General features: G+C 58.4%; 109 protein-coding genes and 2 pseudogenes (1 of these 111 running past the window's edge). 42 read left to right on the top strand and 69 right to left on the bottom strand.

Features of this window, described 5'->3' with window-relative positions; translation table 11 throughout:
* Nucleotides 1-538 carry the final stretch of a mannose-1-phosphate guanylyltransferase/mannose-6-phosphate isomerase gene (locus P3T17_RS19725; RefSeq protein WP_429408630.1) on the top strand. 914 nt of this gene lie to the left of the window's left edge, so the window shows 538 of its 1,452 coding nt (coding positions 915-1,452); the start codon falls outside the window, past its left edge; it ends in the stop codon at nt 536-538.
* Between the two features lie 126 nt (nt 539-664).
* Here the strand turns inward: P3T17_RS19725 and P3T17_RS19720 are convergent, their stop codons facing one another.
* Complete coding sequence (locus P3T17_RS19720; RefSeq protein ID WP_429408629.1) at nt 665-1,753, bottom strand: class I SAM-dependent methyltransferase; 1,089 nt, start codon at nt 1,751-1,753, stop codon at nt 665-667.
* A 481-nt stretch (nt 1,754-2,234) separates the two neighbouring features.
* Between P3T17_RS19720 and P3T17_RS19715 the strand changes: the two genes are divergently transcribed.
* From P3T17_RS19715 to P3T17_RS19705, 3 genes are all read left to right on the top strand, one after another.
* A complete protein-coding gene (locus P3T17_RS19715; RefSeq protein WP_429408628.1) occupies nt 2,235-3,362 on the top strand; it encodes an FkbM family methyltransferase in 1,128 nt (375 codons plus the stop codon).
* A gap of 12 nt (nt 3,363-3,374) precedes the next feature.
* Nucleotides 3,375-6,236, top strand: a complete 2,862-nt coding sequence (locus tag P3T17_RS19710) for a glycosyltransferase (RefSeq protein WP_429408627.1) — start codon at nt 3,375-3,377, stop codon at nt 6,234-6,236.
* 341 nt (nt 6,237-6,577) lie between these two features.
* Entirely contained in the window at nt 6,578-7,468 is an 891-nt protein-coding gene (locus P3T17_RS19705) for a sulfotransferase family 2 domain-containing protein (RefSeq protein WP_429408626.1), read from the top strand.
* Between the two features lie 49 nt (nt 7,469-7,517).
* Here the strand turns inward: P3T17_RS19705 and P3T17_RS19700 are convergent, their stop codons facing one another.
* The gene (locus P3T17_RS19700) at nt 7,518-8,564 is read right to left on the bottom strand and encodes an acyltransferase family protein (protein WP_429408625.1); all 1,047 of its coding nucleotides are present in this window, start codon (nt 8,562-8,564) and stop codon (nt 7,518-7,520) included.
* Nucleotides 8,565-9,021: 457 nt separating this feature from the next.
* Between P3T17_RS19700 and P3T17_RS19695 the strand changes: the two genes are divergently transcribed.
* Nucleotides 9,022-10,092 (top strand): hypothetical protein, encoded by a 1,071-nt coding sequence (locus tag P3T17_RS19695; protein WP_429408624.1) that lies wholly within the window; start codon nt 9,022-9,024, stop codon nt 10,090-10,092.
* Nucleotides 10,093-10,152: 60 nt separating this feature from the next.
* Here P3T17_RS19695 and P3T17_RS19690 read toward each other — a convergent pair whose 3' ends face one another.
* The 9 genes from P3T17_RS19690 to P3T17_RS19650 form a co-directional block, all read right to left on the bottom strand.
* Entirely contained in the window at nt 10,153-12,033 is a 1,881-nt protein-coding gene (locus tag P3T17_RS19690; RefSeq protein WP_429408850.1) for a glycosyltransferase family 2 protein, read from the bottom strand.
* A 773-nt stretch (nt 12,034-12,806) separates the two neighbouring features.
* Nucleotides 12,807-13,553 (bottom strand): ABC transporter ATP-binding protein, encoded by a 747-nt coding sequence (locus P3T17_RS19685; protein ID WP_429408623.1) that lies wholly within the window; start codon nt 13,551-13,553, stop codon nt 12,807-12,809.
* Between the two features lie 11 nt (nt 13,554-13,564).
* On the bottom strand, nt 13,565-14,347 hold the full coding sequence (locus tag P3T17_RS19680) for an ABC transporter permease (protein ID WP_429408622.1): 783 nt from the start codon (nt 14,345-14,347) through the stop codon (nt 13,565-13,567).
* A gap of 63 nt (nt 14,348-14,410) precedes the next feature.
* A complete protein-coding gene (locus P3T17_RS19675) occupies nt 14,411-15,328 on the bottom strand; it encodes a glycosyltransferase family 2 protein (RefSeq protein WP_429408621.1) in 918 nt (305 codons plus the stop codon).
* Nucleotides 15,310-16,203 (bottom strand): dTDP-4-dehydrorhamnose reductase, encoded by an 894-nt coding sequence (gene rfbD / locus P3T17_RS19670; protein ID WP_429408620.1) that lies wholly within the window; start codon nt 16,201-16,203, stop codon nt 15,310-15,312. Before rfbD ends, P3T17_RS19675 begins: the two co-directional genes overlap by 19 nt.
* 8 nt (nt 16,204-16,211) lie before the next feature.
* On the bottom strand, nt 16,212-16,763 hold the full coding sequence (gene rfbC, locus P3T17_RS19665; RefSeq protein WP_429408619.1) for a dTDP-4-dehydrorhamnose 3,5-epimerase: 552 nt from the start codon (nt 16,761-16,763) through the stop codon (nt 16,212-16,214).
* Entirely contained in the window at nt 16,748-17,641 is an 894-nt protein-coding gene (gene rfbA / locus P3T17_RS19660) for a glucose-1-phosphate thymidylyltransferase RfbA (RefSeq protein ID WP_429408618.1), read from the bottom strand. The genes rfbC and rfbA overlap by 16 nt, the downstream gene beginning before the upstream one ends.
* 10 nt (nt 17,642-17,651) lie before the next feature.
* A complete protein-coding gene (gene rfbB / locus P3T17_RS19655; RefSeq protein ID WP_074265680.1) occupies nt 17,652-18,713 on the bottom strand; it encodes a dTDP-glucose 4,6-dehydratase in 1,062 nt (353 codons plus the stop codon).
* A 387-nt stretch (nt 18,714-19,100) separates the two neighbouring features.
* On the bottom strand, nt 19,101-20,030 hold the full coding sequence (locus P3T17_RS19650; RefSeq protein WP_429408617.1) for a GDP-mannose 4,6-dehydratase: 930 nt from the start codon (nt 20,028-20,030) through the stop codon (nt 19,101-19,103).
* 110 nt (nt 20,031-20,140) lie between these two features.
* Between P3T17_RS19650 and P3T17_RS19645 the strand changes: the two genes are divergently transcribed.
* Entirely contained in the window at nt 20,141-21,004 is an 864-nt protein-coding gene (locus tag P3T17_RS19645; protein WP_429408616.1) for a symmetrical bis(5'-nucleosyl)-tetraphosphatase, read from the top strand.
* 17 nt (nt 21,005-21,021) lie between these two features.
* Here P3T17_RS19645 and P3T17_RS19640 read toward each other — a convergent pair whose 3' ends face one another.
* The 8 genes from P3T17_RS19640 to P3T17_RS19605 form a co-directional block, all read right to left on the bottom strand.
* Nucleotides 21,022-21,882 (bottom strand): lysophospholipid acyltransferase family protein, encoded by an 861-nt coding sequence (locus P3T17_RS19640; RefSeq protein WP_429408615.1) that lies wholly within the window; start codon nt 21,880-21,882, stop codon nt 21,022-21,024.
* A 15-nt stretch (nt 21,883-21,897) separates the two neighbouring features.
* Nucleotides 21,898-23,175 (bottom strand): dihydroorotase, encoded by a 1,278-nt coding sequence (locus P3T17_RS19635; RefSeq protein WP_429408614.1) that lies wholly within the window; start codon nt 23,173-23,175, stop codon nt 21,898-21,900.
* Between the two features lie 17 nt (nt 23,176-23,192).
* Nucleotides 23,193-24,233 carry an aspartate carbamoyltransferase catalytic subunit gene (locus P3T17_RS19630; protein WP_074265685.1) on the bottom strand — a complete coding sequence of 347 codons (1,041 nt, stop codon included), beginning with the start codon at nt 24,231-24,233 and terminating at the stop codon, nt 23,193-23,195.
* A 59-nt stretch (nt 24,234-24,292) separates the two neighbouring features.
* The gene (gene pyrR, locus P3T17_RS19625) at nt 24,293-24,823 is read right to left on the bottom strand and encodes a bifunctional pyr operon transcriptional regulator/uracil phosphoribosyltransferase PyrR (RefSeq protein ID WP_429286461.1); all 531 of its coding nucleotides are present in this window, start codon (nt 24,821-24,823) and stop codon (nt 24,293-24,295) included.
* Complete coding sequence (ruvX, locus tag P3T17_RS19620; RefSeq protein ID WP_429286462.1) at nt 24,810-25,250, bottom strand: Holliday junction resolvase RuvX; 441 nt, start codon at nt 25,248-25,250, stop codon at nt 24,810-24,812. The genes pyrR and ruvX overlap by 14 nt, the downstream gene beginning before the upstream one ends.
* Nucleotides 25,247-25,825, bottom strand: coding sequence for a YqgE/AlgH family protein (locus P3T17_RS19615; RefSeq protein ID WP_074266193.1), 579 nt, complete (start codon nt 25,823-25,825; stop codon nt 25,247-25,249). The genes ruvX and P3T17_RS19615 overlap by 4 nt, the downstream gene beginning before the upstream one ends.
* Before the next feature lie 200 nt (nt 25,826-26,025).
* Nucleotides 26,026-27,444, bottom strand: a complete 1,419-nt coding sequence (locus P3T17_RS19610; protein ID WP_429408613.1) for a hypothetical protein — start codon at nt 27,442-27,444, stop codon at nt 26,026-26,028.
* Between the two features lie 76 nt (nt 27,445-27,520).
* Nucleotides 27,521-27,691 carry a rubredoxin gene (locus P3T17_RS19605; RefSeq protein ID WP_008342674.1) on the bottom strand — a complete coding sequence of 57 codons (171 nt, stop codon included), beginning with the start codon at nt 27,689-27,691 and terminating at the stop codon, nt 27,521-27,523.
* Nucleotides 27,692-27,962: 271 nt separating this feature from the next.
* Between P3T17_RS19605 and P3T17_RS19600 the strand changes: the two genes are divergently transcribed.
* Together P3T17_RS19600 and cysC are read left to right on the top strand one after the other, a co-directional pair.
* A complete protein-coding gene (locus P3T17_RS19600; RefSeq protein ID WP_074265690.1) occupies nt 27,963-28,823 on the top strand; it encodes a hydroxymethylpyrimidine/phosphomethylpyrimidine kinase in 861 nt (286 codons plus the stop codon).
* Nucleotides 28,824-29,483: 660 nt separating this feature from the next.
* Nucleotides 29,484-30,071 (top strand): adenylyl-sulfate kinase, encoded by a 588-nt coding sequence (gene cysC / locus P3T17_RS19595; RefSeq protein ID WP_429408849.1) that lies wholly within the window; start codon nt 29,484-29,486, stop codon nt 30,069-30,071.
* A gap of 133 nt (nt 30,072-30,204) precedes the next feature.
* Here cysC and groL read toward each other — a convergent pair whose 3' ends face one another.
* From groL to ltrA (P3T17_RS19580), 3 genes are all read right to left on the bottom strand, one after another.
* A complete protein-coding gene (gene groL / locus P3T17_RS19590) occupies nt 30,205-31,848 on the bottom strand; it encodes a chaperonin GroEL (RefSeq protein WP_074265692.1) in 1,644 nt (547 codons plus the stop codon).
* Between the two features lie 52 nt (nt 31,849-31,900).
* Nucleotides 31,901-32,191, bottom strand: coding sequence for a co-chaperone GroES (groES, locus tag P3T17_RS19585; protein WP_025496518.1), 291 nt, complete (start codon nt 32,189-32,191; stop codon nt 31,901-31,903).
* An 863-nt stretch (nt 32,192-33,054) separates the two neighbouring features.
* A complete protein-coding gene (ltrA, locus tag P3T17_RS19580; protein WP_429408612.1) occupies nt 33,055-34,428 on the bottom strand; it encodes a group II intron reverse transcriptase/maturase in 1,374 nt (457 codons plus the stop codon).
* Between the two features lie 866 nt (nt 34,429-35,294).
* Between ltrA (P3T17_RS19580) and P3T17_RS19575 the strand changes: the two genes are divergently transcribed.
* The gene (locus P3T17_RS19575) at nt 35,295-36,557 is read left to right on the top strand and encodes a hypothetical protein (RefSeq protein ID WP_429408611.1); all 1,263 of its coding nucleotides are present in this window, start codon (nt 35,295-35,297) and stop codon (nt 36,555-36,557) included.
* 146 nt (nt 36,558-36,703) lie between these two features.
* On the top strand, nt 36,704-37,135 hold the full coding sequence (locus tag P3T17_RS19570) for a hypothetical protein (protein ID WP_429408610.1): 432 nt from the start codon (nt 36,704-36,706) through the stop codon (nt 37,133-37,135).
* A gap of 934 nt (nt 37,136-38,069) precedes the next feature.
* Here the strand turns inward: P3T17_RS19570 and P3T17_RS19565 are convergent.
* The 7 genes from P3T17_RS19565 to P3T17_RS19535 all read right to left on the bottom strand — a co-directional run bounded on the left by P3T17_RS19565 (nt 38,070) and on the right by P3T17_RS19535 (nt 43,914).
* On the bottom strand, nt 38,070-38,879 hold the full coding sequence (locus P3T17_RS19565) for an isocitrate lyase/PEP mutase family protein (protein ID WP_429408609.1): 810 nt from the start codon (nt 38,877-38,879) through the stop codon (nt 38,070-38,072).
* 353 nt (nt 38,880-39,232) lie between these two features.
* Nucleotides 39,233-39,871 (bottom strand): hypothetical protein, encoded by a 639-nt coding sequence (locus tag P3T17_RS19560; RefSeq protein WP_429408608.1) that lies wholly within the window; start codon nt 39,869-39,871, stop codon nt 39,233-39,235.
* A gap of 103 nt (nt 39,872-39,974) precedes the next feature.
* Nucleotides 39,975-40,496, bottom strand: coding sequence for a carboxymuconolactone decarboxylase family protein (locus P3T17_RS19555; protein WP_429408607.1), 522 nt, complete (start codon nt 40,494-40,496; stop codon nt 39,975-39,977).
* Nucleotides 40,497-40,537: 41 nt separating this feature from the next.
* Complete coding sequence (locus P3T17_RS19550) at nt 40,538-40,924, bottom strand: Rid family hydrolase (RefSeq protein WP_429408606.1); 387 nt, start codon at nt 40,922-40,924, stop codon at nt 40,538-40,540.
* A gap of 145 nt (nt 40,925-41,069) precedes the next feature.
* A complete protein-coding gene (locus tag P3T17_RS19545; protein ID WP_429408848.1) occupies nt 41,070-42,482 on the bottom strand; it encodes an Ada metal-binding domain-containing protein in 1,413 nt (470 codons plus the stop codon).
* Nucleotides 42,482-43,021 carry a methylated-DNA--[protein]-cysteine S-methyltransferase gene (locus P3T17_RS19540; protein ID WP_429408605.1) on the bottom strand — a complete coding sequence of 180 codons (540 nt, stop codon included), beginning with the start codon at nt 43,019-43,021 and terminating at the stop codon, nt 42,482-42,484. The genes P3T17_RS19545 and P3T17_RS19540 overlap by 1 nt, the downstream gene beginning before the upstream one ends.
* A gap of 251 nt (nt 43,022-43,272) precedes the next feature.
* A complete protein-coding gene (locus P3T17_RS19535) occupies nt 43,273-43,914 on the bottom strand; it encodes an alpha-ketoglutarate-dependent dioxygenase AlkB (RefSeq protein ID WP_429408604.1) in 642 nt (213 codons plus the stop codon).
* A 388-nt stretch (nt 43,915-44,302) separates the two neighbouring features.
* Here P3T17_RS19535 and P3T17_RS19530 point away from each other — a divergent pair, with 388 nt between their 5' ends.
* From P3T17_RS19530 to P3T17_RS19515, 4 genes are all read left to right on the top strand, one after another.
* Nucleotides 44,303-45,277: an AraC family transcriptional regulator gene (locus P3T17_RS19530; RefSeq protein ID WP_429408603.1), complete on the top strand. Its 975-nt coding sequence runs from the start codon at nt 44,303-44,305 to the stop codon at nt 45,275-45,277.
* Nucleotides 45,278-45,534: 257 nt separating this feature from the next.
* Nucleotides 45,535-46,032: an RbsD/FucU family protein gene (locus P3T17_RS19525; RefSeq protein ID WP_429408602.1), complete on the top strand. Its 498-nt coding sequence runs from the start codon at nt 45,535-45,537 to the stop codon at nt 46,030-46,032.
* Nucleotides 46,033-46,115: 83 nt separating this feature from the next.
* Entirely contained in the window at nt 46,116-46,538 is a 423-nt protein-coding gene (locus P3T17_RS19520; protein ID WP_429408601.1) for a methylated-DNA--[protein]-cysteine S-methyltransferase, read from the top strand.
* A gap of 434 nt (nt 46,539-46,972) precedes the next feature.
* The gene (locus P3T17_RS19515; protein WP_429408600.1) at nt 46,973-47,347 is read left to right on the top strand and encodes a hypothetical protein; all 375 of its coding nucleotides are present in this window, start codon (nt 46,973-46,975) and stop codon (nt 47,345-47,347) included.
* Here P3T17_RS19515 and P3T17_RS19510 read toward each other — a convergent pair.
* A complete protein-coding gene (locus tag P3T17_RS19510) occupies nt 47,337-48,317 on the bottom strand; it encodes an MBL fold metallo-hydrolase (RefSeq protein WP_429408599.1) in 981 nt (326 codons plus the stop codon). The two genes, P3T17_RS19515 and P3T17_RS19510, sit on opposite strands and share 11 nt — an antisense overlap.
* Nucleotides 48,318-48,893: 576 nt before the next feature.
* The gene (gene ltrA / locus P3T17_RS19505; RefSeq protein ID WP_429408598.1) at nt 48,894-50,204 is read right to left on the bottom strand and encodes a group II intron reverse transcriptase/maturase; all 1,311 of its coding nucleotides are present in this window, start codon (nt 50,202-50,204) and stop codon (nt 48,894-48,896) included.
* Between the two features lie 797 nt (nt 50,205-51,001).
* Between ltrA (P3T17_RS19505) and P3T17_RS19500 the strand changes: the two genes are divergently transcribed.
* The gene (locus P3T17_RS19500) at nt 51,002-52,540 is read left to right on the top strand and encodes a hypothetical protein (protein WP_429408597.1); all 1,539 of its coding nucleotides are present in this window, start codon (nt 51,002-51,004) and stop codon (nt 52,538-52,540) included.
* A gap of 316 nt (nt 52,541-52,856) precedes the next feature.
* Here the strand turns inward: P3T17_RS19500 and P3T17_RS19495 are convergent, their stop codons facing one another.
* Entirely contained in the window at nt 52,857-52,976 is a 120-nt protein-coding gene (locus tag P3T17_RS19495) for a VOC family protein (RefSeq protein ID WP_429408847.1), read from the bottom strand.
* Between the two features lie 428 nt (nt 52,977-53,404).
* Complete coding sequence (locus tag P3T17_RS19490; RefSeq protein ID WP_429408863.1) at nt 53,405-53,620, bottom strand: hypothetical protein; 216 nt, start codon at nt 53,618-53,620, stop codon at nt 53,405-53,407.
* On the opposite strand from P3T17_RS19490, the pseudogene P3T17_RS19485 reads away from it, so the two are divergent.
* A pseudogene (locus tag P3T17_RS19485) lies at nt 53,589-53,708 on the top strand (IS110 family transposase); the annotation flags it as partial. The gene P3T17_RS19490 and the pseudogene P3T17_RS19485 overlap by 32 nt on opposite strands.
* Nucleotides 53,709-54,015: 307 nt before the next feature.
* On the opposite strand, the gene P3T17_RS19480 reads toward P3T17_RS19485, so the two are convergent.
* Complete coding sequence (locus P3T17_RS19480) at nt 54,016-54,195, bottom strand: hypothetical protein (RefSeq protein WP_429408596.1); 180 nt, start codon at nt 54,193-54,195, stop codon at nt 54,016-54,018.
* An 89-nt stretch (nt 54,196-54,284) separates the two neighbouring features.
* On the opposite strand from P3T17_RS19480, the pseudogene P3T17_RS19475 reads away from it, so the two are divergent.
* Nucleotides 54,285-54,435: pseudogene (locus P3T17_RS19475) on the top strand (threonine ammonia-lyase, biosynthetic); the annotation flags it as partial.
* Between the two features lie 86 nt (nt 54,436-54,521).
* On the opposite strand, the gene P3T17_RS19470 reads toward P3T17_RS19475, so the two are convergent.
* Nucleotides 54,522-54,812 carry a hypothetical protein gene (locus P3T17_RS19470; RefSeq protein WP_429408595.1) on the bottom strand — a complete coding sequence of 97 codons (291 nt, stop codon included), beginning with the start codon at nt 54,810-54,812 and terminating at the stop codon, nt 54,522-54,524.
* 316 nt (nt 54,813-55,128) lie between these two features.
* Here P3T17_RS19470 and P3T17_RS19465 point away from each other — a divergent pair, with 316 nt between their 5' ends.
* From P3T17_RS19465 to P3T17_RS19430, 8 genes are all read left to right on the top strand, one after another.
* Complete coding sequence (locus P3T17_RS19465) at nt 55,129-55,362, top strand: DUF3563 family protein (protein WP_429408594.1); 234 nt, start codon at nt 55,129-55,131, stop codon at nt 55,360-55,362.
* 26 nt (nt 55,363-55,388) lie between these two features.
* Nucleotides 55,389-55,838, top strand: coding sequence for a TerB family tellurite resistance protein (locus tag P3T17_RS19460; RefSeq protein ID WP_429408593.1), 450 nt, complete (start codon nt 55,389-55,391; stop codon nt 55,836-55,838).
* Nucleotides 55,839-56,081: 243 nt separating this feature from the next.
* The gene (locus tag P3T17_RS19455; RefSeq protein ID WP_429408592.1) at nt 56,082-56,774 is read left to right on the top strand and encodes a hypothetical protein; all 693 of its coding nucleotides are present in this window, start codon (nt 56,082-56,084) and stop codon (nt 56,772-56,774) included.
* 1,633 nt (nt 56,775-58,407) lie between these two features.
* Nucleotides 58,408-58,926 carry a glycine zipper family protein gene (locus tag P3T17_RS19450; RefSeq protein WP_429408846.1) on the top strand — a complete coding sequence of 173 codons (519 nt, stop codon included), beginning with the start codon at nt 58,408-58,410 and terminating at the stop codon, nt 58,924-58,926.
* Between the two features lie 134 nt (nt 58,927-59,060).
* Nucleotides 59,061-59,564 carry a universal stress protein gene (locus P3T17_RS19445; RefSeq protein WP_429408591.1) on the top strand — a complete coding sequence of 168 codons (504 nt, stop codon included), beginning with the start codon at nt 59,061-59,063 and terminating at the stop codon, nt 59,562-59,564.
* 188 nt (nt 59,565-59,752) lie between these two features.
* Nucleotides 59,753-60,535 (top strand): TetR/AcrR family transcriptional regulator, encoded by a 783-nt coding sequence (locus tag P3T17_RS19440; RefSeq protein ID WP_429408590.1) that lies wholly within the window; start codon nt 59,753-59,755, stop codon nt 60,533-60,535.
* Nucleotides 60,536-60,769: 234 nt separating this feature from the next.
* Nucleotides 60,770-60,955 (top strand): hypothetical protein, encoded by a 186-nt coding sequence (locus P3T17_RS19435; protein WP_429408589.1) that lies wholly within the window; start codon nt 60,770-60,772, stop codon nt 60,953-60,955.
* A gap of 234 nt (nt 60,956-61,189) precedes the next feature.
* Nucleotides 61,190-61,876, top strand: coding sequence for a response regulator transcription factor (locus tag P3T17_RS19430; protein WP_429408588.1), 687 nt, complete (start codon nt 61,190-61,192; stop codon nt 61,874-61,876).
* Nucleotides 61,877-62,004: 128 nt separating this feature from the next.
* On the opposite strand, the gene P3T17_RS19425 is transcribed toward P3T17_RS19430, so the two are convergent.
* The 6 genes from P3T17_RS19425 to P3T17_RS19400 all read right to left on the bottom strand — a co-directional run bounded on the left by P3T17_RS19425 (nt 62,005) and on the right by P3T17_RS19400 (nt 69,186).
* Complete coding sequence (locus P3T17_RS19425) at nt 62,005-63,213, bottom strand: porin (protein WP_429408845.1); 1,209 nt, start codon at nt 63,211-63,213, stop codon at nt 62,005-62,007.
* A 165-nt stretch (nt 63,214-63,378) separates the two neighbouring features.
* Complete coding sequence (locus P3T17_RS19420; protein WP_429408587.1) at nt 63,379-64,740, bottom strand: sugar porter family MFS transporter; 1,362 nt, start codon at nt 64,738-64,740, stop codon at nt 63,379-63,381.
* Between the two features lie 166 nt (nt 64,741-64,906).
* On the bottom strand, nt 64,907-65,680 hold the full coding sequence (locus P3T17_RS19415; RefSeq protein WP_429408586.1) for an SDR family NAD(P)-dependent oxidoreductase: 774 nt from the start codon (nt 65,678-65,680) through the stop codon (nt 64,907-64,909).
* Nucleotides 65,680-66,489 (bottom strand): HpcH/HpaI aldolase family protein, encoded by an 810-nt coding sequence (locus P3T17_RS19410; protein WP_429408585.1) that lies wholly within the window; start codon nt 66,487-66,489, stop codon nt 65,680-65,682. The genes P3T17_RS19415 and P3T17_RS19410 overlap by 1 nt, the downstream gene beginning before the upstream one ends.
* 16 nt (nt 66,490-66,505) lie before the next feature.
* A complete protein-coding gene (araD, locus tag P3T17_RS19405; RefSeq protein WP_429408844.1) occupies nt 66,506-68,245 on the bottom strand; it encodes an L-arabinonate dehydratase in 1,740 nt (579 codons plus the stop codon).
* 209 nt (nt 68,246-68,454) lie between these two features.
* Nucleotides 68,455-69,186: a GntR family transcriptional regulator gene (locus tag P3T17_RS19400; protein ID WP_429408584.1), complete on the bottom strand. Its 732-nt coding sequence runs from the start codon at nt 69,184-69,186 to the stop codon at nt 68,455-68,457.
* A 161-nt stretch (nt 69,187-69,347) separates the two neighbouring features.
* On the opposite strand from P3T17_RS19400, the gene P3T17_RS19395 reads away from it, so the two are divergent.
* Together P3T17_RS19395 and P3T17_RS19390 are read left to right on the top strand one after the other, a co-directional pair.
* Nucleotides 69,348-70,517, top strand: coding sequence for a mandelate racemase/muconate lactonizing enzyme family protein (locus P3T17_RS19395; protein ID WP_429408583.1), 1,170 nt, complete (start codon nt 69,348-69,350; stop codon nt 70,515-70,517).
* Nucleotides 70,518-70,572: 55 nt separating this feature from the next.
* Nucleotides 70,573-72,015, top strand: a complete 1,443-nt coding sequence (locus P3T17_RS19390; RefSeq protein WP_429408582.1) for an NAD-dependent succinate-semialdehyde dehydrogenase — start codon at nt 70,573-70,575, stop codon at nt 72,013-72,015.
* A gap of 87 nt (nt 72,016-72,102) precedes the next feature.
* Here P3T17_RS19390 and P3T17_RS19385 read toward each other — a convergent pair whose 3' ends face one another.
* Nucleotides 72,103-73,146 carry a LacI family DNA-binding transcriptional regulator gene (locus P3T17_RS19385; protein WP_429408581.1) on the bottom strand — a complete coding sequence of 348 codons (1,044 nt, stop codon included), beginning with the start codon at nt 73,144-73,146 and terminating at the stop codon, nt 72,103-72,105.
* Nucleotides 73,147-73,381: 235 nt separating this feature from the next.
* Here P3T17_RS19385 and P3T17_RS19380 point away from each other — a divergent pair, with 235 nt between their 5' ends.
* A complete protein-coding gene (locus tag P3T17_RS19380) occupies nt 73,382-74,269 on the top strand; it encodes an SMP-30/gluconolactonase/LRE family protein (RefSeq protein WP_429408580.1) in 888 nt (295 codons plus the stop codon).
* Nucleotides 74,270-74,729: 460 nt separating this feature from the next.
* Here the strand turns inward: P3T17_RS19380 and P3T17_RS19375 are convergent, their stop codons facing one another.
* The 6 genes from P3T17_RS19375 to P3T17_RS19350 all read right to left on the bottom strand — a co-directional run bounded on the left by P3T17_RS19375 (nt 74,730) and on the right by P3T17_RS19350 (nt 79,628).
* A complete protein-coding gene (locus P3T17_RS19375; protein WP_429408579.1) occupies nt 74,730-74,933 on the bottom strand; it encodes a hypothetical protein in 204 nt (67 codons plus the stop codon).
* A 107-nt stretch (nt 74,934-75,040) separates the two neighbouring features.
* The gene (locus P3T17_RS19370; protein ID WP_429408578.1) at nt 75,041-76,210 is read right to left on the bottom strand and encodes a saccharopine dehydrogenase; all 1,170 of its coding nucleotides are present in this window, start codon (nt 76,208-76,210) and stop codon (nt 75,041-75,043) included.
* Nucleotides 76,211-76,258: 48 nt separating this feature from the next.
* Nucleotides 76,259-77,548: an ATP-grasp domain-containing protein gene (locus tag P3T17_RS19365; RefSeq protein WP_429408577.1), complete on the bottom strand. Its 1,290-nt coding sequence runs from the start codon at nt 77,546-77,548 to the stop codon at nt 76,259-76,261.
* Between the two features lie 48 nt (nt 77,549-77,596).
* Nucleotides 77,597-78,298, bottom strand: a complete 702-nt coding sequence (locus tag P3T17_RS19360; RefSeq protein ID WP_429408576.1) for a class I SAM-dependent methyltransferase — start codon at nt 78,296-78,298, stop codon at nt 77,597-77,599.
* Entirely contained in the window at nt 78,291-79,397 is a 1,107-nt protein-coding gene (locus P3T17_RS19355) for an aKG-HExxH-type peptide beta-hydroxylase (protein ID WP_429408575.1), read from the bottom strand. Before P3T17_RS19355 ends, P3T17_RS19360 begins: the two co-directional genes overlap by 8 nt.
* A gap of 87 nt (nt 79,398-79,484) precedes the next feature.
* Nucleotides 79,485-79,628 carry a hypothetical protein gene (locus tag P3T17_RS19350; RefSeq protein ID WP_429408574.1) on the bottom strand — a complete coding sequence of 48 codons (144 nt, stop codon included), beginning with the start codon at nt 79,626-79,628 and terminating at the stop codon, nt 79,485-79,487.
* A gap of 286 nt (nt 79,629-79,914) precedes the next feature.
* Here P3T17_RS19350 and P3T17_RS19345 point away from each other — a divergent pair, with 286 nt between their 5' ends.
* On the top strand, nt 79,915-80,124 hold the full coding sequence (locus tag P3T17_RS19345; protein WP_429408573.1) for a hypothetical protein: 210 nt from the start codon (nt 79,915-79,917) through the stop codon (nt 80,122-80,124).
* Between the two features lie 469 nt (nt 80,125-80,593).
* Here the strand turns inward: P3T17_RS19345 and P3T17_RS19340 are convergent, their stop codons facing one another.
* Nucleotides 80,594-81,010: a hypothetical protein gene (locus tag P3T17_RS19340; protein ID WP_429408572.1), complete on the bottom strand. Its 417-nt coding sequence runs from the start codon at nt 81,008-81,010 to the stop codon at nt 80,594-80,596.
* On the opposite strand from P3T17_RS19340, the gene aspT reads away from it, so the two are divergent.
* Both aspT and P3T17_RS19330 read left to right on the top strand, forming a co-directional pair.
* Nucleotides 81,005-82,687: an aspartate-alanine antiporter gene (gene aspT / locus P3T17_RS19335; RefSeq protein ID WP_429408571.1), complete on the top strand. Its 1,683-nt coding sequence runs from the start codon at nt 81,005-81,007 to the stop codon at nt 82,685-82,687. The genes P3T17_RS19340 and aspT overlap by 6 nt on opposite strands.
* 170 nt (nt 82,688-82,857) lie before the next feature.
* A complete protein-coding gene (locus tag P3T17_RS19330; RefSeq protein ID WP_429408843.1) occupies nt 82,858-83,511 on the top strand; it encodes a response regulator transcription factor in 654 nt (217 codons plus the stop codon).
* Between the two features lie 843 nt (nt 83,512-84,354).
* Here the strand turns inward: P3T17_RS19330 and P3T17_RS19325 are convergent.
* From P3T17_RS19325 to P3T17_RS19310, 4 genes are all read right to left on the bottom strand, one after another.
* Entirely contained in the window at nt 84,355-84,843 is a 489-nt protein-coding gene (locus P3T17_RS19325; RefSeq protein ID WP_429408570.1) for an SRPBCC family protein, read from the bottom strand.
* Between the two features lie 161 nt (nt 84,844-85,004).
* The gene (locus tag P3T17_RS19320) at nt 85,005-85,358 is read right to left on the bottom strand and encodes a hypothetical protein (protein ID WP_429408569.1); all 354 of its coding nucleotides are present in this window, start codon (nt 85,356-85,358) and stop codon (nt 85,005-85,007) included.
* Nucleotides 85,359-85,541: 183 nt separating this feature from the next.
* A complete protein-coding gene (locus tag P3T17_RS19315; protein WP_429408568.1) occupies nt 85,542-85,973 on the bottom strand; it encodes a hypothetical protein in 432 nt (143 codons plus the stop codon).
* A gap of 202 nt (nt 85,974-86,175) precedes the next feature.
* Nucleotides 86,176-86,637: a hypothetical protein gene (locus P3T17_RS19310; RefSeq protein ID WP_429408567.1), complete on the bottom strand. Its 462-nt coding sequence runs from the start codon at nt 86,635-86,637 to the stop codon at nt 86,176-86,178.
* Nucleotides 86,638-86,912: 275 nt separating this feature from the next.
* Between P3T17_RS19310 and P3T17_RS19305 the strand changes: the two genes are divergently transcribed.
* On the top strand, nt 86,913-93,644 hold the full coding sequence (locus tag P3T17_RS19305) for an autotransporter-associated beta strand repeat-containing protein (RefSeq protein WP_429408566.1): 6,732 nt from the start codon (nt 86,913-86,915) through the stop codon (nt 93,642-93,644).
* A 109-nt stretch (nt 93,645-93,753) separates the two neighbouring features.
* Here P3T17_RS19305 and P3T17_RS19300 read toward each other — a convergent pair whose 3' ends face one another.
* The 6 genes from P3T17_RS19300 to P3T17_RS19275 form a co-directional block, all read right to left on the bottom strand.
* Nucleotides 93,754-94,338: a DUF308 domain-containing protein gene (locus P3T17_RS19300; protein WP_429408565.1), complete on the bottom strand. Its 585-nt coding sequence runs from the start codon at nt 94,336-94,338 to the stop codon at nt 93,754-93,756.
* A 242-nt stretch (nt 94,339-94,580) separates the two neighbouring features.
* Nucleotides 94,581-95,195, bottom strand: a complete 615-nt coding sequence (locus tag P3T17_RS19295) for a hypothetical protein (protein ID WP_429408564.1) — start codon at nt 95,193-95,195, stop codon at nt 94,581-94,583.
* A gap of 48 nt (nt 95,196-95,243) precedes the next feature.
* Nucleotides 95,244-96,017: a molybdopterin-dependent oxidoreductase gene (locus P3T17_RS19290; RefSeq protein WP_429408563.1), complete on the bottom strand. Its 774-nt coding sequence runs from the start codon at nt 96,015-96,017 to the stop codon at nt 95,244-95,246.
* A 2-nt stretch (nt 96,018-96,019) separates the two neighbouring features.
* A complete protein-coding gene (locus P3T17_RS19285; protein WP_429408562.1) occupies nt 96,020-96,613 on the bottom strand; it encodes a cytochrome b/b6 domain-containing protein in 594 nt (197 codons plus the stop codon).
* Nucleotides 96,614-96,883: 270 nt separating this feature from the next.
* Nucleotides 96,884-97,294, bottom strand: a complete 411-nt coding sequence (locus P3T17_RS19280) for a GNAT family N-acetyltransferase (protein WP_429408561.1) — start codon at nt 97,292-97,294, stop codon at nt 96,884-96,886.
* Nucleotides 97,295-97,535: 241 nt separating this feature from the next.
* On the bottom strand, nt 97,536-98,066 hold the full coding sequence (locus P3T17_RS19275; protein WP_429408560.1) for an N-acetyltransferase family protein: 531 nt from the start codon (nt 98,064-98,066) through the stop codon (nt 97,536-97,538).
* A gap of 143 nt (nt 98,067-98,209) precedes the next feature.
* On the opposite strand from P3T17_RS19275, the gene P3T17_RS19270 reads away from it, so the two are divergent.
* Together P3T17_RS19270 and P3T17_RS19265 are read left to right on the top strand one after the other, a co-directional pair.
* On the top strand, nt 98,210-98,773 hold the full coding sequence (locus tag P3T17_RS19270; RefSeq protein ID WP_429408559.1) for an AAA family ATPase: 564 nt from the start codon (nt 98,210-98,212) through the stop codon (nt 98,771-98,773).
* A complete protein-coding gene (locus P3T17_RS19265) occupies nt 98,770-99,141 on the top strand; it encodes a YciI family protein (RefSeq protein ID WP_429408558.1) in 372 nt (123 codons plus the stop codon). The genes P3T17_RS19270 and P3T17_RS19265 overlap by 4 nt, the downstream gene beginning before the upstream one ends.
* A gap of 108 nt (nt 99,142-99,249) precedes the next feature.
* Here the strand turns inward: P3T17_RS19265 and P3T17_RS19260 are convergent, their stop codons facing one another.
* Complete coding sequence (locus tag P3T17_RS19260; protein ID WP_429408557.1) at nt 99,250-100,533, bottom strand: adenylosuccinate synthase; 1,284 nt, start codon at nt 100,531-100,533, stop codon at nt 99,250-99,252.
* A 144-nt stretch (nt 100,534-100,677) separates the two neighbouring features.
* Here P3T17_RS19260 and gcvA point away from each other — a divergent pair, with 144 nt between their 5' ends.
* Nucleotides 100,678-101,577, top strand: coding sequence for a transcriptional regulator GcvA (gene gcvA / locus P3T17_RS19255; protein WP_429408556.1), 900 nt, complete (start codon nt 100,678-100,680; stop codon nt 101,575-101,577).
* A 55-nt stretch (nt 101,578-101,632) separates the two neighbouring features.
* On the top strand, nt 101,633-101,812 hold the full coding sequence (locus P3T17_RS19250) for a hypothetical protein (protein ID WP_429408555.1): 180 nt from the start codon (nt 101,633-101,635) through the stop codon (nt 101,810-101,812).
* Here the strand turns inward: P3T17_RS19250 and P3T17_RS19245 are convergent.
* The 4 genes from P3T17_RS19245 to P3T17_RS19230 form a co-directional block, all read right to left on the bottom strand.
* Nucleotides 101,798-102,184, bottom strand: coding sequence for a hypothetical protein (locus P3T17_RS19245; RefSeq protein WP_429408554.1), 387 nt, complete (start codon nt 102,182-102,184; stop codon nt 101,798-101,800). The genes P3T17_RS19250 and P3T17_RS19245 overlap by 15 nt on opposite strands.
* Before the next feature lie 828 nt (nt 102,185-103,012).
* A complete protein-coding gene (locus tag P3T17_RS19240; RefSeq protein ID WP_429408553.1) occupies nt 103,013-103,957 on the bottom strand; it encodes a class I SAM-dependent methyltransferase in 945 nt (314 codons plus the stop codon).
* Nucleotides 103,958-104,321: 364 nt separating this feature from the next.
* Nucleotides 104,322-104,690: a YybH family protein gene (locus tag P3T17_RS19235; protein WP_429408552.1), complete on the bottom strand. Its 369-nt coding sequence runs from the start codon at nt 104,688-104,690 to the stop codon at nt 104,322-104,324.
* Between the two features lie 203 nt (nt 104,691-104,893).
* Nucleotides 104,894-105,415, bottom strand: coding sequence for a GNAT family N-acetyltransferase (locus tag P3T17_RS19230; RefSeq protein WP_429408551.1), 522 nt, complete (start codon nt 105,413-105,415; stop codon nt 104,894-104,896).
* Nucleotides 105,416-105,709: 294 nt separating this feature from the next.
* On the opposite strand from P3T17_RS19230, the gene P3T17_RS19225 reads away from it, so the two are divergent.
* A complete protein-coding gene (locus P3T17_RS19225) occupies nt 105,710-106,261 on the top strand; it encodes a hypothetical protein (protein WP_429408550.1) in 552 nt (183 codons plus the stop codon).
* 197 nt (nt 106,262-106,458) lie between these two features.
* On the opposite strand, the gene P3T17_RS19220 is transcribed toward P3T17_RS19225, so the two are convergent.
* The 3 genes from P3T17_RS19220 to P3T17_RS19210 form a co-directional block, all read right to left on the bottom strand.
* Nucleotides 106,459-106,947, bottom strand: coding sequence for a hypothetical protein (locus tag P3T17_RS19220; RefSeq protein ID WP_429408549.1), 489 nt, complete (start codon nt 106,945-106,947; stop codon nt 106,459-106,461).
* Between the two features lie 255 nt (nt 106,948-107,202).
* Nucleotides 107,203-107,829 carry a tyrosine-type recombinase/integrase gene (locus tag P3T17_RS19215; protein ID WP_429408548.1) on the bottom strand — a complete coding sequence of 209 codons (627 nt, stop codon included), beginning with the start codon at nt 107,827-107,829 and terminating at the stop codon, nt 107,203-107,205.
* Nucleotides 107,830-108,009: 180 nt separating this feature from the next.
* A complete protein-coding gene (locus P3T17_RS19210; RefSeq protein ID WP_429408547.1) occupies nt 108,010-109,428 on the bottom strand; it encodes a serine hydrolase domain-containing protein in 1,419 nt (472 codons plus the stop codon).
* Nucleotides 109,429-109,727: 299 nt separating this feature from the next.
* On the opposite strand from P3T17_RS19210, the gene pyrE reads away from it, so the two are divergent.
* From pyrE to P3T17_RS19185, 5 genes are all read left to right on the top strand, one after another.
* Complete coding sequence (pyrE, locus tag P3T17_RS19205) at nt 109,728-110,375, top strand: orotate phosphoribosyltransferase (RefSeq protein ID WP_429289085.1); 648 nt, start codon at nt 109,728-109,730, stop codon at nt 110,373-110,375.
* 451 nt (nt 110,376-110,826) lie between these two features.
* Nucleotides 110,827-111,336 carry a lipocalin-like domain-containing protein gene (locus tag P3T17_RS19200; protein ID WP_429408546.1) on the top strand — a complete coding sequence of 170 codons (510 nt, stop codon included), beginning with the start codon at nt 110,827-110,829 and terminating at the stop codon, nt 111,334-111,336.
* A 122-nt stretch (nt 111,337-111,458) separates the two neighbouring features.
* Entirely contained in the window at nt 111,459-111,929 is a 471-nt protein-coding gene (locus P3T17_RS19195) for an ASCH domain-containing protein (protein ID WP_144157949.1), read from the top strand.
* Between the two features lie 686 nt (nt 111,930-112,615).
* Nucleotides 112,616-113,089 (top strand): hypothetical protein, encoded by a 474-nt coding sequence (locus P3T17_RS19190; RefSeq protein ID WP_429408545.1) that lies wholly within the window; start codon nt 112,616-112,618, stop codon nt 113,087-113,089.
* Nucleotides 113,090-113,337: 248 nt separating this feature from the next.
* The gene (locus P3T17_RS19185; protein WP_429408544.1) at nt 113,338-114,078 is read left to right on the top strand and encodes a class I SAM-dependent methyltransferase; all 741 of its coding nucleotides are present in this window, start codon (nt 113,338-113,340) and stop codon (nt 114,076-114,078) included.
* A 111-nt stretch (nt 114,079-114,189) separates the two neighbouring features.
* Here P3T17_RS19185 and P3T17_RS19180 read toward each other — a convergent pair whose 3' ends face one another.
* Both P3T17_RS19180 and P3T17_RS19175 read right to left on the bottom strand, forming a co-directional pair.
* A complete protein-coding gene (locus P3T17_RS19180) occupies nt 114,190-114,654 on the bottom strand; it encodes a hypothetical protein (protein ID WP_429408543.1) in 465 nt (154 codons plus the stop codon).
* A gap of 136 nt (nt 114,655-114,790) precedes the next feature.
* Nucleotides 114,791-115,162 carry a hypothetical protein gene (locus tag P3T17_RS19175; protein ID WP_429408542.1) on the bottom strand — a complete coding sequence of 124 codons (372 nt, stop codon included), beginning with the start codon at nt 115,160-115,162 and terminating at the stop codon, nt 114,791-114,793.
* Between the last annotated feature and the right edge of the window lie 181 nt (nt 115,163-115,343).

Below are 115,343 nucleotides of genomic sequence, written 5' to 3'. Positions count from 1 at the left end.
CGAGTTGCACGACGTGGATAACTGCTTCGTGCGCAGTGATGGTCGACTGATCGGGATGGTCGGGGTTCACGACGTGATCGTGGTGGATACGGCTGACGCATTGCTGATCGCTGCCCGCGACCGCGCGCAAGATGTGAAGCAGATTGTCGCGAAGCTCAAGAGTGCGAATCATGATGCATACCGCCTGCACCGCACTGTGCATCGCCCGTGGGGCACATACACGGTGCTTGAGGAAGGCGACCGCTTCAAGATGAAGCGAATCGTCGTGAAGCCAGGTGCATCGTTGTCGCTGCAGATGCACCATCACCGTAGCGAGCACTGGATCGTGGTGAGCGGCTGCGCCGATATCGTCAACGGCGAACAGGTTATTTCACTGCAGCCCAACGAGTCCACGTATATCCCTGCGGGCCACAAGCACCGACTCATCAACCCGGGTGTGATGAACCTCGTCTTGATCGAGGTCCAGTGCGGCGAGTATCTGGGCGAAGACGATATCGTCCGGTTCGAGGATATCTACGGTCGCGCCCCGGCCGCCTGATCCGCAAAAGTCACGCTTTGTGGGAGCACGCGGTGCAGCCGCGGCCCCACGAAGTGCCTCACGAGCGACCCCGACCACTTGCCAGCATCGGGTACAAGTACAACTAGCCCAACCTCTCGCACCATCTCACGATTGGGATTGTCGACGGACGACTATCCCGACCGATGTCGCCATGTAACTCGCGAGCCGTAATTTCAGATGGGGATCGCCACCATACGGTGGCGCGTCGATGTGGAAATCCAACGGGTGGGCGTGAGGCGCGACGATGAATGGCTTGACCTCGTGGCCTCGCTCTCTCAGGCGGCGAATCAGGTCATCAATGTCGCGCTTTCGATAGATGACGGTGGCGCCACTTTCGAGGGTATCTTCATTGGATCCGAGGTTATATTCGGTAGTGTGAACGGCAATGCCGCCTGGCTTGAGCGTTTTCTCAACACTGTTGATTACAAACTGCAAACCTGCCTCAAGATCCCCGAGATGTTCAAAACAGCAAGAGGACCAGGTGAAATCGAAACCTGTCAACTGCTCATCAATCGCATTCATATCGCACGACTGATGAGTGACGCGGGCCTCAAAGACTTCGTCAGGGACAATCTCTGGGTATTTGAGCTCGGCTAACGCGGTACTATGTTGACCGCTGACAGACCACTCACTTGAGGCACTGAACTCGGCGGGCGCGTCGGTAGCGACAATTTCGCAGCCCATCTTTGCGAAGAGAGCCGGCAGACGCTCCCTACCGACACCGAATACGAGACCACGGCGGCCTTCTGTCAGCATCCCCGCTTCTAACAGGTGATGGATGATAAATACCCATTCCCAGAGCTTGCGTTGATATAGCGGCGGATGGCCAAGCATCGCGCATATTTCCCTGTAACGCGGATGTAGAAAGTCTATTGCGCTGCAAATCGAATGTTGCATGAATGGCGCATGCTCGTCGACGATCGAGCATGTGGGCAAGAAGATACGCTGCTGGATCATTTGCGCAACGCGATGCTCAAGATCGTTCGCCCCCCCGAACGGAGCAGGGTCGCGTTGTAACTCCTCGAATTGCCTTTGCAAGGTCGCTACTTCACTGCTCAAGCGCCCAATGACCATCTCGGCGTGGATAGCTTTTGCCCGCTCCGGCCCTGCTCTGCGATCGATCTCGGCCCCGATTCGAAATCGAAGTCGCTCCCACAATGGTCTTCCGGCGGCCTTCAAAACTCGCTTAAGCATTGCAGCGCCCTGTAAGGATTTCCTTAACGTCGGTAAGTGTACAGCACACCTCTCGTCGATACCGATTTAAGCAGCGGCAGATGGATGTACGGACCGCCCTCGAATAGGCAGTTGTCCATATGTCGATGGTTGAGGGTGCAGTTCAAGAACGAGCATGAAACCCTGATCGTGGCCGCCGTAACCGCGAATGGGCCAACGCCTCGCCGGCCGCAAGCAGCACCGGATCATCCTGGGGTGATGAATCAGTCTTGATTGAGGTCCAACGCGACGAGTACCTGGGCGAAGGCATCTGCAGCCGAAAAGGACGATCGCTCATCCCAAGAACTGGGCGCTTAATCTGCGTCGAACGGAGCGGCCGGATCTGATAGCCCTATAATTACGCGCAGTACATAATTCGTGCTGGGATGCAACGCTCGCCGGAACGGGGTAGTCCTCTCAGAATGCTTCCGCCCGACTCTTTCTTGCTCATCAAAAATCTTCTATGTCTTTCGTATCGTATGCACAGAACCGCGAAGATGTGATGCTTCGCAGAGCACTTGCTGGTGTCACCAATGGATTCTATGTTGACATCGGAGCGCAGGACCCCGACGAATACTCCGTTACCAAGACGTTTTACGAATCAGGCTGGAGAGGCATCAACGTCGAACCGGTGAATCATTGGTATGAGAAGCTGGTCCTCGCACGTCCCGACGACATTAATATTCGAGCGATGGTCGGTACGGGCGACCACCCGGTCGAGTTTTTCGAGATAGAAGACACTGGCCTTTCTACAGCCGATAAAGCACAAGCCGAGATTCATCGTAATGCAGGGTTTAAGGTCACCCAAACTACGATGACGCCTACACGCCTCGATACGCTTTTGGCCACTCATAACGTGGAGGTCATCCACTTTCTCAAGATCGACGTGGAAGGCAGCGAAGACGATGTGCTTCGAAGCATCGACCTACGGACCTGGCGTCCCTGGATCCTTGTCATAGAAGCCACAATACCGATGTCTGCTGAACTGGCGGACGGTGTCTGGCAGGAGTACGTGGAAGCTGCGTTGTACGAATTCGTTTATTTTGATGGTCTGAATAAATACTTCGTTTCGAATGAGAAGCGTGAGCTCAAGCAGGCCTTCTCGATTCCGCCGAATGTCTTCGATCGCTACATGACCGCCGGCGAGAAACAAAACGAGGAAACCATCGTACGGCTGGTGGCAGAAACGGAGCGTTCGCAAAGACTGGCGGAGCACTCGCAAAGACTAGAGGAGCACTCGCAAAGATTGGCGGAATATTCGCAAACACTGGAAGCTCAGCGGGACTTTGCACTGCTCGATAACAAGCGCCTGACCGCCCGCTTGGCCGCCAAACGCACGGAGCTTCAGTCCGCGCATGATGAACTCGAGGCGCGGCGAACAGCGTATCATTCCGCGCACGGCGAGCTCGAAGGCCTACGTGTACAGCTCAACGTCATCCAGAACAGTGTATCTTGGCGAATCACTCGACCGCTTCGTGCAGTCAGAGGTGCATGCCGGAATTTTTTGCTTGCACATAGCGGAGTTCGACGAGCTTGGCTGAGTCTGCGACCAATTGTTGTGCGTGTAATGCGCACAATTATCAGAAAGTAGCGAGGCCTTGCAATGAGATTAGTTATTGATCTTCAGGGCTGCCAAACAGAGGGAAGTCGCGATCGCGGTATTGGTCGGTATTCGTTTGCGTTAGCCAATGCGATGATCAAAGATTCCCGGGGCCACGAAGTTTTGGTTGCATTAAATCGTGCCTTCCCGAGCACGATTGCCCCTCTCAAAGCTCTTTTTGCCGACATTCTTCCTTCAGAAAACATCGTCCTATGGGGCGGAATGACCGGACTGGAGGAAGTGGTTCCACAAAATATGCAGCGCAGGCTGGCAGCCGAACATCTCAAAGAGGCGTTCTTTAGGTCACTGAATGCTGACGTCATTCATACCTCCAGTCTTTTCGAGGGCTTCGGCGATTCATCCGTTGCGACGATCGCGAGCGACGGGGGTGCCATCAATGCCGTTACGCTGTATGACCTGATCCCTTTCCTGCGCCCAGAGAGTTATTTATGGGACGACCGCGGAGAGGACTGGTATCGACGTCGCATCTTGCATTTAACGCAAGCCGATATTGCGTTGGCGATTTCGGAATCGTCAAGACGTGAGGGTATCGACTTCCTGAATTTGCCGGAGCACTCCACGGTCACGGTCTCGTGCGCCTCTGACGAGAAATTCAAGCAGCACGATATCAGTCCCGCTCTTGAGGCACGTCTAAGACGTCGCTTCACGCTTGAAAAACCGTTCGTCATGTACACGGGCGGCATTGACTTCCGAAAAAATATCGATGGGCTGATCGAAGCCTACGCGTGCCTGCCTGTCGATATCCGGTCGGCCCATCAGCTTGCCATCGTTTGTCGCGCGCACCCCACGGACATGGCAAGATTGGAAGCGCTGGCCGCTAAAGCGGGTTTGAACAAAGGCGACGTCGTCTTCACTGGGTTCGTGACCGACGAAGAGATGGTCGCGTTGTACAACCTATGCAAGGTTTTTATTTTTCCGTCGATTCACGAAGGGTTTGGCCTCCCGGCCTTGGAAGCCATGTCATGCGGTGCGGCCGTGATCGGTTCTGACTGCACCAGTATTCCGGAGGTCATCGGCCGCACGGATGCGCAGTTTGATCCCTTGTCGAAAGCAAGCATTACTTCCAAGCTAACGCACGTCTTGCAAGATGACGCATTTCGGCAGAGCTTAATAGCCAGTGGCGTAGAGCGCGCTAAAACGTTCTCGTGGAAGCGAAGCGCGAGCCGGACGTGGGATGCCTTTGAGTCGCAAGTGGAGAAAATCAAAGCGTCCGCGTTTGTCCACATCTCCGGCGAAGGCGGAACGAAACGCGCTCGTCCGCGCCTCGCATATGTTTCTCCCCTTCCTCCAGAGCGAATTGATATCGCCAGCTACAGCAGAACGCTTTTGCCGCATTTGTCGAAATATTACGACATCGATCTCGTTCACAATGGCGACACGGATGATGACTGGCTAAAGCAGCAATTTGTCATTCTTTCGTACGAGCAATTCGAAAAGAATGCTAGCGATTACGATCGTGTTCTGTATCACTTCGGAAATTCGCGCTTCCACGCCGAGATGCCACAACTGTTGGCAAAAGTGTCTGGAATTGTGGTCTTGCATGACTATTTCCTGGGTGAGCTTTTCTCGAACAATCAAGCAGCCGAGCCGAAAGCGAAAGCATTAACAGCTGCGATCGCATATTCGCACGGCCACCTAGCTCTTCTCAAGCACTTATGCGCGGAGAATATTGAAGAATCTTCGGCTCAATACCCTTGTAATCTGGCTGTACTCGAAAATGCTGTGGGCATAATTACTCATTCGCGTCACAGCATAGAGTTAACACGCAAATGGTACGGCGATGCAGTAGCCAGTCAATGGGATGTGGTTCCGCTATTGAGAGCGACGAATTCCACTCGCATCTCAAAGAGTGACGCGCGTAGACACCTCAGCGTTGCCGAAGACGCATTCGTTGTGTGCTCATTTGGTATCGTTAATTCCGATATCAAGTCGAAAAACTTGATTTTACAAGGGTGGCTAGAAAGCCAACTTGGCAAGGTAAACAATTGCAGATTGGTCTTTGTGGGAGAAGGCGAAGATCAAATCTTCAACGCACAGATTGAACGGTTGGCGGCCGAAGGACAAGTCGACAATTGCGATTTGGCCGATTGCGTGACAGACGTCGGTTACGACCTCTGGCTAAGTGCCTGTGATCTATGCATCCAACTGCAGATGGAGTCTCGAGGCAAACCGTCCACGACGGTACTGGACGAAATGGCATCGGGCAAGCACGTGATCGTGAATGCTCACGCGACCGTGCGAGAAATCCCCGACGATGTAGTCACCAAATTGTCGGAAAAGCCGACCAGTCGAGATCTGGCGGAGGCCTTGCGACATGCCTTTTCATCGCCCGGAATGCGAGAAGAGATAGGACAACGGGCACACGCTTACATGCACGAAAATCACAGCGCTGAGATTGCGGCCACTCGCTATAGAGACGTTATTGAAGATTTTGCAAATTGCGCGACCAATAAAACGGTAGCTGAAAACTTTTCATATCTTCGCAGCATGGAGCTCGATGAGTTACAACTTTACGAGTGGACGGAGCTCCGAAATCATCTCAAAGCTTTAAACCCTGAATACAAGCGAGTCAACAGGTGGCTTGTTGATATTACCGAACCTTTGGCTGGTTTAGGTTTTTCGTCACAAAATGCAGAATGGAGGAAGGCGGCATCGCTGTTGCTCGGACTATTCCCTGAAAATGAGCGTGTGTATTTGGTGAAGCGTTCGGATGCAGGACAGTACGAAATATTGAGAGATCTTTTAGGTCTGACTCCAAATGATTGTACGTCGGCGACGGTACGGGATGTCCTTCCCGACGAGATACCGATACCTTGGGGCGAGTTTTCGCGAATTATCAGGTAGCCCGCTGAACAATGCACTTACACGGTGCTCCGAGAAATGGCATGTGCTTGTCCTGTTATCCAGTGCCGCTCGGAGCCCTCTGATTAATGCGATAGAAGCCGGCTTTCAGACTTCTAGCGGAACGTCATTCATACAGTAAGATGAAAAGACCTTTCACATAGACAGGGATTTCGACAAAAATGATTCACATATATTACATTTTACTTTCGCACAGCAGATCCGTTGTATAATAAAAGTATCGGAATTAATTTTCAGAAATCTAAGCGGCAGCCCAATATCTATCCAAAAACATGAAATTCAGATGTAACCTCTTTGCGTCCATACTCAGGCCCAACCCGTTCTTGAAATATGAATTCAACGACGCGGCTCGCAACCCTCATCAACCGCTTGCGATGATGCACATTCCCAAAACAGCGGGAACGTCGCTCATGTACGATATGTCTGCCTCCCTCAAACCGGCTCTAGACGTTAGAGGGTTTGACCGCACGCTGTTTGGCGCATTCAAGGGTTACTCAACTTTCAGCGAAGGCGTTAAAAAAGTCGTCTATCTGGAAGCGACCGACATCCCAGCCAACGCGAACCTGATCATGGGTCACTTCTCGCACCACAGCCTGAAAGCGCGATATCCCGAGGCCCAACAGATCACCTTTTTGCGTGAGCCACTTATCCGCCTTCTCTCGCTCTGGATATTTTGGCGTTGCCAGCGCGACGAACATCTCGCCGCATGGGGGGAATGGGCAAACATCGTCAAGCTCTCCCGCCTCAGCCTGAAGGAATTTCTATCCGACACACGTCTTGCGGGCCAGACCGACAACGTAACCGTTCGAATGCTGCTTTGGCCAGGGAGCGGCATCCCTCTAGATCAGTTCATTGAAGCGCGGTCGGATAACGAGCTCTTAGCGCAAGCATTCGAGCGCTTGAATTCGTTTTCATATTCCGATGTCATCGAGAACCCGTCGTTTAGCGAGCGACTGAAAAAGTGGATTCAGATCGACATGCCGTCGAGCCGCCTCAATGAGACAACGACAGTCCCAGAGCACCTCCGACTCAAACTGGAACGTGAGTTGGACAACGAAACACTCGAACTGCTGCAGCAGCGATCACGACTCGACCTTCAACTGTGGACAGCACTCGCCAAGCGTCGCTTACCCGAATGCGACATCGAAGCACTTCGGCTCCAAACACTTATGGGAGGAGTTGCTCGGTATAGCACTCTCCTCAACCCGGCATGAGCTACTCAGTTGCCACCTTTGTTCAGGGAATTCCTTCATCCATCGGCAGTCAGGTGGTTGCAGAACGTGGCAAACATACTGCCTTGGCATTCAGCCTGATTTTGTTCCTCACGCGGTGAATCGGACGATCGACGAGTACTACGGTAGCGATTCCAATCAGGACGGACAGCGCATATCCGAGAGAGAACACGGACCAACTCCGCACCGGAGTATCTGTGCCGATGATGTGCCACGCGATGAAAGTGGCAACCCACTGCGCCAGGAACACGGGATACGAAAGATCCCCGCACCACGCAGCAACTCGTCCAGCAATGCCAGTTGGCCTCAGATCATGCAGCGCTATAACAGCTAGACAGGCTACGACAGTATTGAGGTAATAGAAAGTGCCGTAGTACGGTGATGCATCGAAACGTACAGCTAGCTGCCAGTTAACCAGGAAAGCAACAACGACGCCGAAAAGGATGAGGAACTGCGTCGTCGACGAGGTTTTTCTTTCAAACCGGCTGAGCAGCGGATGGTTGATCGCGAAGTACGAGGCCGCACCGAGGCTGAATGGTAGAAGTGCGGCAGATACCGGGTAGTAGTGTGCGCCCTCGTCTGCGCCCGTTCGGAAAAGATAAACCTGCCATAGCGCAGCCAACACGGCGGTAAAAACAGCAGTCCACGAACGACGCGACACAAGCAGCCACAGAAAAAAATAGCACCAGATTTCAACTCCGACAGACCATGTCGTTGGAGAGATCCGGAAGTGCTGCGACGGCAAAAACGTCCATGGAAAGATGAGCACATTTCCCACCCAGTCTTGCCATTGAGGAACACCCCACATCGGGTGGAATAGAGGTGCCTTAGAAAGGCTCCATATGAATGGCAGCGAAAAAGCACAGATGGCAATTTGCGCAGGGTACAGCCGTAGAAATCGGTTCGCGAAAAACCGCTGCGGATCGAACCGGTAGGTCTCATTCAAAACCAGCGTCATCAGGTACCCGCTGATGACGTAAAAACAATTGACAGCCAACACGCCGATGACCGGGGCGTGGCCGCTCATATGAAACACAACTACGCAACTGGCAAGAAAAAAACGCAATATGCCGAGCATGGTCTGGGCTGGTAATGGTTGTAGGCGGAAGTAGCTACACGGCGTAAGCAATTCCTTAACGTCGGTAAGTGTACAACACCATCCTCAAGGCCCCATCCGAACCGAGACTTCCGCGGCAGCACGCTGGCCCCTCCGAATAGCCGGCTAGCTCTGCTCGACTCCGAAGCACCGCCGCAACCATCAGAAACGGTCGTCCTTCACCCAAAGAGTGGGCGTCGACCCGCTTCGCAAAAGCGCCCGATCCCCTTAATCACGCGCCAGCAATCATCGGATCAGCGAGATCAGGCAATGCAACACGTGTTGCCTGCAACTCCGAATACGGCGTCGCATTCATGCTCGAACGTGCGGCGTAGAACACCATTTAGCCGACGGCCATTCTGCTAATATGAGTCGCCTTATAAATCCGCTTCCGGAGGGGGAGCGGTAATAAAACGAAACAACCAAACCGAAAATTAAAATGAAAGAAAATAATCGAGAGTTTGAAAGAAAATCATCGCGCTTCGGATTTCTCGTCGCGTGTACATTGGCAAGCTCGCTCTCCGCATGTGGAGGCGGTGGCGGGGGTTCTTCATCCTCGACGCCGGTCGCCAATCTGAGCGCTGCGCAACAGAGTTATGAGAGCTTCACTCTGGCAAGAAACGGCGGCCAACACTTTCTCAATGGGACGCTTGATTTTTCCACCTCGTCGACCGGAACGACGACACTGGATACGGCTACGTCCTTTTTTTACACGCATGACTCAAGCATTGCGCAAAGCCCGGCAGTGGCCGGCCCGCAGTTAATGACGGCAGGGACATCCACTATCGACGCCGCGCTTTCTGTGCCGGCGCAAACCGGACAACGCTATCTGGTTAACGGGAGCGTCGTTGTCGAGGCGATTCCGGCGCAGATACAGGTCAGCTACAACGGTTCGAACGTCCAGGAAACGGATTTGGCTTCCGATGGAAAGACCGTCACGATGACCCTGCTAGGGACCAGTTATACGACGGTGCCGCTGTCTGGCGCTATTTCGAGCACACCATCCGAGTTAATCAACGGAAGCGCGCTAGGAATAATTACCAACACCATTAATGGAATATCTCTCTATAACCATCAAGCGAGTTGGCAACCTGGCGCGGCGTACATGAAAGTCGTCAGGCAGGTGGTCGGCGATACAGTGTTGGTTGGAGATTGCACTACGCCTAATACGACGGGGGCAAATGTAACTCCTTGCGCCACAACCGCGTCGACGCTGGAGGCCTTTTTCCCTCATACCAGCATCGCCGACAACACGACGTATAACCTGAGTGACGGCCAGATCGTCACGCTGGCCGGAATGCGGGCTTGGGTCGCTAACGTGGCATCGAACTCGGCTACGACTCAATACCGGGTCTATTATCAGAATGGTGGGCAAATCTTCAGCGCAGACTTGATCAAGGACGGAACGACGATCGAGACCTACCCGCTCGGTAGTACCACACCCCAGAATTTTTATATCTTCCTGAACAGCGCTGCGGTGCAATCAGTGGGGGCAGCTATCACTTTCTGATCCGGAGCCCGTCTGGCCCGGATACTCGTTGCGGACAGTTGGATTGTCCGCAACGGCCTCTCACCCCAACGCCTCAACCCGAGGCGGCCACGCAAGACTAAAGTCTTCATAATCCAACGTCAGGTTCGGGCTATAAGCGGGATCCCTCGACAGCACATCGCCCCAACGCTGCTGCATGTAGGCAATTTCCGTCAAAAACTGCACCCGCCTTTGAGGATTGATCTCATCGCCACGCGTCGCCGACTCATGATGATAAAGCTCAGCATAGGGTGTCCAGACGTTGCGATAGCCTGCTTCCCGAATGCGCAAGCAAAAGTCGATATCGTTGAATGCGATCGTCAGGTCTTTTTCGTTTAGCCCACCGACTTCCTGATAGATTGATTTGCGTACGACGAGGCATGCAGCCGTTACCGCGGAATATGAACCGATCAGACAGGTTCTTCCGAAGTAACCATAAGCCGGACGTTGGGCATGTTTGTTTGCGTGTCCCGCTACGCCTGCAATGCCGAGCACAACGCCACCGTGCTGCAATGTATCGTTGGGGTAATACAGTTTCGCACCGACGGCCCCTACTCCCGGTTGCAGCGCGAGGCTCACCATTTCGGAGAGCCAGTCCGCTGAAATAACCTCGATATCGTTGTTGATCAGGGCGACCAGTTCCCCTCTCGCCTGCGCAACAGCTGAATTATTCAATGCTGAATAGTTGAATGGACTGTCGTCGCGTAGCACGCGGATCCGTGCATCCTCACCTAGCGACTCGAAGTAGCGCAGCGCTTCAGGATCGTCCGAACCGTTATCGACAACAATAATTTCGTAGTTCGAGTAAGTGGTCTTGCCGACAATGCTATCAATGCACTGCCGCATCAGCTTCAATGCGTTCCGTGTCGGGATGATGAGACTAACCAGCGGCAACGTTGCCGGTAATGAGTAATGCGCGTGGTAGCCTCGTGTAATCCATTCGACGCTGGCCGCCACCCCTCGCCTTGCAAAGTGCTCGTTGAGCGCACGCTCGCCAGCCAGTGCCGCGTATGGCTTAGCATCAGCCCCGCCAGCTGTGCTTTCGGCATGAACGCGCCAGTGGTAAAGCACACGTGGAATGTGATGGATCGCATCGTCGTCAATATGCTCGATACACCGCAGAACCAGGTCGTAGTCCTGCGAACCCTCAATGCCAATGCGGAAACCTCCGACGGTATCCAGCAGTGCCTTATGGTAGACGCCGAGATGACTGAAGAAATTCTGCGAGTAAAACAAGTCCCGATTCCAATCGCACTTAAAGTACGGATCGTGACGACGACCCGCAGCATCCATTTTGTCTTCGTCTGAATAAATCAGCCGCGCCGAAGGATTCGCAACGATCGCATTGGCCACGCAATACAACGCGTGCTCCGGCAACAGGTCATCGTGATCCAGGAGAGCAACCCAGTCCCCGGTAGCAAGCTGCAATGCGCTATTCGACGCTGCGGAGATATGTCCGTTCTGCTCCCGAAATATCACCTTGATCCGTGAATCTTCGCCAGACATCTGCTCCAGCAGTGGACGAATCGCCGGATCGGTTGATAAATCGTCGGCAATACAAAGCTCCCAGTTGGGATACAACTGGTTGCGTATCGATTCGATCGCCTCTTTCAACCATTCCGGTTTTGGGTTGTACGTCGGCATCACCACCGAGATAAGCGGCCTGTCAGGCATTACCGCAATCCGCTTTTGAATCGCCGCGCGCTGCTCGTCGTCTATGCAGTCGTAGCGCTGAATCCACTCATCGTAGTCATTTCGCTTGGCGCTCTCTTGCGATAAGTCTCTACGCTGGCGAAATCCATTCCGCAAACCCGAAAAGCCCTCTCTGCGATACAGGCTGACCACCTTGCGGATCATGGGCTTGAATCCACCGCTTGCGCGTACGGCGCGCCCCACCACCCCCGTCAGATGCCGTATTCGCAACAGGCTGGCTCCAGGCCAGCGCAACGGTGCCGTCACACGCCAACTAACCGAATGAAGCAAAACATCTATTTTCTGCTGGAGGCTGGCGAGGCCTGCGTCGCGTCGGGCAACGTCGTCCTGCAAGAAGAGAATCTGCCGTTCAAGTCTCTTGACGCTTTGCTGCAAGTCAGAGTTTTGGGCAGCAGGTAACTTACGAATGACGCACGCCGAGTTAACAAACTCGACCGAATGAATCGACTCCAACAACTTGAAAAACGCGATTGGGGAGTCAGCATGATGTCGACCACCATCAAGATCTTGCTCGTCAGCATGATGGAGATTTTCGACAAGAAAGATTCCCCCGTCTTCGAGTTTCGGGAAGTAACGCAGGAACGATTTGACGACATCGCCCGACGCATGTGAACCATCGGCAATGACAATATCGAAACGCTCCGCGTGATTGGCGATGGCCAGCACGGTCTCGTCCAGATTCGCATCGCCGACGACCATCGCGATTCGCGGATCGGAACCACGGTCAGCGCTCTCCGGATTAATATCGCAGCCAACTAGCTTGTTCGCATTTCTAAAGAATTCCGACCATATTTCAAGCGTCCCACTGTTCCGCGCGCCGACCAAGAGAAGATTGATTGGTCGGTCGCGATACGGAGCAAGAATTCGATCGTACTCTGCAAGGTCAAGCGCCCCTGTTTCCGACACCTTTCCACGGTGCTGCAGATATAGCTGTTCTAATGTTTTCATCGTGGGACGGGCCGCAGATAACGTCGCTTGCTCACTCAGTCCTGTGTTTCGTACTGGGACACAACTTCTTCCACCGGGCCGAATGCGCGCACGTGGCCGCGCTCCATCCACAAAGCCTTATTGCACACTTTGCGGATCTCCGAATTCGAATGCATCGCCAGCACGACGATTTCAGCGCGGCTATGCAGGTCCGCGAGTCGCTCCTCGGCCTTGTGCATGAACGATGCGTCACCCACGCCCATCACTTCGTCAAGCAGAAGAATCTCCGCATCCACTGCGGTTGAAACGGCGAAAGCCAAGCGCACGCGCATACCGCTCGAATACGTGCGCAGCGGCAGGTCGAGATAGTCGCCGAGTTCGGAGAACTCCGCGATCGACTGCTGCTTCTCACGGATCTCCGCATCCGACATGCCAAGAAGCAGGCCACGCAAGCGGATGTTTTGCATTCCGGTCGAGTTCTCGTCCATCCCGAGGCTAATGTCGAGCAACGGCACAACCTTTCCCGAGCTGACAACCGACCCGAGCGTCGGAGAATAGATACCCGCCATCATACGAAGTAACGTCGACTTGCCGGCACCATTACGGCCGATCAAGCCGATCCGGTCACCCTTCTCGAGACGAAGATCGACGTTGTTGATTGCGCGCACGACCACCACACCGTCAGTGCCCTCTGCAATGGTGTTCCGGCGGCCCAAGCGCAGCACGGTCTTTTTGAGTGAACGGCCCTGCACGTCGTAGATGGGCAAGTCGAGCGTCGCGCCCTTGAGTTCGATATACGCCATGATTTGCCTTCTTAGACCCAGTACGGAATACGTTTCAAGTAACGGCCAGTCAGTGCGAGCGCAAAGATCCAGCCAAAGACGGCCATACCAATTGCCACCCCCCACGTTATGGGAGTCGGCCATTCGCCAATCAGCGGCGCACGCACCAGCTCGATCAGATGCGCGAGTGGATTCAGCCTGACGATGAGAGAAAAGCGAGTCAGCGCAACCGGACGAAAGATGATCGGCGTCACATAGAAGGCGATCTGCATGATTGCCGCGATGATTTGCGGCAAATCGCGGAAACGCGCGGACAGCAGACCCGCCACCATCGCGATCCAGAGTGCGTTGATCATGTAGAGAATCAACGCGGGAATGAAGACAGGCAATGTCACCCAACTCTTCACGCCGAAAATCGCCAGCAACAGAAGGACAATGAGAAAATTGTGCGCAAGAATAACAAGATTGCGCCAGACCACCTGCAGCATAAAGATCAGTTTGGGCGTCGACGCTTGTCGGATGTATGCGCTACTGTTGATATATGCCGTACTACCCTCAATGATGGTCTGCGAGAAAATACCCCACATGACAAGGCTGATGGCCAGGTACGGGAGATAATCGCTCAACTTCTGGCCAAACAGCGTGCCGTAGACCATACCGATCGAACCGATCAGCACACCCGTACTGATCGTCAACCAGAACGGCCCGACCCGCGAGCGCGCATAACGCTGCCGCACTTCCAACCAGCCCAGCAGCGTCCATAGCCGCCACGACGCGATGCTTTCTTTGAGATCAACAAAACCGAGACTAAACATTGTGGACTTTTAAGTATTTTCGATTAAGGGGTACAGCGCCATAGCGTGTGACGTTCATTGATTTCAATGTTGCTCCAGAGCACCCATGCGACCGATCAATCCATGCCAGATTCCAGTCAGAGCCATTCTCAAATGACCCAGACGCGGCTGCAGGAATAACCCATAGATCGCGAGGCGAAACGGAAACTTGATGAGCTCCGTGGACTTCCACGTGCACGGAACATAGCTGCGCTTGATCAACGCAACCGCGTTCCGAAACAGATAATAATGACGCAGCGGACTATGGCTCGGATACAGCCGTCCGAGAACGCGCACCGGCTCGCCACCCAGTTCGTGAGCGAGCCGCAATTCAGGTGCGCCGAGCACCGCGAAACCCTTCGCGCGCGCCCTGATGCACCACTCCAGATCGACGAAATCGATAAACAATGCGTCGTCCATGGGGCCAACTTCCTGCCACGCAGCCAGATTGATGCACGACCCCGAGCTGATCAAAAAATCAACATCGATAGGCGTGACACCAACCGGCGGTATCCGGCGCAGCTTCAGATACCCAAAGCGTACGAACGGCGCCACGTCGCCAAGACGCAGGTCCTCGTACGCCGGACCAATCAACGCCACACGCTCGCGACGCAACGCCTCTTCAAGCAGGCGCGGCAATCCGTCAAGCAACTGCCTTGACGGCTCACTGTCCTGGTCAAAAAGAATCGCGGCATCGAAGCCAGCATCAATCAGCGATGCCACGCCCTGATTGATGGCCGTAGCAATGCCAAGATTTGCGCCGTTAGGCAAATAACTGACGGCAGCGGATAGGCCCACCTCGCTCGCCGTCCGCACTGAAGGACTGTTGTCGACAACCACGCAATGCATCACCTCGGCGAGCCGGTTGGCCCGCGCGATGCACGCGGAATCCGGGTTGTAGAAAACCACAACCGCGCCAGTGCGTAACGTGTAAAGATCGCCGCTCAACGCGCCGCCATGCATAGACGCAACGCTTCGCGCCAGTCTGGGGCACGTACGCCGAACGCGTTGGCGAGCTTGTCGTTCGAAATGCGCGAGTTAGCGGGTCGCGCCGCCGGCGTCGGATACGAAGCGGCCGGAATCGGCTTCACGATCGGCTTTTTCGATAAATCCGAAAATTCGAAAATCGCCTCGGCAAAACCATGCCACGAAGTCGCGCCCGAAGCCGTGAGGTGATAGATGCCGGAGTGTTCTTGCCACCAGTCGCCCTCACCCGCCGCCGCGGCTTGTGCCAGCACATTCGCGCTCAACGCCGCAATCGTATTCGACCAGGTGGGCGCGCCAATCTGATCGGCCACCACGCTCAGTTCTTCGCGCTCCGCGCCGAGGCGCAGCATCGTCAGCAGAAAATTCTTGCCGCGCGTGCCGTACACCCAACTCGTGCGGAATATCAGATGTGCGCACCCCGATGCCACAATCGCCTGCTCACCGGCCAGCTTGCTTTTGCCATAAACGTTCTGGGGATTGACCGCGTCGCTCTCGACGTATGCGCCGTTCTTGGTGCCGTCGAACACATAGTCCGTGGAGTAGTGAACGAGCGCCGCGCCAAGCCGCTTCGCCTCTTCAGCCAGCACACCAGGTGCTTCGGCGTTCAGACGCATCGCAGCTTCGACGTCGGTCTCGGCCTTATCGACTGCCGTGTGGGCGGCCGGATTCACGATCAGACCAGGTTTCACTTCGCGCACGACGCGCCGCACCTGATCCAGATCGCCAAGGTCCAGCTCCCTGCGATCCAGCGCGACGACTTTACCCAGACCTTGCAGGCTGCGCGCCAGTTCGAAGCCGACTTGCCCATTCACACCGGTTAGCAGGATGGTTTGCTCTTCACGCTTTGTCACCACAGACCTCACGCGAAATGCTCGGCTTCCGCCAACCGTTTGCCCGCTGCATCCTTCGCAGCCAGCAACGGTTCGCTATCGATCGGCCATTCAATGCCAATTTCCGGATCGTTCCAGATAATGCTGCGTTCGTGTTCGGGGTACCAGTAATCCGTCGTCTTATACAAGAACTGCGCGGATTCAGAGAGCACAACGAAACCATGAGCAAAACCCGGCGGAACCCACAGTTGCCGGTGATTCTCCTCCGACAGCGTCACGCCCACCCACTTGCCGAAGTTCGGCGAGCTCTTGCGGATGTCCACCACAACATCGAACACCTCGCCTTCCACGACGCGCACCAGCTTGCCCTGCGCATGCACGATCTGATAATGCAAGCCGCGCAGCACACCTTTCGCGGAACGCGAATGATTGTCCTGAACGAACTCGACACCCGGTGCAACGTGCTCGGAAAACTCCCGACCGTTGAAGCTCTCGTAGAAGAAGCCACGCGCATCGCCGAACACCTTCGGCTCGACAATCTTGACTTCCGGCAGCGCTGTAGCAGTTACTTGGATGGCCATGCGACTTGGTCCGTAAGAATGTTTTGCAGATACTTTCCGTAGGCGTTCTTCGCGAGCGGTTTGGCGAGCGCTGACAACTGCTCCCCATCAATCCACTGCTGCCGGTAAGCAATCTCTTCCGGACACGCCACCACCAGGCCCTGGCGCTTTTGCAACGTGGCAATAAACGTCGCGGCTTCGATGAGCGAATCATGCGTGCCGGTGTCGAGCCACGCAAAACCGCGTCCCATGATCTCGACGTTGAGTTCGCCCTTGGACAGGTAGCGCGAATTGACATCCGTAATTTCAAGCTCGCCACGCGGCGAAGGCTTGATATCGGCCGCGATATCGCACACCTGCTTGTCGTAGAAGTACAGCCCCGTCACTGCGTAGTTGGAGCGCGGCTTGGCCGGCTTCTCCTCGATCGACAGCGCGCGAAACTGCTTGTCGAATTCCACCACGCCATAGCGCTCGGGGTCGTGCACGTGATACGCGAACACAGTCGCACCTTGCTCCTGCGCGTTGGCGCGCTCGAGCTGCTTGGCGAGATCGTGGCCGTAGAAAATGTTGTCGCCAAGGATCAGCGCCGAAGGATCATTGCCCACGAAATCCCGGCCAATGATGAACGCCTGAGCCAGACCGTCAGGCGTCGGCTGAACCGCATACTGAATATTCATGCCCCACTGGCTGCCGTCGCCCAGCATGGCTTCGAAGCGCGGCGTGTCCTGCGGCGTGGAGATGATCAGCACGTCGCGGATGCCCGCTACCATCAGCGTCGACAGCGGGTAGTAAATCATCGGCTTGTCGTACACCGGAAGCAGTTGCTTCGAAACGACGTGGGTGATCGGATACAGGCGCGTACCCGATCCTCCCGCGAGAATAATGCCTTTGCGCGCCATGACGTTGCCTTTACGCGCGCTGCGCGTAGTTGGTTTCAACCCACTTGCGGTATTCGCCCGAAGCGACTTCGTCGACCCATTCCTGGTTGTCGAGATACCACCGCACCGTCTTTGCCAAACCCGTCTCGAAAGTCTCGGCCGGCTTCCAGCCCAGCTCGCGCTCGAGCTTGCGCGCGTCGATCGCATAGCGGCGGTCGTGGCCGGGGCGGTCCGTCACATACGTGATCTGATCGCGGTACGAGCCGGCCGCCTTCGGACGCTGCTCGTCGAGCAGATCGCACAACGTATGCACGACGTCAAGGTTCTTCTTCTCGTTCCAGCCGCCGACGTTGTACGTCTCGCCCGGCACGCCACGCTCAAGCACTTCCCGGATTGCGCTGCAGTGGTCGCCTACGTACAGCCAGTCGCGCACGTTCTGACCGTCGCCGTACACCGGCAGCGGCTTGCCAGCCAGCGCGTTGGCAATCATCAGCGGGATCAGCTTCTCGGGGAACTGGTACGGGCCGTAGTTGTTCGAGCAGTTCGTCGTCAGCACGGGCAGGCCGTACGTATGGTGGTAGGCGCGAACCAGATGGTCGGAGCCGGCCTTGGTGGCCGAGTAAGGGCTGTTCGGCGCGTAAGGCGTGGTTTCCGAGAATTGCGGATCCGTGGCCGACAGCGAGCCAAACACCTCGTCAGTCGAAACGTGCAGGAAACGGAAAGCGGCCTTGTCTGCGTCGCTCAACGCGCTCCAGTACGAGCGGGTCGCTTCCAGCAGCGTGAATGTGCCCACCACGTTGGTCTGGACGAAATCAGCAGGACCGTGGATCGAACGGTCGACGTGGCTCTCGGCCGCGAAGTGCAGCACCGCACGCGGCTTGTGCTCGGCGAACAGCGCGTCCAGCGCTGCCCGATCGCAGATGTCGGCACGCACGAACACGTGCTTCGGATTGTCCTGCTGCGACTTGAGCGTGCGCAGATTGCCTGCGTAGGTCAGCTTGTCGAGGTTGAGGACCGGTTCGTCCGAGGCGTTCAGCCAGTCAAGCACGAAGTTAGCGCCGATAAAACCGGCACCGCCCGTTACCAGGATCATAGAATTCCTTGCTAGATGTTCGTAGTCGATGCGACCCGACGCGTCGATCCGGTTACCCGTATGGTTGGTGTGCGACGCCTTGTGATTGCCTTACGGCTGCGTCCCATGCAAAAAACAGGCGCCAGAATGCCCAAATTTTATGATGCCCCGATTATAAAGCGGCAGCAGCTAAAAACTAGAGCCCTAACAACTTGAAACAGCTTGGCAACGACCGTATGCAGATATGATGGAATAAGGGGAAATTACCCGAAGTTACTGACAATTCCCGGGAATCGATTCCGATCTGAATGCTCTGGGAAAAGCCCGCGTTGCAAATGGACATACAAAAAGGCGCCGTGTAAGGCGCCGTCATCGAATCAGTAGCTGCTGCACCATTTCCGGCCGCTTTCAGGCCGCCAACATCCATTGCAGCGTGTCCCGGAATCCAATCGCCTCGACCTCCGGCACCAGCTTGCGTAGCTTGGCCGGCGATCCAGCCAGCATCTTCACATCGGTCTGGCGCACAAACGCCGGATTGACCCGGATCTCCAGTTCATGGCCTGTGATCTCACTGGCCATCGCCAGAATCTCCCGGAGGGTATAGGGCTGTCCGGTACACACATTCACCGTCTCACCCACGGCACCGGAGTCCAGCAGCGCCTCGTACGCCCGTACCACGTAGCGGACATCCGAAAAGTCACGCGCCACGTCGATATTCCCCAGCGAAATTCCAGGCTCCCGGCGGGCAAAATGTTCCACGATCTTGGGCACGAGGAAATTCGCAGTCTGCCCGCGTCCTGTGTAATTGAACGGCCGGACAATCAGCAGCGGCAGCCGGTCGAACCACGTGCGCACGAGCGACTCCATCGACGCCTTGCTGGCTGCATAGTGATTCACCGGCGCAACCGGAAAGCTCTCGTCGATCGCCTCGCTGGTCACGTTGCCATAGACGTTCGCACTGCTTGCCACCAGCACCTTGCGCGGCGTATGACCGACATCCGCGCATGCCTGCAGCAAGTTCAATGTGCCAAGCACGTTGACGCGATAAAAATCGAGCGGATCGTTATGGGCGACAAAACTGATGGCCGCAAGGTGCACGATGTAATCGGGCCGCACCTCGTCGATCACCCGGCGGCACTCCTCCGGCGAAGTGATATCGAGCCACCGCCGCGACGGCGTTTCCGGCGTGCCCTGCCCCGCCACTGTCTCAGTCACGGCATGGCCGCTCGCCAGCAGATTGCCGGTCAGCCAGTTGCCCGTGAAGCCGTTCGCGCCCGTAACGAGTGTCCGTGTCAGGCGTTCAGCGTGCGTCGCTGGTTTCGTCGTTTCTCCGTTCACTCTCTTTCTCCTGGTCCTTAAAGCGTCGCAATACCGTCGCATCAAACGGGCTATTATGTCAGGCTACCATGATGCATCCACCGTCAGTGTGTACCTGATTCCGTCCCCAGATGACCGTTCCCAGCCTTCCGCATTCCGTACCCCTTGCCTTCGGTGACCTGCAGGGTTGCCGTACCCCGTTCCAGCAACTGCTTGCGAAGGTTGCGCCGTCGCCCGAGACGCCGCTGTGGTTCGCCGGTGACCTGATCAATCGCGGCAGCGAGTCGCTCGCCACACTGCACGACATCATCGCACTTGGCGAACGTGCCAAGCCGGTGCTCGGCAATCATGACCTGCATCTGCTGTCGGTGTCGGCCGGCATTCGCAAATCGAAAAAGGGCGACACGATCGACGAAATTCTCGCCGCGCCCGATGCCGAAGATCTGCTGCACTGGGTCCGCCATCTGCCGGTAGCGCACTTCGAGAACAACATGCTGCTGGTTCACGCAGGCGTGTTGCCGCAATGGGATGTGACGCTCACGCTCGAACTCGCCGATGAGTTGCAGCGGGCGCTGCGCGCGCCGAACTGGAAGGAGACGCTGGCGGGTCTATACGGCAACGAGCCGAACCGCTGGAAGCCGGGCCTGAAGGGCATCGACCGTCTGCGTTTGACCTGCACCGCCCTCACGCGTCTGCGCTTTTGCAATCTGGACGGCGAGATGGACTTCAGCACGAGCGGCGGCCTCAATTCCGCGCCGCCGGGTTTTATGCCGTGGTTTGACGTACCTTCACGGAAGACCTCCGACATCACCGTGGTGTTCGGTCACTGGGCTGCGCTGGGTCTGGTGATGCGCGACAACCTGATCGGGCTCGATTCGGGTTGCGTATGGGGCGAGGAATTGTCCGCGGTGCGACTCGCGGCAAATCCGGCCGAACGCACGTTGACCCAGGTCGAATGCACGGACTGCCGCTCCTCAGCCAACTCGGGCAATTAGGCCAGCCACTGAGCTAACTAAGCCGAACGCCCGTGCTGATCGACGTTGTCGATCAGCGTCCCTTCGTGCGACGCAGTTGCATCGGTGGCGTTCGGAATGGCCGATGCTTCGCTTTCCAGAACGGCCGCGGCACGAGCAGGCGTGCTCGCTCCTTGCAAGCTGCGTAGCGCCGCCCCTACCGCCTGTTCCGCCTGCGCTGCCAGCGTGCGCCGGTCGGCGCCCGGAGCCAACGCCTCGCCCACATAGACATGCGCCGTCAGCGGACCGCCGCGTAGCAGCGCGTCGAGCGACTGGCCGAGCGACATGTCGCCGATATACGCCGGCGCGGTCGATTGCCGGCCCTGCGTATCTTCGTACATCAGACAGACCGGCTGCACCGGGCTCGCCGCCGACACTGCCGCCTGAAACATATTGGCATGGAACGGTAGCAGCGCGAGGCCATCGGAGGTGGTGCCTTCCGGGAACACGCACATCAGTTCGCCTGCGCTCAAACGGTCGGACAGTTCGTGCATGATCCGCTTGGCATCGCTGCGCTTTTCGCGCTGGATGAATACGGTCCCCAGTTGCTGCGCGAGCCAGCCCACCACCGGCCATTGACGGATCTCGGCCTTCGAGACGAACGGCGTCGGCCGCCATGCGTTGATCACGTAGATGTCGATCCACGAGATGTGATTAGCCACCACTAGCGCGCCGGCGTCGAGCCGCGCGCTGTCGTTATGGACGACAAGACGCATGCCGCACAGCCGCAGCATCTTCAGCGACCACGCGCGATTGAGCGCTTCCCGCTCGGCAGCGCTTGCGCGCGGAAACCGCGTTGCTACCGTGAACATGCCGTGCAGCAGATGTGCGATCAGCCGGGCCTTGCGAAATGCGAGCATGGATGCAGTCCTAAGTTAGCGCTGTTCGAATGCAACGTGTCCGGAGACGATCGTCGTTCGTACGCGTGCCGGCAGTTCGTAGCCGAGGAACGGCGTGTTGTGCCCCTGGCTTTTCAGCACGCGCGGTTCGACGCGCCAGTGCGCGTTGCGATCGAAGATGCACAGATCGGCGCAGGCGCCCACAGCAATGCGGCCGGCTTCCAGCTTCAGCACGGCAGCCGGAGCTGCGGTGATACGGTTGAGCGCTTTAGCCAACGGTACGCCGGCCTCGTCCGCCCACTTCACTGTCAGCGAGAGGAACAGCTCCAGACCGGTCGCGCCCGGCGTCGCTTCGGCGAAGGGCAACAGCTTTTCATCATCGTCGACGGGGGTGTGATCGGAACAGATTGCATCGATTGTGCCGTCGGCCAGGCCCGCGCGAATCGCTTCGCGATCGCGCTGAGAACGCAGCGGCGGATCGAGGCGGAACTGCGCGTCGAAGTAGCCGATATCGAGGTCGATCAGGTGGATATGGTTCACCGTCACATCGCACGTGACCGGCAGGCCTTCGGCCTTGGCCGCGCGCATCAGTTCAATGCCGGCCGCCGAGGACAGGTGCGAGAGGTGCACACGTGCACCGGTCACGCGGACCAGTTCGAAGATCGTATGGAGTGCGATGGTCTCGGCCGACACCGGCACGCCCGACAGCCCCAGCCGCGAGGCCAGCGCGCCACTCGCTGCGACGCCGCCTTTGCCCAGATACGCATCCACGGGACGCAGCCACACCGTGTAGCCGTAGGTGTTCGCGTACTGCAGCGCGCGCAGCAGCACCTGCGTGTCCACCACGGGCACGTCCGCTTGCGAGAAACCGATGCAGCCCGCTTCGGTCAACTCGACCATCTCGGTGATCACCTGGCCTTTGAGGCCCACCGTCAGCGCACCAAGCGGATACACGTGCGCCTGGTTCAGATTGCGCGCGCGAAACTTGAGCATTTCAACAAGGCCCGGTTCGTCTAGCACCGGATCGGTGTCGGGCAGACAGACGAGGCTCGTCACGCCGCCCGCGAGCGCCGCGGCCATTTCCGATTCGAGCGTGGCCTTATGTTCGTAACCCGGTTCGCGCAGACGCGCGGCGAGATCGACGAGTCCCGGCGCGATTGACAGGCCCTTGGCGTCGATCGTCTTCGCCGCGTGGAAATCCGCGGGTGCTGCGCCGAGTGCAACGATCTTGCCTGCCGCAATACAAATGTCCTGCTGCTGTTCGGTGCCGGCCGCCGGGTCGATCAGCGTGCCGCCTTGAATATGAATCTTCATCGCTGCCTTTGTTTTGCTCAGTCGTTGTTGCCAGCCACGATGCCCATCACGGCCATCCGCACCGCTATGCCAAACGTCACCTGATTCAGGATCACCGATTGCGGACCGTCCGCCACCTGCGAGTCGATCTCCACTCCACGGTTCATCGGACCCGGATGCATGACAATCGCGTCGGGTTTCGCCAGCGCGAGACGCTCGGGCGTCAGTCCCCAGCTCTTGAAGTATTCTTGCGCAGACGGCAGCAGCGCACCGCTCATCCGCTCGTTCTGCAGACGCAGCATGATGATGACGTCGACGTCCTTCAGGCCTTCGTCAAGGTTGTGGAACACCCGCACGCCCATCTGTTCCAGACCGCCCGGCAGCAAGGTGCGCGGACCGATCGCACGCACCTCCGGCACGCCGAGCGTGGTCAGCGCATGGATGTCCGAGCGCGCCACCCGCGAATGCAGGATGTCGCCAACAATCGCCACCCGCAGATTCGTGAAATCCTTCTTGTAGTGGCGAATCGTGTACATGTCGAGCAGACCCTGAGTCGGGTGCGCATGACGGCCATCGCCGGCGTTGATCACGTGCACGTGCGGCGCGCAATGCTCGGCGATCAGGTACGGCGCACCGCTCGAAGCATGGCGCACCACGAACATGTCCGCATGCATCGCCGACAGGTTGTTGATGGTGTCCAGCAGCGACTCGCCCTTGCTCGTCGACGACGCGTTGATGTTCAGGTTGATCACATCAGCCGACAAGCGTTTCGCGGCAATCTCGAAGGTGGTACGGGTGCGTGTCGAGTTCTCGAAGAACAGATTGAACACCGATTTGCCGCGTAACAGCGGCACCTTCTTGACCTCGCGGTCCGTCACGCTGACGAACTGCTCGGCGGTGTCGAGAATGTGCGTGACGATCTTGCGCGGCAGGCCTTCGATGGTCAGCAGATGCTTGAGCTCACCGTTTTTGGTGAGCTGCGGGTTGCCCTTCAGGAAGCCGTAGCGAAAGCGATCCGGCGACGGCGTAGCGCCAGTGGTGTCCTGAGGATCCTTGGGAACCTGAGTAGCGGTATTCATGGGGTACCTGAGTTGTTTTGAGTGCGTGCGCCGCGGCGGCCACGGCACACACCTCACGCTCAATCGACGCGTGCTTCGGTGTGAAACGTGAAACGCTGATCCGCGGTGTCGTCGCGCGCGAGCACGAGGGTTGCCTCGGCCGGCACATCCACCACCCCGCCGACAAAACGCGCCGCCACCGGCAACTCGCGTCCGCCCCGATCGGCGAGCACGGCGAGTTCGACCGAAGCCGGGCGCCCATAGTCGTAAAGCTCGTTTAGCGCTGCGCGCACGGTCCGGCCGGTGTACAGCACGTCGTCTACCAGCACGATGCGGCGATTGTCCACTTCGAACGGCAGCGAGGTCGGACTTGCCTGCGCGTGCAGCCCTTTCTTCGCGTAGTCGTCGCGATGCAAGGCGACATTGACGACGCCGAAACTGCCGACGTTCAGATCTCGCGCGAGACGTTCCACGAGCCACGCGCCGCCGCTGTAGATGCCGGCGAGCACGACGCCGCTGGCGCCGCTGCGGTCGCCGAGTTGTTCACCATAAGCGGCACGGATCTGTTCGAGCAAAGCGCGATACAGTGCCTCGGCGTCAATGGAACTCATGATCGTCGGAAAGTCCGTCTAGATATTGCTGGAGGATGATGCAGGCTGCTTCGGCGTCGAGCATGTCCGCGCGGCCATTGCCGGCTCGAATCCCGGCTTTTGCCTCGACCGACGAGTAGCGTTCGTCGATCCATGTCACCGGCAGGTTGAAACGGCCGTTGAGCTGGTTGCCGAAGCGTTTCGCGAGTTGGGTCATTTCATGCGGTGCGCCGTCGGGATGCATGGGCAACCCGACCACCAGCGCATCCGGCTTCCACTCGGCGATCAGCTTGCCGAGTTCTTCGAAGCGATACTCGCGGTTACGGTTTTGCACCACTACCAGCGGCCGTGCGCTTCGGGTCAGCGAGTTGCCGACCGCCACGCCGATGCGTTTTTCACCATAGTCGAACGCCAGCAGCGTTGCCGCACGTCCGGCTGGACTGCTCATGCGTGACCTGCTTCGCCCGAGAGCATCGAGAGGGAAATACCGAGCAGCGCGAGCGCGGCTTCGAGGCGTTCTTCGGCCGGCACGTCGAACACGATTTTCGGATCGGATTCGACGGTGAGCCAGCCGTTCTTCGAGATCTCTTCCTCGAGCTGGCCCGCGGCCCAACCTGCGTGGCCGAGCGTGAGCAGAAAACGTTCCGGACCCGTGCCGCTCGCCACGGCCTCGAGCACGTCTTTGGAGGTGGTCATTTCCAGACCGCCGGGCACCGACATCGACGACGTATAAGGGCTGCCGTCTTTCGGATAATGCAGCACGAAGCCGCGTTCGGTTTGCACCGGGCCGCCGAAATAAACTGGGACATGCAGCAGGGGTTCGATCTCGAGCTTCAGATCGATGCGACTGAACAGCGCTTCCAGATCGATATCGGTCGGCCGGTTGATCACCAGGCCGAGCGCACCGCGCTCGCTGTGATCGCAAAGGTAGACCACCGTTCCTGAAAACGTAGGATCCGCCATGCTCGGCATGGCGATCAGGAACTGGTTAGTCAGATTGATGCGATCGGTACTCTTGGACATAGTTCGGATTTTAGCAAAGACGATGCGGAATGGCGGGCTTTGAGCGTAGGGCAGATCAGCTGCCGCGATCCATGAACTGCGGATCATGTTGCCACTCTATCACGCGCTTACACCTCGCCAACGGTGCGTATTCGGGTGCGCATCCGAGGGGTGCCGGTTAGTGCGTCCGCGCATGCAATCTGCAAGGCGGCTTAAGGGCGTCAGCCTTGCTCGATAGCCCGCGTCAGCGCGGCCAACGCAGGACCGGCGGCTGGCGGAGCAACGCCCGCGGCAATCTTGTGCAGCATGGCCCGCAACGCTTCGGCACCTTGCTCGAGCGCCTGTGCATCGGGCGCGCTCACGATCACGTGCGCACGCACCGCAGGTGTCGAGACACCGGCATGCGCGCGGCGGCGCCACGCGAGGCCGAGTGCGTCTGCGAGGAGCGCGACGTGGCCCAGGCCGAGCGCGCACGCAGCGGCGCCGAGACGATACGCGGCGTCGCCGGCCTGCAGTGCTTCGCTCGGATCGGCTTTTTCCAGTTGACCGGCGCCCCGCGCATGTTCAGCGAGCGCGGCGATGGCCGCGTCAGCCGTCTGCAGGAAATCTTCATACGCGTGGGCATTGACGGTAAGCACGCCCAACTCGCGGGTACGCGTCACGCCCAGACCACCCGCGCCAAGCTCTTGCGCCTCCGTCGCGCCCGCTTCCCACAACGCCTCCGACTCCTGGGTGGCGGCAACGTGCCAGTCCACGGTCAAGCCGTAATCGTGCAGCAGTTCGACGTGTTCGGCATCCTCCGCTGCAGCACCGAAGAGCGCGTAATCGCGCCAGAGCAGCGCCAGCGTCGCACGTACCAGCGAGCGCGAAGCGAGCGTCGAGCCGCGAGCGTGATCCGCCAGGGCGAGGTTGCAGCGTGCGTGGAAGCGCCGCGCGTCTGCGTCCCCGACTAAGTGACCGCTCACGCGCAGCGAGCGGGCACATGCCGAAGCGAGACGCCAGAAGTCGTAGGGATCGGGGCCCGCGAGTTCGGCGAGGCACGCGTCGAGTTCATCGAGCGCGGCGCGCGTCAGCGCGGCTACGGCAGCGCTGGCCGCTCCGTCACTCGAATGCGCCCGCAACACCGGCAACAGGGCCCGCTCGTAGCGAGCCCGCAAGTGAGCGAGACGCTCCGCCGGCTGCCCGCTGAACGACACAGGCGGCAACGGCCGCACCGCCAGCGCAAAATCTTCGTAGGTGACCGTGAAGCCTGGTGTGCGCTGCGAAATCAGTGCACTGAGCGCCTGATAGTGGCCGTACAGAATTGGCGAGCAGGACAGCTCGCGCAGGTTGTGCCGCGTGGTCGCTGCACGGAAATCGTGCAAGGCCTCGGTAAACAACTGACGCGCGTCAGGTTCTTCGGGTGGTTCCGCAGCCGTTAATGGCGAGACCAGCACTAGGGCATCTGCCAGCTTCTGCGCCCCGAGCCAGCCCGCCTCGCGGAAAGCCTGCGCCGCGCGCAACAGCGCAGCCGCCGTGTCGCCGCGCTGCTCGAGCGCAAGCTGCGCCTCAGCGAGCGCGAGTTCCGCGGAACGGACCGACCCGCCACGCGGGTTGGGCAGTGCGTCGAAAGAGGCAGGTGATGCGGATCGAGGGATCATGGGCAGGCGACATGAACACGGACAAGCCGACGAACGCGATCACGCCGCCCGTCGGGACGCGCGACGCTTGCGACGGTCAGATCTGGACCATCTCGAAGTCTTCCTTGCGGGCTCCGCATTCGGGGCAGGTCCAGTTAATGGGAACATCTTCCCAACGCGTGCCCGGCGCGATTCCTTCATCTGGCAATCCGGCTTCTTCGTCGTAGATCCAGCCGCAGATCAGGCACATCCAGCTTCTATATTCCATTCTTGTGTCGCGTCAAAAAGAGCGTTGAAACGAGAGCCATGATGGTACCGTGTTGCCGCCCCAATGCCTAGCAATCGAAAGTCGCCACGTTGACGTGCCGCAGGCGCGCCGCAGACGAAGCTGGACAAGGCGCGGCACGATGCCCCGATTCAGTGCGCAAAGTCCTCTGCGGATGCGAAAAAACGCCCCGTTAGCGCTTTAGGCCGCATAATTGAGGCGACTGCGCCCACGCTGCGCGCTTACATACGCCTACTTCCTGCCAACCATTTTCATGCCCAGCGACACGCCTCCGATCGTTCTCACCTTCGGCCTCTCCGATCCGACCGGTGCTTCCGGCCTGCAAGCCGACCTGATGACGCTAGCCAGCATGGGCTGCCACGGCGTCAGCGTGCTGACGGGTTTCACCGTGCGCGACTCGGCAAACTGCGACGAAGTCACCGGGCTGGATCCGGAAGTCGTTGCAACCCAGGCGCGCATGCTGCTCGAAGACATGCCCATCGCCGCCTTCAAGGTGGGGGCCGCCACGCGAGCGGAAGTGGTGAGCGCAATCGCCGAAGTCGTGGCCGACTACGACGATATTCCGCTGATCCTCGCTCCCGATTTCACGCTGGACGACGAGCACGTGCTCGCCGCCGACGAACTGCGCGAGGCGATTGCCGACCTGCTCGCACCGCAAACCACGTTGCTTGTGGCCGATCACGCCACCCTGCTCGCGCTCGCGCAGCCGGACGGGGACGCCGAGGCGCCGAGTCTCGACGCGGCAATCTCGCACCTGCTATCGCAAGGCTGCGAATACATCCTGTCCACGGAAACTGGCACTCACCGGCTCGTCAATACGCTTTTCAGCGACGACGGCCAGTTACGCCAGGATATGTGGGACCGTGGCCCGCACCGCATCATGGGTTTGACCGACACGCTCGGCGCTGCTATTGCAGCGTTGCTGGCCAACGGTCAGGACCCGGCCGAAGCTGTGCGCGAAGCTCAGGAGTATCTGTATCAGGCCATGCGCAACGCGTTTCGTCCCGGGATGGGGGCCTATCTGCCGGACCGGTTTTTCTGGGCCCGCAGTAGCGACGAAGAAACGCCGCTGGGTAGCGCGAAAGATGCGCCGCCGGGAGAAGCGCGGCACTAAGCGATGCGGGGCGGGGCCGGTCGCGGACGCCGGTACGCCCTGGACTATTTCCTGCGCTTACCTCTCAAGCTTACGCAGCACCGACTCCAGCCTTTCATGGGTTTCTGCGCGCCGCTCAAGACAGCGCCGCCGACAGCATTGGCCCGATGCCTTCTCCCCTCAGGGACATCCTCAAACTCAGCTGTTTCAAGCCCTCGCTGGGCTAGCCTCCTTTGGCACCGCCTCGCTCCCACCACAGCCAGTCAATCGTGTTACGAATCATCACGTACCCACGTTGGCACGCGGTGTTCAAGCAGAAAATTCGCACGTCCTGATTACAAACGTAATCAAACGTTACAACTGGATTGCTTATCAGCCAGTAGAATTTACGAACTGTAATGTCGCCGGCGCCCCTTATGCCACCTCAGACCCCGTCTTTTCACACGCCTCAGGGCGATCACGCGTGCGCGATCGGTTCGTGCCGCAACGAACATTCGACTAGGCGCCCCGGTCAGTTGACCGGCATCGACGCCAGCGGGAATCTTTAAAGTGGACAATTCACACGCCTACGTCCGCTCCCCTTCTGACGCCAGCCCCGACCTCCCGGACACCGGCCATGGCGCTCGAACCACCCGTGAAGCAAGCACATCCGTGGCGTCCGCCAAGCCTGCACAAGCGCTCCTGCAACGCGTCAGCGGTGCGGTAGACGTCCAGGACCGCGCGCGGATGTTCCAGCAGAAGGCCGTCACGGTCTGGCTCACCGGTTTGTCCGGGGCCGGAAAATCCACGATTGCGTATGAACTGGAACGACAGCTCATCGCCTTGGGTCACCCGTGCTATGTGCTAGACGGCGACAACGTCCGGCACGGCCTGGCCAGCGATCTCGGTTTCAGCAAAGAAGACCGGCGCGAGAATATCCGCCGCGTGGCGCATGTTGCCCAGTTGATGAACGATGCCGGTCTGATTGTGATTACCGCGTTGATTTCGCCGATGGGCGAAGATCGAGCCATGGCGCGCGAGATCATTGGGCCTGACCGGTTTGTCGAGACCTATCTCTCCGCTTCCGTGGATGACTGCGCGCGGCGCGATCCCAAGGGTCTGTATGCCAAAGCACGGGCTGGCGCAATCACGGCGTTTACCGGCGTGTCCGCACCCTACGAGGCTCCGGCCAACCCGGAGTTACGCGTGGATACCGCGACGCAGAGCAAAGACGCGAGCGTGGCGGGGATCTTCGACTATCTGCATGAGACGTATCTCCTGAAGCCCTAAATAAAAGATCCATCTGGCTTCGGAAACGAAAAAACCCGCATCGCTGCGGGTTTTCTCTTTTGGGGAGCACGCCTTACAGCGCGCCGCCCCCATGTGTTTCGATACGAGGCTCCCGGAGGAGCCCCATCCGAAATTACATGTCCATGCCCATGCCGCCCATGCCGCCCGGCATTCCGCCGCCGCCCATCGGAGCATCTTCCTTCGGCAGTTCGCAAACAGCTGCGTCGGTCGTCAGCAGGAGACCTGCCACCGATGCTGCGTTTTGCAGTGCCGTGCGCGTGACCTTCGTCGGGTCCACAACACCAGCGTCGACCAGGTCGACGTACTCGCCGGTTGCTGCGTTGTAGCCGTAGTTGCCCGTGCCTGCTGCAACTGCTGCCACCACGACGCTGGCTTCTTCGCCGCCGTTCGTGACGATCTGGCGCAGCGGTTCTTCCATTGCGCGCAGAACAATCTTGATGCCTGCGTCTTGATCGGCGTTAGCGCCCTTCAGACCGGCGATTGCCGTACGAGCGCGGATCAGTGCGACACCGCCGCCGGCCACGATGCCTTCTTCCACAGCTGCGCGCGTTGCGTGCAGTGCGTCTTCGACACGCGCCTTCTTTTCCTTCATTTCGACTTCGGTCGCAGCGCCGACCTTGATCACTGCAACACCGCCGGCCAGCTTGGCCACGCGCTCTTGCAGCTTTTCACGGTCGTAGTCCGACGTTGCTTCTTCGATTTGCGTGCGAACTTGCTTCACGCGCGCTTCAATGTTGGCACCTTCACCAGCGCCGTCGATGATCGTGGTGTTTTCCTTGCCCACTTCGATACGCTTCGCTTGACCCAGTTCAGCCAGCGTTGCCTTTTCGAGCGTCAGGCCGGTTTCTTCAGCGATAACTTGACCGCCGGTCAGGATCGCGATGTCTTCCAGCATGGCCTTACGACGATCACCGAAGCCCGGAGCCTTGACAGCAACAGTCTTCAGAATGCCGCGGATGTTGTTCACAACCAGCGTTGCCAGAGCTTCGCCTTCGACGTCTTCTGCGATGATCAGCAGCGGACGGCCAGCCTTGGCGACTTGTTCCAGAACCGGGAGGAGGTCACGAATGTTCGACACCTTCTTGTCGTGCAGCAGCACGAACGGGTTGTCGAGCACAGCAACTTGCTTGTCCGGATTGTTGATGAAGTACGGCGACAGGTAGCCGCGGTCGAACTGCATGCCTTCAACCACGTCCAGCTCGTCTTGCAGCGACTTGCCGTCTTCAACCGTGATGACGCCTTCCTTGCCGACCTTGTCCATTGCTTCAGCGATACGGTCGCCGATCGACGAGTCGCTGTTTGCCGAAATCGCGCCAACCTGAGCGATTTCCTTGTTGGTCGTGCACGGCTTGCTGATCTTGCGCAGTTCTTCGATAGCTGCAGTCACAGCCTTGTCGATACCGCGCTTCAGGTCCATCGGGTTCATGCCCGATGCGACGTACTTCATGCCTTCGCGAACGATGGACTGGGCCAGGACCGTTGCGGTCGTGGTGCCGTCGCCTGCGTTGTCGCTGGTCTTGGAAGCCACTTCCTTGACCATTTGCGCGCCCATGTTCTGGAGCTTGTCTTTCAGTTCGATCTCTTTCGCGACCGACACACCGTCCTTGGTGACCGTCGGGCCGCCGAAGCTGCGTTCCAGGACAACGTTGCGGCCCTTCGGACCCAGCGTGACCTTCACAGCGTTCGCGAGGATGTTCACGCCTTCAACCATCTTGGCACGGGCGGAATCACCGAATACGACGTCTTTAGCTGCCATCTTCTAACTCCTTGAATTCTTGGGATATAACCGGGTAAGTAGCGCTTTGCGCTTACTTCTGCACCACGGCCATGATGTCTTCTTCGCGCATCACGAGCAGTTCGCTGCCGTCGACCTTAACGGTCTGGCCTGCGTACTTGCCGAACAGGACGCGGTCACCAACCTTCACGTCGAGCGCGATTTGTGCGCCCTTGTCGTCACGCTTGCCCGGGCCGACTGCCAGAATTTCGCCTTGATCCGGCTTTTCTGCTGCGGCTTCGGGGATCACGATGCCCGACGCGGTCTTGGTTTCTTGATCCAGACGTTTGACGATCACGCGATCATGCAAAGGACGAAGGTTCATACATACTCCTCTCTTGATTGAGACTGAAGAACGCTGAGAAAACCCGGCTGGCTGGGCCAGCCGGCGATGTTGTTAGCACTCTCGTGCAGCGAGTGCTAATTATATGGACGGGCGGTGACAAATTCAAGAAGGATGGGGGTGGGAATTTTTTGCGAGGGTTGTCGAGATTCACTTAACTTTGAACTTTGTTCACTTAAGTTTGAACTCGTGACCTGCGCTCGGACGCGCCAACAGGGCGAACATTCCATAAAAACAATGACTTATAACCCACGTAGCCGTGCCGCAGGGTTGCGCACGCTGCTGGCCACCCAGCGATTTCTGACGACCATCGTTCCGCAAAACGTAACGACTGACATTCAATCTAGGGTAAACCCCCGGAATCGATCTCATTTCTCATCCAAGCCCGGGAAGTTCGAAAAAGATGATGCGGCTTGCGGCTATCAGGTGCAGCCGATGCACAGAGTTCTGGCAGGTGATCCAGTTCGTCTCCCTGACGGCACCCCAGTGGGAGTGTTCGAAGGTGGCTAGACCCGAAAGTAGGGAATTTACTGGACCGTCCGAAAGACGTGCTTTCTTTGAACGCCGCCCGTACTCAGCCGCCCGCCGTCGTATGTGCGCTCAATCACGCCAAGTATGCAGACGGATGACCCATCTGTACGAAACGGCGATCGTCGCGTGTCGGTAGAGTCGAGATGTGGCGCGGTGGCAGTAGGTTCGGTTTGTCTGTTGCCGCCCCTTTCGTCTGGCGGTGCCCGAGTAACCTCGCCCTAACTCCGTTTCCACACCCCGCTCATTGAACCGGACATGCAGATCTCCCGCATCCGGCTCTCGGACAGGACACCACGCCTTCACACACGGCAGGTTCACAACCATGGACCAGTCAGACGCACGAGACCGAAGTGCCCGTAGAGATGCGGGGATGGATAAGTCCCGCCTCTGCGACGTCGAACCTTGTACTTGTTGCGTAACCACCGACGCAACCGCGTAGCGGTGTAGCTGTCGAGCGCCCGATACGCGCGTCTGTCCGAGCCTACCTTGAAGTAGTTCGCCCAGCCGCGCAGCGTGCGGTTCAACCGGCCCACCAGCTCCGTGGTCTCTTGCCACACCGTCTTGAGGGCGGTCATCGCATGAATCTTTTCGACCATGCGCCGGATACTCTTCTTCGACGGACGCATGCCCATACGGGCCTGGCCTGTCGTCGCTGAGTACAGCCGCCCAAACGTATAACCCAGGAAGTCGAATTCGCCTTCCGGCACCTTGCAGATTCGTGTCTTCTCTTCGTTGACCGTCAGCTTCAGTTTGTCCATGATCTCGCGCATTCGTAACAAGGCTTCCTCAGCCTTCCCTTTCTTGCACAGGATCACCAGATCGTCCGCGTAGGTCACAATGCGACTGCCAAGACTGCGCTGAAGTCCGAGCTTCTTCCATGCCAGCACAAACCGGCGCATATAAATATTCGCCAGCAGTGGTGAGATGGGTGAGCCTTGCGGAATGCCACGTCTGCTGTCTTTGGCCTCCGTCGTACGTTTCTTCCGGCCTCGGGTATCGGTTTCTTCAACGGAGCATTCCAGCCACATCTTGATCAGATGCAGCACGCGCCGATCAACGATGCGTCGCGCCAGCGACAGCATCAGTTCGGCGTGTGGAATACTTCCGAAGTAGTCCGCAAGGTCGGCATCAACGACGTCCGTTTGCCCTCGATGCAGCCGTTCCTCCACCTCGATCACCGCTTGCTGGGCGTTTCGCCCCGGGCGGTAAGCGTACTGCTCCGATGGAAGGTCCGCTTCGAAGATCGGTTCGAGCACCAGCATCGCTGCTGTCATGCACACCCGATCACGCAAGGTCGAGATGCCCAGTGGCCTCAGCTTGCCATTGGCCTTCGGGATAAACACTCTTCTGATAGGGTCCGGCCGGTAACTCTCCTGCCTGAGCGCAAGCGCCAGTTCGCCGAGCCACTTCTGCACTCCATACGCTTCGACCTCCGCGAAGTCTTGCCGATCGACACCCGGTGCGCCCCTGTTCGAGCGACACTGGGCGTACGCATGCGCCAGCACATCCTCACGGTAGATCTTGTCGTACAGCGCGTAGAAGAGATACCCGGCTTCTGCCTTCGCTTTCGCGTGTAACGCCATCTGCAGCTTCTGAACACGAATCGGAGTTGATAGGTTGCCCAATCTCCACGTCCTCACTACGTATTGCGTCTGTCCTGAACTGAGGCCCCTTCCCTCCGCCAGCATTACCCGGCTTCACCAGTACTACGGGCCTCTCCGTCATCCCAAGGCGCCCGGCCTGTCCCTCGCGGGCGTCCGGTTGGTCATCCCTGACCACGCCGAGGGACTTCCCGTGTTGCGTACGCTTTCCTTGTGTACATGCTGTCGCCACTACCCCGGCGCAGCGACTGGGCGTCCAGCCTGCTCATTCGCCCAGTCGTATCAGCCTTCCCCGATAGGGTTGTCGGGTCGGCCTGCGCATCGACCTTTTCGAGGTTTGCCCGGCGTTCACTCGCGTTACGGCCTGCACACTCGCGCTGTCACCAATTTGTGACACGCATCACCGAAGGCTTCAGCCACTTCGTTGCCTCCATAGCTGCTCCGGTTGCTTCCGGCTGGAGCATTTGCCGGGCGGGGCTTGCACCCGCTGGAAAGCGCCACCTTTTCACGGCGCACACCCTTAGCGGTCGTTGAACTTGTACAATCGCAATGGCTGCTCCCCGAACCACAAGGGGCGGTCATCGGCGTCGAAGCGCGCGCCGTGCTGCCGGCGCTATATTTGCTCGTGGCGATTGGGCAAAATCAACGTGGTCCACGTTCCCGCACGGGCACGCAGACTTTGGTGGTTGGCTTCGGGCACGCTTTTCAATGTGGCTGGCGTATCTCTGCACCCGAATTAAGGCGATGCTCATGCCCTGTGAGGCGGCGCGCATGCGTCTTCGACCGAGTTGATCTTCCCTCTTTGTAAGCCGAGAAACCAATTACCTTAAACGATGCATTTCTTGAGCACGAATCGAGACGAAGTTCGCATCGAATACGTCCTCGCCGACTTCAGCGAGCGCTGCCACCAAGCATCAAACCCGGCCCACTAGAATTTCGAACCGCGACCACGTATGTCCACAAAACAGCCCGGTAAAGCTGCACGCGGCGCGAAGCAGGCGGCCGCTCCGTCACCGACGCCCGCGAACGACGTGAGCCGACAACGTACAATTCTCGACGTCGTCGAGGAAATGATGCCGGACGGTTCGCATTCGGAATTGGTAGAAGCAACGGATGACGCCTATGTCAATCGCCTGCTGCGGCTGATCATTCCGCCTCGCTGGCCTGCGGACATGTTTGCGGTCGTGGCAACGCTGATGGGACTCTCAGGGTGCTACACGGAAGCGTCTCTCGTTGGCAATCATTACCTGAATCACGATACGTACATCGGCGAAGTGATGCAGGCGGCCATCGAGTGGCGAGAAACCGGCAAATGTCCGCAATTGGTCGAAGTTTGGTGGTACGACCTGCTGGCTGTCCATGGTCCGACGCCACTGACTCGTCTCAAGGCTGAGATTCCATTTAGCACGGCTGTCGCGACTTTGATGCGCCTGCTCGCAGTTGCGGACGAAGCGTCAGCGGGGGTTGGATGGATGCCACGCGACGAGAAGAAATTGACCACGATTTCACTGCGAGCGTCCTTGTCGTTCCTTGATCACGTCGAGGCTGAAGAGGCTGCAAGGCTGCCATATATCCCCAATTCTCTGTGTGAGAGGGTTCCGCCGAGTAAAGCAACGGTGCTGCCCAAGTCGCTCACCCCGTCCGTGGGTTGTACGGTGCGCTCGATGAGTCACCACCTGGCACTGTTGCCGCCTTCAACTGTTGTGGAATCGGAATGGGTTCTACCTGACAATGGGCCGACCAATGGAACCATGCGCCTGCTCGTCATTCCGTACCCATTCCGGGTAGACGACGAGAGTTTTATTGCCTCTGGTCCGGTCCGGGAAATGAAGCATCAGGCGAAGATGCAGCCTTATTTCACCTTGGACCCGACTTGGCTGAGAAAGCCCAAGACGGTCACTGCCAAGCTGATCCGAGATGAATTGATTGCCCCGATGGTCGAGCAGGCGGTCAGCAAGTTTGGCGCGGATGCTATCGACGGCGTACTCTTTCCGGAATGTGCGCTCACGGAAAAACTTGGCGACGAACTGCTCGACGTGCTCGCTCGCAGGCCAATTCCGGGTCTCAAGTTTCTGATTACGGGAACGATGACTGCCGGCGAACAGGGCAACGAGTCGTATGACGGAATGCCAGGGCGCAATCGCGCCAAGACAATGGTGTTCGCGCCAAATCAAAAGAAGGCCGCGCAGCGGGTGCTATACGGGAAGGCTCATTAAAACATCATCGCTGGGCGCTGGATAGGGACCAAATCAAGCGGTATGGCCTTACCGGGATTCCGTCGCCGGAGCCGCTCAAGGTCTGGGAGCATATTGCCGTCGACAACAGACGCCTGCCCTTTCTCGCGCTGCGCGACGATCTCTGCATGACGGTGCTGATCTGTGAAGATCTGGCGCGCGCGGACCCGGCCATGCCGGTGATCCGGTCCGTGGGTCCGAATCTTGTAATCGCATTACTGATGGATGGCCCTCAATTAGCGGTTCGGTGGCCAGGCCGCTACGCGACGGTGCTTGCCGAGGATCCGGGGTCGTCTGTCCTCTCGATTACGTCGGCTGGCATGGTGGACCGCTCCAACTTGGGCGAGCGCAGTCCGGCGCGTGCGGTCGGTTTGTGGCGGCACGATCAGGGCTACAACACGGAGCTATTTCTTCCTGCGGGACATCACGGTCTCGTGTTGACGGTGAAGGCGAAAGAAGACGAACAGTATTCCCTCGACCACCGGAGCGACCTCCGGACAACCCGGCGCTGGAAACTCGAAACAGTCACACCGCTTGCGGTGAACGCCGATTGGCTCTAGTCTGGCAACAATACGTAGAGGGTAATGCTATGGCAGCGGTTCAACTTATCAGGGCGCGATCAGGTGTGTACGGACGGCAAGCGACCGACGAAGAGCGCGAATTGTTAAAGCGGTTCGCCCGCGACTATGTGGCTTCGACATCGACACATTCGGCTGCCGATGTTGCAGCCCTCAGGAGACTTGCAGCCCAAATGCTCAGCGATCCGCTTATTGGTGATACTGGCCAAGGCACGCGATCTAAAGATGAGGGGCGTACTAAAGCGCGAGTTGGGGATAGCGCAAAGGGGCGCGCTGGTAGCGGTTCGCCACGGAAGACTCGCGCCGCAGTCAAGACATCGAAGCCGGCGGCAAAGCGTGCGGCGAAGTCTGCGACAAAGTCACGCGCCAAAGGATAGCGGGTCGTTACCTGAGCGATAACGAATGGCGCTTATTGGCCGAACCCAACCTGATGACGACCGGCCCAGTTCGACCCGTTGCGGCCGGTCGATCAAGCGCGACATATAGGGCTGCTTTCGAGGTACAACGGGCATTCGTTTAGTTCTGTCGGAAGACGAGAGCTCGGCCATCGCGGGTGGTCAGCTAACGACCTTGCTTAGGTCGCTCCATGACGCCATTTGGCCGTTTGAGGCTGCGCTATCGAGAGAGAGAGAAGTCCATATCGCTATGAACGTGAAGCTACGACGCGGCGCGGTCGCACTCGAGTCACCAGATTGGTTTTTCCCATGCGATCCTCTTCCGCGGTCTTCGTGTTGTAGACGCCACGACGCGCACGCCATCGAACGCGGCCGCCCGCGCCTTGGCATCGAGCAACATCTCGTCGGCTTGGGTGAAGTAGCCGGTTAGCCGGAAACCGACCCTTCGGAATTTGGTGCGCATCAAGCGAAGAAGCAACTGCGACCGGAGCAGCCGCCCCGCGCTGCGAGACTATCCCGGCTTACTTGCGCCCGGCGAACAAGCTTTGCAACTCGCCGTGAGCCATATAGTCGACAGCCATCGGGCCAGATTCGCCCTTTTCAACAAAAGCCTTGGCCAGACGGGCTGCGTGGTTCCAGATCACTTGCGGAATGCCGGAGCCGGAGGACAAGCGGACCACGCCCAACTTTTGGAGCTCGGCAGAATCCGCCAGGCCGGGCCATGCCATGAGCGCGATTGGGACTGGCGAACCCTTGACCACGGTTTTGATGTCGTGGGCATCGGTCAGTGCCGGGAGGAAAACGCTATCGGCGCCCGCTTTGCCATACAGTTCGGCACGTTTGATCGATTCTTCAGCACGCTTCGGCGCATCGACCAGTTGTTGCAGGTAAACGTCGGAGCGCGCGTTGATCCAGAGGGCGATACCGGCCTTTTCCGCAGCAGCCCGCACGGCTTCGATTTTCGCCGCCAGCACGGGCGGTGCGTCCTGACCGTCTTCGATATTGATGCCGACGACGCCGGCGTCCAGGATGGGTTTGATATTTTCCGCGACTGTTTGGGGGTCGTCCGAGTAGCCGGCTTCGAAATCGATCGACAGGGGTACGTGGATCACGCGAGTGATGGTGGCGGCCACTTCAGCCTGCAGCCTCGCCGGTGCAAGATTTCCATCGGGATAACCGAGCGCCCAGAGTACGCCCGCGCTCGTGGTGACGATTGCCTTGGCACCTTGCGCTTCGAAGATGCGCGCGCTGCCCGCATCCCAGGCGTTCGGCAGGTTCAGGATCGGGTTGCCTTGATGAAGGTCGGCGAAGACCTTGTCGAGTGTGCTCATTGTCATTTCCTCTTGAGGTGGAGTGAGTCGATAGCGGGGTATGGACTCAGTTAAGCGACCAGGGCGCCCCTGGTCATCTATGGGTAGTTGACCAGAAGGGACGCGCCTTCTGAATCGTGCCGTTGGCTTACGCGCGCATCTGCTTCTCCATATCGCGAATAGCCACGGCTTCCTGCCGGGTGTCGCGGATCGAACGGAATTTATCCACGGTGGTTGGCATGACCCGTCTCCTGTCAATCGTTGCCGGTGATGAGCAGTCTGTTCTTCATGGTCTTGCAGAAGGTCCGGGAAATGTCGCCCGGCGTCCATTTCCGGCTGGCTCTCGCTGCACGTCTGAATCTCCAGTCACGAGGTCATCGAACATACATGGGCTCGTAGCTGGCCAGTTGCGGGAATCCTTGATACTGGTCACTGTGATCGCCCTCGTGGTTTTCATATCCAGGACGAGTCAGCAAGCCACGCGGCTTCACCCAACTGTAAATGGAACGCACCGGCCTCTCATGCCAGGCAATGTTGAAGGCGCCGATTTTTGGAAAGAACTGCAGCTCGCTGTAGGGCAAGTGATCGTGAATCCACCACGCAAGCGATTGCCAGCGTTTCCCCTCGGCCCGTTTGTCAACGAACCAGGGCATGACGATAGTGACCATTGCGCCAGAATGACCGGCGGCATCGCGCTGGTCCCAGATATGGCGCGCGCGGTCGCGTTCATTGGATGCACAACTCAGACCGTGAAGATTTCCGAACTCGTTCACCTCCGGTGCTCTGTATCCGGAACGTAGAGAGATGCGGCCGAATGTTGCCTGCAAAGGCTCCAGCAACAGTTCGCAAAGGTGCCGACCTGCGGTGACAGCGAGATCAGGATTGTCCGGAAGATTCGGAAACCCGTTGATGGCCGCGATTTCGCTGAACATGAATTCGCGCATAAAAAAATTGCGCGACAGACGGGTACGGCCCAGGTTTTCCAGACCACGAACGGTACGGACCGGTCTCATCAGTTGTTCTCCTCTGTCTTTGGAAAAGGCGCGCGGGTTTCGATCCGCAGGTCACATTCCTTGTGCCGACCACGCAGTCCTCGATGACGCCAATCCGCTTGTGCTACAAGCTCGCGGCTTTCGTCGTCATCGCGACCATGATGTAGTAGCCAGTGAGCCCGATCAGATCGACCATGGTTTCGGCTGAGAGAACCGCCGCACACCGCTCCCACGTCGCGCTGTCGATCTCGCCGCCTTTCAGCAGGCAGCGCACGAACTCGTCCACCACGAAATCCTCTTCTCGCGCATAAGACGGTCGCTGGCCCGTGCGAATGGACTCAACGACTTCTTCCGAAAGGCCATCCGCGATTGCCAGTGGTGCGTGATGAGCGAAGACAAAGCTCGCGTTCCATTCGAAGGCGACCAGCAAGATCGTGTGCTCGATCATGCGCTTCGTCAGACAGCTATCGAAACGCAGATAGTTACCGACCTCCACCAGCCCATTGGCCAACTTTGGCGAATACAACCAGGCCCGGAAAGGACCGCTGACGCCGCCACGCGGGCTACTCGACAGTCGATCGTGAATGGTTCGCTGCTCAGCAGTCAGGACGTCGTACGGCAGTAGTGGAAAACGCAGCTCGACCATGTGTGCATCCTTCGTGAATCAGGCGTCCGGTTGAGAAACGTTCACGTCCCGGCAGCGAACACTTCGACTTCGACCAGCATGCGAGGATTGACCATCTGGTTCACGACGGACAACATGAAAGCCGGTCGCACGTCGCCGAGGATCTCCGCGCGCACACGGCCATAGGTCTGGATGTCGTCCTTGTTGATCAGAGTCGAGACGACCTTGACGATGTTTTGTGGACCCATGCCGGCCTTTTCCAGACCCTCCAGGATGTTGCCCCAGGCAAGGCGAGCCTGGGCTTCGATGCCATCAGGCAAGTTGCCGTTCTTGTCCATGCCGGGCGTGCCGGAAGTGATGAACCAACGCTGATTCGGCTCGATGATCAACGCGTCGCTGTACTTGAAAATGTGGCGGGAAATGCCGACGTCGACGGTGGTGTGCGCCATGATTGCTTGCTCCAGTTGAGGTAGGTGACAGATTCATTGTCGACCTCTCACAACGGGAAGGAAATTGACGGAGCCGCTTTCGAGATGTGTGAGCACCGCTCGCGGACTTTCTGCACGGCAGAGAAAGCCCGACGCCATCGGATGGCTACTTCTCGTCGGCCAACGACGCCCACAAGTGCACGCTTGCGAGACTACGGTACGGGCTGAACCTGAACATCAACCGACCCGCTTCCTCCGCATCTGGACGCACTTCGGACGGGTAAAGACGCTGCAGGGCGGTTGCCAACCCGCTGTCCCCGACCGGCGCCGCGTCGGCGAATCCGGTTCGCATCATCACGTAGCGCGCCGTCCAGATTCCGATACCTTTTTGCGAGACCAAAGCCTCCTGCGCCGCAACAGCCGAGCCGTCGACCAACCCCTCGATATCCAGATGACCGCTGGCAATCTGTTCGGCGGCCGAGATCATGTAGTTGGCTTTGGAGCCGGAATAGCGGATCTTTCGGAGCGGTTCGATTCCAAGGTTGGCCAGTTGCCCGGCCGTCGGATGCACCCGCATTCCGTGGATCTTCTCCCCGGCCAGATTGATCATGTCGCGCCGCAACGTGGCAGCGAACGCGAGATTGATCTGCTGACCCGTGATGGCCCAGCAAAGCGCATCGAAGGCGCTCGGCAGAAGTGGGACGCGCAATCCCCTGCGCGTTTTAACGATCTCGGGATGACGCTCTTCGAATGCCGAGATATCGTTCGACAATCCCAGCATTCGTAGCGCCGATCGTTGCAGAAAGGCCATGCTCTCGCGGCCAAGGTTCTTCTCCGTCGTGACTTTCACCGTCGCGCGATCGGAGCCAATGGCAATCTCGATGATGGCGGGACCCTCCGCGGTGTGCAACGCCTTCCAGATTCGCCGCCCATCGGCGCGTTCACTCGGGCTGTTCACGTCGCGCCCGTGATAGCCGACTGCCTCCTGCGGACGATAGGATTCTGGAAGATGCAGGGCAAAACCCTTCTTAACGTTCATCACGCTATATTCGGACGGCAACATCGCGTACTCGGCGATAAACGCTTCCTCGAATATCGTTCTGGAAGGAAAGCCGGCGTCTGCACCTGCGATCTCCGGTGATCGCCCCGCAGCGATCGCTTCGGCAGCGCGGCGAGCTTGAACTCGCCGCAACCACTGAGCAGCCGACATTTGCGCGTGGTCGCGAAACAGGTCTTCCAGTTGATCGGCAGGAAGATTGGCGCGCTGCATCAGATCGGGTACCGAAGCAAATTCGGTGGGGCTGATCGAGAGGCCGCGCTGGAAGACGTGAAAAAGCGTCAGGCTCGCCTTTTCTCCATCATGGAAGCGGTCGGGGCGGCAGATCTTGCAAGGACGCAGACCGGCGTTCTTTGCGGATGCCTCGGTCGTGAAAAGCTGGACGTCTTCACCCTTCGGTAATCTGACCGTACATGAAGGCAGGCTGTAAGTGCCCGCCTTCATGTCGCCAATCAGGAATTTCCCGTCCATTTGCCCCTTACGGGCCAGCGCTTTATTCCAGGGTGGTGTTGCAGATGGCATCACGCGGCAGCCTCATGTCGGAACCCGTTGAGACCTTCCAGCGCCAGTAACTGCGCTTTTACCCTCAGGCCGCCGGCAAAACCGGTCAGGTCACCGGAGGCGCCGACCACACGATGACAGGGCGCGATGATCGCGATTGGGTTCTTGTTACTCGCACCACCAACGGCTCGTACGCTCTTCGGGTTTCCGATCTGCCGGGCGATTTCTCCGTAGGTGCGGGTTTCGCCGAACGGGATACCGAGCAGCGCCTCCCAAACCTTGTTCTGGAAGTCCGTGCCGGCGAAATCCATCTCGACGTCGAATCTCTTGCGCTGGCCAGAAAAGTATTCGCCCAACTGGCGCTCGGTCTGGATGAGGATCGGATGACTGGTGTCTTCGCCGACAATGTTCAGGGGAACGCGCTTCGCGTCGGTTTTTTCGTTCTCCCAGAGGATAGCGGCGAGGCCGTCGTCACTCGCGACCAACCGCAGACCGCCAATCGGGGATGGGACGTCCTTGTAGTAGTAGCTCCTGGTGAACCTGTTCGTGACTGTGTTCATGATGGCTTCCTCTGTGACATGTAATGGCCGCTTTCGCAACGAAACGCAGGCTGCGATTCGAGTATAGGGAGCGCACGCTGAAGTGCTATGGCGATGCCGTGAATCGAGACACAAGGACGCATTTCCTGGATTGTCAGGCACGTTGCTACAACCAGCGCCGTAGATGGTGCCCAGATCCGGATAAGTGCAGCGTACATCGAACAGCTGGGCTGCTCATCGTCGCACGCAACCGCGTCAGTTCACTCGCACGTCTATCTCACGCCCAACGGCTTTCCAGACACCTGAGCCGAGCTCTGAAAGTTGATACTGATCCGGCGTTCGGCGACGTCAGGTTCCTTGGGCACGCTGTGCACCCAGTCGGTCTGGGCCCGTCCTCCCATGACGATCAAATCACCGGATGTCGGTCTGAACACAAGTGACTGGCCCCCTGCCCTCGGTTTGATCAGAAAGCGGCGAGTCGCTCCCAGCGTCAGGACAGGGACAATCGTCTCAGAACGATGTCGTGAAATCGTGTCTCGATGCCAACTGGTGCTGTCCTGTCCGTCGCGGTAGAAGTTCATCCACAAGCCGTCGTAGCGGATTGCGTAGTGCTCGGACAATGCCCGACATGCGTCGAGAAGCACGCTTTCCGGCGCGTCCCGAACATCCCGGTATTCTCCCGTCAACCGAGGCTCACGGAACACCTGTTTGAACATACGGCGATCGCGTTGCTCCCATGCAACCGACGTGACGAGTCGATCGAGAAGCGCGCGCGAGCCCGACATCCAGCCAGGGACGACTTCGATCCAGGTGTGAGCGTCTAACGCTTGCCGCCTGGCCGAGGTGAAATCGAAATTCGCGGTCGTCAGCGATTGCGTGGCGCCAAATAGATCTTGCTGTATGGGGAGTCCCATGATCTGGCCTCGATGAGTAGTGCGTGAGCGAAGTCAATGCACGACAATTCGCTCTTATACGTGAAGGTTTGTTGCATTTCACAGTTTCCAACGTTACGCCGGCACGTGACGTGAGAAAGCCGTTTCATGTGTCCAATCGTCCGGATCTGGGTTCTTCGTGGATGTCTCTACGGGAAAGCTTCTCGCGTCGTCCAGGCACCAGCAGTTCTTGAGCGACACCGACACCCGGTTGTCGGCAAGCCCTCCGGCGGTACGTACAGGGAACGACGGGTAAGCTTGGCACGTTCCGGACGATTGGACACCAGAGCCGGACAACGGGAGGCACGCAAGACGATTAAAATTCCTTGCCGGTCGCCGACCCACTTGCACCCACGCGGAACAGAAATCAATGAAAGCACCTCCCGTCTCCCGTATCTCGCCCCCGGATCTGAACAGCCTGATGGCGCTTCTGGACGTCGAGGTGGTGGCGCTCTCCGAGTGCGTCGTCAACGAGGGGTACCGGCTGGAGCTGGGAGGGAACGAGGCGCCCGGCATCCACTACATTTTGAAAGGCAAGGGCCGGATGTCGTTCAACGGCGCGCCGAAGATCAATGTCGAACCGCATATCCTGATCGTCGTTCCTCCCCATACCCCGTTTATTCTCGAATCGAACTCAGGAAACGCCTCCAGGCCCATCATTGGCGTCGAAGGTAGCAAAAACGTGACGACAAGCGACGGCATCCGGCGTTTCCGCGCGGGCGACGATGACGATGAGCCGGAAATGGTGATGATTTGCGGATATTTTCGCGCGCAATACGGTTCTTCAACCGGCCTCTTCGAAGGATTGGTCGAGCCCATCGTCGAGCAGTTTACGGTTGCGGACCGGCTCTACGACAAGCTCAACTCCGCTGTTGACGAGCTTCTCAACCAGGAGATCGGTGCCGGTGCGATGAGCTCGGCGCTTCTCAAGCAGGTGGTGGTCGCCTTGCTGCGCCGATCGCTCACGTCGATCAACACCTGGGTCGAGCGTTTTGCCCTCTTGAGCGACCCGAAAGTCGCCCGCGCCTTTTCCATGATGGTCGGCAATCCCGGTGCCAATCACACCGTCGAAAGCCTCGCCGACTGCGCGTTTCTGAGCCGCTCGGCCTTCATGGCGCGCTTCTCGAGCGTGGTCGGAAAATCACCCATGGCCGTGTTGCGCGACCTGCGCATGCGTCAGGCAGCGGCACAATTAAAGGCCGGCAGCCATACCATCGAAGCAGTCGTGGCCAACGCGGGTTACGAGAGCCGCAGCAGTTTCGCGCGCACATTCAAGAAGATCTACGGCGTAGACCCGAGCGCTTACCGCGAAACCGCGCTCGCGGAAGAAAAAACAGCCGGCTGACCAGCGGCGCTTCTTCAGGCAGGTGCTCAGCCGCCCAACACTCTTCGATCTGGCCTCGCTCGCTTCGTAGGCGGTGGGGTCTCCTTTCGTCCTCGTCGAGCGATGCACGTATGCGGACTCGTGGACCGGTATTCAAGATCTTCTGCACAAGGTACGGACGTAAAGTCACTCCACCGATAGCGCTCGCGATAAGTGTCCAATGCGATACGCGCGGAATCGGCAACTGACTTGACGAAATTCTTCTGAAGGAAACAAAAATGCTGAAGAACGTGGACCCCCTCCTGACGCCCGATCTACTCCACGCCCTGTCCTCGATGGGCCACGGTGACGAAATCGCCGTCGTCGATGCGCACTATCCCGCGGATACTGCCGGCCGCGCGTCTGTCGTCGGCAAGCCGTTGCATCTGGACGGCGCCGATTCCGGCCGTGCCGCGAAGGCGATCCTTTCCGTGTTTCCATTGGACGAGTTCGTGCCGAATCCGGCCGAACGCATGATGGTCGACAACGCACCGGACGAGCTTCCGTGCGTTCAACGGGAGGTGCAACGGGAGATTGATGCAGCCTTCGGTAAGCCGCTGAAGATGACGACCATTCCACGCAAGGAATACTACGAGCGCGCGAAGAAGGTCTACGCGGTGATCATCACCGGCGAAACTCGCGGATGGGGTTGCTTCATTCTCAAGAAGGGGCTGATTGTCACGCCCGATGCACCGGCGGACAAAGGCAACACTCATATTGCAAGCTACACCGTCTAAGTCTCGCACTGCGGCTCAGCACAGAGACAATCCGCAGAGTTCGCAGTTGCGGACATTCAAGCGGAACCTCAAGGAAACCGGGAATGGCGCTCTTTTTCAAAGTGATCGACTCCCCAATCGGGATGCTCAAGCTAGTTGCCAACGAGAATCGCCTCGCGGCAATTCTCCGGGAAGTCGAAAGAAACGGTTGCATGCGCCTGGGACCCGTGACTGAAGACGCCGGGCGCCCGATCCTGGTGAACGCCGCGGGGCAACTCAGCGAATATTTCGACGGCCAGCGTACGCATTTCGATCTGGAGTTGGATTTTTCTGGCACTGATTTTCAGAAAAAAATCTGGGAAGCTCTGCTTGGAATTCCCTTCGGCGAGATGCGGACTTACGCTGAACTTGCGGAGCAACTGGGCAATGCCAGGGCCGCCCGCGCCGTCGGCGCTGCCAATGGCATGGATCCTATCGCTATCGTCACTCTCTGCCTTCCGCTCGCCGACGGTCGGACGTCGGCTTAGGCTGATGATGGAGCGTTCGTTCTTTGCAACTGGATGGAGGGTTGCAGTGGATATCGGCGTCATTCGTGGATCAGGCTGGTCCCGTCTCCTAGCGATCCCCCCCTGCTGCTTCTGTGTGTCTAGGCGGTGTGGCCTGTGCTTTTCGGGCACGGGCGGATCACCGGCTTCGGTTGGACCAAACTTGTCGTCTACCTCTGCATTTCCGTGTTTCTCGTTACCCGCGGAGCAAGCGAATTTTTCAATGCACCTCGAGCAAGAACTTAGTCGCAGCTACAAGGGCGACGAAGTCGAAGCGTGGATTAAAACGCTCTGGCGATCAACATGGGGCCGCCGCGACAATCAATTTTCCTCGAAATTGCTGAGACGAAAGTCCGCTCTTCGCAGCGGACTTGACGTACGAACGTCACTTAAAGCGCACAGGCGAACGGCCGGAGATGGCCGATACTGTTGAAAAAGTCGCTGCCTCGCTTTTGCAATCGACAAGCAAAAAAATCGACCTCTCAGATCGACCCACAAGCCGCTCGCGAGCGTCGGTCAAGGGTAAGAAGACCCCTGAAAACCTCATGCGCGAGACGGTCATCGACTTTTTCAACAGTATCGGCCGAATTCCGACTGATGGATCTCCCCGTCTGGCGTTCATCGAACGGGCCTATGCAACGGGCAGATTACGACAATCGAGTTTCCGCCAAGCCGCCGCTCGCTCGCGGCAATGGGCCTTAGAAACGTCACTGCGTTTTTTGGTGGCCTGGGCCGGAATCGAACCGACCCATGGCACGCGAGCCGCCACAGCCCACACCGTCAGACGGTGATCAACGTCTGCTCGCCGGGTTTCATTACCGAGACCCGCAGCGAGGGCGCCACGTGCGAGGCAGCCTGACGGTATTGCTCGCCCGCCTCGACACCCAGCACCAGCCCGTTGTGCGCATAATGCACGGGTATGCCATGGGAACCCCCCACCCACGCACTGGCCCGTGCCGCGTCCTGCGGATTCATCGTGAAGGGCCCGCCGCCCGCAGACACAATGCTCAGATCGGGTTTGTAACGCTCACCGATCAATCGCATGTCGCCGAAAAGATCGGTGTCTCCGCTCAGATACACACGAACTCCACCGATGTCGAGCATAAAGCCCGCCGCCGGATAGCCGCACAAGTTGGAGTGCAGTGCGGGAATCAGATGCGCCGACATCTCGCCGTGCAGGGACACCCCGCCGAAGTTCATCCCCGCCCCGCCGTTCACGACGATTTCCGCGGGATCCAGGCCCACCTTACGAAACTCCGGCACTAGCGCTGAGCGCATCATGTCGCTCTGCCCCGTGGTCTTGACCAGCACGCCGGCGTCGTTCAGCGCTTTGAGCATCTCGAAGTAATCGCCCATGTGGTCGCCGTGGTCATGGGTGAGCAGCACAAAGACTGCATCGGGTTTCTTGCCCGCGACATAGTCGGCGAATCCCTTGGCACTGGCATATTCCGGCGGCTTTTTCACGCCGAAACGATCCCAGCCCGCGTTGTTCCAGATCCACGCGTCGCCGTACGCAATCTGCTTGTAGTCAGGTGTGGCGATTTCCGTGACGCCACCGCCCAGCCAACGCACCAGCAGCTTGCCGCCGGTGCGCGCAGGCGTCGCCCAAAGGTCGTCTTTCGGCGCCGCAGAGGCAGTCGCAGAGGCGGTGCTTGCGAGCGCGATCGCGCCACCCAAGGAGAAGCCGCCACGAACGAAATCCCTGCGTCGGCGACCGTCGTCATCCATCTCCGGTTCCTGCGATGTGGTCTGCGAATCCATGTTGTCTCCTTGGCCTTGGTGGCCGGTCATTTTGCACGATCAACGCCCCAGCGGGGTCCGGCCGAGGGCTTCCGCAGGAAGCCGATGATCTGCTTTTCCGTGAATCGCTTCTTTATGTCCAATTTCCTGACTGCGTGATTGGACTCCAAATCGCTGCGGTACTCAAACAGGGGGAACACGTTATTCGTCGATTCACCCGGTTCGCGGCCCTACGGCAAATACTTTCAACGATCAACTACCTTCGAGTCCAGAAGCTCCGCGTTGACCGACGGTGAATAGTCGAATGTCGACGATCTAGCCAGCGATGTCGAAGATCCTTTCCTAGCCGAATTCCAACTGATAGATCTCTCCGCCGGGCGTTCATCGAACGGGCCTATGCAACGGGCAGATCACGGTAGAGTCGAGATGTGGCGCGGTGGCAGTAGGTTCGGTTTGTCTGTTGCCGCCCCTTTCGTCTGGCGGTGCCCGAGTAACCTCGCCCTAACTCCGTTTCCACACCCCGCTCATCGAACCGGACATGCAGATCTCCCGCATCCGGCTCTCGGACAGGACACCACGCCTTCACACACGGCAGGTTCACAACCATGGACCAGTCAGACGCACGAGACCGAAGTGCCCGTAGAGATGCGGGGATGGATAAGTCCCGCCTCTGCGACGTCGAACCTTGTACTTGTTGCGTAACCACCGACGCAACCGCGTAGCGGTGTAGCTGTCGAGCGCCCGATACGCGCGTCTGTCCGAGCCTACCTTGAAGTAGTTCGCCCAGCCGCGCAACGTGCGGTTCAACCGGCCCACCAGCTCCGTGGTCTCTTGCCACACCGTCTTGAGGGCGGTCATCGCATGAATTTTTTCGACCATGCGCCGGATACTCTTCTTCGACGGACGCATGCCCATACGGGCCTTGCCAGTCGTCGCTGAGTACAGCGGCCCAAACGTATAACCCAGGAAGTCGAACTCGCCTTCCGGCACCTTGCAGATTCGTGTCTTCTCTTCGTTGACCGTCAGCTTCAGTTTGTCCATGATCTCGCGCATTCGTAACAAGGCTTCCTCAGCCTTCCCTTCCTTGCACAGGATCACCAGATCGTCCGCGTAGGTCACAATGCGACTGCCAAGACTGCGCTGAAGTCCGAGCTTCTTCCATGCCAGCACAAACCGGCGCATATAAATATTCGCCAGCAGTGGTGAGATGGGTGAGCCTTGCGGAATGCCACGTCTGCTGTCTTTGGCCTCCGTCGTACGTTTCTTCCGGCCTCGGGTATCGGTTTCTTCCACGGGGCATTCCAGCCACATCCGGATCAGATGCAGCATGCGCCGATCAACGATGGGTCGCGCCAGCGACAGCATCAGTTCGGCGTGTGGAATACTTCCGAAGTAGTCCGCAAGGTCGGCATCAACGACGTCCGTTTGCCCTCGATGCAGCCGTTCCTCCACCTCGATCACCGCTTGCTGGGCGTTTCGCCCCGGGCGGTAAGCGTACTGCTCTGATGGAAGGTCCGCTTCGAAGATCGGTTCGAGCACCAGCATCGCTGCCGTCATGCACACCCGATCACGCAAGGTCGAGATGCCCAGTGGCCTCAGCTTGCCATTGGCCTTCGGGATAAACACTCTTCTGATAGGGTCCGGCCGGTAACTCTCCTGCCTGAGCGCAAGCGCCAGTTCGCCGAGCCACTTCTGCGCCCCGTACGCGTCGATCTCCTCAAAGTCTTGCCGATCGACACCCGGCGCGCCCCTGTTCGAGCGACACTGGGCGTACGCATGCGCCAGCACATCCTCACGGTAGATCTTGTCGTACAGAGCGTAAAAGCGGTACCCGGCTTCTGCCTTCGCTTTCGCGTGTAACGCCGTCTGCAGCTTCTGAACACTGATCGGAGTTGATAGGTTGCCCAATCTCCAGGTCCCTCACTACGTGTTGCGTTGGTCTTGAACTGAGGCCCCTTCCCTCCACCGGCATTACCCGGCTTCACCAGTACTACGGGCCTCTCCGTCATCCCAAGGCGCCCGGCCTGTCCCTCGCGGGCGTCCGGTTGGTCATCCCTGACCACGCCGAGGGACTTCCCGTGTTGCGTACGCTTTCCTTGTGTACATGCTGTCGCCACTACCCCGGCGCAGCGACTGGGCGTCCAGCCTGCTCATTCGCCCAGTCGTATCAGCCTTCCCCGATAGGGTTGTCGGGTCGGCCTGCGCATCGACCTTTTCGAGGTTTGCCCGGCGTTCACTCGCGTTACGGCCTGCACACTCGCGCTGTCACCAATTTGTGACACGCATCACCGAAGGCTTCAGCCACTTCGTTGCCTCCATAGCTGCTCCGGTTGCTTCCGGCTGGAGCATTTGCCGGGCGGGGCTTGCACCCGCTGGAAAGCGCCACCTTTTCACGGCGCACACCCGGAACGGTCTGTGGTGCCACGTTTACGAATGGCCGATGAGGTTCGACGCTCGCGGTATGCCGGCTTGCCGATTTCGCTCGACGGCAAACGCGGATCACCAGGATCGAATCTGCTTCGACGTAAAAGAGAAAAAGCAACGTATCTGACATCTCCTTTCAAGAATTTTTGCTCGCCAGCCAGTCGGCCGGCCCCCCAAACTACGTTGCAAAAAGTAGATCCCATTGCAATCCATACGATTCAGTGTCACGATTTCGAGAACTATTGCCCCTTCTCAAAACTCACACGCCCGAGTTACTCAAAATGGAAATAGACAGCCTTTCCCGGTTCAATGCTGCGCTAGCCGGAAATTTTATTTTAATTCTTACCTCAAATAGCAAGGAAAAACTTGCAGTTAACGAAGTTATAAAATATCGAAAAACCATTTTTAGTATTCTCCCGAATCATGGATTTTATATCGGTTTCTTGGGTGATAGACCTGTTGTCCATCTGTCTGGCACCAGCGGAATTTCGGCGGCGGACTCAATCTCACGCATTGCAACACAGTTTCTATCCGATTCGAACCTGCCGTCGCCCTGCTTAGTCATTCTTGTTGGATTCTGCTGGGGGCGGCCAGAGTCAACTAGGGTTGGCGAACTCATTGTTAGCCGTGAAATTATATCCTTGAATTATTCAATTGCTGCGTCAGACGCCTCGAAAAAGCGACCGTCTTCCTTCGTAAGTCCGCTTTTATTTAGTGACGAATTTCAGGGGGAATTGATCGAGGCAGCGGTCGCGAGACGGGATATCGTTGTGCACTGTGGTCCGCTTGCGAGCCTGGAAACGCTTCTAACCGACGATGTCGCCAGAAATGAAATACTGGAATATCGCATAGATACATTGGGTGGCGAAATGGAGGCTTTTGGGTTTGTGCCGAGCTGTCGGTCGCCATGGATCGTAGTGAAAGCCGTGTCGGATTTTGGAGATACTGATTTCTCCCGTGAATCGCAAGCCGGCGCGGCCAGAATAGCCGCGTCATTTATTGAACCTCTGCTGGATGTATTGGTTAGCCTAGATGCACTGCCAGCGCCGCGGCACACATCCGAAGTTGCTGCACTCGAGGATCTGTTGATGGGGGCGACGCTGAGAATCGAGGTCGACGATAGCATATTGGTTAACTTAAACACATTTCTAAATGACGTTATAGGGCCGCGCATCGACTTAAAGCTTTCTCAATATTGTTCGGCGCATGAATACGGTCCGAGCTTCGCTCGTCATTTTTGCGATCTTTTGCTGGAAATGACTCAAAATTCAATTTTGCACGGGAAAAGTAGGCTTGTGGAGCTGAAATTTTCAGCGGAAAAAATTGTGCTAATCGACGAGGGACGCGAATTTGATTTTGAACATCTCCCAAGTCAATCAAACGGGCGAGGTGGCGTCAAGGCATGGCAGCGTATTTCTGACAGATACATTTCAAAAAATTTGGTTGAATATGATTTCTTGAGGAAAAAGAATAAAAACATCCATTCATTTTCCCTGTTGAAATCTTTGGCCATTCTGATTGAAGCAAAAAGAAGCTGCACTGTGACTTTTGCCCCAGATGCTTATAACACTATCATTCCAGGGAAGGATGTATTTTTATTTGACGAAAAATGCGATGGCTTATACATTGATGTTCGCCCGATCCGCATGTCGTCTCGACGTATCCGAATTTTTAACGCAGTGAGAGAACTTCTGGAAGAAGGGAAATACGTGTTGATCGCCTGCAAAGATCAAGAGGAAGTCGACGAGTTCACCGAAGAGTTGGCCGAACTCAAAGGCGACCATTTGAAAGTATTTGTTGATACCGACATCGTCGGATAAATCGCAAGCATTAAGCTGAAACGGGGCACAGATGAAGGTGCCGCACCGTTGACTGGACACAGGCGATGAAACTCGAGGCCGAATACTGTGATGCCAGTCTCCCGAAATCGGCCATTCGGACCGCTCGTTCGAATGGCTCTTTATGGCCGATGACCGTCCGATGCAATCGGCATACGCTGCCTGAAACTCGCGAGCCGGCGATCGGCAGCACGCAACCGGAACGGACCGTCGACACTCTTGACACCGGGCCTCCGATGTTAATCCAGCCTCCCTCGCGGCTGTGAATTGAGCCCGTATTTTGCGTTGAAATAAAGGACTAGTCGTGGCAAGTGCAAACTTCGAACTCGTGACCATCGGGGCTGGCCAAAACAATGCTGTTCATATAGTCATTTAATTCGAGAACAACTGTTGCCCCGAGGGCCTTGGCGCGGTTCACAAAAGTATGCGAGGAAGATACATTGAACTCGACGACGGGTACGCATGCGACACCGACTAACTTATCGCCAAAATCATTCAGCAACAGCCCGACCCGAACTTCGCCAGGTGAAAATTCCGTCCACTTCTCCGACTTGCAATTCGGCGCGAGCTTTTTCCCAGAACGTCACTGACTGCTCCATGTCCGTCACTTTGAAATAAATGATTCTGACTCGCATCGAATTTCCCAGAGGGGTTTTGTAGAACCCACAGGATCATACAGACTCAAAAAATGCTACTGGTGATGGTTAGCGATCTACGCCACCTGTCGAACGGCCGAAGTGGCCGGCGGCCATTCGTTGCCTGGGTATTCGGTTGATGGAAAGGATCAGCTGTCGCCTTGCCTCCTCCGATGCAGGCCGCTGGCTCCGCTGAATATTGACGCGGCTGTCAATGGACGCCCAGAATTTCCGCGGCCTGTGCCTCATTGCTCGCCGTTCGCACTTCGTAGCCAATGCTACGAAACAGTTCGGTAGTTCCCGATAGCAGTTCAGGATCGTCCTCAACAAGAAGTACGGGCTCGACCGTAAGCGGCGTTGAGCCGGCACGGGTGCCTGGAGCCCCTGCGTCCGCCACCCTACTGATCCACGGCGCCCGATCGGTCATCTCCAGTTCGCGACAACTGCCTGAGCGGATGCGCGCCATACTCGCCCGGCCACCTACAAGCGTTGTCGCTGTAGCACTGGCTAACAAGGCATCAATTTCATAAAATAGCGGACACCTTGAGTTCATGCTGAAGTCGCGAGCTACGAGCAAGCAATCTGGCTGAGGTACCAAGCAAAGAATGGCCAAGCTAAGGCACCCACCCCGAGCGTCGGCCACACTCGTTGAAGTACGCAGTAAATGACTGCAGTAACGTCCATCATCGGTGACCTCCTGCCCGGCCAGTCGCTTCACCCGATCCCTGCGCGAGGTCTGCCCGTAATGGAGGTCTGAGCAGCAACGGAACAGGGCAGTCAGTTAAGCGCGGCGACCCGACAGCGTGACCACCGCGTCGTCGTTCACCAGCGTATGGCCGTTGCTCGAGAGTGCGGCGCGAGGCTCGCGTTCAGGTTGACGTTACCCTCGCGCAAGGTCAGCGACAACGCATTGTCGCTCGTCCAACTCACCGCGTCGCCCGCCATCAGGCCGCCCGGCGTATTGATCAGCGAGACGTTCGTCGTGCCAAGATTGTGCGACAACGTCTCCGCCTCTATCGGGGCGTCGGCGTTACCACCCGTCCCCGCCGTTGCCGATACTACTGTTGGTGTCACCGCCAATGACGACACCGCGCTTTTCCCGCTTCGAGTTTCCGGAGCGGGCGCGCGCTGACAAAGTTTCTCTCGTCGATGGCGCCACACTGGAATATCAGCCTGATCCACTACCTTAACCAGAGCGCGGACTACAGTTCCATCCTCTTCAGCATCCAGGTTCCCGGTACTTAGAACGCGGCTTTCGTCCACCGTCCGGCGCGTAGCGGACCGCTTGCCGTCTGGACGTGATTCATCAGGTGGCGCGTGGTCCTGCGCTAGCGCCAGTAGGCATATCCATACCCATAGTTCCGGTACCCCCACTGCGGGTGTCCGTAATAACCAACCACCACGGGCGGCACATACACGGGAGGTGGCGGCGCGTAATACACGGGCGCAGGCGGCGGTGCATAGATCGGTACGGGCGCGACAGGCACCGCGGCCACTATCGGCATGATCGGCATCGCCGGCACCCCGATGCCGACGCCGACGAACACATGCGCCTGAGCAACACTCACGAGGCCGACGCTTAATGCGGCGGCGACTACCACCTGGCGAATCCCTTTCATGTTTTTTCTCCTTGACCTTCGGCGCAGCGAATTGGCTGCATCGGTTGACGTGCATCCTGGTCGTTGAGAGTTAGGAACGAATGAGCGACCGTGGTTGTATGAAACAGGCGCTTAATCACACCGTGGGTCATTTTCAGCGTGCCGCGCACGCTCCTCATTTCCGCCTAATTCACGGCGCCTACGATCCGTTCGTCGATGCACAGGCTCAGATTCGAACCACCAGTCAGACGCGAAAAGCGCGTTCGGCACGCATCGGACTGAAGCGACGATACGGACCGCCGGCCCGACATGCGTCGCGCCACTCAAGGAGCACATCATGTTTGCCACATTTTTCGAAAAACTGGGGGCGTTGTTCTCCCCTTCTCGCCAAGACGAACGCCATTCGTATCCGGCGTCGTTGTTTGAGCCGTCTCACTTCGAACAACGCGAGGCGTATCTGGCGTCATCATCCGATCTCGTGGATCTCGAGCGCCGCATGCGTCATCTCGATAGGGGCTTCTATCCATTCAGTCTGCATTCGAGCGTTATGCCGCGCGAGAACGAACTGTGAACGATCAACGGATAAGGAGCACCGACATGCGTCACTATCAATGCGACAGTCCCGAAGCCGCGGCACGTATCGTCGCGGCCTGCTTGCTGTCTGACGGACACGCAGGAGCGGACGAGATTGAAGCGCTCGATCGCCATGGCATCGAACAGCGATTGTCGTTGCGCCCGCGTCAGTTCCTGGCCATCGTGCAGACGCTGTGCGAAGACTTGACTTCCGTCGCCTATCTGAATTGGGGCGACGCGTGCCGCGTCGATCCCGTCATAGTCAGCCAACTCGCGGCCGACGTGCAGGACTCGCAAATCCGACGCGATGTCATCTGGCTATGCAAGGAAGCAATTCATGCGGACAGGCATATCTCCGAGGGAGAAGCCAGATTTGTTCACCTGTTGCACGCTGCGTGGAATTTCCCGGAGCACGCCGATCGTGCCCGTCCACGCGATCTGATCAGGCTCACGCGCGGGCATCGAGTGCAGTGACTGAAGGGCTGGCCGTGTCGCTTTCCAGGCGCATCGCCTTTACTCCGCACGGGATGACGAAAACGCGTTCCGGCCTGAGGCCGCCCCCTGCCACCCCGGCTTAGCCACCCATTCGAATCCGCAGGCCGCGCGCTCGAAAACGCGTAGCCTCGTGGGCCTCCAGCCCTATAATCTACACCATACCTGCCGGTATGGCTCGACGTCAGCGTCACAACCTGCGCAATCGAACGAGGCCGGCTCAACATGGGTCACCATGTCTTTTCCTCCGTTGTGCTTGTGCTCATTCTTGCGAGTGCAGCACTCGGATCGCATGTGCGTGCACGCCTCGCCGATCACCATTTCTCGGAGGACTCGCTTGCCGCGATGCGCATTGCCGTTGGTCTGGTGGCGACGCTTTCGGCCTTAGTGCTTAGCCTGCTGATTCCTTCCGGAAAGTCTTCGCTCGACCTGGTCAACAGCGCGCTCCAACACAATAGTGTCGCCATGATCCAACTGGACCGAACTTTGTCCCGGTTTGGCCCATCGGCCCATGGTCTACGCGCCGACATAAAAAACGACTATGCCCAATGGATCTCCTTCCTGTTTTCCAACAAAACGGGAACGACTGCAGAGGCAGAATCGCGGAAAATCCTCAGTAGTACTTATGATATTCAGGGACGCATTTTCGCCTTGCAGACCGCCGGCCTCTCGAACGACAAACTCCGTGATCATGCGATGCAACTCTGGGACGACATATTCGCGGGTCGATGGCTCGCACTCGAACACAGAAGAGGCTCGATTCCCCCTCCCCTCATTGCAGTGCTGGTTGGCTGGCTGGCTGACCGTCATATTCGGCATATTCGGCTTCAGTGCGCCAAGAAACTGGAGCATGTGCGTTGTATTTCTTCTTTGCGCAGTATCGGCCGCGACAGCTGTGTATGTTGTTCTCGATCTTGACACGCCATTTCAGGGCATGGTAAATGCGTCGAACACGCCCATGATGGATGCGCTCAAGTTCATGGGGAGATGACTTGATGCACCTCTCTCGCCATGTCCCTCACGCTTCCGTGACGAAACTGCGGTGGCATCGATGACGTTCGTCGGCACATTTGCTCAGATCTGCCGGACGCCCCTATTCGCACTCGGGCGCGAACTGGCGGCGTGGAAGCCTTCCAGAGCCCGCGCGACATTCGGGACCGAAGCGATGCTCTCGGTCGTACTCTCTGTCGCGCCTGCTGTCAGAGACGTGGTGGGCCGCGATTATCGGCTCCGCTGTCATGCAAACGAGATTTGCCGGGTCCGTAGAGTGAGACCGATCACCGCAGATGGGCACGGTGATCGGTGCCGCGCTCGGCACCGTAGCGAGCCCCTGGATTGGTGACCGTCCGTGGTTTTTCGTGCCGACGTTAGCGGTGATCGTGGTGCCGCGGTGTACCGAGCCAACGGTCCAAGCGGCCTACGCCTGGATTCTGGGCGGCGTGACGGCGCTGATAGTGACGTACGAAGCGCATGGCCCCGCGTCCATCCGGGCGACCGCGTCATTGCGGCGTTGCGGATCGCCGGGGTCGCGGTTGGGACACTTGCTTGCTGGTGGCGAGCGTGTTTCCTTTCGGACCGAAGTGCTACTGAAAGAACAGGGTGCCCTTACACGCTTCAAACGCTCGCGCAGCGGTTTTGACACCGCCACCGGAATCAGTGCGCCCGGCCCGCATGCTGCTGGGCCTGCAGGCCGCGCTGTCGAGCCCCATCCTCGGATCCCTGACTTACGTGATGCATCTGCCGGGTTTCGCGCAAGCAATGGTCACGGCGATCGCAGTGCCGCTTGTGCCGCCGGGGGCTCGCCGCAGACAGCACCCGGCGGCCGGTCATGGAAAAGACGGTGCAGCGCGTGGCCGGCTGCTTGCTGGCCGATGTGCTCGGTGTGGCGTTACTCCCTCTGATGCAGGCAAGCCATGCTCTGCATGCTCGCGTTGTCCATCGGCGGACGGACAGGATCATCATTGGTCGGCCGACCCGCTACCCGCGCTGATGCGGTTATCCGGCATTCCCGCCGGAATCGTTGTCTTGACGGCGATGATGCACGCGACCGGCAACCTGCATAGATCTTCATAGGATAGACAACCCACCTGCTGAATGGGAAACGCCAAAGCAGTACTCAATCGTTCATCCCCCATCCACAAAGCCGCCGCACGGGGTATGCTCTGGCGGTCTATGATAGAACGTCCGAGAAGCCAGCGTTTCGTTCGTATGGAAGGCCTGCGGACACTCTTTCTTCAACCTTTGTATGGTTCGATTGATCTCGCCAATTCCGCGGCTCGTAGCAACGATCAAATTGGCTCGCTGGAACAGGTCTAGCATCATGTACTCTCCGCAACGGTTGTGAATGGTCCGAGAGTTCAATGTACTGTCCTCGAATTAGATTTCAATTAACCTCCGCTCGACGTCATCGGGGTACGCCGGGAAAATGGCGGCTGGCCAGCCCATGACGACGCCAAAAGCATCCGCCGCAGGCCGGCGTGCGTAGCATCAGGCTAATTCAACGCTAACTATGCGTGTTCATGATGGCCTCATCGAAGCGGAGGACACGAACATCATGAAGCTCTTGAGAACCACACGCATCGCCTTGCCCTTGGGCTTGATCGCCGTTGCGCTCACCGGCTGCGCGGTCATTCCGCCGACTGGCCCGTCCGTCGTCGCATTGCCGCCGAGTGGCAAACCGATAGGCGTATTCCAGCAGGAAGACTACGCATGCCGGGACTACGCCTTCCGCTCGGACAATCGCGCCGCACCGGCTCACAGTGAAATACCGAACGGTGTCGGCAGCACTGCGATCGGAACCGTGGGTGGAGCGGCAGCTGGCGCGCTGCTTGGCGCCGCGGCGGGAGACGCGGGCGTCGGCGCAGCAATCGGTGCGGGCGTGGGTCTGCTGTTTGGTAGTGCCGTCGGTGCAAACGGCGCGCAAGCCGCCTCGACCGGTCTGCAGGCGCAGTACAACGCAGCCTACGCACAATGCATGGCCTCAAAGGGCAACAGTATTTCTCAACCGGCCGTCTATACGACAGTTCCAGTCGCGTACGCACCGAGCGCCATCGTTTATGGCTACCCGTGACGCCTCGGCTACAGGTCTTATCGATTTTCCCGGTTCATTTTCTTCTTGTTCTGCCGCGTAATGATGCGGCTAGGGATCACGAACAGCGAAAGCCCGCTGTCGTGGCTTGGTTACCCGTCTATGAGGTACTCAGAATGTTCATGAAGATTCTCGTTGCAGTCAGTGCAAGTTCCGCCGACACCGTTTTGACTTCTGCCATTGAAGCCGCGCGAAAGTACGACGCACACATTGTCGCACTTCATGTAGTCGACCCAACGCCCTGTTATCTCGCCGCCGCCGACTGTAACTATGGCCTGATCGTCGAGGCAATGACGGAACATGGTCGCAAAGTGGCCACCCATGTCAGGCATGTGCTGGACAACCAGGCGTGTACAGCGGAAGTCCGCATGGTTACGCTGCCGGTGTCCGGGATGACGATTGGTCGCGCGATCGCTATTGTTGCCGACGAGACGGGTGCTGACCTGATTCTTCTCGGCGAACGGAGTTCGTCCCCGTGGCACTGGTTAAGTGACGACGTGGCATCGGAGGTCGTGCGCTGTTCCGGCACGCCGATCCAGGTCGCGGCCGAGCGGATCAAACCGAGGTCGGCGCACCATGCCGGTGTACGTTGGACTGATGCGTTTACCGTGCGCATCTGAAATCCCTGCGTCTTCACAAGACCCGGCCGCTGGGCCTCTCCTCACGGCCGACAAATAGCGAGCTGACCGCTGGTCGCGGATCGCTTCGACCATTCTTCACTTGACCAATGCGGAAATTTTACCCACAATCTTTCCCATGGAAACATAAGACTCGTTAACACGACCGGCACCCCCTACACCATCCTGCCGTGGAAAACGGACCGTCTACAGACCACAAGACTCCTGTGCCCCCAAAGACAAAAACCCGAAAAAGTGTCGCCCTGTCTGTGCAGGACAAGCCCTATCACCATGGATCGCTTCCGCACGCGCTGCTGAAGGCGGCCGAAACCGTCTTACGCCGCGACGGTATAGGCAGCCTAACGTTGCGCGCCATTGCCCGTGAGGCAGGCGTCTCGCATACGGCGCCGCAGCACCATTTCGGCGACACGGCAGGCGTGCTCAGCGAACTTGCCGCCAGCGGCCACCGGCGGCTGGCCGCGACCATGGCAGCCAAAGCGGAGGGCATCCCATCCGGGCCGGCCAGCCGAAAGGCCATTGCACGCGGCTACGTCAGCTTCGCGATAGATAACCCCGACCTGCTCCGCCTGATGTTTCGCAGCGAGATGCTCGACAACACGCGGGCGTCGCTCGTCGACGCAAGACAGCTATCCGCACGCGCGCTAATGGGTGCCTTCGACGAGCATTTCAAACCCACACCGGGCAAATCCGCAACGTTCGGCCGGTTGGAAGCCGCGCAGGCTATTGCGATGACTGCGGCCTGGGCGTATGTCCACGGCCTTGCATCGCTGCTCATCGACGGTCGACTCAAAGCGTTGGCCGCGTCCACCGAAGGTATACGCAATACCGAAGAACTCGTGGATGCCGCGATTGAGCACATGCAACTCATTCATGACGCCGGTCTCAAGCTTAAGGCCGGGCAAGGCGCCAGCAAGCGACCGAAACCCAAGACAGGGACGAGCGATTCGCTTTGAAAGACCACTATTTTGAGTTGTTCGGCGGCAGCACAAAGCTGGCCGGCGTCCAATGCCGCCGCCTTGCAAAGATTCGCGTAAGGCGGCGCCCACTTGCCTGCTCCAAGTAGGCAAACACCGCAGAATCAGGTTAGATCGCGCGTCGACCTGCGCTAATTTTCATCTCATTTCCTCCGGTAAGCATAGGTTATGCGAATCGACGATTCGCATAACCTAACCGACAGGAAGTCCATCATGTTCTCGCTCTTCAGCCAATCCGCACGTTCAACCGCCAACGGCGCTGGCCCAGCTTCCGTCAGCGAAATAGCGACGCCATCGGCAACACTCGACGCTGGCGATGAAAAGAAGGCCACTGACCAGCCGGCAACTTATGAAGAAATGTTTCCCTACTTGTTGCTTGCGATGGTGACAGCCGTCTGAGAGCAGGCGTGTCGCAACAAGCGGCTTTGCGTATCGCCGCCTACCGCTGAACCAAGACGCGCTGCTTCGCCGCGACGGTTGCCCTGACCCGCTCGTGGCGGATCCGTAGTCGCCACGATCCGTTTTCTCACCGACCCGAACCAGGCCGCCTGATGCGCCACTCGGCCGACAGCCGAATCACTGGCGCCGCGCCGTACCGCAGCCTGACACAGCATCACTATTGCCGAGGGGACAATGACGAGAATCCTGTTAATCGAAGACGATCCGCAGATTGGTCAAAGCCTGCTGCATGCATTCAAGGATGCCGACTTCAGCGTCGACTGGGTGAGACACGGTATCGCCGGACACACCGCCCTCACCAGTACGGAGGACACAGTCGCATTGCTCGATCTGGGCTTGCCCGGCATGGATGGCATCGAACTCCTGAAGACGGCGCGCGCATCGGGTAACGCCGTGCCGGTGTCGATACTGACTGCCCGTGACGATCTCGACTCGCGTGTTCAAGGCCTCGACGTCGGCGCCGACGACTACCTTCTCAAGCCCTTCGACGTGCCTGAACTGCTCGCGCGCATCCGCGCGGTGATCCGCCGCAAAGCTGGTTACGCGTCCTCGCGCCTGGGCCACGACTCCCTGTGCCTCGATCTCGACAAACGCACGCTGACCCGCAACGGTACGGAAACCGTGCTGTTCACGCGCAAATTCGCACTGATGCTGGCGTTCCTCGAGCGGCCCGGTACGATCCTCTCTCGCGAGCAACTGGAAGACCGCTTATACGGCTGGGGTAAGGAAGTGGAAAGCAACGCGGTAGACGTGCTGATTCATTCGGTACGCAAGAAATTCGGCCAGACTGTCATTCGCAATGTGCGCAGGCTCGGGTGGACCGTGATGCTTCACGACGCCGCCGAGGGACAGACGCCGTGAGACTGCCGCATATATGACGCCCCGCGATAGCTCGGCGATCTGCAAGCGGAACCGGATCTACCGCGCCAGCCCCTCTTCGCGAGACATTTTTCAACGCCTCGCGAAGTCAGCAGTAGCGAGGCAAATCGTCAGAAGCGGTGAATCACGCCTGCAGCAACCGCGACCATGCTGCGTGATGACGATGGCGTCGAGTTAAAACCGTCGCCGATGGAGGGAGTCGCTGAAATGATGGAAGTCCCATTCGACCCCAGGGTCTGTCCGCCAGCTCGTTGATAGGCCTGCACCATATACAGCCCCGTCCGCTTGGAGAGGCTATAAAACTCCGATAGCGAGGCTTGCTGATACTGCGCACCGTCCGTAATTCCATTGGCGTTGCTTGCGCGCGTATAGCTGTATCCGGCGGCGAAGCTCCATACCGCTGCCACTCTGGCGTGAACCACCGCGCCAAACGTATTCCATACGGCAGCCGACTTGAAAGAAGAACCGGTTCCGGGGTTATATTGAACATTTGAATAGGATGCCGAAAGATCAAGATCAGAACTAAAAGCGTATCCTGCCGTTACAGCAAACCGGTTTTGTGCTGCGGCAGTCTGGTACCCGTTTGTGACAGACGAGATACCTTGTTGGCCATTATTTGTGGCAGTGGAATTTGCGTTCCATGCTCCCCCTTCCGGGGCAGCATTGTTGAAGCGCTCATAGCCTGCCCCAATCCCGAACGGACCCACCTGATACTTCGCGCCAGCGCTCCAGCTTGAACCCGTACTCAGACTTCCTGGCGTACCGCCAAGTGCGTAGGAAGCACTGGCCGTCAATCCATGGATCGTTGGCGTTGTATACAAAGCCGTATTGTTCGTCTTGTAATCCGTATCGAAATTATCGAGGTCGCCTGGGTGAGCACCGGAGAACCCTGTCAGCCACGTCGTTGGCGAATATGGAGAAATCATCCAGTAGTACGACATATATTGGCGACCGAACGTCAAGCTACCGTATGTCTGGTCTTTCAACCCAACCCACGCCTGCTGGGCGAACATCGCACCCGGAAACTGCGCGCTTCCATTTGCAGAATTGAAACGCGACATGAGGTTGAAAATTGCGGATAGCCCCCCGCCGAGATCCTCACTCCCTGTCATACCGAACTTGCTGCCTTCCCAGATTCCAGGCAAGAGCTGCACATTGTGCGCGCCGTTGCGCGTGGAACCCAATGCCGACTGGCTGTTTGAGTAGGCAATGCCGTTATCGATCACACCATAAAGCGTCACACTGCTTTGTGCATGAGAGATGCACGGCACTGCAGTGACGCAAACTGCCGACAAGCCAGCGAACAGCCTGTTCTTTATTTTCACAACGATCTCCTCAGTACCTGTTGACTCAGTCGGGTCGACGACCGAGCCGGTTTCCACAAATTCGATCTGCAAATCGCCAGCTTTTAAGTTAGCGCTAACAAATCAAGTTAAAATTGTTAGTCTCGAACGCCGTTCTGCTGCAAGGTTGATTGCCCCTCACTAGCACGTGCCCTTCTCGATCTCTTCCAGGCTCAAACCGGCCGTTTCCCGCAGACAATAGATCGCAAACAGCGTCGCGCCAAAGCAGCAGACTGAAAACGTCCCAAACGCGGACTCAACCCCCGTCTCGAGTAGAATCGGGAACGTCGACGCGACAATGAAGTTCATCACGAACATGGAAAAAGCCGCTGCCGACATCGTGCGAGCACGAATGCGCATCGGAAGCAGTTCCGGCATCATCACCCAGACCAGTGGCCCCCAGCTGAAAGAAAACGCGGCCTTGAATACCGCCAGCGCGCCTACAGCCACCACGCTGCCCATTGCAGTAGCCGGTCCGCCGAAGTGGAACACGCAGCCAAGCGTCGCCATACTCAAACCCATCACGATGGAACCGCCCACCAGAAGCGGACGCCGTCCGATGCGGTCGACCACGCGTGCCGCGAATATCGTCATGATGATCGATAGCACACCGAGGCCAACGCTGTTCAGCAACGCGGTCGATTCGCCGAATCCTGCCGCGCGCAAAATGGTCGGTGCGTAGTACACGATCGTGTTGATGCCTAGCGCCTGTTGCAGCACCGCGAGACCAAATACAGCGATGACGGTAGGACGCAAGACCCTGGATTTCAGCACATCGATGAGACGCACTTTCGACCCCGCCTTGTTAGTCCCTTCGATTTCCCGCAGCGCCTCGGCTGCATCCTCAGGCGTATTGGTGATCTCGAGCACACGGCGCGCTTCCTGCACGCGTCCTTGACGCACGAGCCAGCGTGGCGAATCCGGTTGGAAGACCATGCCGATGGTCAGAAAGATTGAAGGTACCGCCGCGAGGCCCAGCATCCAGCGCCATTGTCCATGTGCGGACAACAGGTAGCACACGACATACGAAATCAGAATACCGGTTGCAATCGCCAATTGGTTCAGGGATGACAGGCCGCCCCGAATATGCTTCGGCGAAATCTCGGACAGGTAAAGCGGAACCTGCACCGTAGACACGCCGATCGTGATACCGATCAGCACGCGAGCCGCGATCAGGCTCATCGGATTCGCCGCAAGCGCGGACAGTACAGACGTCACGATAAACATACTGCCCGCAGCGATCAGCATCTTGCGTGGTCCGAAGCGTTCTGCGAAACGCCCCGTGCCGAAGGCTCCCACCATCGCTCCAAGCAACAGCCCACCCACCACCATGCCTTGCAACTGGGCACTCAGTACCATGTCCTTGCGGATAAAGAGGAGCGCCCCCGCAATGACACCACTGTCATAGCCGAAAAGAATGCCACCCAGCGCGCCAAAAAGGTAGGCGATGCGCGCGCGACTGCGCGACCGGGTTGGAAAATACGTCAGCGTATCAGTTCCCATCTGTTGTCTCATCCATGTTTTCATTTCATTTGCGCGGCTCGGATCATGCGCCGGGCTCCAGCGTCAGTTTGCAATGCAGGTCGTGTCCAATCCTAACCTCCGGGATTTCCTCCTACAAAAACAGGCAAACAACATGCGCGATGCGTCACGTTCCGCCTACGGTCCTTCATCCGACCACCGAAACTTGCGCGAGGCCCGCGTCGACAATCATATTCTGGCCGGTTACGGCCGCAGCCTGGTCCGACGCAAGGAATAGCACCATGTCGGCGATGTGTTTCGCCTCGACCGGAAATTTCAGACACTGCAATTCGATGAATTGTTGCGCATCGCCGGAATCAAACCACAGCGTCTTTTGCCGGTCGGTCAGAATGGGGCCCGGCAACACGGCATTCACGCGAATATTGCCGCCACCCAGCTCACGCGCCAGGGTGCGGGAGATGCCGCTGATCGCCGCCTTCGCGGCGGTATAGGCGATGAGGTTGGGACGGCCGCGCAGCCAGGAGATCGACCCCATGTTGATGATCGAGCCGCCGCCTTCGCGCACCATCGCGGGCGCGACGCGCTGCGCCGCGAAGACGTGATGCGTCAGATTCGTGCGGATCATGTCTTCCCAACGTTCGGGCGTCAGATCCTGTAGTAGGCATCGATCGTCCCGCCCCGCGTTGTTGACGAGCACGCGAATCGGTCCGAGCGCCGCGGCGGCCGCATCGAGGGTCGCACGGTACGCGGCCACGTCGCGAATGTCACACCGTGCGAACCACAGACGTGACTCGGCCGGGTAACGCTCACATAACGCATGGCCGTCGGCTTCGTTAAGATCGCAAAACGCAACGCGTGCGCGCTGTGCGATGAACGCCTCGACCAGCGTCGCGCCGATTCCCGATGCACCGCCCGACACGAACACCACGGTGTTCTCCAGCGAAGGATAGATTGCGCTCATCAGTAGGCCACCTTTAGCGGTGCGTGGTCGGCATAGCCCTTCATGTGGGCGAGTACCGCTTTCGCCTGCTGCATCATAAAAACCAGATCGGAGCCGATGGCGACGTAGTCGTAACCCATCTCGAGGAAACTCTTGACCATCTCGGGCGAAGGACCGAGCGTGCCAATCGGCATGCCAACCGCGCGGGCGCGTTGCGCCGCAGAGCGCATCAGCGTCTGTACGCGCTCATCCTGCAGGTTGCCCAGACAACCTAGCGCTGCCGACAAATCGCCCGGACCGATGAACAGCGCATCGACGCCTTCGACAGCAGCGATCTCTTCGAGACGATCGATGGCCTCGGGCGTTTCCAGTTGCACAATGCACGTAGTCAGATCGTTCGCGCGCTTGCCGTAATCACTGAATGTACCGTACCGGCTCGCGCGATGAACGCCGGCGAAACCGCGCTGCCCGAGCGGAGGATATTTTGCTGAGGCGACGATCCGACGTGCCTGTTCGGCACTTTGCACGTACGGAAACATCAGTGTGCGCGCGCCGAGATCGAGCGCCCGCTTCACGAGGGCAGGATCGTCACTGGTCGAGACTCGCACGATTGGCATGGCGGGTGTGCAATCGACGGCCTGCAGCATCTGCCAGGTATCGCGAAAGTCGACAGGTCCGTGTTCCATATCGATCAGCAGCCAGTCGAATCCGGCGTGCCCGAGCGCTTCCGCGTTACTCGGTGTACCGGCCATCAGCCACGTGCCAAGCGGCGCAACCGGCTGGTCGAGCAACTCGCGAAACGCGTTTGTGTCAGGGTGGTGCTTGCTCATCTGGAAACCTCTGCTATCAGTAGATTGTCGGCTCTACTGGCTCATGCCAGCCCGCCAGAAAGTCGAAATCGCATCCTTCGTTCGCCTGGGTGACGTGCTCGAGAAAAAGCTTCGTGTAACCGCGTGGTGGCTTTCTCACATCCGGTTTCCATTGCGCGCGGCGCTGCCCAAGCTCCTCGTCTGACAGCTGCACGTCAAGACGCCCCGCCGCCACGTCCAGGTCAATGACATCGCCCGTGCGGATCAAGGCCAGCGGACCACCCGCGGCTGCCTCCGGCGCCACGTGCAGCACGCAAGTGCCGTAATGCGTGCCGCTCATACGTGCATCCGAGATGCGCACCATGTCGCGTACACCCTTCTCCAGCAGTTTTTTCGGAATCGGCAGATTGCCCCACTCGGGCATACCCGGACCGCCGAGCGGGCCGCCATTACGCAAAACGAGCACCGTGTTCTCATCGACATCGAGGTCGGGATCGTTGATACGCGCGTTCAGGTCGGCCATCGAATCGAATACCAGCGCGCGGCCACTGTGCTTGCTGAACTTCCCGCTCGCACCGCTCGGCTTGATCACGGCCCCCGCAGGCGCGAGATTGCCGCGCAATACGGCAAGCGCACCGGCTTCGCTCACGGGCCGCGCAAGCGGCCGCACGACTTCGTCGTCCTCGCAATGTGCGCTTTCGAGGTTGTCACCGAGCGTGCGACCGTTCACCGTCATGCTATTGAGTGACAGGCGTTCGTGGATGCGTCGCAGCAGTGCGGGAAGACCACCGGCATAGTAGAAGTCTTCCATCAGGTTCGAACCGGACGGCAGTACATTGGCCAACACCGGTACATCCTTACCCAGCCGCTGGATATCGTCGAGCGTGAGCGAGACGTTGCCCCGGCCTGCGATGGCGATCAGATGGATCGCCGCGTTCGTCGAACCGCCAATCGCCATATAGGCGGCAACGCCGTTGAGCACCGACTTTTCGTTGAAGAATGAAGAGGGCTTCAGGTCTTCCCACACCATCTCGACGATGCGGGCACCACTTTCGGATGCCATCCGTGTGTGCGCCGAGTCCATCGCAGGAATGCTGGCGGCATTGGGCAGCGTGAGACCCATTGCTTCGGCAATCAGTGTCATCGTGCTCGCTGTACCCATCGTGTTGCAGGTTCCGGGCGTTCTCGACATGTGCGATTCGAGCGCAATCCACTCCTTGCCGCTCAGATGCCCTGCCTGCCTTTCATCCCAGAACTTGCGCGTATGGGTTCCCGCGCCGACCTTCTCACCGCGGTAGCGGTCGTTGAGCATCGGTCCTGCCGGTACAAAGATGCAAGGCAGGTTGGCACTGAACGCGCCCATCAGCAGACCCGGTACCGTCTTGTCGCAGCCACCCAGCAGTACGGCACCGTCGACGGGCAGCGAACGCAGCAGTTCCTCCACTTCCATCGCGAGGAAATTTCGGTAGAGCATCGTGGTCGGTTTGACGAGCACCTCGCCAAGCGACATAGCCGGCAATTCGAACGGCATGCCACCCGCCTGCAGGATGCCGCGTTTCACTGCTTCCGCACGCTCACGCAAATGCGCGTGGCATGGCGAGAGATCGCTCCATGTGTTGACGATTGCAATGACCGGACGCGACATGAATTCCTCGCGCCGCAAGCCCATTTGCTGCAACCGCTGCCGGTGCGCAAACGACCGTGTGTTATCGGGTGCCAACCAGCGCTGGCTGCGGAGATCTTCGAGACGCTTCTTCACTTTTGACCTGGCTTCAATTGAGGAGGGATGCAGCTAACCTGGTGAAATTTAGAAACAGATCAAGTTAGCGCTAACTTTTGCCAGTATCTGTTAGCGCTCCCATCAAGTCAAACAAAGATCATTAAGGATTTGCCCTAGTCAGGTGGCTATCTGCGCAAACAGTTCAGGCCATGACGGAGACATACAGCGCGAAAGCGCATGAACCCGTCGGAACGGTCGCGACACGCTCACACACCCATATCCATCTCTATCTGGACCAGGTCGCCGCGATATAGCACTTCCGCGTAATAGATAACGACGCCTTGCGCGTCGTTGATGATCCGCTCGATGCGGGCGACCGGCGCATCGACAGGGATGCGCAGCAGATGGGCGGTTGCGGCGTCGGCGGTCGCGATCTTCAGCGTCTGTCGCGCACGCGCCATGGGTCGGGGATCGAACTCCATCAGGATCGGAATCACCGTCTCGTTGCGAAAGCGCTCGGGGGCCCGCGCGAATAGCCGCTCGTCGAGGTAGAGCGCGATCACGCAATAGGGCGCGTTGCCGGTCGAATGCACGCGCTTCATGTACGCATAGGCGGCAGCAAGTTCGCCGTCGGCGGCAGTAATGGGAGGCACCCGAGTGTTTTCTTCGATGGTCAACAGCTCAGGCGTGGTTGCGCGATACGTGTCTGCGAGTTCGTCGAGGCTGGTGACGACACGGACCGGTTTGTGCACTGCCGCCGGCGCGTTCACGAACGTACCGCGGCCTCGCATCGGGATCAGCAGCCCCTCGGTCGTCAGCATCTGCACTGCCTGGCGCGCGGTCACACGCGCCACCCCGAATTCGTCGGCGATCTGTTCCAGTGTCGGCACGACGTCGCCGTTGTGCCAGACACCGCGTGTGATTCGATCCCGCAGATCCCCGGCGATCTGCACATAAAGAGGAATGGGACTGGACGACGAAGCGCGCATGGTTCGCATGAGACTTACGGACAGAAGCTTGCACGCGAAGGGCGATTCGCACCACGACGCACGCATGCTGTTGAGTTCGGAGTACCCGTATAGTACTATAAACCATACTTTATTACTTTATTGCCCTGCACGGGGATCCGTGCCCGCCGACGGACTGTGAGACATACGCCATGACCGATCTTGAACCCGACCATCGCCACCTGACCCGCACCACCATCGCGCGTATCGAGACCTATGTTCTGCGCTGCCCGATCGAAACCCCAGTGAGAACCTCCTTTGGCGTGATGCACGAGCGGCCCGCGCTGTTCGTCAAAATCGTCGACCGTGACGGAGCATCAGGGTGGGGCGAGGTATGGTGCAACTTCCCGTCATGCGGCGCCGAGCATCGTGCGGCCCTCGTCGAAACCCTGTTCGCGCCGCTGCTGCAAGGCCAACACGTGACCCATCCGGGTGCGGTCTTCGAGCAGTTAACGAAAGACACTGCTGTCCTCGCGCTGCAATCGGGCGAGCCGGGCCCCATTGCCCAGGCGATCGCCGGTATTGACCTTGCCCTTTGGGACCTGCAGGCACGGCGCGCCCACCTTCCTCTTTGGCGGTTGCTCGGCGGCACCGGTGATGAGATTGCCGTTTATGCAAGCGGCCTCAATCCGACTGGCCTGGCAACGCTCGTCGCCGATCGACTTGAACAAGGTTTTGAGGCCTTCAAGCTGAAAGTCGGCTTCGGGCGCGATCGCGATGCGGCAAATCTGGCGGCGCTGCGCGAAATCATCGGGCCACAGCGCAGCCTGATGGTCGACGCCAACCAGGCGTGGGATATCGACACCGCGCTCGCCATGACTGAAGCGCTGGAACGGCACGATCCCGACTGGCTCGAGGAGCCGTTGCGCTGCGATCGCCCGATTGCTGAGTGGCAGACGTTGAGCGCGCGTAGTTCGGTACCGCTTGCCGCCGGCGAGAACATGGCGAACCAGGCTGCGTTCGCCAAGGCGATAGTCAGCGGCGCCTTCGGCGTGATCCAGCCAGATGCTGCCAAGTGGGGCGGTATTTCGGGCACCTTCGCGATTACACAGGCCGTCCAGCAAGCGGGGCTCACCTACTGTCCGCACTACCTCGGAGCCGGCGTCGGTCTGCTCGCATCGGCACACCTGCTCGCCGCGGCGGGTAATAGCAACGGCCGCGGCATGCTCGAAGTGGACGCCAACCCGAATCCTCTGCGCTCGCTCCTTTGCGGGTCGATCGAAACGCCTGTGAACGGCCGGGTTCGTCTTGGCCATGCACCGGGTATCGGTGTCACCCCCGACATTGAAGCCCTGACCCGCCAGATGGCCACGCGGCCATGAGCAGGCGGGCTCTGGCCACGCTGCTCCACTCTCTCCTCACCTCTATTTTCAGTCGATGAACACTACCCTTCCGTCCTATCCCGATACGCACCTGTATATCAACCAGACCTGGCGCGCCACCGCACACACGCAGCCGGTCGTCGATCCGGCCAGCGAGGCCCAGATCGGCCTGGTATCGCTCGCCTCCGAAACCGATCTCGCTGAAGCCGTCAAGGCGGCCCAGAGCGGCTTCGAATTCTGGCGCAAAGTACCCTCCTTCGAACGCAGCAAGCTGATGCGCCACGCCGCGCAACTGATTCGGGAACGCGCCGAAGACATCGCCCGCATTATGACGATGGAGCAAGGCAAGCCGCTCGCCGAGTCGCGAATCGAAACGCTAGCCTCGGCCGAAGTGGTCGAATGGTTTGCCGAAGAAGCGCGGCGCACTTACGGCCGCGTCATTCCCGCGCGCGTCGACAGCGTCCGGCAAATCGTCACACGCGAACCGGTGGGGCCTGTCGCTGCTTTCACACCATGGAATTTTCCGATCAACCAGGCTGTACGCAAGATTTCCGCCGCCCTCGCAGCCGGATGCTCGGTTGTCCTGAAGGGTCCGGAAGAGACTCCCGCCAGTTGTGCGGCCCTCGTACGCGCCTTCGCCGACGCCGGCCTGCCGGCGGGCGTGTTGAACCTCGTTTTCGGCGTGCCCGCCGACGTGTCCGCATTTTTGATCGCTCATCCCGTCATCCGCAAGATCTCCTTTACCGGTTCGACGGCGGTCGGCAAGCTGCTTGCCGCGCAGGCCGGCAAACATATGAAGCGCATGACGATGGAACTGGGCGGCCATGCCCCCGCCCTTGTTTTCGCGGATGCCGACGTGCCTCGGGCGGCACGCTTACTCGCCGCCGCCAAGTTCCGCAACGCGGGGCAGGTCTGCGTTTCGCCCACGCGCTTTCACGTGGAGGAAGCGGTATTCGACGAATTCGTCGAGCACTTTGTCGTCGAAACGCGTGACATCATGGTCGGCAATGGGCTAAGCGAGGGTGTGCGGATGGGTCCGCTCGCCAACGCGCGTCGCCTTCAGGCGATGCAAGAACTCGTGGCCGACGCGGTCGGCCACGGCGCCAAAATCTTGACGGGCGGTACGCGCATTGGCGGCGAAGGCTACTTCTTCGCGCCCACCGTGCTCACGAATGTAGCCCCCTCCTCTCGCATCATGCACGAAGAGCCGTTCGGCCCCATTGCGCCAATCTCAACGTTCAGAAACTTCGAAGAGGCCGTGGTCGAGGCAAACCGCTTACCGTTCGGGTTAGCTGCATACGCCTACACGCGTTCGAGCGCGAAGCTTGCCGCCGTGGGGGAATTGATCGAAAGCGGTATGGTGTCGATCAACCACCACGGGCTAGGACTGCCTGAAGCGCCCTTCGGCGGGATCAAGGATTCAGGTTACGGTTCGGAAGGAGGGACCGAGGCACTCGAGGCGTATCTGAACACGAAGTTCGTGTCCGAGCATCGCTAAGCGAAGCAACGCCGGATACCCCGGCCCGTGGACACGGGGCGCCGCACGCATCGTCAGGGAAGGCACGCGGTTCCCGCTGTCACTTACTCACGTGCTTTCCCGTTCGATGACCTCATAGGGCAAGTCGTTGAGCTGCTCGAGTTCATCAGCCGCCGTGCCACTGCCCGCCTCCCCTAGCGCCTGGAGGATGCGTAGCGCGGCGATGCGGCCGATCTCGTAACGCGGTGGACGGACCGTCGTCAGCGAAGGCACCAGTTTGTCCGAAATCGACAGGTCACCAAAGCCCATGATCGCGCACGTCTCGGGAATGGGTATGTGCTGATGAATGCCGTGCAGCAATGCGCCAGCCGCCAGATTGTCGTTGGCGAAGATGATGGCGTCAGCGGGGTGACGACCACGGGTGAACGATTCGAAGGCAATCATCCCGGCATCAAGCGGGCTCTTGACGGTCGGACGGTATTCGAGCGGCGTGAGCCCCAACTCTTCCATCATTCCCGTGTAGCCCTGGGCACGACGATCGGCCCCGACATCATGCTGGTGCGTCGGATGGACAAAGACGATTCGGCGATACCCTCGCCCATGGAGATACTGTACGCAGTCGCGGCCAACGTTGACGTTGGAAAAGCCAACCGCAATCTGATTGGCCTTGGGCTTGTTGCTCCACGTATGCACGATAGGCACACCTGCGGAGGCAAGCAGTTCACCCATCTTGCGCGTATGCCGCTGGCTGGTCAGGATGATCGCCGCGGGCGACCAGCCAAGAAACGCGCGCACGGCCGCCTCTTCCTCTTCCGCGGAATAGTCGCTTGTGGCAAGAAGCAATTGGTAACCGTTGGAGCGCAAGGTATCAGTCACGCCTTGAACGGTTTCCGCATAGACACCGCCCGCGATATGAGGGATGACCATTCCAATCGATTTACCGCGCGCCGAAGCAAGCGAGCCAGCAAAGACGTTACGAACGTAGCCGGTTTTCTCAATGGCTGCCGCAATGCGCTCTTGCAGGTCCGGTCCCACCATATCCCGGCTATTGAAATAACGGGAGACTGTCATGTGAGACACGCCTGCGAGTGCGGCAACGTCGTGCAACCTGACCCGACCTGCGCCGCGTCGTTTGCGGAGTGGCTGTGACATACAGGATTGTTCCTCAGAGAATGCCGGTTGGTCGATATCAATGGCTCGAGATACTAGCGTATGATAGCGCTACCAAATAATGGCTGAGCAGTCCCTCTGCAAAAGATCGTGAACGGCAGGGAATGCACTCAGCGCCGGCAGCTCGCGTTTATACCTGACCGATTCGCGGGCGTGCAACAGACGCGGCGGCCGAGGCCTTGCAGTGACCCATGATTGAGAGGCTTTAGAAGAAAGCATGAAGCGTTTCGAATGCGTTTTGGAAAGTCAGGCAGCAGTCGGAGAATGTCCGCGCTGGGACGAAAGGCTTCAGCGACTTTGGTGGGTGGATATCCTCGGGCCGGCGCTGCATTGTTACGATCCTGAAAGCGGCGAAGACATGTCGATCGAGATGCCGGAACACATCGGCAGCTTTGCACTGACCGAAGATGGCGGCTTCGTCGCCGCGATGCGAAGCGGCATCTGGCTATTCGATTGCGCCGGCCGGCCCCTGCGGCAACTTTGTCCCCATCCCGGCGATGTGAAGACGACCCGTTTCAACGATGGCCGTTGCGATGCCCGCGGTCGATTCTGGGTTGGCACCATCGACGAAACTCGAGTCAACAACGCCGCCGCACTGTATCGACTGGACGGCGAGCAGTTGATCCGGGTAGACGGCGGCTTGCTGAACTCCAACGGCTTGGCGTTTAGTCCAGACGGACGATGGCTCTATCACGCCGATACACCCCGCTTTTCCATCTATCGCCGATCGTACGATGCGATGACCGGGATTGCTGGCGAGCGGGAGCCATGGGTCAGGTTCGGTCCGTCCGAAAAGGACCAGCGCCGTCCAGATGGCGCCGCAGTCGACGCTGAAGGCTACTATTGGTCCGCGCTATACGATGCCGGCTGTGTCGTGCGAATTTCGCCTGCCGGCAGAATCGTCGCCGAGTACGAACTTGCCGCGCGGTGCCCGACCATGTGCGCGTTCGGCGGACCGGACCTCTGTACTTTGTACGTTACGACGGCGCGACACGGGCGATCGGCTGCCGAGCTTGGTGCGTTACCCCTGTCCGGCGGCGTGTTTGCAATGAAAACGACCGTGCCCGGAATCATCGAACCGCGCTGTACCCTGTGCTCGACCTGATTGTCCATACACCCTCCGAACCAATCGAAATCGTCAGCTTCGACACGTCTCATCGACTGCTACGAAGGGGACCGAGCGCTGGTCGGCGGTATCGCTATGTCGCGTGGGTAGAGGAAAGCCAGATGGTCAGAGGCACCCAGCCTCCAAAGGCTATACCGTCTTCTTCAGCAATTCGCTGAGGTCGATACCGTTCTTGGCTTCAGTCATTAGGTGATCCGGCGTCGGGCCCCCACGAGTGAGATCGACGAGAGCCTGATGAGCACACTGCCCAGCCACAAGCTGTTTTTGCGCTTGAGTATCGCTGCGGGACATTGCAGATCCCGGAGCCGCGAAGCCAGCGCCAATCCGGAGTTCGCTCTTGTCGTGGCTGGAGTAGATCACGTAGCCGACGCCCTCCCCCGGTGGCCGAGTTGCCAATCGATCAGATTGATCAGGTTCGACGTCGAGAAAAGGGCGAGAACTACACCCAATGGGTGAACAAACGTAGACGAATTCCACGCGGTGGCTCATCGAGCGCGACGCCCCGAATGTCGACGGCTTGGCCGCCCCGGCGAAACGCCGGGGCCAGCTCGATCAGCGTCGTGGCAAACCCCGCGCGATCCAGCCAGTACGCCAGTGCCAGACCCGTGACGCCTGCACCGGAAATCAACATATTTCCATTCATCGTAAGCACCGTCGTTATCTGTCATGCCGGATTAACATGAGTTGAACTCGCGTTTTGAAACTCGCGTTCGCTGGCCTTGGCATAGGCGAAAATATACGCTGAATCACCTAGCCGAAAGAGGCGCTTGCGTGACGGGTGGGTAGCTTTGCGGCTCGTACGGGTCTGTCAGCAGATCTGGCCGATAGATCGTCACTGCCTCTTCGCAGCGACTCACGACATGCTAAATTGAACGCATCAACAACACGCACAAACGGCGATGCCTCATGCACGCCCTGAGCCAGTAGAAAATAGCAAAGATACGGAAAAATCTGCTCGCTCAGCATTTGACTGCACTCCACCGGCAGCATCGCGGTGATGTTATCTATCGCCATGACGTCGATGCCCTCGGGCGTTCGAAACACGGGTTGCTCAAAGTTAGTCGGCGCCGAATAAATCGGGATCGGGTTGCCTGGATGCGTCGGCTCGCAGCTCACATCGGCAATCAGGCCGATGCGGGTATCCGCGTTGATCATGTCCTTCGACAAAAATATCGGCGTATCTTGGGATAGCTTGATGCAGTTGAATACGATGTCGTACTGATGCAGCAGCGCCCTTCGCTGAATCTTGTCACTCGTGATCTTCGGCGACCGATCGAATCCAAGCCCAACCTCGTCGAGCAGATGCGCAACCCCGCTGCCCGACTTTCCACGATGTCCGATGATCAGGATCCTGGGAATTGGCACATGTGCAGTGACCAGTGAGCGCGCGTACGCGACCAGTTCGGCACAACTGGCGAACTGCAACGGCACGCGATACGCTCCTGTGCGTTCACATTGCCTCTGCTTCCAGATGTCCAGACAGGCCGTTGCGGCACACAATCCAGCCAGGTAGCCGGCGCCGCCAGTAACGAGTTGTGCGCCTGAAGGGTCCTTGATCTGCTCCAGATCGTAAAGAAACCCACCACCACTCTTGAATCGCTCGAGCAAATCTATCGAACCTGTTTGTCTATCGTAGGCATGCGCAAAGTAGAAGTGTCGATGCCTCAGCGGAAAGGACGCTTCCGGAAGCTCCTTAAGACCCAGAATTAACGTGTCCCTGCTGGCGAATCTCCAGCTACCCTTCTCTACAAGAATGCAGCCTTGCTTCCGATACGCCGAGTTGCTAAAAATTCGGTCCCGCGACGCTTCAACACACACACGATAGCCATTTTTGACCAGTATTCGCGCGTGAGCGGGAATCAATGGGGTTCGCCGTTCGTTCAACTTGGTTTCGGCGCGTAGCCACAAGGTATGCATCATTTTCTCTCCTGGATGCAGGATTAACTGCGCCGATCGGCGCGCCTGAAGTCAAGACGTCAGTGATTCTTCACGCAGAGGTTCTTCAATCAGGTCTTCAAAGAAGCGCCGTTCAAGCCCGCGAAACCTGACATAGTCCCGGCAAAGCTCCTCGCGACTGTCCGCCAGGAACATGGCATAGCCAGGGTGCCCCAGTGAATACTGGGTTCTTTCGAGATTCCCACCCGCCTGGATTGTGAGTTTGATGCTCATCAAACTTGGGATCTCAAAGAATCCATCCAGACCGATCTCGGATTTGATCCGGCCACTGACATCGGCGGACATATAAACGAAGCGCGCAAACCTGGACGGGGCGTCTGAATAGAGTGCTGCCCTGCTGGAAAAAAGATGCGGGGCGATCACGCTATCTGCAAGGACAGAGATCTGGCTGTATCCATGGCACTCTTCAACAATCGAGAAGTCCAGTCCACCGGCTAACCTCGCCCCAGTCTCGATCAGACGCGGTCCGCGCGCAGTCAGCATGACTTCGGAATGGGCCGGACCATTTCGTATCTGCAGTGCGTCGAGAACCTCCTCGACGTAGCTCGATACAGTGGCGAATTCCGGAGAATTCCGGCTCACGGAATCGGAGTATTCGTCAATGAGAAAGGTATTCTCATGGTGATTCACATCCAGCCAGACGTCGGTGACGAAATGTGTTCCCTCAACCGATACCGTGTTGACAACATAGTGTCGTCCCTCAAGAAATTCCTGAATCACGTATTCGTCGTTCACTTTTCCTGTGCAGTTGATCTTGTTGATATTCTTTTCGAAGACACTCACAATCTCTCGCTCGTTCTCACAGATTCCCACGCCGTCCGAATAGCCGCCAAGACTTGGCTTCATGACGACGCGCGTAAAGTCATTGCTGCGATACCAGGAGAGCAATCCGTCTATCCTGTTCGATACGAACTGTTCCGAGCAGGCGACGCCCTCATGTCTGAGTGCTTCGATCATGTGATATTTGTGTCGATGCAACCGCCAGCTGCCCGCCGGATTCCTGGGGACGTCGAAATACTGGGCTATCTTGTTCGCGGCCACTACGCCCGTATCGCCTGCCGCCAGTACGGCTTTCACGCTGTACATGTTCAACTTGGCGACGAGATCGGCGACGGCCCAGTCATCGTCGGAGGGGAGCCTGAACTCCCTTGTAAAGCAGCTGCAACTGCCGGGTTGATTGCGCGACAAATCGCCAACAACGACGTGGATACATTGATAGCCCCGTCCCTGCAACGTTGGGGCGATATAGTAACCCTTGGAATCGGCGCCAACGATAACAACTGCTTGCCTTTGCTGTTTCATGTTATGTGCTCCCCAGATTCTGAATGGAATGCAGTGCGGGAAAATTGCTCATGCCGCACACTTCCGGATGACAACCACCACCTGCCCGGGCTCAGTTGCCGTCTCTGTTGGCAACGTCGCGACGAGATGCTTGAGACGCCATCGCAGGAAGTGTGTCGTGGCTAACTGATCCATGTGAGGGCGAAAGTCTTTCAACCACTCGTTGACGTCCCATCGCGCAATGCCCAACTCGTAACTGACATCGGCAGACGCAGCCTCGAAGTCGACCAGATCCAGAATCTCGCCAGCAGAAAGACCTTCGCGGTGAAAATAGCCCAAACTTTGAACCAATGCATTCGACCACTGGCAGAGCGTATAAGTCGTTCGCTGTGACGCTATGGTCTGATCGCACCAGGGCTCACAAATAACGACTCCGTGGCGTGCCACGCGCGCCGCCTCTCGCATGGCTCCCTGGGGATTTGGAATGTGATGAAGCGAATTGGCAATCAGCACCCAGTCGAAATGGCAATCGTCGAATGGCAGATGTCGCATGTCGCAGACCGTCGCGTCCACTCCGGCACTTTGCAGCGACACCACTGAAGGTTCGTGTGTATCGACACCATACGTGTCGACGTGATAGCTGCGCTTTAGCGCCACGAGTTTGTGCCCTTCGCCGCATCCCATTTCCAGCAAGGAGGCGGGGAACGGCTCCAATCGTGACAAGCGCTCCATCAATCGCCGGTCACCAGCACTTAAACGAGGATCACACATGCTGCACAGCCTCCTTCATCGATTCCAGGAATATGCGGCCGCGCTCGGTGAACTCGGCATGGGATCGAAGAATCGCATCACCCTGCATGAATCTTGCAGCGTAGGCTGCTTGTCGCGTGTGGAAAGAGAGCGGGAGCGCGCCAATGGGCAGATGTGCAGCGCTTTCGGCCGACCTGCCACGCTCGTGCGCGTCGCCCGCGAGTTCCGGTGCGCTTCGATACGCATAAAGCAGGCGAAAGAACACAAAATGCGCGTGCAGTACACCCTTGACCGGTCTCAATGTCTGTCGCGCTGGCGACGGTGCCAGCGCCGAGCCGTTCGTCACCAGTGGATCAAACGTCATCAACAGATTCAAATAAAGATGCGACGCTTCATGAACCAGTCGGTCGAAATAGAAAAGCCGCTGATGGTGCTCGCTGGCGTGTTGTAGCGGTCGAACGAGAATCATGCCGAAGCTCGACAAGCTCGAGGCTGCTTCCGCCGAAAACGACGGCGGCATCAACTGAACGACCGACACAATACTGTCAAGTTCGTCTGCAAGATCGGGATAGCGAGCCGCAATGAGCGTCTTCGTAGCAGCACAATGCCGTGCGGCCGTCAGCGCGGCGGAGGGATCAACCGCGGGGAAATGACCGCCGGTCTGTGCTCGACGCTCCACCCCGCTACTGGAGAAGTCGGCACGACTAACGTCGGACTCGGAAGTTTTGTGCCGCGCGCGAATGAAAGAGAGCGTGATGTCATCGACACCTTGCCGGATTTCAAACTCATCGCAATATGGCGCATGGAGACAGTCGCGCAATGCCTTGCGGCGTTGAACGACAGCAAGCGCGTCTGATCGAGTCATGCTCTCCAGCAGGCTGAAATACGCGAAGTACGGATCCGGCGCATATCTTCGCGACGGATCAAGCGCCTCAACCAGTGCGCGCTCTTGCGTGAGGGGTTCTGGAATGACGCGTTCAATCTCCTGCAGCACTTTGAAAAGCGAGTCCTTCAGCCTTCTCTGCAGTTCTATCCGGAGCGCTCTGCCTGATCCAGTGCGCGGAAGCGGCAACTCTCGCCACTCGGAATGATCTTGTAACGTTTCAGAAATGGTTTTCATAAGAATGAATGTTTCCGCGACTGGAGCACGGAGACACGTCAACTGCCTTGAAACCGACAAAGCCATGACGTGCTCCGCTGTTGGACCTCAGGCCAGATACTGCAAGGTTGGAACGAGATCCGATCCGTCCGTGACGATGTCCGCAGGCACTTTAAATCCTTCTTCCTGGGTGGTAATGAGGGCGTTGATACCTTGAGACGTGGATGTATCCAGCTTGTTGGTCGTAGTCATGAGTCACTCCTATTTCAAACAGACAGTTGGGGATCGAAAGCAACGCATCGTTTGGGATCGAAAGCGAGCTTCCGGAACAGAGTGTCCGTCACGTTTCTGAGGTGAGAATTAGGGCAAGCCACGACCCACACCAAACCAGCTAATCGATATTTCCTGCGCCTAATTCCTGGTTAACTTTCCCCGCTTATTCTTCGTTCCAATGGACCAGCAAACCCGATCAAGGTACGTCATAGATTCGTGCGACAGTGCCGAACATCAAGGTACTTAAGCAAACAAGGAGAAGACAATGAGTGTGATAACCGAAGAACGCCTGAGCATCTTGAGCGAAATCGCGACCGATTGCTTCGATGTCGAGACCTGCGCCTTAAACCCTGAACTGCCGGACTCACGCGTTGCGGTGAGACCAGTAGATATCGTCCGCGCACTCGAAAGCGCATACGACATGGGTCTGATCGCGGGGTATCATTTGATGCGCTCTGGGCGGACGCGCTATTGATGAAGAAAACGGTCCAGGCCTCTCGCGTCCCAGCTGATCCGCCCAACACGCTGGATACTTTTTGACCTCATTCACAGCTAATTCACTGAAGCCGACTCACCTCTTTCTATCGACCATAGTCGAGGTAGGCATGGCTTGCCCGGTACCCAAGCTGATCGCGGTCTTCCTTATTCGACGCTCATAGTCGATCAATACACTTGACGTGTTACGTCGACTGTCGTCGAGCGAAAGAGCATCCTCATGGGTACGCCACCAAGATCCGCAGGCCTCGCGATTACCTTGGCATGTGCCGCACTATCGCCTGTCGCTCACGCACGAACCGCGAGCTATCCGCGTGAAGCGGCGTGCGTGGTGCCACCCGCGATGTCCTCGATCTATGCAGGCCATCGCGAACAGACTGCGGACACTCCACGTGGCCCACTCACCTATTGCTGATTCGGTCAAGGCGCCCGCGTCTGCTCGTCACCGGCTATCGCGCGACGATGTCCGAATGGGACGCAATGTTCCTCGCCAAAGGAATCATCTGACTAACTAATTTGTCCACCGGAAAGATGTTGACGCGACACCAAATCCCGCTTAATATTTCCACCGGAAAGATTGCCGCCCGACTCAAGTTGCTGATCCACTTGAGCCTTAAACAGGAATACCAAGTCGCGGCTCCTTTATCCGATGGAAAAAGGCGGTCCTGAAGAGCGGACTCACACGCCTTGAATGCAGCAGCCAGGTCGGCCCGGGCGAATCGAATGCCGCCACGAAAGCAGCGTTGCCGGATTGCCTTGTTCCGCTCGCACGCGGAGATTTCCTTGCCGGCGCCGCTTCCACCTTCCTGCTCATCAACTGGCATCGATACATTGCCAGCGACCCTTAAAAGGTTGGTCAAATGCACGCGTTACACACCCTATTTCAGAGGTCGCCGGAGGTTGCGCTATTCCTCTCGCTCGCGGTCGGATATTACGTCGGTCGCATCAATTTCGGCTCCTTCCAGTTGGGCGGAGTGGGAGGAACGCTGCTCGCGGCCGTGCTCATCAGTCAAGCCGGTGTCGCCATCGACAGCGGGGTCAAAGCGCTCATGCTGAGCGTATTCATCTACGCGGTTGGGTATTCATCCGGCCCGCAGTTTTTTGCGTCGTTCAATCGCAAGACGCTCCGCGAGTTCGCGCTTGCCGTTTTCCTTGCTTTATCGGCACTCTTTACCGTGATTGCCTGCGCAAAGCTATTCCAACTGAATAAAGGGCTCGCAGCGGGTCTGGCGGCCGGTGCGTTGACGCAGTCGGCTATTGTCGGCACGGCCGGAGACGCGATCTCGAGGCTGGGCCTTCCTCCGACAGAAGTCAAATTTCTGCAATCGGAAGTGGCAATCGCCTTCGCGGTGACCTACGTGCCTGGCTTGCTCAGCGCGATACTTGTCTGTGTGAATATCGCGCCGCGATTTATGCGTGAAGATCTGCATGACGCGGCGATCAAAGTCGAGAACGCGGCTGACGGAGGTATGCGGCTACGGCCTGGCCGGAGCACATCAATGCCGTTAATCGTCGGCCGGGCGTACCGCGCAGGGCCGGCTGCAGGCCAAACAATCGCAGAACTCGAAGTAAGCCAGAGGGATTTGATCACCGTCGAGCGCATTCGCCGGGAGGACAGACTGATCGGGCCGGCAGCGGGCGTGGTGCTGGAGAAGGATGACATTGTTCTGCTTGTAGGCATGCGCAAGTGGGTGGTGGTTGCCGCGGCCCTGCTCGGAGAAGAGGTCGCGGAGGCCGAAGGCATCAGTGTCGAGATGCAGAGCCGGCAAGCAGTCTTTACCAGAAAAGGCATGAACCATGTGACGATCTCCGAGGCCCGCAATGCACTCGACCGGAATCTTCGCCGTGGTGTGTTTATCGTCGGCATAACGCGGGCTGAGCGGCCACTGCCCCTTCTTTGGGACACAGAGTTGCAGCATGGTGACGTCATTACGTTCTACGGATCGCCCGAAAGCACCAAGCGAGCGGTCGAGACAGCGGGTTATGACCTGCCCAGTTCGGATAAAACCGACTTTGCCTATGTGGGACTAGGTCTGGTCTTGGGTCTGTTGCTAGGGCTTATCGTGGTCTACGCCGGCGGTTTCGCGTTGACACTCGGTGCGGGTGGGGGCTGCCTTCTGATGGGGCTGATATTTGGCTGGATACGCGGCAAATATCCGAAGTATGGGGCGATGCCTTCGGCTGCCTCGCAACTGTTAAAGGATTTCGGCTTGTCCGCATTCGTCGCTGCGGTCGGTCTCAATTCGGGGATGCAGGCGCTCTTAACGATCCAGCAAAGCGGGATAACCCTTTTATTGCTCGGTATATTTGTCGCGCTCTTTCCGCTGCTCCTAACCATGCTATTCGGACGTTACGTGTTGCGCTACGACAACTCAGCTTTGCTCGCAGGTGCATTGGCCGGCTCACGTGGCGCAAATCCGGCATTCGGTCAGGCGCTGGAAAAGTCAGAAAGCGCGGTGCCTACCGTGCCCTTTGCTGTCACGTATGCAATCGCCAGTGTGGTGTTGGCGCTGCTGGGACCTCTGCTCATTGAGCTCGTTTGAGGGTGACTGCATTTCGACAGTCCGTGGTTGTCTCATCCGGTAGAACGAGACGATCTCGGATAGCAAAGCAATTAATCTAAAAAATCGTCTTACAAAAGGACGGGGCTATTAATCCCATGGCGTTCGGAACCCGATAAAGGGAACGCTTGGGGCACAACATCGAGAGAAAGATGAGAATACTACTGGCTGAAAGTGACCTGCATACGGGTCAAAGTCTTTTTTGCGCTTTGAGAGATGCGGAATACACCGTCGACTGGGTACGGGATGGCCGTGCCGCCAGCCTTGCAATCGCAGCAAGCTATTACGCGGTCATGCTCCTTAATCTGAGTCTTCCGCGCATTGGCGGCATAGCGTTGTTGAAGGCATCACGTGCTGCGGGCAACAAGGTCCCCGTCGTGCTCCTTAGCGCACACGATGATCCGGAAACGCATGCACGCGGTCTGGATATCGGCGCCGACGATTGCATACTCACGCCATTCGTTATTCGCGAGTTACTTGCACGCATTCGCGCAGTTCTGCGGCGAACGACAGGCTATGCGACCTCGAGAATCGGCGACGAATTTCTTGGTCTCGATCTTGAAAGGCGCGCCCTTCTCCTGAACGGTCTCGAGTCGCCGCTGTCGGCGCGTGAATTCACGCTGATGCATGCCTTGCTTGAACGTCGGGGCGCGATACTCTCGCGTGGCCAACTTGAAGAGCGACTGTACGGCTGGGGCAGAGAGATTGAAAGCAACGCGGTCGATGTATTGATCCATGCAATCCGAAAGAAATATGGGCAATCCTTGATCCGGAACGTCCGGGGTCTTGGCTGGTCGATAACGTAGGAGAATCGGTTATCAGCACGCGCGACGCCGGCCCCCTAGCCTGCCGGTCATCGTGCATCGTGATCTGCCGCGTCTGCCGTTATTTGGCCAGTTCCCTGAAGTGCGCATTACACAGTTTCAGTCCGAGACTTGCAATCGCGGCGCGGTCCAGTTTCCCTTGCTCAGTAAGAGGCAGGCGCTCAACAACGCAGATACGCACTGCATTGCCGATGAACACGCCAAACGTGGCTTCGAGCGCGCGCGCACCCGTTTCCGTCCCACGGCTCGACCGCGGCGATCCATCCGTGCTAATTGGCGTCAGCGTTCGCCGCGAAAGCCGTCGCATAGCGAACGTCGGGAAGCTCGCGCAGAACTTCCTCAATCGGAGTTGGACCGATAGCGCGGCCATCGCCCCCCCCCCCCCCGGATATCCGTTGCCCGACCGAGAGCATGCAGGACGCCGGCTTCGTCGAGGAAGCCGATATCGCCCACTTTTTTGCTCCAACCAGCCGAGGCTGCAGCCAAGGCGCACGATAGCCGGGAGTGGCCGCGGCTGTTCGGGGCAATTTCGCGCTCACGGCTCCCCTGCGCTAACCCGGCCATGAATGAGCGCAAGCTGGTCCGCATTGCAACGGCTGTCGTGGAGGACGGCATAGCCAGCTTGTCGACAGGCAATCATCAAACCCCTCATGCGAGACGCGCCGTGGGTTATTGGTGCGCGGTAGCCTGCGCCTACCAGTCGTGCATCCCAATTCACCGATCCTTGCCGGTGTTGTTTGCTCACTTGACACACGTCAATGCCGCAGACACCATTGATGTAAAGGGGAAACGTTGCGGAGCGTTCAATCCATTGCCGCGCCGGCTTCATCCATGCTCGATGCCAAGCAGCCGCGCGTCCAGCTGCCGCGCTAGCGCCGCGCCACCTTCGCGCATCACTGCATCGTGGTTCCATCGGAAAACCGGTCGCAACAACGGCGCCAATGCATTCATCCATGCCCGGTTCGTATGCACGCACCAGTCATAGCGGACCACAGTAAGGTTGCGTCCGTGGGGCGAAAAGCTCCACCGACCGATGCCTTCGACATCGCCACTGGCTTCCCCCTCTAGCGCGACCAACGGGTCGACGCGCGTCACCTGCATATCGAACACGAGGCGATATGGTAACCAGCCTTTCCACGTATAGCGTTGTACGCCGCCCACGCCCTGATCGGAACCCGTCTCCAGTTGGTCCACGCGCTCGACGTTATTCCACCACTCGGGCCAGCGCGCCGAATCCTGGAGTGTCGCCCAAACTCGCTGCACTGGCGCCTCGATGCGCCATATGGTGGAAAAGCGGTATTCGACCTTCTGCAAGTGGCCCCCATTCTTAACATTCTTCTAAAGATTTTGTCAGATACTCACTGCACTCGCCATCACCGACTGCTGCCTGACACGACCGCCTCATGTCGACCCAAACCGGTCCCTCACATTTCTCAAAACCGGCCATTGGGACGGCGTGTGGTGGGATAGTCGCGCTATCCCTTCTGCCAGATAACGTAGGCGTTAGTACCCATGGCGTCGACATTGGGCATTTCGCCGACCTGAACATGCTGAAAGAAGGCCAGACAATGACTCCATGACGATGTGTCGGGATCAGACTCAATCCAACACGAATACCCCAACTGCTTCCAATCTATCGACCTGTCGTCATTGCAGCGCCAAAGGACCTCTTGGGCGATTGCTTCGCACCAAATCAAAGCATCTTCTGCTGACTCCGCCTCGATGAAAACTCCGGTCGTTGATTCATAGTCTTCGATCACTCCGCGCTCAAATAGCTGTCGGGGTTCAGGCTCGTAATATTGAAAAATGACGAGGTATTCGTGTGCCATGTCGAAGAAGATTTGTTTAACGGCATCAAGTCGTGGCCGGTCGTTGCAGATTGACCAAGAGCCCAGCACATACGTAGTGACCCGAACAGGAGATTGGTGGTCACTGCTTCGCAGGGTCTATCCATCCTGGGCGAAGTCCGCTAACGTGTTCTTCTCGGACCTGCTTGATCGATTCCGCATTGCCTAGATCAGCCTCAATCTCGCCAAGACGTAAGGGCTGTTCGAGGCGTCGTGCCGCATAAGCCAGAAACGTCGCCCTCTGTAGTCGAACGTCACGGCGTACGACCTCAGCAGAGCGTCGCCCACATCAGCGGCGAACTCAGAATCTGTATTCAGGCCTCCGTCGGCGTTCGAAAACATTCCAATGGTATTGGCGAAAGTTGTCGACCCGACCGTTATCGCGGGAATCCGGGCTATCCTGATCGCTACGTCGGCGCCCACAGCGGACAGCGTACTCCCAATGTCATACAGCCGCTTTGGCACAGCCGCAGGATGAGCAATTCCGAACGTCCGGTTGACGAGGATTGCTCCATCGAATCCGGTGTCGAGCCAGAAATAATCTATGACCCCGCCCATCTTGCCCTCTACGGCCGGGACGGTGTGGTCGAGCGTCATAGGCGATGCGGGCGCGCTGCCGATCGCAGCCTGAGCCTGTGTCAACGAGAGACTCACCGTACGCCGGGGAAAATCGAAAGTCGTCGTATAGCGCGCGAGCACTTCGTATCCAATCGTTCCGGCAATCTGCGGGGCACCCCCTCTGGAGCCCTGGTCGATTATCGGCATATTTACTCTCGACGAACTGAAATCAGTACTACTGTTACTTGCTTTGATCATTTGGCTGCGCACTGTAATGACGACCGGCCAGTGCCCAGAAGGTAATCGCAGCGAGAACACCAGCGAGACAGAACACTGGGCCGACTGTCCAAAGGCTATCCCAGATGCCTCGCAATTGATCGGTGAAAGGCTGCTGCTCGTCCGTATACCACTGTATCGGAGACCAGGTCATGATTGCTCCAAGTGCAAGTTGCGTCAGAAGACTCACGATTACACCGACGGCGGAATAGAAAAAAGGATTGCAGAGCCTGAAGGCTCGTGCGATTCGCGATGCAAGGGCGCACGGAAGTGCGGCGATGAGGAACCGCTGCATTTGCTCGTGCGGCTCCTCGATGTCAATTTGATAAACGGTGGCTCGCATACCTTTCCAACCGGGACCATCAAACGCCTCGATATTTGAAATAGATAGGGAAAACCCGTTGCGATAGCTTTGTTGCGCTATCACGGGCGTGTGCCGCTTTATTGGCACCCGTCATGGAATATTACAAGCAGATTGATTAAAAAACGTCGATCTCCGAGTCAGGGCTAGAGAATTAACCTGAATTGCCGATATCCCTACAGAACAGGACAATCGCTTGCCAGCTTCGCATCCACATCGAGGGTGTCGTGTGCTGCATGTGAAGGAACGTAATTTAAGCGTACCAATGACTGGTATCGCGCGTAAATCGAGAATATGCCAGGGTGCCAAGACCCGGCAATGAGAGAGACAGGAGAATAACAATGAATCAGGTACATCGAGTCGTCTGGAACGTGAGTGCGGGGGTCTGGCAGGTTGCATCGGAGCTGACACGGACCCATGGCAAGGCCACGCGCAGTAAGGTAGCCAGAAGAGGTGTGTCGCGGCGCGACGGATCGCTGAAGTCCGTGTGGGCTGCGGGGGTGTTTTGCGCACTGGCGACGGCGGGCATCACGCCGGCCTTGGCCGTCTGCACGCCCGCCGGCTCGACTGTCACCTGTAGCGGTGGTGCGAACCCTCTGTCGCCCACCTTTAGCAGCGCTGCAAGCAATTTGACCGTCAATGCCGATTCGACGTCGACGCTCGGTGTGTTGCTTGGGGTCGGCGGTACTGCGATGGACTTGAGTGGCGCCAACATCACCGTCAACAACGCAGGGGTGATCAGTCCTACTCTGTTTGGTTCGATAAGCATATTGTCGAGCGGCCTGGTTGTCGGCAACGCGTCGGCCGGCACTCAGACCATCAACAACAGCGGCACGATCCTGGGCACATCAGGGGCGCAAGCCGCCAATCTCAGCGGCCTGACCGGCATGGCGATCACGCTCCAAAACGGCGTGGGAGGCGTGAGCAACCTCACGAACACCGGCACGATCGGCGTTAGCGCGCTCAACGGCGTCACGATAGCAACCGGCGACACAGCTGCCGTCGCTGTGTTCGGCGGCGGTCAAGTCAATTTCAACAATAGCGGCACCATAAACGGACGCGTTGCGTTCCAGGCGTCAGGCACGGCCGGTGCCGGCAACACGTTCGCGAACTCGGGACAGATTGTCGGCAGCGTGTCGATGGGGGCGGGTAGCACAAACACGTTTACTGCCCTCACCGGCTCGTCAGTGAGCGCTGGAACCGGCGCGACCGGGAGTTCAACCGGTGTGATCGGATTTTCTCTGGGCTTCGCGGGTGCTGGCACTGTCGATGGCGGCGCGGGCGGCAACAATACCTTGCTACTGCAGCAGGCTTCGGGCGGCCCGGCGAGCGGATCGATTTCAAATCCCAGCTACATCGACTTCCAGAATCTCGACATCGACAGCGGCAACTGGACACTGTCCGGTGCGTCGACCGTCACCGATACGACGATCAGCAGCGGCGCGGTCGCGAACATCGATAACGCGACTGCGCTCGGCACCGGCACGATCACCTCGACTGGCGGCACGCTGCAAACGGCGGCCGCCGGACTCAATCTCAGTAACGACGTAGTGTTGGGCACAGGTGGCCTGACGGTGCAGAGCGGGAACGCCCTGACGCTGTCGGGCGTTTTGACGGGCAGCGGTTCGCTGACCGATTCGGGCGCCGGCACGCTGACGGTGACCGGCGTCAACACCTACACCGGCGGCACCAACCTGAACGCCGGCGAAATGATTGTCGGCAACAACTCTGCACTCGGCACCGGCGCGATCAGCGTCGGCGGGTCGGCGATGCTCGATACGAACACCGCAGGCCTCGCGCTCGCGAATTCGATCACCCTCGGCAGCGGCAATACGCTCACGCTCGAGGGATCGAACACTCTGACGCTGAGCGGCGCGATTAGCGGCGCAGGAGGCCTAACCAAAGACGGCGCAACGACGCTGACGTTGACGGGCATCGATTCGTACAGCGGCGCGACGACGATCGAGGACGGCACGCTGACGATCGGTGTGGGCGGCGTGCTCGCGTCCTCGAGCGCTGTCGCGCTCACTACGATCGGCACGGAACTCGACTTCAGCGCAGCAGGTGCGAACCAGATGATCGGCGCGCTGTCGGGTGTATCCGGTACCACAATCGCGATGGGCGGCAATACGTTGACGTTCGGCGATACGACGAATCAAACCTTTGCGGGCACGATCACCGGCACCGGCGGCCTCGTCAAGCAAGGCAGCGGCGTCGAGACGCTAAGCAGCGCGAACAGCTACAGCGGCGGCACGACACTGAACGCGGGCGGCCTCATTCTCGGTAACAACAGCGCGCTCGGTGAGGGCGCGCTGACGGTGGGCGGTGCGAGTACGCTCGATTCGAGCACTGCACTCACGCTCGCGAACAATGTCGCGCTCAATGCGAACCTGACCGTGCTCGGCTCGAACAACGTGACCCTGAACGGCGCACTGTCGGGCAGCGGCGGGCTGATCAAAGACGGTGCAGCGACCCTGACGCTCGCGGGAACCAATACGTTCACGGGATCCGCAACGGTCGAGGCGGGCACGCTCGCGCTCATGGGTGCCGGCAACCTGTCGTCGACCTCAAATGTGAACCTCGCGAATGCCGGCGCGACGCTCGACGTCAGCGGCGCAATCACCGCACCCGTCATCGGCGCATTGAGCGGCGCCGCCGGCACGAGCGTCACGCTGGGCGCGAATACGCTCACGCTGGGCGACGCCAACAGCGGCACGTTTGCAGGGACGATCGGTGGCACGGGTGGCATCGTCAAGCAAGGCACCGACACCGAAACACTGACCGGGGCGAATTTGTACACCGGAGGCACGACAATCGACTCCGGCTCGCTGGCGCTGGGCGCGGGTGGCTCTCTCGCGGCGGGCGGCAGCGTGTTGCTCAACGGCGTGGGCACCCTGTTCGACATCAGCGCATCGGGCGCGAACCAGACGGTTGGTGCGCTGTCGGGCGTCGCGGGCAGCACGATCTCGCTCGGCGGCAACACACTGGCGTTCGGCGATGCGACGAATCAGACGCTGGCGGGCGATGTGACCGGCACCGGTGGGCTCGTCAAGCAAGGCAGCGGCGTCGAAACGCTGAACGGAGTTAGCACGTATAGCGGCGGCACGACGCTCAATGCGGGCGGCCTCGTGGTCGGCAGCGACAGCGCGCTCGGCACCGGTACGCTGACCGTCGGCGGTGCAACCACGTTCGACAGCAATACCGCCACGACGCTCGCCAACAATATCGTGCTGAACGCCGGCCTCACCGTGCTCGGCACGAACGACCTGACGCTGGACGGCTCGATCTCGGGTACCGGCGGCCTGACGAAGGATGGCGCCGCCACGCTGACGCTGAACGGCACGAATACCTACACCGGCGACACGCAGATCAACGCGGGCACGCTGGCGCTTGGCGCGAACGCGAGCCTTGCGGCCGACGGCGATGTCGACGTCGCCACGGGTGCCACGTTTGATCTGTCGGCGGGCAACGGCACGCAGACATTCGGCACGCTCACGGGCGGTGGCACGATCAACATCGGTGCTAACGTACTCACGCTCGGCAGCGCGTCAAACGGCACCTTCAGCGGGGGGATTGGCGGCACCGGCAGTCTCGTGAAGGTCGGAACGGGCACGGAGACGCTGACAGGCGAAAGCACGTTCACGGGCGGCACAACGATCGACGACGGCACGCTCGAGCTGGGTGCGGGCGGCAGCCTCGCTTCGACCGGCAGCGTGACACTCAACGGAGCGGGCACGGGCTTCGACATCAGTACGTCGGGCGCCAATCAGACGATCGGCGGGCTATCCGGCAACGGGGGTGACGTGACGCTCGGTGCGAACACGCTGACGTTAGGCGACGCGTCGAACGAGATCTTCGGCGGGACGATCAGCGGCACAGGCGGTGTCGTGAAGGCGGGCAACGGTACTGAAACGATGCTCGGTACGGACGACTACACGGGTGGCACGACGATCACCGCAGGCACGCTTGCGCTGGCAGGGTTCGGCAGCCTCGCCACGGGGGGGGATGTAACCCTCTCCGGTTCAGCCGCCGGGTTCGACATCAGCGGCTCGTTGGGAAGCCAGACGATCGGCGCATTGTCCGGCGTCGCGGGCAGCACGGTCTCACTCGGCGCCAACTCGCTGACGTTCGGCGATGCGACGAACCAGACGCTCGCCAGTAACGTCACGGGCACCGGTGGGCTCGTCAAGCAAGGCAGCGGCGTCGAAACGCTGAGCGGAAACAGCACGTATAGCGGCGGCACGACGCTCAATGCGGGCGGCCTCGTGGTGGGCAGCAACACCGCGCTGGGCACGGGCGCGCTGACCGTCAACGGTGCTGCCACGCTCGACAGCAGCACCGCGACGACGCTCGCCAACAATGTCGTATTGAACGCAGGCCTCACCGTGCTCGGCACGAACGACCTGACGCTGGACGGCTCGATCTCGGGTACCGGCGGCCTGACGAAGGATGGTTCCGCCACGCTGACGCTGAACGGCAGGAACACCTACACCGGCGGCACGGAGATCAACGCGGGCACGCTCGCGCTCGGGACGAATGCGAGTCTTGTGGCGACCGGCACCGTCAATGTCGCCACGGGTGCAACGTTTGATCTGTCGGCAGGCAACGGCACGCAGTCATTCGGTACGCTCACGGGCGGCGGCACCGTTGACCTTGGCGCGAACACGCTCACGGTCGGTAGCGCGACAAACGGCACCTACAGCGGGAGCATCAGTGGCAGCGGTGGTCTCGTGAAGGTCGGGACGGGCACCGAGACACTGACCGGTGCGAACACCTTCACAGGCGATACATCGATCGTCGCTGGTACTCTCGCGCTCGGCGCGGGCGGTTCGCTCTCCTCGGCGAGCGGCGTGAGTCTGACCGCCACGGGTACCAGTTTCGACATCAGCGCTTCGGGAGCGAACCAGACGATCGGGGCACTGTCGGGTGTGGCCGGCTCGACCGTCAATCTCGGGGCGAACACGCTGACCTTTGGCGACGCAAGCAACGCGACGTTTGCCGGCACTTTCACCGGTACCACCGCCGGTCTCGTGAAGAACGGTAGCGGGACGGAGACGCTGACCGGTACGAACACCTATGCGGGTGGCACGACGATCAACGGCGGCCTGATCGATTTCAACAGTACCGCTAACTTCGGCAGCGGAAATATCACGCTCAACGGCGGCGGCCTGCAATGGGCGTCGGGCAACACGACCGATATTTCCAGTCTGCTAAATGCACTGGGCGTCAACGGCGGCACGTTCGATACCAACGGCAATGCCGTGGTGCTCGCGACGGCCATCAGCGGCGTAGGCGGGATGACCGTTGCCAACAGTGGCACGGGCGGCGCCCTCACCCTCACTGGCGCGAACACCTACACCGGTGCGACCACGATCAACAGCGGTGCAACGCTCGCCTTGTCCGGGAACGGAAATATCGCGCAGTCCAGCGGTGTAACGAGCAACGGCACATTCGACATTTCGGGCACCACAACGGGCGCTTCGATCAAGAACCTCGCCGGCAACGGGGCGGTCGCGCTCGGCAGCAAGACCCTCACGCTGACCAATGCGAGCGGCACGTTCTCGGGCACGTTCAACGGCACGGGTGCACTCATCAAACAAGGCAGCGGCACGTTGATCCTGGATGGCAACAGCGCGTCGTTTGCAGGCGCGACGCAGGTGAGCGACGGTCTGCTCGAAGTGGGCGACATCAATACGCCGTCTGCCGAGCTCGGTGGCGACGTGACGGTCGATTCGACGGGCACGCTGCGCGGCCATGGCACGGTGACCGGGGACGTGGTGAACAACGGCACGGTCGCGCCGGGTGGAACGATCGGCACGCTGACCGTCAATGGCAACTATACGCAAGCGAGCTCGGCCGCGCTGTCGATCGAAGTCAGCCCGACTGCGGCTTCGCAGTTGAAGGTCAACGGCAGCGCGGCGCTTGGTGGTGTGCTGGCGATTACCTACGATCCGGGGACCTACTCGGCGAGGTCGTACACGCTGGTCTCGGCGGCTGGTGGTGTGAGCGGCACATTCAGTAGCGTCACGAGTGCGGGCGCGTCGCTCGGCACGCTGACTTCGGCCGTTTCGTACGGCCCGAATGCGGTCGATCTGGCGCTGACGGCGGCGGGCGCAGCATCGAGGACACCTACGGTGGTAGCGCCGACCGATACGAGCATCTATAGCGCGATCGGCACGTCGACCGTCTTCGGAGCGCAGGCCCAGGACGCAGCCGTGCTAGACCGGCTCGGCAACCCAGCCACGGCGAAAGCCGGCCAGGCGACAGGCTGGATGACGGCGACGGGCAGCCAGACGACCGTCGGCGGCACGAACGGCTCAGCGGGCTTCCAGTCTGACCGCTATGGCTTCCTCGCCGGTCTGGACGAGAAGCTCGGTGACTACACCGTCGGCATGGCCGCGGGTTACGACCACGCGGATATCGACGAGTCGAACACGGGGGACTCGGGCACGACGGACACGCTGCGGGCCGCCATCTACGGTGCGCGCAATGTCGGACCGGTCAATCTCGCTGCGACGTTCGGCGCAGGTCTGGACTTCCTCTCGCAGAAGAGGCCGTTTGGATTGTCGGAGTCTGCGGAGGGCGATCACATAGGGCAGGAGTTCAACTTCGGCGGCCAGGCCGGTCTGCCGATGGAGTTGGGGAGCGTGACGGTCACGCCACGTATTGGACTGCGCTATGCGTACTTTCATGCGAACGGTTTCGGTGAAAGCGGCGCAGGCGGCGAGGATCTGAACGTCGGCACGGACAATGTTCACAGTCTGCAGCCCTATGCCGATGTCGCTCTCGACAAGGCGTTCGGCAATGCACTGACGCCCATCAACGTGGAGTTGCGCGTTGGCTATGCGCACGAACTGCTCGATGCGAGTCGCGCGGTTACCGTCTCATCGCAGGACGGCACCGTGTTCGCGGCGCCTGGCACGAGTCTGCCGCGCGGTTACCTGACGGCTGGTGCGGGCGTGTCATGGCAGCCGAAGAAGAACCTGTCCGTCTCACTTGAATACGACGGGCTCATCAATACGACACATGCGTCGATGCAGGAGGGCAGCGTTCATGTCGGGTACCAGTACTGATCTCCACAATGCGAGGTCGAACGCCTCGCGCTTTCGTTCTCGCTTGTGAAACCGGACGGTGTTATTGGCGCCAATAACACCGTCTTTATGCGAGCCGTAATCCACTCCTTCAAGGCGACGATGCAAGCTTACGCCGCAACTGCCCAGCCGACAGCCACAACGCAGACACAAGAAAATACAGCGCACCGACACCTGCGTAGCCCGCTACCTTGACGATCGCGGGAGGCACCGCTGCATGCGCCTGCACAACAAAAAACACCCCAGCCAGCGCAGACTGGGCCCCGCTCAGAATCATCGCCCATTGCGCACCAAAGCGCTTCCAGCGACGGGCAGCGGTGGCAAGCTGAAGCAAGCCGGACAGAACGGCCCAGACGCCGAATACATCCAGCACCGGGATCGCGTTGGTGCTCAGAACCGCAATCACCGCAATCGCAATCGCCGCGCTAGCGAAAACGTTGAAAGCCTGCGTAAGGTTTTCTCGCATCCCGCCGCTACGCGACATGTCGACGTAGTTGGCCAGCGCGTCCCAGATCGGATAGACGATCAGCAGCCCGGCTCCGAACGCCGCGGCATGCTGCCCAATGGTGAACGCGAGCGCGACCCACACGACAGAAAATGCAGCACGGGTAAAGTAATACTGCTTGAGCCACCGCTCGCCCTGAAGGCGGGTAGTGTCCGAAAGTTGGGTAGCCATTGCAACTCCTTCAAAATTTGTCGACCGCATCGCAAAAGGCGATGCGCCAGGCTCTTGTCGCGGTGCGTTGTCGCCAGGACCGCAGCAGCGTCATCGAGACAAGAGGCCTGCATTGATAGAGATGATGGCATCCGACCTGTTTCGGCGGCATCGGTCGAACGACCGATGCGCTCCTCTCGAGTGGCCCGAATCAAAGCACGTTCATGCGAGCCACATAACACCACGCCTCGACGCCGAAACCATTACATCGGCGGGGCTACGCCGTCCTTTTCGACCACGACAAATTGTGCGTCGTAGGCTCCGCCCTTCGCCGGCACTGCCACGACGAACACCTTCTTTCCAGTCGTCAAATCGTCGCGCGTGGCAGGAATGATCGTGACCACCGGAGCGTCCGTCGGCACATTGATGGTATTGCTGCCACCCTTGTACGAGAGCTTGAGATCGCGCCCGCTCGTGCCGGCCACGACGGTATCCACGTTGGCGTTCGTCATCGAGCTGTTCGCGCCCAGGTCCCATGCGTAGTGACCTTCGCCTGTGCCGCGTGCGGCTTCGGGGAAGACCAGCACCTCCTTCGCGGTCAGCTTGCCGTCGGGACCCGGCATCGCCGCGGCGCCGACATAGGAACCCGGTTTGATATCGGACAGGGGGATGGCTTTCACGGCGTTGACATGCGCCGCGTCGCTCATTTCGATGGTCACAGTGTCTCCGCTGCGCCGATGCACCGTCAGCGTGCTGCCTGCGAACGACACGATGTCGCCGCGGATTCGTTCGGGCTTGCCCGCCGATGACTGAGCGAAAGCAGCGCTAGCAAGCGTGAGCGCGACGAAAGACGCGGCGAGCTTAAGGCGAATGGACATAACTACTCCGTTGGTTTGTTACGGTTAGAGAAATCTGCGGCTTGCGGTTCAGGAGCCGCCGAACCAGTTGTAGCCCTGGTTCTCCCAATAGCCGCCGGGAAATTGGTTCGTCACCGAGATGGCGACGATATGCTTCGGGTTCTTGTAGCCGAGCTTCGTCGGCATGCGCAGCTTCATCGGAAAGCCGTACTTCGCGGGCAAGATGTCGCCGTCGTAGGTGAGCGTCAGCAGCGTTTGCGGATGCAGCGCCGTCGGCATGTCGATGCTCGTCCAGTAGTTGTCGGCGCAGTGCAACGCGACGTATTTCGCCGTGGTATCCGAGCCGGCCAGTGACAGAAACTCGGAGAAGCGCACGCCACCCCATTTGCCGATCGCGCTCCAGCCTTCGATGCAGATATGCCGTGTGACCTGGCTGCGCTGCGGCAACCCATGGAGTTCGCCGAGCGTCCAGATACGCTTGCCTTTGACGAGACCCGACAGCTCGAGGCGGTAGGTCTGAGCGTCGATGTCCGGCACCTGATCGATGTCGTAGAAAGCATTGAACGGAAACGGCCGCGTGATCATGGATTCCGGATACGTCGGCGCCAGCTTGCCAGGATCGAAGAGCAGAGCCTGCGCGCCGTCATTGAACGAGGACATGGTGCGCAGCAGGTTGTTCACCGATTTGTCGTTGGTCAGATCGCAGCCAGACAACAGCGCCAGGCCGCCCAAGGTCAGAATTCGCTTGCCAAAAAGGCGGCGGGAAGTCGAACTCAGTTCCTTGCGCGCGTCTTTGATGATGGATTCGGTGTCGAGTGTCTGCGGAGGCTTCTTCGAGTTCATGGTTAGCGCCCCCGGATCATGGTGAGCAAAGATCGTGGAACGAGTGCCACCATGACGATATGCACGGCAAAGAAGCCAACGAGCACACTCATCGCGGCGAAATGGACGATGCGAGCGTTGTCGAAACCACCCATCAGCATTCGCAGAACCGGAAACTGAGCGGGCTTCCAGATAGTCAAGCCCGATAAAATCACCAGCACGATGTCGACGATCACAACGAGATAAGCCGCTTTTTGCACGGCGTTATACCGGCTGAGGTCGCCATGGCTAAGCTTGCCGCGCAGCGCTGCTGCGAGGTCGGTCATGATTGCGCCAAGGGTGATGGGGAAGATCGTTCTACGCAGTCGGCCGGTGACGACACCCAACACGAGATACGTCGCGAAGTTGGCGACCAATATCCACATGACCGCGAAGTGCCAGAGCAGCGCACCGCCTAGCCAGCCACCCAGTGTGATAGATGCCGGGAAGCGGATCGCGTGGAAGACGGGAGAGGCCTCATACACCTGCCAGCCGCTCATGCACATGAGGATCACTGCGGCGGCATTGATCCAGTGGAATGCGCGGACCCATACGGGATGAATGGTTGTGTGGCTCAAAACGGCCTCGTTGTCGTCGGTAGGGGAAACGTAGCGCGCGACTATCCGCGCGAGCGACGATTGCGTCGCGTCGTTCGTCCGCCCAGGTCGGAATCTCCGATGCCGGAGTCACGTTTCAGTCGTGGCTCGCAGCTGGCATGAGGGTGAGGATCGCAGGTGGGGTGCTGTGACGGTATCGGTCAAATGACCGATGGGGGAGAGGGGGCCATCCCGGCGTGTACTATGTCCACTCTCAGGTGTGGAGAGGATTCGTGGGAAAGGGCCTTCGAATCAGTCTCTTGTGACCATCACCTTGTTTTCGTGCTGGATGCCGCCGAGCTCAAAGTACGCGACGCCGTCCTGAGTCATTCCGCGAGAACGATAGAAGGAGATCGCCTTTTCGTTTTGGGAGTTGACGATTAACCAGATGGCGCGGTCTCCGGTTCTGTCCATCGCAAGCTCTCTGGCGCGAGTCAGCAATGACGATCCTATTCCGCGGCCAGCAAACGAATCCTGAACGTAGAGTGTTTCAATCTCGATGGGAATGTCGGCGTGGTACGAATTGAAGCGCACCACGATATAGCCAGCCAGATTGGCTGCCACCTCGGCGACCAATAGAACGACGCCCGGGTCGTTCATTAGAGCCACGATCCTTTCCGGCGTAAATGTCGTCACGACATATTGCGCGATTACATCGGACACACCCGCTGCTGCGTAGGTATGCACCCACACATGTGCGCCAAGGACTGCGATGCGCGCTGCGTCTTCCCGTCTGGCTGTTCTTATCGAGTGCGTAGGGTTCATCGTGTTCTTTGTCCAGAGTCTGCTGGCAGAGGTGAGGCGGGCGTGCGAGGAAGTGCCTGCGTATCATCGTCGGTCGAGCGGGATTCCCTCCGGCGTATGGTTGCCCACTACAACGCTGTGAGAACGCTGTCGACATTTCTCAGGGGATCAAACTCGCAACGTCGTCCCATGCAAATACGATATTTTGTGATTTCCAGATTGGCCCTGGATCGACGTACTCGGCTACCTGCCGGCCATTCAGCGCCTCGTAAAAAGCGATCGCGAGTTCGTTTCCCTTAACGACGCTTAAAGCGGCCCCCTGGTAGTGCATTTCCCTCAAATGAATCGCGAGTTGTGCAAGCAACTGCCGCCCAATGCCGCGGCGCTTGAAGTCAGGATCGACATAAAGGAATTTAATCTCGCCGCGGCCGTCGAAGATCGGTTCTGAAGACTCACCGGCCGCCCCGATCCCAACCATTCTGCGGTCGATCTCAGCAATGAGCACGATGTGGCTGGGGTCGTTCGAAGACAGCTTTTCCTTCCACTTTGCACCACGAAATTTCTCGTTGAGGACGGCGAATGCTTCCGCAGGCGCAAGATCCCGGTATGTGTGCCGCCAGACTTTCACATGAAAATCAGCGATCTTTTGCGCATCGTCAATATTGGCGGATCTGATGGATATTTCAGTCATGTAAGGCTCGTTCGGATGCGGGATTGCGTCGTTGTGCGCGGGTGGGCGCAAACGATTGTTAACGATCTGGGCGGCGATGTCGACCAACCGGTTGCGGTCGCCTGTCGCTATGCAATACTCCAAGCTTAACCTCGGGTCGATTCATGAATCGTTTCGCATATCGTCGCATCAACATTGTCGGTGCTGCAGGATCGGGAACTACAACTCTGGGACGCGCGTTGGCAATGCGGCTCGGCTTCAACTTTGTAGATGCGGACAGCTTCTATTGGAAGCCAACTGTCCCGCCATTCAAAGAGAAATACGATCCGGAAAGGCGTTTGACGATGCTTCTCGACGAAATTGAGGCATGCGACGCATCGGTTTTATCTGGCTCGGTGTGCGGCTGGGGTTCAGAACTGGAAAATAGTTTTGACCTCGTTATATTCCTGTCACTGCCGACCGCGCTTCGACTTCAACGAATCGAAGCCCGCGAAATGTCGTTGTTCGGCGGTGCCGATCCCGCCTTCCTCGCGTGGGCTGCGCAATATGAAGAGGGGAAATTACCGGGTCGCAGCCGGGCGCGCCATGAAGCGTGGCTTGAAAGTCGCATGTGTCGCGTGCTGCGATTCGATGAGGATCAAGCCGTTGATACACGGGTTGAGCAGATTGTCGATTTTCGACCATCTGTCTCGTCGTCAGTGTATCCCCGCGGAAAGGAGCTCCCATGAAATACGTCGGCTTAGCCTACTTCACGCCTGAAAAATTCGCGGCGATGGCGCCCGAGGACGTCAAAAAATTGGTGAACCAATGCCCCGCGTTGGACGAGAAGATGCGGGCTACCGGCAAGGTTCTCGTTTCCGCGTCGCTTGGCGATCTGGACAGCTGGAGAACTCTCCGCCCGGGCAACGGTAAGACTCAAGTCACCGATGGGCCTTACACAGAGACGAAGGAAGTCGTGGGCGGCCTGTTCATCATCGAGGCAGATAGCCGTGACGAGGCGTTGCGCATCGCGTCCATGCACCCGGCCGCCACGCTGGGCGAAGAAGGCGGATGGGCCGTCGAACTGATCCCCCTCGATTTCTACCTGGAACGATGACAGCCTGGACGCCAGTCTCAAGTATCCGTTGGCGCTCCCTTCTCCGCAAACGCGGTCACGGCATTGTGAGTCACCGCGGAGCTCGATTTCTGGCCGAGTGGCGCCCGCTTACGCGAACGGAGATCGCAAGACAATCGCGTCATCACGTTCAGGACCCGTGGTAACCATTGACACCGGAACGCCGACTTCCTGCTGAATCGCTTCGATCAGCGCCGCGGCCTGGCGGGGCAGATCGCCATAGGACCGGATGCCCCGGGTCGAACCGTCCCAACCATCAAAGCGCTGGAGAACCGGCTGCAGGCGCTGCTGCTCGGCATTGGTGGACGGCATGTAATCGATGCGCTTCCCATCAAGCTCGTAGCCTACGCACAAGTAGACCGAATCGAAGCCATCGAGCACATCCAGCTTGGTTAGCGCCAGCAGACTGATGCCGGCGACCTTGGTGCTCTGGCGCAGTTGTACCGTGTCCAGCCAACCGCAGCGACGCGGGCGACCCGTGTTGACTCCATACTCGGCGCCGCGTTGCCTAAGCAGGTCACCGAGTGTTCCGTCCACTTCGGACGTGAAAGGGCCTTCGCCGACACGCGTTGCATAGACCTTACTGACACCGAGCACCTGCCCGAGGCGTGAGGGGGCGATGCCGGTGCCACTGGCCGCGCCAGCGGCGACGGTAGTCGACGGCGTCACATAGGGATAGCTACCCCAATCCACGTCAAGCATCACGGCCTGCGAGCCTTCGAATACCGTGAGCTTGCCCGATGAATGGGCGCTGTCGAGTCGTTCCCAGACGCGTCCCATGAACGGCAGGATTCTTGGTGCCATGGCAACCAGGTCGCTCAACATCTGGTCTCGCTGGAAAGGTTCCAGACCGACGCCACGGAACCACGCGTTATGGTGCTCAAGCAGTGCATCGAGCTTTTGCGCGAGCAGTGCCGGTTCAGCGAGGTCGCAGACGCGCAAGCCTCGGCGCCCCACCTTGTCTTCGTATGCCGGACCGATACCGCGTAGCGTGGTGCCGATCGGTTTGGCGCGCAAGCGTTCCTGAGCGGCGTCGATCGCGCGATGGACCGGTAGAACAAGCGTGGCCGTCTCGGCGATCTGCAGCGTCTCTGACGTTATACGGATGCCCAGTGCGGCCATGCGGTCAATCTCCGCAAGCAGCGCTTCGGGATCAAGGGCGACGCCGTTGCCGATCAGACCAAGCTTTCCGCGCACGATCCCGCTGGGAAGCAGCGCCAGTTTGTAGGTCTGACCATTCACCACAAGCGTGTGGCCGGCGTTGTGGCCACCGTTGTAGCGGACCACGATGTCCGCTTTCTCGGCAAGCCAATCCACAATCCGGCCTTTTCCCTCATCGCCCCACTGCGCGCCAACCACGACAACATTTTGCATACGGTAGCCTTCCTGGTGAGTTTATCGAACAGATCGCAAGCCGGATCTGTTGCCAGACAGCGCAATATAAGCGTCGACAGCAGCCACAAAAATCGATATAAAGTCATCATATTTGTCAGGAAAACTCACATAGAGATTTGCCGTATGCCACGTCGTTTGCCACCGTTGAACGCACTGCGCGTGTTTGAGGCGGCCGCCAGGGCCGAGAGCTTTTCAGCCGCAGCCGACGAGCTTTGCGTCACGCACGGGGCAGTGAGCCGGCAAGTGGGACAACTAGAGGCCTGGCTTGGACACGACCTGTTTGAACGCCGCGGCCGAAGGGTGGTACTGACCGCACCGGGACGCGCCTACCTGTCGGAGATATCGGCGGCACTCGACCGCATCGCGCTGGCGACCGACGAACATCTTCGCGTTACGCGACAGCAGATCGTCAGGGTCAATGCGCCGACTACGTTCGCGTTGAGATGGCTATTGCCGCAGCTTTCCCACTTCCAGTTGAGCAATCCGGCGGTGGAAGTCCGCCTGACTACCTCGGATGAACCGATCGAAAGACTGCGCGACGAATGCGACGTGGCGATTCGCGGCCGCGAGCAGAAAGCGACAGGGTATGTAGTCAATGAATTTCTGTCGGAAGTCCGGCTGCCGGTGTGCTCGCCCAAGGTGCTGGAATCTCATCCGATACACCATGTCTCGGATCTGGCGCATCACACCCTGCTGCACACGGCGACCTATCCCGGCCTTTGGGACGAATGGCTCGCGGCGTGCGGCAACCCTCGGCTCGCTACACGCAATTCCCAGCAACTGGATCACTTTTATCTGACGTTGCAGGCCGCTATTGATGGCCTGGGTATCGCGATGGGCCCGACCGCGCTTGTAGCACTTGATATCGAAGAGGGGCGTCTCGTGTTTCCGTTCGACGGACCGGCTCTGCCGGCATGGCGCTACTGCAGCTACGTCCATAATGCCCGCCTTGGGGATCCCGCTATTAATACCTTTCTCATGTGGTTGCGTGAACTGGGACATCGTTTCTCACGCAATGCATAGTGACTAGAGCAGATTTTCATTTCATAAATACCGAAGAAATTAGGAGGGGGTATTTATGAAACCGCTTTTGGTGGCTCAAGGTTATTTGGGGCGATATTTCCTGATTGCTGACGATGTAGACATTCGGGGCGAACGTTTTAAGCTGGCCGACAGTCGCCTGACGCGGCGGACCGTCATCGACCCCAAGGGACGGTCGCGCTTCTCCAAAGCGGTCGTTCAACTAGTCCTGCTTTAATTTTTGAACGGTATATTTCTTCCCGAAATACACCTCGGCGGACGACCGATATAGCACAAAGAACACTCCTCCGTCGATAATCGCCACGATCGGTAGTGCGGCAATCATCTGGGAGCTCGACATTTTTACTGCGATGACAGCCGTCACGAATACCAACCGACCGACAAACAACAAACGTGCCCAAGGCAGCCCCCTTAGCAAACCTACGGCGCTAATTATCTGGACCGACACGACGATCAGGTGATACGTAAACCCAATCGGAAGACCAAGGAGCGTCATCGATGTTTGCGTTTTGAACATGAAAGGCGTCGTGATCAAGGTAGATAAAATTGAATACCATGCGAGCACCGTGATCGATACCGGTCTGTTCATCTATTTTCCTTATTTTGGATGCTGTATTCTGAAGTCCAATTCCCGCCAGCAGCAAGTGGGAATTCGCAAGGTAACAATACACGCTTTGAAGTGAGGCAGTCCGCCCTTCCTGATCAGTTACGTTAGATCTCGCACAAAAATTGGCTCCTGCACCACCGCTGCAATAAGTACACCCCACACGTGCCTTCGAATACCCCGAGCGCCGGGGCGCTACGTGCGTAGGGCTCCAAGCCGTCGCAATGCGCACAATTGGGTTCTCGAGTTAGACAAAGCATCTAGCTCCGCCAAGTCTGAGGGGATAAGGAATATTGAAAAATCCCAGATCGCTCGCAACTCTGGCCGGTGCACGAACATCCCGTCGAAAATCAGCATGCTATTTGGCAGTGCGCGTTCCTCCGGAGCAAACACAACCTTATCCGCATCTACATCAAACGCGGCGCGTTGAAATATGCCGGATCCATCAGGTCCGAGCGGGGCCAACAAATTTTTGTAGAGCGCCGGTTAGTTGTCGTGTCGCATCCGTCTGGCGGCAGTCTGTGGATTAACGGCTGTCTGGCCGCAGCAGTCGGCCGGATCTTTATGGCCAGTCATTGTTCCACGCACACCGCGGACCTCGCCGAATCGTGATCGACAGCACGCGACCCGCTCCTGCCTTTCATCTTTCTCCTAAGCAGACACTCCGCTCGCATCAATCAATGCAGATCGTCCACGTGTACTTCGGCTCGCCAGCACGCGTATAAGGTTCGGATCAGATCAATTGAGCCGGTCACTTACCGTCGAAAGTGACCGGCCTCTCGTCAAAAAGCCAAACACGCCGACTAACTTACTTTAAGCTCGCCGAGCGACATCTGCTTCGGCACTTGGCGACAGGTTCGGCTTGATGCCGCTAACGAGACACATCAATGCTGCACCGCCAAGCACAACGGATCCAGCACCGATGGCCTGCGCATATCGTGCTTGGTTCTCAACATCTCTCGCCCACAGTGCATCGAATTGCGAGGCATCGCCGCCTCCGGCAACAAAGAACCCCCGCGTCTCTGATTTCCGAGCCGGGTCGTCAGCTTGTTGCCACGCTTTCATACCATCAACAATGATTCGTTGCTCCGCTCGTTCGTACGGCGGATAAAGCGGAATAGCCTTATCCGATATCCATGTCCGTATTTGCTGGAGGCCGACCTGGTTGAAATAGCCGGGAACAAGTCCGCCGAGTGAATGATCCCCGCGCCCCAGTACTCGACGTCCACGCTCGATTGTCAAGGCGAACTCGTAACCTTCCGCACATTCTTTCGAGGTGAATTCGTCGCCGAACGATGAGCGCATCGTTGTCGCACACAGGTTGTCGGGTTCAACACAAAGAAGCAATCCGCCTGGCTTCAGAACACGAAGCATCTCGCGCATCGCGTGCTGAGGATCGCTTACGTGAATCAACACTGTCTGGCACGTGACGAAGTCAAAACTGGCGTCAGCGAATGGAAGTGATAGCGCATCGCCATACTCGACACGAACGTCCAGTCCTCGATCACGCATCGTGGCTGTCCATGCGGGAGCATCGCGCACCCACTTCGGATCGGCGTCCACGCCACGCACTATCGCACCTGCGGCCAGGTGTGGCGCGATGATCCGCGTCCAATGCCCCAATCCGCATCCGACATCGAGCGCGGAGTGCTTCGATGCCAGATTCAACCGCTGGGCGATCAAATTGACGAAATCCGCGTTCCACCAATGATCGCGGTAATCGCCGAAATACTCTTCTGAATGACCTGTTTCGTTCATGCTATTGACCTTTTGATTGTGCATACGCTCGACAAACGAGCGAAAACACGCTCGGCAGAAAGCTCATGCTAAGCGGCTTATGTGTGGCAATACGCACAAGGTCAAGTTACAAGGACAAATTCCTGTTTCAGTTGCTGATCTGGCCTGCAAAGGTACTCGGACGAAATACGGGGCGCAATATCTCCTTGCGCGCGGACACGCGCGATATGACCGGTTGCGAAATGCCTAATGACTGTCGACCATCTACGGATGCATGCCGATTGACCGTTGTTGGCCGGTGCCTGTCCCATGACGACGCTTGGTCGTTGATCCGTTCGTCGCACTCTGCGCATGCCGCCTCGGGGACTGCCACGATTCAAGGCGATCAGCTTGCAGACGGCCCAAGGTGCTCGTGAATGATTTGCCATCCATCTCCACAATGCACGGCCACTGTGGTACCTCGCCCCGTTCCCGATGCCGGTTGACCCTTGATCAATCCGGACCACTCAAAGCCATATGTGCAGGCGGCACTGTCGTCGTGGACATAGGTCCACACGACATCTTTGATAGCGTAGTGCTCGTTTTCTATGAGATTAAAGGTTGCTCTGACGGCGGCTTCGATTTCGGCCTTTCCAAAGTAAGTCCCTTCACTGAAGATGAAGCACGCGTCTTCGTGAATCAACGGTGCGACTACCTCCCAGCGTTGAGTCGCTAACGCGTCTTTGTATTCTGCGAGCAATGTCTTGTGGTTCATGTAGTCTCCCCAGCGCTTGCGCATCCCGGCTATCAACGATCCGGTCGTCAATGTGGTACCTTGACCACAGGCCGTTGCTCCCACACGCATCAACTTATTGATGCGGCTTGATGCCTCGATTCTTGACGATTCAGGCTAGCATGTCGAATGTCCCTTCGTGGCCGAACGCGATCTGACATGCTCCTGCGCCTATAGACCGGATTTTATAGTTGCTCAGTCAAGGGGGCGGCAGCACGTCCTAGCTCAACAAGCTCAAGATTGAATTCCTCCAACCTCCAAGGTCTAACAACGACAAATCCGAACGCCACATAGAGTGCGATAGCAGGACTATTTCGTGCCCCGGTCGAAACCGTGAGTGGTTCCGCACCAACTTCCGCCAGAAGAGTCGACATTAAGGCGCTCGCAACGCCTCTTCGCTGATAGCTCGGGCTCACCGTCATAGACGAGATGCAGGCCGGAGCCTGATGATTGGCCGCCGCTATGCTCGCAACGCCCACCATGGCATCGTCAATCCATGCTCCGAAGAAACGATCCTCCGAGGGGAAGATATCTGCCACGTTCCGATCTAGTGGCGGAAAACGCTCGACGCCAAGCAACGCGGCTTCTTGTCGATAGGCTGCATGCTGTACCGCAAGAATCGCCTCAGCAACGTGAGGATTTCGATGATCAAGAATAGTGGTATGGATCGGGCGCATGTTGATACGGGAGGTCTCACGGTTAGGCATCGTCTCATGCGACTGAGTACAAATTGCCTTGAAGATGTGATTGTCGACGATTCCGGCCCCTCTTGCGAACGGCCGAAACTGGCCCGGCTAGTGCCCGACGACCGAGCGCGTCGATCACCCCGGGCGCGGTTCTCATGCGAAAGACATGAGCCGACCCTGAAGCGCCCTTCGATTTACCCGGAGCGGCCACTCAAATGGTGCATCATTGGCGGGCAAACCGGATGAACCTCTGCTATCGGACAACAACTCCCTCCGAACGATAAAATCGTAAACTCCCCCGCTTGCTGGATACCAATGAAAATCGCCGTCAATGTTCTCATCGCTACGTTTGTCGCATCTGCTAGCGCCGCGCCATTTTCGGTGCATGAGGGCTCATGGCAATATGAGACCCCCACATTTGAAGAGGAGGAGCCCGGCCAGCAAGACCCTTCGGGAACGAGCACACTTGATATCACGGTTACCACATTTGGAAGTGTGGTTTGCGGAAGTTATGACGGAACGTTGGCGATGCGACACCCTAAGACGAGTTTCTTTGATTTCGTTGGCTATCAAGCCAATGGGGCCGCGCACGTCTACTTCCCCAACGGCTTCACGGGAGAGCTTGATGATATTGGAGAGGCTGACATCGTGCAGAAAGGCAAGACTCTAGAGTGGCGTCTCACGCGAGAGCCGCAACATGAGGATTACCTTTATGAGGTCGAGCAATTGACCCCGGTTCAGCCCGACTTAAACAACAGAGAGCGATTGAGAAAAAGCTGTGCGGTCATCGCAAACATCTTCGGAAAGGTCAACAAGAATAATGCTCATGATGCTGTGGCAAAAATCAGCTCGGAAACGAATCGTTAACTTAAGTGTAGCTGCTTGCATTCGAAACCGGCCGTGCATGCAATCGACGCATGCTCACATTAGCTGCAACTGACTGGCATAAAACTATAGCCCCGATGCGACGGGCCGCAAACAACCCGGACGATACGCATTCCCCAGATCAGACATCCCAAAATGGCCATGCAGGCAGCCTTGGACGGCTCGGTGACTGCATGCGATCAGCGACGATCCTTCATCGCTTTCAAGTCTTGCTGGCCGAAAAACGAATCAATGGCATGAATCGAAAGAACACGGATACCATACGGACCGGTCATCACATGAACAATCGACGCTCGGCGCGCATTCCAGTCTGCCGGGTAGTTAAAGAGCGCAAATGTCGAGCAGGTAAATACCGTGCCATCGACTTGACGGTCGTACCACGTCACGGGGTTTTGGCATTTCCTTGACATTGGCTGCGCGGATGTCAAGTAATAGCGGCTTTCGTGGGACGTGGTTCGGACGAGTAGTCGCTCACCAGCGTCCGTCAGCATCCACCCGGAAAAGACCAGATACGCGAAGACAAGGAGTAGGAAGCCCATCAATTGGCGCCTGCTAATCCGCTGGTTCGAATTTACCCGTTTTGCCGATATTCGAGTCCGCATACAGATCGCGGCAACAACGAGGGTGGCTACGCCAAACCCGATCCACATAGGATTGAAATCGGCCACGAAGCGTACCATTTGCGAAAGAATCAGAGACGGCGGCGGACAGAACGAAAGCAACTGGAAAAATCGAAATCATCCCGATGAACAGTATGTATGCGATGACCGACCGGACTTTCATTTTCTATTTCTCCAAGGATCGTAAGCGTCGCAGTGTAGTACCGGCGCCCGATGCCGGACTAGATTGTTAACGATCCGTGTGGCAGTGTCGACTGTCCGAAACTGGCCGGACAGCGTCCGATTGCCGCCCGGCTGGGATGCTCACACTTCGGTTTGTTCAGCCATCTCAAGCGCATCGTCGACCTCAATGCCGAGATACCGGACTGTACTTTCCAGCTTCGTATGGCCGAGCAGGAGCTGTACCGCCCGAAGATTCTTTGTGCGGCGGTAAATCAGCGATGCTTTCGTTCGGCGCATCGTGTGCGTGCCGTACGCGGTGTCGTCGAGTCCAATTGACCGTATCCAACTATGTACGAGCCGCGCGTACTGACGCGTCGATAGGTGCGGCGACGCGTGAATCCGACCCGGAAACAGGAAGTCTGACGGCAAGAGCCCCGCTGCCTTGATCCAAACTTCCACGCTTTCGCGGGTTTGCTCCGTGATCTCGAACTGCACCGGCCGCTGCGTCTTCTGCTGCATGACGGTCGCCCGCGGCGCCACGCGGGAGCCAAGGCAGACGTCGCGCACCCGCAGTTTCGTCAGATCGCATGCCCTTAGCTTGCTGTCGATCGCCAGATTGAACATCGCAAGATCACGCGTTCTCGCTCCGAGCTGCAGGCGGATCCGGATGGCCCAGATTTCCCTGAGTTTCAGCGGCGGCTTCTGCCCGGTCAACTTGTCCTTGTTCCACGGTACGCGAGGCACGCTGCTGGTAATAGTCGCTTCCATGACAATCTCCTTTCGAGGGAAGGGAGACTCAGTCTGCACCACCCGCAGGGGGCGATACCCGACCCACTGCGGCCCCCGTCTTTGCCGAAAACGGTCATTCGCGCGTCGCCAGTCCGTGGGCTCTAGATCCCTAAGCGGCAACGTATCGCAGATCTCGCATATATCAGGTCACAGTGCGGTTCACTGCTGTATCTGATCAACAGCGTGCTCGATACAACGGGCGAGCCCGAACGTACCCATGTCGTAGTTGGACAGGACAATCACTACGTATCCAGTGCCCAGGGCTACCCTGAAACTCGCGCTGATTCCAGGGAACCCGCCGCCGTGACCGATCATCGTGCCCGATGCCGTCTTTTCGACATTGAAACCGTAGCCATAGCCCACGCCGACGTAATCGGTCCAGAGAGCTTGACGCATTTCCGGGCCCACGAGGGCGCCCGAAATAAGCGAGTTGGCGAACCGGTGTAGATCACGCACGGTCGAGTAGCCACCGCCGGCTGGCCCACCTTTGGCGACATGCTCGAAAATATTCTCGCGCCAACCAGATGCGCTCCGACGATCCGGCGGATCGACAAGCGGGATGTAGCCCATCGCGAGATTCGGAACCGGGGCGTCGATGTCGTAGCAATCCGTGTCGAGCATACCGCTCGGTGCGTAGATCGCTTCGCGAACATAGTCGTAGTAGCTCATGCCCGTCACCCGCTCGATGATCACTCCGGCTAGCAGCATTCCGCTATTGCTGTATTCGAATCGTTCACCCGGCGTAAAGGCGGGAAGGTCATCGCGCACGAGTGGCTTGAAGTCGTCGATGGCACGAAACCGGGCGCGTGAGCCGCTGAAGAATGTCTCGTTGAAATAGTTACCCAACCCCGAGGTATGCGAGAGCAGATGATGAATCGTGATGCGGCGGGTCACCGATGCCGGTAGCCAGGTGTCGTCAATGTACTGGTCGACGGTATCCGTGAAGCTAAGAAGGCCGCGTTCCACCAGTTGGGCCACCGCCACTGCAGTAAACATTTTGTTAGCCGAACCAAGGTTGAATTTAGTGTCCGGATTGTTGGGCACGTCATACCGCTTGTTTGCGGCTCCGCATGCATATTCAAACAGCACTTCAGATCCGCGTGCGATAAGCACGGTTCCCGAGAACACTCCCGCGCGAGCGCCTCGATCGCATAGATCCTGGATTTGTCCCAAACAATCGGCCTGCGACCTGGCGATGCACTGCATCTCACTCGGGCCGACCTCAATCTCCAGAATCTTGCCGTCCTCAAACGGCTCAAAGCGCAAATGGAATTCATGTGTAGCGGAGTAAATGCGGTCCTCTACAACTACCGTCTGAGTGAAATCGCTCGTCTCTACCGGCTTGATCTCACGCAGCACGATGCCTTGCGATAAACGAGAGAAAGAGACAAACCAGTCAGCATATTCGTCCACAGTCGTCGGACTGGAGGACGGCAGAGCCACATGGACGCGCAAAAAATCCAGCAAGGACTGACGACTGTTGGAGTTGATCGCCACCAACAGCCCCTCAATGCGTGCGTCGCCATCTGGCTGCGGTGCAGTACCACGGTTATGCATCGGGGAGCCGGTATCGGGCATAACAATCCTGTGCGTTGTTCGAACCGCGACGAATGGTTGCGTCGGCGCGTCAATAAGCCTCGCCTCAGCGTCAGAGGCGATACTCCCATACTGTACTGGCTATCCATCGAGGCGGAAAGCATGCGGCGGCGCGCGATGCTCACCGGATTGCAATGTAGGGCGTTGTAACCAAGGTCCGAAATTAGCCGCCTAGCGGCCGACGACAGAGCGCGACGATCGCCTCGGGCGCAGCCTCTCTTGCAGCGGGCATAAAGCGACCCGGAACGGACCTTCAAAATCGCCGCGAGCGGCCGTTCGACATGGTCAAGTCCATGCAGGCGACCGCTTCCCTAAGGGATCTGAATTCAGTAACTATGGCGTTCAACAACCTTCAGTGTTGTATTCTTGCCGACACCTATTCTTGTCATTTGAAAACCGGATCTTGCCTTATGACTGTCCCCGCCCGTATTCGCGCCGTCTCCAAACTGAGTGGCGACTTTCTGCTGCGTTCGGGTAAGCGCAGCAACACCTATTTCGACAAATATCGCTTCGAGTCGGATCCAGCGTTGCTCAAAGCGATTGCCGACGCTATGGCACCGCTGCTTCCGCCTGACACGGAGGTGTTGGGTGGACTTGAAATGGGTGGCATTCCCATCGCAACCATGCTCAGCCAGGTAACTGGTTTGCCAGCTGCTTTCATCCGCAAGGAGCCGAAAGAATATGGCACCTGTCAGTATGCGGAGGGTCCTGAATTGATTGGGCGAAAACTCGTGCTAATCGAAGACGTCGTATCCAGCGGCGGAGCCATTTCAGATGCCGCGGCGAAGCTTCGCGCCGACGGTATTCCGGTCGCGGTGGCGCTGTGCGTGATCGATCGCGAAACCGGCGGCAAAGAAGCGCTTGCTATGATTGGAATTGAACTGAGAGGTCTTTACAGCTTCTCCCAGATTGAGCAAGCCATGATCTGACACCCTCCTGCAACTAGGCGGCCTTTGTCCTTTGGAGGCGTTATCGGTAACACTCGGCTCAGTAATCCGGCGACGCCATTGAATAGTCCCGAAATCCTATACTCCATCGACCTGCACGTCCCCAGCGGTGGCGGTTGCCCCGGATCTGAGCGACGTTGTCGAACGGCTGTAACTGGCCGTTCGTCGCCTCCGACGCGACGACTGATATCCCGGTTCCATTCACATCATGTGATTCCTGCTTCTGCAGGCCGGTCGTGCATATGCCGAACGGTATATTGCGTGGTGTACCGTCGCGTCTAGACTCAAAGTGCTCCCACAACGTGGTCCTGACCTTTCCCTTTCCGCATTTTCACATGTCGGGATTCCGCGGGCATAGTTGCTCGACTTGACGAATCAATAGCCCCATCGTTTGTGATTCCGCTGATCGGTGCTGTCCGTGATGGAGGTTCTCATGCAACGTCATCTAACTACTTTGCTCTCTGCCGCTGCGTTTTGGGCTGTGACACTGCTCTCGTTTCAGAGCGCCTTCGCACAAACAGCGGCGAGCCTGGTTGGCACCTGGAAGTTGATCTCTCTGACCGTCTTGAAAAGCGGTAGCCCAGTGGAGATCCTGGGCCTTCATCCAGAAGGTCAGCTCGTTTTTGGCGACGATGGGCGCTATACGCTGATCGCGGTCCGCTCCAACTTGCCGAAGCTCGCATCAGGCGATCGTCTTTCAGCGACGGCGGACGAAAACAAACAGATTGTGCAGGGAAGCGTCGCACATTTCGGAACATACGTAGTGGACCCGACTACGCACACGATCAAATTGCACATTCGGAAGGGAACGTTCCCGAACTGGGATGGCGAAATACAGGCGAGACCATTCGTCATTGAAGGGGACCGCCTCACGTATATCACGCCGGGCAGCTTTGGATACGGCGCATCGACCGCTGTCTGGCAGCGGGATAAAGGCAGGTGAGCCTGCCTCTTAAGGTCCCGGTACCGGACGTCGTCTTACAGTTCGATGCCGGACGTCCAGTGCACACCTCGTCATGCAATAGAATTCGATTCCTGACCCCGTACCGTGGCTCGCCCTAGTCTATGTCCAATACCCCGACGCTGCCCGACTTGATTACAGCGCTAAGCAAACGAGGAATCGATCTCGCCGGGGCCAATGTTCGATTTGGCAGCTATGGCGACTCGGAGCAATCTTCTGCAATGCTCATTTCCTTGATAGCGGCCAACATAAAGCGCGCCACATGTAGCTTGCTGTGGTCATGGAAATTTGACGACGAACGCCTGCCGCAGGAAGGAGACATCGAAATTGTTCTGGATTTTTTCGATAACCCCGTTCTGCTGCTTCGGACGACGAGAGTCGAGATAGTTTCTTTTGAGAATATTTCTAGCGAGTTTGCGGCCGCCGAAGGAGAAGGTGACCTCTCACTCGAATTCTGGCGCGCGGAGCACTGGAAGTTTTTTGACAGAGAGTGCCAGCGAATAGGGCGACAGCCCGTAGCGTCAATGCCGCTCGTTTGCGAGACGTTCGATTTGATGGCTGATTTGGGTTGGTAATCTCAATTCGACTGCTGTCTGGCTGCAAGCAATCGTTCCTTGAGCGACTCCCGAAGACCGCTCATGGCCGGACGTGAGCCTTCGCGTTCTCATGTCCGGCAGCCCGCTGGAACCGCCGGTCGGCGGCCGCATATCGCCGAAAACCCGTGGCATCGGATGCCGCACTGACCAGTTACGGCAACCATCGATCGCGGCGATCACGGCTTGCGTCCCTAGCGACATCGGGCTAAGACCGGTGTCGTTGTGCCGGTACCACCGTATGCGTGATACCGCACATCGCGCGAGCGCTTTCAGGTTAAATATTTCTGGAGGAATTCCACATCGCAACTGGCCAGAAAGATTTCGGTAGTTTCTCTATCGCTTACGATGGCCAGCGCGAGCCAGAGGCTCTCCAGTTCTCGCAAAGAGCGACCAACACGATGAAAGGATCTCTTTTCGACAAATGCTGCGTGCTTCGTGGCCACCGAAAGGCAGCGAGAATTGCGCTATTTGTGGTCCTGTCACCCTTGTTTGGGACTATCGCGGCTGGCGAGCAATCGACGATTCAGCCGGTTTCGCAGGCCGATACGCCTGTCTTTCGGGTGGGCGATACATGGGCCATTGGGCCAACCCGGGGGGACCCGAGCTCGCAGCACCCGCCGCGTCAGACAGTAATCGAGGTGACGCCTGAGCAGACCCGGATAGCGGTGCAAACGACCAGCGGAAACCCATACGAAATCGATCTGAATCGCGCGGGCGCCGTGACTGTATCCGGTCCGACGCAGTATCGCCCTGGGCGCGGTTATGTGCACTTCCCGCTCTCAGTAGGGGCAAGCTGGGACGAGAACTATACCGCCACGGCAACCGGGCGGGAGACAAGCTGGGTTGCGCATCACGTTACAGTGGATGGGGCGGAGATTGTGCACGTGGTTGCCGGCGACTTTTTTGCTTTCAGACTCGTGGCACGCGGCGAGGTTGATCGCGTCGTAAAAGGTGCATACCACCGCGGGAGCACATTCACGGAAACCTACTGGTATGCGCCATCCGTAAAACGCGTCATCAAGCACGAGAGCACGAATTATTACTACGGCGCGAGCGCGGATGACCTTAACTGGGAACTCTACAACTACAGTCTTGTGGATCCGCTTAAACCCGCGGCGGCGTCGGCAGCGGCTCCATAACTGAGCCAACGCTGATCGCCGGGACTTTTGGGCCGCTGTAGCAGGTGAGACGCGCGTGGCGTGTGTTCCCGCTGTTTGTCGACGCTTTGCGCACCTGTCCCGACCGACCGCATATGGCCGATCACGGCCGCCGTGGCTCAGTCCGATGCAATGGTCTTAGCCTTATACGCCGAATATGTGCTCACCGAAAATTTTGAGCGAGTCAATTTGACAAACTATAATCGCGCTCCATTTTCCCGGAGCGATCCATGGCAGATACGGACTTATCATCGACCTCCTTGGGCCTGGCTGCGTATGCAGAATTTGCAGATCGCTATGCTTCGGTAGCACCAACGAAAGCGCACAACGCGCTTTACGAACGCCCCGCGACGATTGCTTTAGTCGGAGATGTCTCCGGTTTGCGCATTTTGGATGCGGGATGCGGACCGGGAATTTTCAGCGAAATCTTCGCCCGCAATGGAGCGACGGTCCACGCATTTGACATCACGCCACGGATGGTCGAGCTTGCCCGCATACGTTGCGCCGGACTTCCGGTCACGTTGGCTGAAGGCAATCTAGCTGAACCACTGAACTGGCTGCAAGATGCGTCATTCGACAAGATCGTGTGTGCCTTGGCGCTCGACTACGTTGCAGAGCTGGCTCCAGTGTTTAAAGAATTCAGAAGGGTCGCCAGTCCTGGCGCAACATTGGTGTTCTCGATGTCTCATCCCATGCGCGACTGGATGGACGAGCGGACGCACGGAGCCTGGACATACTTCGATACGTCCCGCTTCGGCATGTACTGGGGCGGCTTCGGCGAACCAAAGCCGTTCGTTCAGTCGTATCGACGCCCGCTTGCAGCCATACTCAACGATTTGGTCGAAAGTGGCTGGAATCTGGAGTCGCTCGTCGAGCCAAAACCGCTTGAAGAGATGAAGTCCGTCGACCCGGAGCATTACGCAGAACTCTCTATGACCCCTGCGTTTATCTGTGTTCGGGCACGCTGCTAGGCATCTCGGTATTCATAGCGAGAAATAGCTCCGAATGTCGTCAATCTGAGAGGATGCGCCCACTGGCCGTTCCTGGCCGACTGGCGTCTCTCTAGCAGGTTCACACACGGGTTAGCTGAATGCGAACACAGATACAGCAACGCCGAGCACCACAAGACCGGCAAGAATGAAAAGCGTGCGGACACGATGAGCGTCACGCCAAGCCGCTCGGCTTGCCTGTCTATCGCTCAGGGATTGCCAGCCGGTAAGATGCCCGCCAGAAACAACCGGGTATTCATCGGGATGGATCTTCTGCTCGGTGAGATCGATCCCATCCCGATCATAGTCGTGGCCAGCGATCCTGCCTCCTTCTTCCTGTGCAGTGACCACGCCCGGCAAGCGATTGCCTGCGCCGTCATGAAGTGCATCTGCCTCGCCGCGACGACCATAGCGGCCAAATCCAGCGTCCTCGCCCCCGAAATGCGCTCCTTCTCCACCGCGGCCGCCAATGGCCATTGCATTGGCGGAAATCCAGAAGGAGGCCAGCAGTAGTATTGTGAGCGTCCGTCCGTCAAGTAAGTGCTGTCGATCAGCCATTATTCTCATTGCGTTCGTCTTGGCATCGAATCTTGAGATTATCAACGATTCGTGTGGCGGCGTCGAACGTCTCAAGATGGCCGATGCTCGCCCGACGTTGGGGGCGAGACGCCCACGGAACACGTGAAGTGAACGGTCATTCGGTGATGCTCCACGAACGGCACACGATCTCATAGCAAGGCCCATCGTCAAAGGTAATCATCAAATGCTGCAAGGCACTCATAGCCGCCGAATCTTTCTTTCCCGTGCTTCGGACTTCGTCTAACCACGCGCTATCGAGCGAAACAAGTTTCCCGTACGCGAAGTTGAACATGTCCGCAGTACACGAGGTCAGAAAAGTGCACTTGTAGCATTCCACCCCGGCGAACTGCAGCGCGATCACCTCGGTGGTTCCATCGTCGCCCTCGCTCAATAACCTCAACACGCACTCGCGCCGTGGAAGGACGACAAATTCCGGGCTATGCAGTAAAGCTGACGCCGCGACCGGCAGTTGCCAATGTTCTTTCATTTTTTTCGGTCCGGGCGAGAGATGCTAGCTGTTCCATGTTTCGCGATTGTCGACGATCGAACCCTCACTGTCGAACGACCGAAAGTGGCCGAGGCCGTGTAAAAACGCGTGAGCCGGCAGTCTGTCGAGCGACTGGTGAGGCTGCGCCTTCGCAGCTTCGTGCTTTCTACGACTGAACTGA

The sequence above is a fragment of the Paraburkholderia sp. GAS82 genome (genome assembly GCF_050436285.1).
In the GTDB taxonomy this organism is placed as follows: domain Bacteria; phylum Pseudomonadota; class Gammaproteobacteria; order Burkholderiales; family Burkholderiaceae; genus Paraburkholderia; species Paraburkholderia phenazinium_B.
Note: the sequence above shows the minus strand (reverse complement) of the source record. Positions and strands in the feature narration are given on the sequence as shown.

Excerpts from the sequence above, each read along its gene's own strand:
- P3T17_RS19700 (WP_429408625.1), bottom strand. The coding sequence starts at position 8,564 with ATGCTCGGCATATTGCGTTTTTTTCTTGCCAGTTGCGTAGTTGTGTTT.
- P3T17_RS19535 (WP_429408604.1), bottom strand. The coding sequence starts at position 43,914 with ATGGGACTCCCCATACAGCAAGATCTATTTGGCGCCACGCAATCGCTG.
- P3T17_RS19550 (WP_429408606.1), bottom strand. The coding sequence starts at position 40,924 with ATGGCGCACACCACCGTCGACGTCGGCATTTCCCGCCACATTTTCAAG.
- P3T17_RS19180 (WP_429408543.1), bottom strand. The coding sequence starts at position 114,654 with ATGGCTGATCGACAGCACTTACTTGACGGACGGACGCTCACAATACTA.
- P3T17_RS19545 (WP_429408848.1), bottom strand. The coding sequence starts at position 42,482 with ATGCCATCTGCAACACCACCCTGGAATAAAGCGCTGGCCCGTAAGGGG.
- P3T17_RS19420 (WP_429408587.1), bottom strand. The coding sequence starts at position 64,740 with ATGGGAACTGATACGCTGACGTATTTTCCAACCCGGTCGCGCAGTCGC.
- P3T17_RS19320 (WP_429408569.1), bottom strand. The coding sequence starts at position 85,358 with ATGGCACACGAATACCTCGTCATTTTTCAATATTACGAGCCTGAACCC.
- rfbA (WP_429408618.1), bottom strand. The coding sequence starts at position 17,641 with ATGGCGCGCAAAGGCATTATTCTCGCGGGAGGATCGGGTACGCGCCTG.
- P3T17_RS19235 (WP_429408552.1), bottom strand. The coding sequence starts at position 104,690 with ATGAACCACAAGACATTGCTCGCAGAATACAAAGACGCGTTAGCGACT.
- P3T17_RS19350 (WP_429408574.1), bottom strand. The coding sequence starts at position 79,628 with ATGACTACGACCAACAAGCTGGATACATCCACGTCTCAAGGTATCAAC.
- pyrE (WP_429289085.1), top strand. The coding sequence starts at position 109,728 with ATGGTCAAGTCCATGCAGGCGACCGCTTCCCTAAGGGATCTGAATTCA.
- groES (WP_025496518.1), bottom strand. The coding sequence starts at position 32,191 with ATGAACCTTCGTCCTTTGCATGATCGCGTGATCGTCAAACGTCTGGAT.
- P3T17_RS19630 (WP_074265685.1), bottom strand. The coding sequence starts at position 24,233 with ATGAATACCGCTACTCAGGTTCCCAAGGATCCTCAGGACACCACTGGC.
- P3T17_RS19175 (WP_429408542.1), bottom strand. The coding sequence starts at position 115,162 with ATGAAAGAACATTGGCAACTGCCGGTCGCGGCGTCAGCTTTACTGCAT.
- P3T17_RS19560 (WP_429408608.1), bottom strand. The coding sequence starts at position 39,871 with ATGAGACCGGTCCGTACCGTTCGTGGTCTGGAAAACCTGGGCCGTACC.
- P3T17_RS19530 (WP_429408603.1), top strand. The coding sequence starts at position 44,303 with ATGAAAGCACCTCCCGTCTCCCGTATCTCGCCCCCGGATCTGAACAGC.
- P3T17_RS19400 (WP_429408584.1), bottom strand. The coding sequence starts at position 69,186 with ATGCGAACCATGCGCGCTTCGTCGTCCAGTCCCATTCCTCTTTATGTG.
- P3T17_RS19225 (WP_429408550.1), top strand. The coding sequence starts at position 105,710 with ATGAAAATCGCCGTCAATGTTCTCATCGCTACGTTTGTCGCATCTGCT.
- P3T17_RS19565 (WP_429408609.1), bottom strand. The coding sequence starts at position 38,879 with ATGAGCACACTCGACAAGGTCTTCGCCGACCTTCATCAAGGCAACCCG.
- P3T17_RS19465 (WP_429408594.1), top strand. The coding sequence starts at position 55,129 with ATGTTTGCCACATTTTTCGAAAAACTGGGGGCGTTGTTCTCCCCTTCT.
- P3T17_RS19250 (WP_429408555.1), top strand. The coding sequence starts at position 101,633 with ATGAAACCGCTTTTGGTGGCTCAAGGTTATTTGGGGCGATATTTCCTG.
- P3T17_RS19215 (WP_429408548.1), bottom strand. The coding sequence starts at position 107,829 with ATGGAAGCGACTATTACCAGCAGCGTGCCTCGCGTACCGTGGAACAAG.
- P3T17_RS19355 (WP_429408575.1), bottom strand. The coding sequence starts at position 79,397 with ATGAAAACCATTTCTGAAACGTTACAAGATCATTCCGAGTGGCGAGAG.
- P3T17_RS19210 (WP_429408547.1), bottom strand. The coding sequence starts at position 109,428 with ATGCCCGATACCGGCTCCCCGATGCATAACCGTGGTACTGCACCGCAG.
- P3T17_RS19570 (WP_429408610.1), top strand. The coding sequence starts at position 36,704 with ATGACGGTGCTGATCTGTGAAGATCTGGCGCGCGCGGACCCGGCCATG.
- P3T17_RS19635 (WP_429408614.1), bottom strand. The coding sequence starts at position 23,175 with ATGAAGATTCATATTCAAGGCGGCACGCTGATCGACCCGGCGGCCGGC.
- P3T17_RS19430 (WP_429408588.1), top strand. The coding sequence starts at position 61,190 with ATGACGAGAATCCTGTTAATCGAAGACGATCCGCAGATTGGTCAAAGC.
- P3T17_RS19240 (WP_429408553.1), bottom strand. The coding sequence starts at position 103,957 with ATGAACGAAACAGGTCATTCAGAAGAGTATTTCGGCGATTACCGCGAT.
- P3T17_RS19715 (WP_429408628.1), top strand. The coding sequence starts at position 2,235 with ATGTCTTTCGTATCGTATGCACAGAACCGCGAAGATGTGATGCTTCGC.
- P3T17_RS19600 (WP_074265690.1), top strand. The coding sequence starts at position 27,963 with ATGCCCAGCGACACGCCTCCGATCGTTCTCACCTTCGGCCTCTCCGAT.
- gcvA (WP_429408556.1), top strand. The coding sequence starts at position 100,678 with ATGCCACGTCGTTTGCCACCGTTGAACGCACTGCGCGTGTTTGAGGCG.
- P3T17_RS19345 (WP_429408573.1), top strand. The coding sequence starts at position 79,915 with ATGAGTGTGATAACCGAAGAACGCCTGAGCATCTTGAGCGAAATCGCG.
- ltrA (WP_429408612.1), bottom strand. The coding sequence starts at position 34,428 with ATGCTGGCGGAGGGAAGGGGCCTCAGTTCAGGACAGACGCAATACGTA.
- P3T17_RS19230 (WP_429408551.1), bottom strand. The coding sequence starts at position 105,415 with ATGCCTAACCGTGAGACCTCCCGTATCAACATGCGCCCGATCCATACC.
- P3T17_RS19410 (WP_429408585.1), bottom strand. The coding sequence starts at position 66,489 with ATGAGCAAGCACCACCCTGACACAAACGCGTTTCGCGAGTTGCTCGAC.
- P3T17_RS19270 (WP_429408559.1), top strand. The coding sequence starts at position 98,210 with ATGAATCGTTTCGCATATCGTCGCATCAACATTGTCGGTGCTGCAGGA.
- P3T17_RS19395 (WP_429408583.1), top strand. The coding sequence starts at position 69,348 with ATGACCGATCTTGAACCCGACCATCGCCACCTGACCCGCACCACCATC.
- P3T17_RS19500 (WP_429408597.1), top strand. The coding sequence starts at position 51,002 with ATGGAAATAGACAGCCTTTCCCGGTTCAATGCTGCGCTAGCCGGAAAT.
- P3T17_RS19540 (WP_429408605.1), bottom strand. The coding sequence starts at position 43,021 with ATGAACACAGTCACGAACAGGTTCACCAGGAGCTACTACTACAAGGAC.
- P3T17_RS19605 (WP_008342674.1), bottom strand. The coding sequence starts at position 27,691 with ATGGAATATAGAAGCTGGATGTGCCTGATCTGCGGCTGGATCTACGAC.
- P3T17_RS19275 (WP_429408560.1), bottom strand. The coding sequence starts at position 98,066 with ATGACTGAAATATCCATCAGATCCGCCAATATTGACGATGCGCAAAAG.
- P3T17_RS19445 (WP_429408591.1), top strand. The coding sequence starts at position 59,061 with ATGTTCATGAAGATTCTCGTTGCAGTCAGTGCAAGTTCCGCCGACACC.
- P3T17_RS19610 (WP_429408613.1), bottom strand. The coding sequence starts at position 27,444 with ATGATCCCTCGATCCGCATCACCTGCCTCTTTCGACGCACTGCCCAAC.
- P3T17_RS19435 (WP_429408589.1), top strand. The coding sequence starts at position 60,770 with ATGTTCTCGCTCTTCAGCCAATCCGCACGTTCAACCGCCAACGGCGCT.
- P3T17_RS19525 (WP_429408602.1), top strand. The coding sequence starts at position 45,535 with ATGCTGAAGAACGTGGACCCCCTCCTGACGCCCGATCTACTCCACGCC.
- P3T17_RS19575 (WP_429408611.1), top strand. The coding sequence starts at position 35,295 with ATGTCCACAAAACAGCCCGGTAAAGCTGCACGCGGCGCGAAGCAGGCG.
- P3T17_RS19510 (WP_429408599.1), bottom strand. The coding sequence starts at position 48,317 with ATGGATTCGCAGACCACATCGCAGGAACCGGAGATGGATGACGACGGT.
- P3T17_RS19675 (WP_429408621.1), bottom strand. The coding sequence starts at position 15,328 with ATGCATGGCGGCGCGTTGAGCGGCGATCTTTACACGTTACGCACTGGC.
- P3T17_RS19295 (WP_429408564.1), bottom strand. The coding sequence starts at position 95,195 with ATGTCCATTCGCCTTAAGCTCGCCGCGTCTTTCGTCGCGCTCACGCTT.
- P3T17_RS19365 (WP_429408577.1), bottom strand. The coding sequence starts at position 77,548 with ATGAAACAGCAAAGGCAAGCAGTTGTTATCGTTGGCGCCGATTCCAAG.
- P3T17_RS19520 (WP_429408601.1), top strand. The coding sequence starts at position 46,116 with ATGGCGCTCTTTTTCAAAGTGATCGACTCCCCAATCGGGATGCTCAAG.
- P3T17_RS19195 (WP_144157949.1), top strand. The coding sequence starts at position 111,459 with ATGTCCAATACCCCGACGCTGCCCGACTTGATTACAGCGCTAAGCAAA.
- P3T17_RS19380 (WP_429408580.1), top strand. The coding sequence starts at position 73,382 with ATGAAGCGTTTCGAATGCGTTTTGGAAAGTCAGGCAGCAGTCGGAGAA.
- P3T17_RS19680 (WP_429408622.1), bottom strand. The coding sequence starts at position 14,347 with ATGTTTAGTCTCGGTTTTGTTGATCTCAAAGAAAGCATCGCGTCGTGG.
- P3T17_RS19370 (WP_429408578.1), bottom strand. The coding sequence starts at position 76,210 with ATGATGCATACCTTGTGGCTACGCGCCGAAACCAAGTTGAACGAACGG.
- P3T17_RS19330 (WP_429408843.1), top strand. The coding sequence starts at position 82,858 with ATGAGAATACTACTGGCTGAAAGTGACCTGCATACGGGTCAAAGTCTT.
- P3T17_RS19185 (WP_429408544.1), top strand. The coding sequence starts at position 113,338 with ATGGCAGATACGGACTTATCATCGACCTCCTTGGGCCTGGCTGCGTAT.
- P3T17_RS19245 (WP_429408554.1), bottom strand. The coding sequence starts at position 102,184 with ATGAACAGACCGGTATCGATCACGGTGCTCGCATGGTATTCAATTTTA.
- P3T17_RS19385 (WP_429408581.1), bottom strand. The coding sequence starts at position 73,146 with ATGTCACAGCCACTCCGCAAACGACGCGGCGCAGGTCGGGTCAGGTTG.
- P3T17_RS19375 (WP_429408579.1), bottom strand. The coding sequence starts at position 74,933 with ATGAATGGAAATATGTTGATTTCCGGTGCAGGCGTCACGGGTCTGGCA.
- P3T17_RS19640 (WP_429408615.1), bottom strand. The coding sequence starts at position 21,882 with ATGCTCGCATTTCGCAAGGCCCGGCTGATCGCACATCTGCTGCACGGC.
- groL (WP_074265692.1), bottom strand. The coding sequence starts at position 31,848 with ATGGCAGCTAAAGACGTCGTATTCGGTGATTCCGCCCGTGCCAAGATG.
- P3T17_RS19645 (WP_429408616.1), top strand. The coding sequence starts at position 20,141 with ATGACCGTTCCCAGCCTTCCGCATTCCGTACCCCTTGCCTTCGGTGAC.
- ruvX (WP_429286462.1), bottom strand. The coding sequence starts at position 25,250 with ATGAGCAGTCCAGCCGGACGTGCGGCAACGCTGCTGGCGTTCGACTAT.
- P3T17_RS19415 (WP_429408586.1), bottom strand. The coding sequence starts at position 65,680 with ATGAGCGCAATCTATCCTTCGCTGGAGAACACCGTGGTGTTCGTGTCG.
- P3T17_RS19695 (WP_429408624.1), top strand. The coding sequence starts at position 9,022 with ATGAAAGAAAATAATCGAGAGTTTGAAAGAAAATCATCGCGCTTCGGA.
- P3T17_RS19305 (WP_429408566.1), top strand. The coding sequence starts at position 86,913 with ATGAATCAGGTACATCGAGTCGTCTGGAACGTGAGTGCGGGGGTCTGG.
- P3T17_RS19490 (WP_429408863.1), bottom strand. The coding sequence starts at position 53,620 with ATGACCGATCGGGCGCCGTGGATCAGTAGGGTGGCGGACGCAGGGGCT.
- P3T17_RS19470 (WP_429408595.1), bottom strand. The coding sequence starts at position 54,812 with ATGAAAGGGATTCGCCAGGTGGTAGTCGCCGCCGCATTAAGCGTCGGC.
- pyrR (WP_429286461.1), bottom strand. The coding sequence starts at position 24,823 with ATGAGTTCCATTGACGCCGAGGCACTGTATCGCGCTTTGCTCGAACAG.
- P3T17_RS19710 (WP_429408627.1), top strand. The coding sequence starts at position 3,375 with ATGAGATTAGTTATTGATCTTCAGGGCTGCCAAACAGAGGGAAGTCGC.
- P3T17_RS19260 (WP_429408557.1), bottom strand. The coding sequence starts at position 100,533 with ATGCAAAATGTTGTCGTGGTTGGCGCGCAGTGGGGCGATGAGGGAAAA.
- P3T17_RS19300 (WP_429408565.1), bottom strand. The coding sequence starts at position 94,338 with ATGGCTACCCAACTTTCGGACACTACCCGCCTTCAGGGCGAGCGGTGG.
- P3T17_RS19390 (WP_429408582.1), top strand. The coding sequence starts at position 70,573 with ATGAACACTACCCTTCCGTCCTATCCCGATACGCACCTGTATATCAAC.
- rfbB (WP_074265680.1), bottom strand. The coding sequence starts at position 18,713 with ATGATCCTGGTAACGGGCGGTGCCGGTTTTATCGGCGCTAACTTCGTG.
- P3T17_RS19460 (WP_429408593.1), top strand. The coding sequence starts at position 55,389 with ATGCGTCACTATCAATGCGACAGTCCCGAAGCCGCGGCACGTATCGTC.
- P3T17_RS19515 (WP_429408600.1), top strand. The coding sequence starts at position 46,973 with ATGGCCGATACTGTTGAAAAAGTCGCTGCCTCGCTTTTGCAATCGACA.
- P3T17_RS19200 (WP_429408546.1), top strand. The coding sequence starts at position 110,827 with ATGCAACGTCATCTAACTACTTTGCTCTCTGCCGCTGCGTTTTGGGCT.
- P3T17_RS19360 (WP_429408576.1), bottom strand. The coding sequence starts at position 78,298 with ATGTGTGATCCTCGTTTAAGTGCTGGTGACCGGCGATTGATGGAGCGC.
- P3T17_RS19315 (WP_429408568.1), bottom strand. The coding sequence starts at position 85,973 with ATGACGCTCGACCACACCGTCCCGGCCGTAGAGGGCAAGATGGGCGGG.
- P3T17_RS19455 (WP_429408592.1), top strand. The coding sequence starts at position 56,082 with ATGGGTCACCATGTCTTTTCCTCCGTTGTGCTTGTGCTCATTCTTGCG.
- P3T17_RS19685 (WP_429408623.1), bottom strand. The coding sequence starts at position 13,553 with ATGGCGTATATCGAACTCAAGGGCGCGACGCTCGACTTGCCCATCTAC.
- P3T17_RS19555 (WP_429408607.1), bottom strand. The coding sequence starts at position 40,496 with ATGGTCGAGCTGCGTTTTCCACTACTGCCGTACGACGTCCTGACTGCT.
- rfbC (WP_429408619.1), bottom strand. The coding sequence starts at position 16,763 with ATGGCCATCCAAGTAACTGCTACAGCGCTGCCGGAAGTCAAGATTGTC.
- P3T17_RS19615 (WP_074266193.1), bottom strand. The coding sequence starts at position 25,825 with ATGTCCAAGAGTACCGATCGCATCAATCTGACTAACCAGTTCCTGATC.
- P3T17_RS19290 (WP_429408563.1), bottom strand. The coding sequence starts at position 96,017 with ATGAACTCGAAGAAGCCTCCGCAGACACTCGACACCGAATCCATCATC.
- P3T17_RS19265 (WP_429408558.1), top strand. The coding sequence starts at position 98,770 with ATGAAATACGTCGGCTTAGCCTACTTCACGCCTGAAAAATTCGCGGCG.
- P3T17_RS19720 (WP_429408629.1), bottom strand. The coding sequence starts at position 1,753 with ATGCTTAAGCGAGTTTTGAAGGCCGCCGGAAGACCATTGTGGGAGCGA.
- aspT (WP_429408571.1), top strand. The coding sequence starts at position 81,005 with ATGCACGCGTTACACACCCTATTTCAGAGGTCGCCGGAGGTTGCGCTA.